Raw genomic sequence first — 114275 nt, 5'->3', positions numbered from 1 at the left:
CGCCGTCGCGTCCGGGCGGCCCGACAGCGGGTGCAGGACCACGGTCACATCGAACTCGCGGCCCTGGAGCCGGTTCGCCGTGTCCACCGCCACGCCCGTCACCCCCAGCTCCGCGAGCGCCGCCCGCACCGCGGCCGCCTGGTCGCGGTGGGCCGTGCCGACCGCGACCCGCTCCGCCGTCACCGGAACCGGGTCGGGGCCACGCTCGCTCGTCGCGGCGCCTCCCCTGTCCAGCAGCCTGCGGACCACCAGGGCCACCGCCCGGACCGCCTCGGGGTCCGTGCGCGGGGTGTGCCGGGCCGGGAGCTCCAGCAGCCCCCAGCCGGACTCGGCCGCCTCGTCCAGCACCCGGTCCGGCCCCGACCCGTCCGAGGGCACCCCGAACGACAGCCGCCGGTCGCCGTGGTCCGTACCGCTGCGGAACGGCGTGTACGGGTAGAACGCCGCCGAGACCAGCGGCGCCGCCGAAGCGGGCAGCCGCCAGGACACCGGCAGCCGGTGCTGCGGCAGCTCCGGATTGTGCGCGAGCAGGGTCGAGACGGCGCTCGCCGACGGGTCGTACGAGAGCCCCGCCCACTGGTCGGCGCCCACGATCGAGAACGGGTCCAGCTGGCCCGGGTCCCCGACGAACAGCGCCCGCTCGAACAGCCCGGCCACGGCCAGCAGGGCGTCCGACCGCATCTGGTACGCCTCGTCGACGATCGCGTGCCCCCACGGCTCCACGTTCTTCACGTGCGCCCACTTGGCGGCCGTGGAGATGACGATGTCCAGGCCCGCCAGATCCGCCGCCTTCGCCGACTTCCGTACGTTGTCCAGGCCGTCCAGGACCTTGTCGTACGGATCGGAGTCGCTGCTGTGCAGCCGGCCCACCGGCAGCTCGGGAGCCTTCTCGGCCAGCCGCACCACCAGGTCGTCCACCTGGGCGTTGGTCTGCGCGACCACCATCAGCGGGCGGCCCGCGGCGGCCAGCTCCAGCGCGGCACGCACCACCAGCGTCGACTTCCCCGCGCCCGGCGGCGAGTCCACCACGATGCCGCGCGCCGAACCGCGCAGGGTGTCGCCGAGGATCGCGTCGGTCGCCCGCGCCGCCGCGGCACCCGGGTCGAGAACGGCTGTCACAGGAGGTCCTCCGCGGTCACGGGATCGGGTTGCTCGGCAGGTCCGCCGCCGGCGGCACCCGGCGGACCGCCGTGGGTCCACGGGGTGTCCTCCGGATCAGGGAGCTTCGGGCCGCCCCGCTGGTCGTGCTCGAACAGGGTCCAGGCGATCCGGTCGCCGGGCTCGGGCACCGAACCCGGTGCGGGCTCCTTGCTCCGGCCCATCCGGTCCGTGATCCGCAGGACGAGGCCGACCGTGCCCGCGCTCCCCGCGTCCTCGGCGTCCCCGGCCGCGTACGCCACGAACTCCGCCGTCTGCGGCTTCCCGTCCAGCGAGCGGTACACCTTGGTCCGCTCACCGAGGTGCGGGCGCTCGTCCGTCCGCACCGTGACCAGGGGCCGAGGCGAGGGCCGCTTCGACTCGCTGTACGCCATCACGACCTCCGTCACCTCCCCGACGAACGCCTCGCCCGCCAGCCTGCGCCCCGCCAGCACCAGCGGATCGTCGAGCGCCTCCTGGGCGTCCAGCTGCGCCTGGGCCGTCTCCCGCGAGGCCAGCTTCTGCGCCGCCGTCACCGCGTCGTCCCGTCGCGGCTGCGGGGGCTCGCCCGCCCGCACCCGGTCCCGGTGCGCGGTGAACGACCAGCGGTCCCTGGTCCAGCGGTCCTCGGCCCTCGCCCCCTCGGGCAGCTCCGCCAGCAGGTCGAGCCCCCGCCACACCGCGTCCCAGGTGGGCAGCAGCACCCCCGCGAGCAGCGACCTGATGTCCCGCTCGGCGGCGCTCAGTTCGCCGAGCCCGGCGTCGGCGTCGAGGCCGTCCTCCGCGGCGGCCAGCGCCGTGCGTGCCCGGTCGTACCGCTCGATCGCGGGCGCCAGCAGCCTGTTGTCGAACGCCGGGTCCGTCGACGGTCCGGCCGGCGGGCAGACCAGCTGACCGTCACGGTCCCGCTCGCCTTCCGCCCGGAGCGCCGCCTCGGCGCCGGACACGCCGTCCGGCGGGTCGACCCAGGCGAGCAGCGCGCCGAGGTGCTGGTCCTCCAGGCTGCTCTGCCCCGTCGCCCAGTGGCGGTTCAGCAGGTCCGTCGCGGCGAGCAGCAGCGAGGAGCCCGGCACCCTGGCCCGCTCCCCGTAGTGCGTCAGCCAGCGGCCGAGCAGCGGCACGCGGGCGGGAGCCGGATACGGGGTGTCCGGGTCGTCCTCGGCGGTACGCCGGAACCGCATGGACCGCCCGAGCAGCCGTACGAAGTCGATGCCGGCCCTGCTGGGCACGATCAGCTGGGCCGCGTCCGCGCACAGCTCGACCTCGACCTTGACCTTCTTGCCGGTCGCGGGATCGGTCTCGTTGCGCTCGGCGGGCTCGACGGCATCGGCGTACGACTCGATGTGCGGCAGTACCGCCTCGGCCAGCTCGGCGAGGAACGCGAACCGCAGATCACGGTCGCGCGGCTGGGCCACCGTCAGCAGCCTGGGCGCCGCACGGTCCGTGCCCACGAGCGCGCCGAGCGGGGCGCCGGCCTCACCGGCGGTCGTCAGCGGCACCAGCACGAGCGGCCGGCCGGTCAGATGGCGGTGGCGGACGGTGGCCAGCGGCTGGGCACGCCCGCTGTCGACGGCCTCCAGCCGGGCGAGAGTGCTGATCAGCGACATGGGACGCCGCCGTCCACACCGGCCAGTGCTTCGGCCCGCAGCGCGGCGGCCCGGCGCAGGGCCGCCACCGTCGGGTCGGCCGGGTCGCCCTCCTTGCCGGCTGCGGCGGCCAGCACTCCGGCGACCGTCGTCAGGCCTCCGAGCTCGCCCCGCACACTCCGGCCCAGCGATTCCACCGCACCCTCGGCGCGGGCCTTCGCCCGGCAGTGGAAGGCCAGCTCGCACGCGGCCAGGCACTCGGGGGCGTACGCCGCGGGAACCGCCTCGACGGCGGTGCCGAGCTCCTCGGGGGAGCAGCCCGGATCGAAGGTGGTGCCCTCGGGCAGGGCGGCCGCGATGTCCTCGACACGGGTCAGCCGGGTCAGCTGGCGGGCGGTGACGGCGCGCTGTTTGCGTACGTCGACGACGGAGGCGGTCGGCAGGTTGGAGAAGTCCTTCGGGCAGACCAGCAGGACCCGGTGGCCGACCTCGGCGCCCTCCGTCTTCGCGGCGATCCGCTCGAGCGCCAGGACGTAGACGGCGGACTGGCGGGCCGCCGCACCGACCTTCGCGGCGTCCGCCGAACTGTCGATCATGGGGAATGACTTGATCTCGACGACCGTCCAGGTGCCGTCGGGGTGCACCACCACGGCGTCCGGCTCCAGGTAGGCGGGCGAGCCCGCGACCTCCAGGGCCAGCATCGGATGGTCGAGCAGCGCCCAGCCGCCCGCCGCCGTGGCCTCGCGCAGCGCCAGCGCCGTACGCGCGGCGCGGCCCTCGGGGCCGGCGGCCGTCAGATCGGGCACCGCGGCCACGGCCGGTGCTTCGGCGCCGCCGCCGAGCCGCTCGACGAGGAGGCGCAGCAGCTCCGTGCCGCCGTCGGCCTTGACCTTCGCCTCGAAGGCGTTGCCCCGGACGAACGCGAACTGGGACTGGCCGAACGCGGCGGGGGAGCCGAGCGCCGTGGCCAGCTCGGCCTTGTCGACACCCGCGCCGTCCAGCAGGGCGCGCCGCTTGCATCCCGGGTTGGCGGCGAGCGCGGCCAGTGCGCGCGCGTCGAGCGGATGCGGGGTGACGGAGGGGCCGCGCAGCTCAGCGAGCCGCTGCCGGAGCGTCGTTGCCGGCGTCGGCCGCGGAACGGGCGCTCGCGTCGCTGGAATCTGCGGAGGCGGTCCGCCGGCCGGGTATTCGCTCACCCGCGGAAGTCTTGCATCCGTCACTGACAATCGTGGATTCCGCGGGGGCGCGGGATACGGGCATGCGTCCGGACACCGCCCTGACCCGGTCCGTGAGGCGGTCCGAGAGCCGCATGAACGGCCTGGTCAGCAGGGCGCCCACGGCCATCACGGCCGCCCCGGCCACGGCGTCGAGGAAATAGTGGTTCGCCGTGCCCATCACGACGAACACGGTGATCAGCGGATAGGCGACGCCCGCTGCCCTGACGAGCGGGTGGCGGCCGTGGCGCCACAGCAGGACACCGCACCACACCGCCCAGCCGACGTGCAGGCTCGGCATCGCGGCGTACTGGTTGGTCATCCCGCTGAGCCCGCGCGGGGCGCTCGCGCCGGTGCCCCACCAGCCGTACGCGCTGTACTGCGCCATCGTGTCGACGAAACCGTGGTGGGCGTCGAGCAGCCGGGGCGGGCAGGTCGGCATCAGTGTGAAGCCGATCAGCCCGAGGAGGGTGGAGGTCATCAGCCAGGTGCGGGCCGCCCGGTAGGTGGCGCTACGGCGCCGGAAGATCCAGATCAGTACGGCCGGGGTGACCAGGTAGTGCAAGGAGGCGTACGCGAAGTCGGCGGGTATGCCGAGCGTGGGGTGGGCGGTCAGGAGCCGGTTGAGCGGGTGCTCCGCGTTGAGATGCAGCGCCTTCTCGAGGCGGAGGATCGCGAGACCGTTCTCCACGGCCGCCGGGACGTTCTCGTGGACCAGCAGACGGCCCAGCGAATACAGCCCGTACACCACCGCGATCAGGGGAAGCTCCGTCCACCAGCGGGGCCGGGGACCGGAGGACGATGGCGCGGCGGTGGCGTGCGGCATCCGGTAGCTCTCCCCATGTTCACGCGGTCGACGGCGGGCGTTCAACCGTACGGCGGTCGTATGCCCTGTTTTTCCCTGGGGCCGCCCCGTGCGGGCGTTCCCCGGTCATGCCTTGGGAGGGACGCGGACGCCGCCCCGCAGGTTGCCCGTGAAACGGGTGGGAGATGATGGAGAGGGGCCTCGGCCCGCACCGGTCTCGCAGCCGGCCGCCCGCACCCGCCGCCCCGCAGCCGTCCCGGACACCGCTGTCCCGGATCCACCAGATCCCAGGGTCCCCGGATCTTCGGATCTCCGTTTTCTCAGGGAGAGCCGTCATGGCACCGCGAATCCTGCTCGCCCGGCACGGCCAGACACAGTGGTCGGTCCAGGGCAATCACACCGGCAGGACCGACATTCCCCTTCTCGACACCGGCCGCGAGGGCGCCAAGCTGCTCGGCGAGCGGCTGCACCGGGAACCCTGGGGAGGTCTGCCCGGCGTCGAGGTGCGGACCAGCCCGCTCGTCCGTGCCGCCGAGACCTGTGCGATCGCCGGGTTCGGTGAGCGGGCACAGCCGTGGGACGCGCTGATGGAGTGGGACTACGGGGACTACGAGGGCCTGACCCCGGCGCAGATCAAGGCGGACCGGCCGGACTGGCTCATCTGGCGGGACGGGGTACCCGGGGGCGAGACCCTCGCCGGGCTCACGGCCCGGGCGGACGAGGTCGTCGAGTGGGCGCGTTCGGCCGACCGCGATGTCCTGGTCTTCGCCCACGGGCACATCCTGCGGGCGCTGGGGGCGCGCTGGCTGGGCGAGGACGTGTCGTTCGCCGCGCGGATCCGCCTGGAGCCCACGTCGCTGTCGGTGCTGGGCTGGGCGTACGGCCTCCCGGCCCTGGAACGCTGGAACGACACGGGTCACCTGGACCGCTAGCCTGATCTCCAGGTCGAAGATCGGGCCAGGGGCTTCCGGCCCCGGCGCACCCGCGCTCGCGGGCCGGCCGCCTCAGGCGTCCGGGGGCAGCTCCTCGTAGCGGGCCAGGAGGGCCGTCACCTCCGGGCCGCCGCGGGGCCGAAGCACCCGTACGGCGCTCGCCAGCATCCCGCGGATCCGGGAGGACTGGACCCGGTCCAGCAGGTCCAGCACCTGGTGGCCCGCCGCCGCGGCCTCGTCGGCCGTGCCCGCCCGCGCCAGGTCCCCCGCGAGCTGCACGCGGTACAGCGCGAGGTTCCGGGTGAAGTGCGGATCCTGCAGCCGGGTCGCCCGGCGGGCGTGCCGCGCCGCCCGTGGCCAGTCGCCCAGTGCCGACCAGCACTGCGCCTCCAGCAGCTCCAGTTCCGCCTCCCGGAAGAAGGTCATCCACTCCGGGTCCGCATCGCACGGCCCCCGGTCGAACGCCGTCTGCGCCCGCCCGATCGCCTGCTCGCACCCCGTGCGGTCCCCGAGCCACGCCCTGGCCCCCGCCTCCCGCAGCGCCAGCAGGGCCAGCAGCCGTGGGGAGCCGAGCGGCCGGGCCGCCCGCTGCCCGGCCTCCGCGGCACGGACCGCCTCGCGGGCCCGCCCCGTGTCGCGGGCCAGGAACGACGCGTTGCAGAACGCGTGCGCCTCCAGGGCGGCGTCACCGGACAGGCGTGCCGTCGCGAGTGCCTCCGCGTAATGGGAGCGCGCGTCGTCGAAGCGCCCGGAGTCGTGGGCCAGCCAGCCGACGGAGATCGCCAGCTCACCGGCGCCCGCGTGCAGCCGGTCCGCCGTGCTGCGCCGCGTCGTGGTGCCGGAATCGAGCAGGGCGTACGCGGCCCGGAGCGGCTGGGAGGCCTGCCGGTAGAGGCCGTCCGCGCCGTGCCGGTCGTCCAGCAACCGGATCTGGCGCACCGCCTTCTCCACGGCGCTCACCTCGGCTTCGCCGATCCGGCGCTGTGCGGGAACGGCGAGGGGGCCCGCAGCGGCGGGATGCCCGCCGAGGCCCAGGGACGCGGCCGCCACTGTGGCGGTACCGCTGGTCATGAACACGCGACGCAGCACGTCGCTCTCCTCGTGGATGTCGCTGTGGAGCGTGGGGGGTGTGGTGGGTGGGGACACGGCCGTCGTGCGGGCCCCCCGGCCGCGCACGTTCTCGCGGGCCGAGAAGCCCAGGTCCGCGAGGCCGGCCCCTGGGAACATGTGCAGGAACACCCGTTCGTACGCGTAGTTGGGGCAGCGGATCTCGCCGGACTCCACGCGTCCGATGTACCGGGCGTCACACGCGACCTGTTCACCGATCTCGCGGGCGGCCCTGCGGACCGCGGCCGCGAACTCTCCGGCGGAGCGCTGTCCGCGCAGTCGCCGGAAGGCGAGGTTGGGAACTGCCCGTGTCGAGACCATGGCGGGGCCCTCTCTGGCGCAGCCGGGCGCCTGCTTCCGGTGTCCCGGCGGGCATGAACGTACCCGCTGTGACGAGACGCACACGCAGCGTTTGCCTATAAACCGGACATCTCACCCGTGATCTGCCATGAACTGCCACCCTTTGCGGCGGCGTGCCGCCGTAGCCCTTGACGCCGTCAGCGCGTTGGTCCATGCGGAGACGGGGCGTGGCCCCGCCTCGTCGAGACGAAGAGGAGGGGTTCCCTTGCCTCACATGGGCCCGGAAACCACACCGTGCGACCTGGTTACCGTCCCGGCGCGTCAGGGTCTGGAGGCCGTTGACATCCTGCGCAGGAGATCGGAGAACGCGCCCGTCGGCCCGGTCCTGCACGACGGGGCCTGTGCCGTCCTCGGCTTTCTCGTGCCGCCCGGCACGGCGGAGGCATGGGACGTGCCCGGCAGCGCCTGTACGCGGACGGACGGCCGGGGGCTGCGCGTCCCCGCCGAGCCGCCCGTCACCGGAGGCGGCTGGCTCCTGCCGCCCGCCGCGGAGGCCCCGGTCACCGACCCGGCCGTGCTGCGCGCGGCCCTCGACCAGGCGGCCCGGCTCATCGAGGCGGCCGACAACTGCCACTGAGGCCATAATGGCCAGGTGGGCGGATCATCCGCCGTCGCCGGGCCGCCCAGGTAACCGGCCCGAACCGGTGAGCGAGGACGAGCGCGCGTGGCACGTCGAGGAGCGGCCCGGGGCGCGAGCGACCGCAAGCGGTCCGAGCGCCGGCAGGAGACCGTCTCGGCGACGGTGGACGGCGGCCTGGCCGAGCTCGTGCCCGACCGTGAACGCCCGTGCGCCTGGACGCTGCTGCTGGACGGCGCCCCGCAGTCCCACGTGGACCTGGACGACCCCGCGTACCTCTCGTTCGAGTACCAGCGCAGGCTCGGCCATGTCATCGATCTCTCCGCGCCGCCCGGACGGCCCCTCCAGGCCGTTCACCTGGGTGGCGGGGCCTTCACCCTCGCCCGGTACATCGCCGCGAGCCGCCCCCGCTCCACCCAGCAGATCGTGGAGATCGACGCGCCCCTGGTCCAACTGGTGCGGCGGGAGCTGCCCCTGGACCCGCAGGCCCGGATACGGGTCCGCTCGGTGGACGCCCGCGCCGGGCTCGAAAAGATCCAGGACGGCTGGGCGGACCTCGTCATCGCCGACGTCTTCGGCGGGGCCCGCACTCCCGCGCACCTCACCTCCGTCGAATTCCTCGCCGAAGTACGCCGGGTGCTGAAGCCCGGCGGCCAGTACGCCGCCAACCTCGCCGACGGCCCGCCGCTCGCGCACCTGCGCGGTCAGATCGCCACGGCCGCGTCCCTCTTCCCTGAACTGGCCCTGGCCGCCGACCCGACCGTCTGGCGTGGCCGTCGCTTCGGCAACGCGGTCCTCGTCGCCTCCGACCTGCCGATCGCGGTCACCGAACTGTCCCGGCGGGTCGCGAGCGACCCGCACCCCGGCCGCGTCGAACACGGCCGCGCGCTCGCCGACTTCACGGGGGGCGCCGCCGTCGTCACCGACGCGGGTGCCAGACCGTCCCCGGCGCCGCCACCCGGCGCCTTCGACTGACGGCGAGGGCTCGCGACCTCCCACCCGCGACAGCGAGCGGGCTCTCCGGCGCGGGTGAGGCCGTTACTGGTTCACGGTCTCCACGATCGGAGGATGGCCGTTCCAGGTACAGAAGACGGAGACCGTCGCGCCCGCCCCGTCGCTGAAGTCCACCCGGATCCACTCCGGGTTCGTCCACACCTGCATCGACCAGCCCGGCTCCGGTGTCGCCGAGACCAGCTTCGCCGAATCGTCCGCCAGCTCCAGGACGACCCTCCCGCCACGCGTGGGGTAACTCTTCACCGAGCCCGCGTCGTCGGCCGGCGGCGCCGAGGATTCAGCCGGGCCCGGGCCCGGACCCGGGTCAGGGCTCGCGGCCGGAGGACGGGAGGACGGCGGCCGGGACGGCGGGGAGGAGGGAGTGGGCCTGGCACGGGAGGCACTGGCACTCGGGGAGGCGGAGGGCAGCGCGCGGTGCGTCGAGGACGACACCGGCTCGTTCGTCGCCCCCACCGAGATCGGAACGGCGCGCGGAGGGTCGTACGCCGTACCCGACATGACCGTGTGCACGCCCCACCAGGACAGGGTGACCGCCGCCCCCGTGGCGAGCGACCACGCCAACGCGTGTACGAGTCCTCGTTGCATCGGGCACATCCTGCACCACCCGCACGGGAGTTGTCCTGGAGGGGACCCTGTTCCTCCGTATGGGCTACGGTGCGGCGCATGCCTAGTGTGCTCGTGGTCGAGGACGACCAGTTCGTACGTTCCGCCCTCATCCGGCACCTGACCGAGGCCTCACACACGGTACGGAGTGTCGGAACCGCGCTCGAAGCGCTGCGCGAGGTCGCGCACTTCCGCTTCGACGTCGTCGTGCTCGACCTCGGACTGCCCGACCTCGACGGCGCCGAGGCCCTGAAGATGCTGCGCTCCATCACCGACGTACCCGTGATCATCGCGACCGCGCGGGACGACGAGGCCGAGATCGTCAGGCTGCTCAACGACGGAGCCGACGACTATCTGACCAAGCCGTTCTCGGTGGAGCACCTCTCCGCCCGTATGGCGGCCGTCCTGCGCCGCACCCGGGGCCCCGGAGCCCAGGCCCCGCCGTCGCGCGTCATCCAGGTCGGCGGACTCTCCATCGACCCGCTGCGCCGGCAGGCCGAACTGGACGGCAGGGCACTGGACCTGACCCGCCGCGAATTCGACCTGCTGGCCTTCCTCGCCGGGCGCCCTGGCGTCGTCGTGCCGCGCCGCGAGTTGCTGGCCGAGGTCTGGAAGCAGTCCTACGGAGACGACCAGACCATCGACGTCCATCTCTCCTGGCTGCGCCGCAAACTGGGCGAGACAGCCGCACGGCCGCGCTATCTGCACACCCTGCGCGGAGTCGGCGTCAAGCTCGAACCCCCGGATTCGGGGCCGTCCGCATGAGATGGGCCCTGGTCAAGGTCTGTCTGGCCGTCACCGCCATGGTCGTGATCGCCTTCGCCGTGCCGCTCGGACTCGTCATCAAGGAGATGGCCCGCGACCGGGCCTTCTCCGACGCCGAGCGGCAGGCCGCCACCATCGGCCCCACCCTCACCATCACCACCGACCGCGAGGAACTGACCCGGGCCGTCCTGTCCACCGAACCCGGCGGCCGGGGACGCCTCGCGGTGCACGTCCCCGCCGCGCGACAGGGCGGCGACCGCCTGGAGATCGGCACCTGGCGCGCCGTCCGCGAGGACCTGGAGACGGTACGGAAGTCGGGGCGTGCCGCCATCGCCGAGGTGCCCGGTGGCTCCGCGCTGCTCCAGCCCACCGCGTTGGGCTCCGGCGGCATCGCGGTCGTCGAGGTGTTCGTGCCCGAGGACGAGGTGGCCAACGGCGTCGGCACGGCCTGGCTGGTGCTCGCCGGCGTCGGTATCGCGCTGATCGTCGGATCGGTGGCCGTGGCCGACCGGCTCGGCGTACGGATGGTGGAGCCCGCCCAGCGGCTCGCGGGCGCCGCCCAGGACCTGGGGGAGGGCCGGCTGGGGACCAGGGTGCCCGAGGAGGGCCCGACCGAACTCCGGTCCGCGGCGGTCGCGTTCAACTCCATGGCCGACCAGGTGGTCCAGCTCCTGGCCAACGAGCGCGAGCTCGCCGCCGACCTCTCGCACCGGCTCCGCACCCCGCTGACCGTCCTGCGCCTCAACGCCGCCTCGCTGGGCGAGGGACCCGCCGCCGAGCAGACCAGGGCCGCGGTCGAACAGCTGGAGCACGAGGTCGACACGATCATCCGCACGGCGCGGGAGCAGCGCCCGCAGACCCAGGGCGGGCAGACGGGCGCGGGCGCCGGGTGTGACGCGTCCGAGGTCATCCGGGAACGCATGGGGTTCTGGTCGGCGCTGGCCGAGGACGAGGGGCGCACGGTGCGCCTCGCGGGTGTGGACCGCACGGTACGGATCCCGGTCGCCCGGAGCGAACTGGGCGCCGCCCTGGACGCGTTGCTGGGCAACGTGTTCCGGCACACCCCGGAAGGCACCGCCTTCGCCGTCGATGTGCACCACAGCGGCGACGCGGTGCTCGTGCTGGTCTCGGACGCCGGACCCGGCATACCCGATCCGGAATCCGCCCTGGCCCGGGGTGCCAGCGGAAAGAACGGGGCACGGGGCGCGGTGGGCTCGACCGGCCTCGGCCTCGACATCGTCCGCAGGGTCGCCGAATCCACCGGTGGCGACCTGCGGATCGGGCGCTCGGTGCTCGGTGGCACGGAGGTACGCATCTGGATCGGGCTCGACGGCGGCCCGGCCGAGCGCGCCCGCCGGGGGCACCGGGTGGGCGGACGCGGGGGACGGCGATGGCCACGCGGAGTGAAGGGACGCAACACAGGGTCCCGTAACGCCCCGAACCTTTAACCGGCACCGATGTCCTCCTTAAGCAAACCCTAAGAACGTCAACCCGGTTCCGATCAGCGTCATTTGCCCGGTTCGCGGCGGCTAGCGTGCAGACGCAAACACCCCCCGGCAGGACAGAGGCAGGCACGCGATGGGCATCAGCACGCACCGCCGCACGACGAGCACCCGTACGAAGGCGATCGGCGCCGTCGTCGCCGCGGCGGTCGTGGGCGGCACGGTCTTCGCGCTCACCGGCACGGCGCAGGCGGCGGCCGTCGGCGCGACGTACACGAGGGCCAGCGCCTGGACCGGTGGGTACACCGGGCAGTACGTCGTCTCGAACGACACCGGGACGGTCCAGTCGGGCTGGACGCTCGAATTCGACCTGCCCGCCGGCACGAAGATCGACTCGCTCTGGAACGGTGAACACACCGTCAGCGGCGACCACGTCACCGTGAAGCCCGCGAGCTGGAACAAGGACATCGCGCCGGGCGCGTCCGTGACCGTCGGCTTCGTCACCACCTCCGCCGGCACCGCCGCCGACCCGGAGGGCTGCCTCATCGACGAGGCCGCGTGCTCCGCGGACGGCGGAGCGACTCCGGAGCCCAGCGGACGTCCGACCGGGACCCCCACGCCCACCCCCGCGCCGACGAAGACCGCGCCGCCCCCGTCGGTGCCCACGCCCACGGAGACCGCAACGGAGGCCCCGTCCGGCGGCACGACGGACGGGGCCGGATTCGCCCCGTACGTCGATACGTCGCTCCTCCCCGCCTACGACCTGCTGGACACCGCGTCCAGGACGGGTGTCAAGGAGTTCAACCTGGCCTTCATCACCTCCGGCGGCAGCTGCGCCCCGCTGTGGGGCGGCGTCACGGGGCTCGCCGACGACAAGGTGGCCGCCCAGATCGACGCGCTGCGGGCCGAGGGCGGCGACGTGCGGGTCTCCTTCGGGGGCGCGGCCGGCGCCGAACTGGCGCTGCACTGTTCCTCGGCGGCCGAGCTCGCCACAGCGTACGGCGAGGTCATCGACGCGTACGGGCTGACCAAGGTCGACTTCGACATCGAAGGCGGGGCGCTGCCCGACACCGCCGCCAACTCCCGGCGTTCGCAGGCCATCGCCCAGCTCCAGAAGGCGCACCCCGGCCTGGACGTGTCCTTCACCGTGCCCGTGATGCCCGAGGGGCTGACCCAGCCGGGCGTGGACCTGATCGCGGACGCGAAGGAGAGCGGCGTGGCGATCGGCGCGGTCAACATCATGGCGATGGACTACGGGGCCTCGTACAGCGGGGACATGGGCGATTACGCCGCCCAGGCGGCCACCGCCACGCAGGCCCAGCTCAAGGGCGTGCTCGGGCTCTCGGAGGCGGCGGCCTGGAAGGCGGTCGCGGTCACCCCGATGATCGGCGTGAACGACGTCGTCACCGAGATCTTCACCGTGGAGGACGCCACGCAGCTGGTGGAGTTCGCTCAGGAGAAGGGCATCGGCCGGCTGGCGATGTGGTCCGGTACGCGGGACGTGCAGTGCGAGGGCGGCGCGAAGCCGGCCGCGGACGCGACCTGCAGCTCGATCCTCCAGGAGCCGCTGGCCTTCACCAAGGCGTTCGGCGCCTTCGGGTAGCCCTCCGCCCCCATGTACCCGCGCGCCCCGGCCGGCCCCCCACGCCCCCCACACCCGGCCGGGGCGCGCCGCCCCTGACGCCCCTCCGTGCTCGTCCTGGTGCGCGGAGGGGAACCGTCACGTCCGTCCTTGTCCCACCCGTACGGAAAGAAGCGGAACCTTCTTGTCCCACTGTGGAGTTCGGGGAAAGAACACGGAAACGCCTCATGACCCCCCTGTGCACCCCCATGACGCCCTGCCCCGTTCATTTTCCGGCGGGCCTCTTTCGGCGGCAGCGCTGCCGGCGCCCTTTCGGACGTGGCTCGGAAAACTGCGCCCCGTGCCGGTCTTTCCGGCGGTCGGATGCCCGTATCGCGGCCCAACACCCCACTGACCTGCGGCAATTGAGACTTCGGCCCGTCCCGCATGCAGGGGGTGAAGGTAAACGCAAGCCCTCGGTCGGACACGTTCCCGTGACTTGCAGGACACACTCGGGCAACGGAAGTGTCTTCAACTCTTGACACCCACCCCCCAGAGGCAGCAATCTTCCGGCATCAGCGCATGGGAGCGCTCCCATTTCGAACGAGGTTTTTCGCTCGTACGGGGACGGCACGGCCCATGCCCTCTCCGTACCACTGGCACCCGCACGCACCAGCGCGTATGCCGAGCAGATGAACGCCAGTCCCACCCTGGAACAAGGAGTAGTGGAATGCGCATCACCCGCACCGTTGCAGGTCGAAGCCGCAGAACAGCCGTCATGGCTACCACGGGCCTCACGGCCGCCGCCCTGCTGCTGACCGGCTGCGGCGATTCCGACTCGGATTCCGAGGGGGCCGACGCGAACGGGAACATCACCCTGACCGTGGCCGACTTCGGACAGTTCGGCTACAAGGAGGCCGGGCTCTTCGAGAAGTACCACGAGCTCCACCCGAACATCACGGTCAAGGCGAACACCGCGGCCGAAGAGCCGGTCTACTACACCAAGTTCCTCCAGCAGCTCAACACGGGCAGCGGCCTGGCCGACGTGCAGGGCATCGAGGTCGGCCGCGCCAAGGAGCTCGTCGACACCAAGGCGGACGCCTTCGCCGATCTTTCCAAGGTGATCGACACCGACCAGTGGGTGAACTGGAAGGCGCTGCAGGCGACCGCCGAGGACGGCAAGGTCATCGGCGCCGGCACCGACATCGGCCCGATGTCCATCTGCTACCGCCGTGACCTGTTCGAGAAGGCCGGACTGCCCACCGACCGCGAGGAAGTCGCCGCGAAGTTCGCCGGCGGCTGGGGGGACTACCTCAAGCTCGGTGAGGAGTACAAGAAGAAGGCGCCCAAGGGCACCTTCTTCATGGACTCCGCCAGCGCCATGTACAACGGAGTGGTCAGCTCCAACTCGGAGCAGTACTACGCCAAGAACGGCGACCCGATCTACAAGGAGAGCGCCGGCGTCAAGGCGGGCTGGAAGCTCGCCTCCGAGGCGGTCGACAAGAAGCTGACCCAGGGCCTGGCCCAGTTCCAGGACCCGTGGAAGGCCGCTCTCCGTCAGGGCACCATGGCCACCATCGCCTGTCCCGCGTGGATGGCCGCGCAGATCGCCGAGTACTCCGGTGACGAGTTCAAGGGCAAGTGGGACATCAGCCGTGCCCCGGGCGACACCGCGGCCAACTGGGGTGGCTCCTTCCTCTCCGTGCCCGCCAAGGGCAAGCACGTCAAGGAGGCGGGTGAGCTCGTCAAGTGGCTGACCGCGCCGGAGCAGCAGGCCGCCGTGTTCAAGGCCGCGGGCCTCTTCCCGTCGAACAAGGGTGCCTACAACCTCCCCGACGTGAAGACCGCCGAGCTGGAGTACTTCAACAACGCCCCGATCGGTGAGATCTACGCCGCATCGGCCAACGTCATCCCCGCCGCCGTTCTCGGCCCGAAGGACGGCAACATCAAGGACACCTTCTCCAAGCAGATCAACAACATGGAGCAGCGGGGCACCAAGCCGGACGCCGCCTGGGACGCCGCCATCGACGCCATCGACAAGGTGGTCGGCTGATCCTCCGCCGGTGCGGGCGGCGGGACGTCCACGCGTCCTGCCGCCCGCGCCGGTGCCGGTCCACCCGCCGGCACCGCGCACCTTCCGACACCCGCATCCGACCTGACACAGGTCCGGCCTGCCCCTGCGGTGTCGGCACACCCAGGGAAGGACTCCCACCCGTGGCAACCACCACCCCCACCCGGAGCGCGCGCGGCCCCCAGCGCGGCGGACGCGCTCCGAAGCCCATGACCCCCGGCCGCCAGGCGTGGCGCAGCCGGCTCTGGCGCTTCGACGACAAGGCGTCGCCGTACGCCTACATCGCCCCGTTCTTCCTCGTCTTCGCCGCCTTCGGGCTGTATCCGCTGATCTACACCGGCTGGATCGCCCTGCACAAGGTGGAGATGACCAACCTCGACCAGATGGAATGGGTCGGCTGGGAGAACTTCACCAGCATCCTCCAGGACTCCGAGTTCTGGACCTCCGTCACCAACACGTTCGTCATCGGTGTCATCTCGACGGTGCCGCAGCTGATGATGGCGCTGGGTCTCGCCCACCTGCTGAACTACAAACTGCGCGCCAGCACCTTCTGGCGCACGGTGATCCTCACCCCGTACGCCACCTCGGTGGCCTCCGCGGCCATCGTCTTCGCCCTGGTGTTCCGGGCGGACGGCGGCCTCCTGAACTGGGTCCTCGGCTTCTTCGGCGCCGGCGAGACGAACTGGGTCAACGGCCACTGGACGTCCAACATCGCCATCGCCGTCATCGTGATCTGGCGCTGGACGGGCTACAACACGCTGATCTACCTCGCCGCCATGCAGGCCGTCCCGTCCGATCTGTACGAGGCCGCCTCGCTCGACGGAGCGTCGCGCTGGCAGCAGTTCCGCAACGTGACGATCCCGGCGCTGCGACCGACGATCCTCTTCACGATCGTCATCTCGACCATCGGCTCGATGCAGCTGTTCGGGGAGCCCCTCCTGCTGGAAGGCGGCACCAACGGCGCGACGGGCGGCACCGAGAACCAGTACGAGACGCTCAGCATCTACCTCTACAACTACGGCTGGAACCTCGGACACCTCGGTAAGGCCGCCGCGGTCGCCTGGGCCATGCTCGTCCTGCTGCTGCTCATTGCCGCGATCAACTGGCTCATCGGGCGCTACGTGCGCAAGACCGCGGCCTGACGGGGAGCGATACACATGACCACCACCAGCCCCATGACCGCGCCGGACCACCGCCGCGTCTCCAAGGCCCCCGCCGGCGGCCAGAGCCCGCGCCGCCGCCGCTTCAAGCCCGGCGCAGGCCGCCAGCACCACGCGGGCCCCTTCGCCTACTTCGCCCTCGCCGTCGTCGGCCTCGGCTCACTGTTCCCCCTGTACTGGACGCTCGTGGCCGCGTCCCGCACCCAGGACGAGATCCTGGACACCACGCCGCCGCTCCTCCCGGGCGGCAACCTGCTCCACAACCTCGAGGCGGCCTGGGAACAGGCCAACCTCGGCAAGGCCATCCTCAACACGGTGATCGTGTCCTCCAGCATCACCCTGGCGACCCTGTTCTTCTGCACGCTGGCCGGATACGCCTTCGCCAAGATGCGCTTCAAGGGCCGCGGCGTGCTGATGACGATGGTCATCGCCACGCTGACGATCCCCCCGCAGCTCAGCGTCGTACCGCTGTTCATGATGATGTCGGACATCGGCTGGGGCGGTCAGCTGGAGTCGGTGATCTTCCCGACCCTGGTGAGTGCCTTCGGTGTGTTCTTCATGCGTCAGTACCTCATCGAGGCGCTGCCGTACGAGCTCATCGAGGCGGGCAGGATGGACGGGGCGAACAACCTGCGGATCGTGTGGAGCATCGTGCTTCCGGTCGCCCGTCCGGCGATGATGGTGCTCGGCATGCTCACCTTCGTCCAGGCCTGGAACGACTTCTTCTGGCCGTACCTCGCACTGAACCAGGAAACCCCCACGCTCCAGGTGGCACTCGGCCTGCTGAGCGCGTCCTACGTGCCCGACCAGAGCATCGTGATGGCGGGCGCGTTGATCAGTACCCTGCCGCTGCTCGTCGTCTTCGTGATCTTCGGCAAGCAGATCGTCGGGGGAATCATGTCCGGCGCCGTCAAGGGCTGACCCCGGCCGCTCCGGCCCGGTCCGAACCCGGTCCGCTGTTTCGCACCCGGTCCGGCCCGGCCGTACCGTACGACCTGTACCTGACCAGGCCGTACGGGGCCGGGCCCTCGCACTTCCCGTCCCTGTCCCTCCACCCATGGGAGCGCTCCCGCATGACTGCCGTACGACCCGACACCACCCCGAAGCAGGCACCCGAGGCACAGTTCCCCACGGGCTTCATCTGGGGTGCGGCAACCGCCTCCTACCAGGTCGAGGGCGCCGCAGCCGAGGACGGCCGCACGCCGTCCATCTGGGACACCTTCAGCCGTACGCCCGGCAAGGTCCGCAACGGCGACACCGGCGACATCGCCGCCGACCACTACCACCGCTACCGCGACGACGTCGCGCTCATGAAGCAGCTCGGGCTGAAGGCCTACCGCTTCTCCGTCTCCTGGTCCCGGGTCCAGCCCACCGGCCGCGGCCCGGCCGTCGAACGCGGCCTGGACTTCTACCGCAAGCTCGTCGACGAGCTGCTGGACGCGGGCATCATGCCGGTCGCCACCCTCTACCACTGGGACCTGCCGCAGGAGCTCGAGGACGCCGGCGGCTGGCCCGAGCGCGTGACCGCCGACAGGTTCGCCGACTACGCCGCGATCGTCTCCGGCGCCCTCGGTGACCGCGTCGGCATGTGGACCACCCTCAACGAGCCGTGGTGCTCGGCCTACCTCGGTTACGGCTCGGGCGTGCACGCCCCCGGCCGCACCGAGCCCGCAGCCGCCCTGCAGGCGGCCCACCACCTCAACCTCGCCCATGGCCGGGCGATCGAGGTTCTGCGCGCCCAACTCCCCGCTGCTGCGCAGACCTCGGTCACCCTCAACCTCCACCAGGTCCGCCCGCTCACCGGCAGCGAGGCCGACGCGGACGCCGCCCGCCGCATCGACGCGGTCGGCAACCGGATCTTCACCGGCCCGATGCTGCGCGGCGAGTACCCCGAGGACCTGATCACCGACACCTCGCACCTGGTGGACTGGTCGAAGCTGGTCAAGGACGGTGACCTCGCCACCATCTCCCGTCCCGTGGACGCCCTCGGCATCAACTACTACACGCCGACCCTGGTCTCCACGCCGGTGGAAGGCGCCAGCTACGCGCGCAGCGACGCCCACGGCGCCAGCCAGCACTCGCCCTGGCCCGGTTCCGAGCACGTCGCGTTCCACCTTCCCGAGGGGAAGGAGCGCACCGCGATGGACTGGGCGATCGACCCCGACGGGCTCTACGACCTGCTCATGGACGTCACCCGCGATCACCCCGGCCTCCCGCTGATGGTCACCGAGAACGGCGCCGCGTTCGACGACTACGTCTCGCCCGAGGGCAAGGTCCAGGACCCCGAGCGGGTCGCCTACCTGCACGGCCACCTCGACGCCGTGCAGCGGGCCGTCGCCGACGGCGCCGATGTCCGCGGTTACTTCCTCTGGTCGCTGATGGACAACTTCGAATGGGCGTACGGCTATTCGAAGCGCTTCGGCGCGGTGTACGTCGACTACGCCTCGCAGCGCCGCATCCCCAAGGCGAGCGCCCACTGGTACTCCGACGTGATCCGCCGCCACGCGCTGCCCCCGGTCGGCACCGTCTGATCGGCACCGTATGACCCCGACCTGCGTGAACAGCGGGACCCGGCACACCGCCGGGTCCCGCTGTTCCGTGCCCGCCTTACGTGTTCGTCATCCGGACCCCGTAGGCTTGGGAGCGCTCCCAAGGGTAGAGCGCTTCGAAGGACCGAGGGGTCCGGCCGGGCGTCAGGGGATCGGACGGTGGGACTTGGTTTGGCCAACCCGCTGTGAGAAATTGACCGCGAACGGGAGGCAGCCATGGCGGCAGCGCGAGTACGGAGTGGCGGGCGGCCCACGCTCGAAGAGGTAGCGGCCCGGGCCGGAGTGGGGCGGGGCACGGCCTCACGCGTCATCAACGGCTCGCCGCGGGTCAGCGTACAGACCCGGGAGGCCGTCGAAGCGGCCGTCGCCGAGCTCGGTTACGTCCCCAACCGCGCAGCCCGCGCACTCGCGGGCAACCGCACGGACGCCATCGCCCTCGTCGTCCCCGAGTCCGAGACCCGGTTCTTCGCCGAGCCGTACTTCTCCGACATCGTGCGCGGCGTCGGGGCCGCCCTCGCCGACACCGAGATGCAGCTGCTCCTGACCCTCGCGGGCAACGACCGCGAGCGCCGCCGGCTGGCCCAGTACCTCACCGCGCACCGGGTCGACGGGGTGCTCCTGGTATCCGTCCACGCCGACGACCCGCTGCCGGACCTCCTCGAACAGCTCGGCATGCCCTCCGTGATCAGCGGCCGCAGGCACGCGGCGGAGACGCTGCCCTCCGTCGACTCCGACAACTTCGAGGGCGCCCGCGCGGCCGTCGACCACTTCATCGCGAGGGGTCGCCGCTCCATCGCCACGATCACCGGCCGCCTGGACGTCTACGGCGCACAGCGCCGCCTGGACGGCTACCGCAAGGCCCTCGCCGACGCCGGCCTCGACCCGGACGAACGGCTCATCGCCCCGGCGGACTTCAGTGAGGAGGGCGGAGCCCGGGCGATGCGCGAACTGCTGGAGCGCCGCCCCGACGTGGACGCGGTCTTCGCGGCCTCCGACGTGATGGCGGCGGGAGCCCGCCAGGTCCTGCGCGAGTCGGGCCGCCGCATCCCGGACGACGTGGCCCTGATCGGCTTCGACGACTCCGCGGTGGCCCGCCACATGGACCCGCCCCTGACGAGCGTGCGCCAGCCGATCGAGGAGATGGGTCGCACGATGACCCGCGTCCTGCTCCAGGAGATCGCGAGCCGCTCGTCGGCAGAGACCGCGGAGGGCCGCCCGAGGATCGTGCTTCCCACGGAGCTGGTGGTGCGGGAGTCGTCCTGACCGGCGGAGGCACGGATGGGGGCGAGTGTCACGGGTTGTGGTCGCGTCCGTCCCGTGGGGCGAAGGCCGTGATTCGGGCAGCCGTACCGGCCGAGCGACGTTTCACAACTTCTCCATGAAGCATCCACTCGGCCGATAGGATTCGCGGCGTCCGGCGAATGTGTGACGCACCACACGACGTCACGCACACATCTGCCGCGCGTGCGCTCCGGTCGGCAGCACATCTGGGGGCACGCATGCAGAAGATGGTCAGAGGCGCGAACGTCGGGCTGGCTGCGCTCAGCGACGACGTCGGCTCCGTGACGATGAGTCTGGGGTGGAACAGCCCGTCGGGCGAGGGGGACGCGGACGTTTCCCTGTGGTTGCTCGACGGCGGCGGCAAAGTGCGCAGTGACGCCGACTTCTGTTTCCACAACAACCCCGTCGTCGGCAACGGCAGTGTCCAACTGCTTGGGAAAGCTCCCACGGTCGACGGCTACGAGGATCGCCTCGGCTTCGATCTCGACGCGGTACCGCCCGAGGTCGAGCGGATCGTGGTGGCCGCGAGTCGTTACGGAGGATCCCATTTCGGGGATCTCAACGACCTCTACCTGACGCTTACGGACAGCTCCGGGGACCGTCTGGTCCAGTTCTCCGTCGACGACGCGGGCGCCGTGCGCGCCTTCATCTTCGGAGAGCTCTACCGGCGCACCGGCGAGTGGAAGTTCCGTGCCGTCGGGCAGGGGTACGCGTCCGGGCTGGCCGGGCTGGCGACGGACTTCGGTGTCGACATCGATGACGACGCCTGGGCGGCGGTGCCCTCACCCCGGGCACCTGAGCCCGATTCCACGTCCCCGGCGAGCGAGGGGGAGGCGAGGAGCCAGGAGGATCCGACGGGGCAACCCGTGACCGAAGCTCCACTCGGCACCGCTGACGCCGAGGGCGACGACGAAGCCGACCGGAAGGCTGTCGAGCGTGAGCGGGCCGAACTGCGGGCGTTCATCAAGGGGTTGAGCCCGGACGACATCAAGTCGGGCGGCTGGTTCACCAAGCTGAGCGCCCAGGCCCTGAGCGCCTACACCGACAAGGTCGACTGGCAGTACTTCCAGGAGCGGTACGAGGGCGTACCCGCGGATGCCGTCGTCGCTCAGCGCATCAAGATGGCGGCACGGTACGCCGCGCTCGAAGGCGGGCTCTCCGCCGGGGCCTACTCGGCGGCCGTCATCGCCACCCTCGGGAGCCTCGGTGGAGCCTCGGCAGCGACCGTCCCGGCCGCCGTCGCGACCATGATGGTCGACGTCGCGTTCGTCACCCGGCTCCAGCTCCGCCTGGCCTACGACGTGGCGGTCCTCTACCGGGTCCCCCTCGATCTGTCCGACCCCGATGACATGTGGAAGCTCATTCGCGTGGCCTTCACGATCAAGAGCGGGGAGATGGTCAAGGAAGGCGTGACCAAGGCGGTCCCGGCCATCATCCGGCCGGTGATCAAGCGTTTCTACTCCGGAGGGGTACTGACCGCCGCGAAGGGGTTTCCCGTCGTAGGGAAGTACCTCCTCCAGCGAAACGTCATCAAGATCGGTATCCCCATGGTCGGCGTTCCCCTCGCGGTGGTGCTGAACCGCTACACGACGCTGCTCGCGGGGCGGCACGCGCAGGCCGTCTTCCGGAACGAGGCGCGGGTGATCGAAGTCGCCGAGGGGCTGAGCGGGCGCAGTCGGCACCCGCAGCTGCTGCTGTGGGTCGCGTGGCTCGTCATCATGGCGGACAAGAAGATCGCGGACGACGAGGCGTTGCTGATCCGCCACCTGGTGAGGCTGGTCCGGGATCAGCATCACGTGGTCGATGAACAGCTCGCCCACCTCGTCGACATCGACCCCGCCGAGGTGTGGCGACGTCTGGATGCCGAGCCGGGGGATCTGCGCGACATCGTCGACGCGGCGGAGCGGGTGGCCACCGTGGACGGTGACGTCAACGCGCCCGAGAAGGCCGTCATCGGCGAACTCCGAGACCGCTGCCGCCGGGTCTGACACCGTCGTCCTCGGACGAGCGAAAGGGCCGACAGTGCTCTGTCGGCCCTCCCGGGGGTTGGTGCGTGCCGTGGTCCGGTCAGATCCGGCCACCGGTGAGGCGGGTGATCGGACCGGTGTGGGTCCTGGCCGTCTGGCGGCCGAGGGCGAACGCGCCGCCCACGAGGCCGCCGAGGCCCGCTGCGGCGCCCACGGCGATGGCCTTGCGGTGCTTGACGACGGTCCACGCGGTGGTCGCCTTCGAGGTCACCTTGCCCGCCGTCTCCAGGACGGTCTGCCGACTCGTGTCCCAGCCGACGGCAGCGGCCCGCTTCGTCGCCAGGCCCGCCGACCGTACGCCGCTCTCCGCCGACTCGGCGGCGTCCTGCGCCGATGACTTGGCCTTCGAGGCTGCGACCGCCGAGCCGGACTTGGCCTGGTGTCCGGCCGCCGCAGTGGTCTGTCGCCCCTTGGCGGCGGCCGTCCGGGCACCCGTACCGGCCTTCGCCGCAGAACCGTTCATATTCTTCCTGGATTCTTCGCTCTCTGCAGTCATGGTGTTCGTGTTACCTCTCGATGCGGCTCGAAACGGACTGACGGAACTCAGCCGGAATCCCGGGGAAGCAGCGAACCCAGCGGGCCGAGGTCCAGGTTGAGGTCCTCCATGGTGAGGTCGTAGCGCTCGCAGAGCTCCGTCATCCGGTCCTGGAGGATCATCAGCGTCATCCCGACGCGCTCCTCCTGTTCCTCACGCAGATCCCCCACGTCGACCCGGTGCAGAGCGGTGCGCTCCATGAGCTGGCGCAGCAGCTCGACGATCGTCAGCACCAGCTTGATCAGATCGCGTTCCACGGTCTCCGGGTCGGTCTCCAGACGCTGGGCCAGGCCGTTGCGTGTGCCCGGCTCGTCGGGACCGGCGGGCACGAGGTCGAAGGCGTGGGCTGCGGCCTGGGCGACCTCCTGGAGGCTCGTCGTCGGCATGGGCGGGGCCACCGCTTCCCTGGGTTGCTCGGGCATGGGGAACTCCTCGCTCGTCTTCACCACGGCGCCGGTTCCTCCGACGTGATGGACCGGATCACGGCTCTCAGGTTGATGTGCACGAGGTCGACGTCGGCGACGGAGAGAACCAGGTCTCCCGTGAGCACCGCGCCGCCGTTCAGCAGCCGGTCCAACAGGTCGATGAGCGCCACCTGGCGCCCGGCCAGGGATTCGACGGAGTCGTCGTCGGTCATCGCGGATCACCGGCGTCCGCCGCGGGCGGAGAGGCGAAGGAGTACGGCGCCCAGGGGCCCGTGATCTCCACGCATACGCCCGGTACGCCGTCGGCGAGCCCGGTGAGCGCCGCGCGGAACGCGTCGGCCTGTGCGCCGTCGACCAGATAGGCGTCGTTGACGATGTTCTCGCCTGCGGCCTGAGCCAGTTCTCCCTGCTGCGGACGGTGCGTGACGTGCGCCCTGGCGATGCCGGCCACCCGGGCGGTCACCTCGGCGGCCACCGTGCCGGCTGCCCGGTAGGTCTGACGGTGGTTCCGCTGCTGGGCGCGGCGCCGTTGCAGGTAGGCCCGCCCCGGGCTCTCCGCCGTGTCCGCTTCCGGCCCCCGGCCGCCCACCGTGACGGCCTCGCGCGGGTCGGCGTAGACCTTGACGCCGAGCTCGACGTGACCTTCGAGGCGGGCGAGCAGAGCGGCGAACTCCGGCTCGCGCGCACCGAGCATCCCGCGTACGCGCTCGTCGTCGAGGTAGACCGTCGCCAGACGCAGGGGCAGCACGGTCGTGTGCTCGTACGCCGCCTCGACGACCGCGTGGTGGGTGCGGGCCAGGACCTCCAGCCGGGCGAGGTCCTCCATCTGGGCCTGCACCCCCTCGGCTCCGTACAGGGCGGAGGGGACGGACGAGACCAGGGCCGCGAGGCCCCCGGCGCGGACCGTCCGCAGAGGGTTCCCCTCCAGGCCCTGCTGCCCCATGAGCGCCGTCTCGAGGGGGGGTCCGGCGCGGCTGACGGCGTAGACGTACGCCATGGCCGGGTCCGTCGCCGTGGTCGTTTCCGCAGTCACTTCGGCTCCTCACCTTCCGCGTGCGCGGTCTGCCCGGCCGGAAGCCCCGCAGCGGCGCGCAGCTCGGCTATCTCGGCGCGCAGCCGCGCGTTCTCCGCTTCGACCTGGTCCGCCGCCGGGGCGGCGCGCACCTCCGGCCTCTGCTCGGCGGGACGGGCCCGGGACGACAGCGAGGGATCGTGCTCCCACCAGTCGATGCCCATCTCCTTGGCCTTGTCGACCGAGGCGACCAGCAACCGCAGCTTGATCGTCAGGAGTTCGATGTCGAGCAGATTGATCTGGATGTCACCCGCGATGACGACACCCTTGTCCAGGACGCGTTCGAGGATGTCGGCCAGATTCGCCGAGGACTGCTGCCGGCCGTACGGAGACGCGGCCGAAGAGGCCCCCATGCGGCCGGCCAGTGAGTCGGTCACGTCGGATCAGTCCCCTCGTGCTGTGGGCGGAGCACGTCAGCGGCGTGCGGAGGCGGTACGGCGCCGGGCGCGCGGGGCCGGCTCCTCGGTCTCGTCGTCAAGGGGCTCTTCCTCCGCTTCCTCTTCCTCGTAGTCGTCCTCGGGTACTTCGTCCTCGTCCTCGCCCGCTTCCTCCTCGTCCTCGCCCTCGCCCTCGTCCTCCGGCGGGAGTCCCTCGTCCTCGTCGGCGTACTCCGCGTCCTCGTCCTCGGCGTGCTCGGCCTCCGCCTCGGCGTCGCCGGGCTCGGTCTCCTCCGCCTCGGAGCGGTTCTCCTCCTCGACGGCCTCGTCGTGCTCCAGCACGACCTCTCCGTCACGGATCTCACCGCGCCAGCCGTCGGTCGCCTCGCCGCGCATCATGAGGAACTTGCGGTACAGCTTCAGATCGAGGCGGGCCCTGCGGCCCTGGGCGCGCCAGATGTTGCCGGTCTTCTCGAACAGCCCCTTGGGGAAGTACTCGAGGACGAGCAGGACCCGGGTCAGGTCATTGGTGAGGGCATGGAACGTCACCACCCCCTTGACCGTCCCCTTGGCGCCTTCGGTCGTCCAGGTGATCCGCTCGTCCGGCACCTGTTCGGTGACGTTGGCCTTCCAACTACGCGTGGACTTGGCGACCTTCACCTTCCAGTTGCTGCTGGTGTCGTCGGCCTTCTCGACACTCACGACGCCCTTGGCGAAGGTGCTGAACTCCTGGAACTGCGTCCACTGGTCGTAGGCCTCGCGCACGGGCACACCGACGTCGATGTCCTCGGAGATCGTGACGCTCTTCGACTTGCCGCCGCCGCCCTTGCGCCCCTTGCCGAACAATCCCTTGACCTTGTCCTTGATCGCGTCCTTCACATGGGAGGCACCCGCGCTGACCGCCGCCTGGGCAGGGGACTTGCCCTCTCCGAGAGCCTTGCCGCCCTTGGCGAGGCTCTTCACCGCGCCGCCGGGGGAGGCCTTGCCGTCCGCGAGTCTGCCGACGCCCGCGCCGAGCTTGTGGCCGAAGTCGGTGACCGCGTGCTGGGCCCGGGCCCGGAGATAGTTCTGCAGCTCCTCCTTGAGGCGGTCGGTGGCGGGGTTCTTCACCACGTCGTCCTTGAGCTTGCTGAAAGCCGTGTCGGTCATCAGCTGGCACCCCGTCCCTTGCGCGCGCCCGACGAAGCCGTCCTGCGTGCTCCGGAGGTGGCCTTGCGGGCGGCCGGAGCAGCCTTCTTCCTGGCGCCGCCTGCGGGCCTGGACGCCTTCTTGGCGCCGGCGGCGCGGCGCTCGGCCGGCTTCTCGTCGGCGTCCTCGTGCGCCGTGTCCTCGTCCTGCGGTTCCTCCGCCCGTCCGCCGGACGGATCGTCGAGTTCGAGGGTGCGCTTGCGCAGGGAGTCGGCGAGGCCGGTCGCGCGGTCCGTGAGGGCGTTGGTGGCGGCCGTCTTCGTGGCGCCCACCAACTCGTTGCGGACCTGGTCGTTGAGCGTGCCGAGGATCGGCGAATCGGTCAGCATCCTGCCGAGCTGCTTCGGGTCCAGGCTCAGCTTCTTGCCGGCCAGGAACATGCCGAAGCCGATTGCCAGCTTGGCCTTCTTCGTACGTCCCAGCAGGTAGCCACCCACCAGGGCCACGCCTATCTTTGCATTGCCCGTCATCTGTCGAACACCTCAATCTCCCGAGATCAGGAGTTGTCGTTCAGACGTCTCCGGTAGTTCTCACATTCGGTGAGCCGGTCCAGCAGTTCGTCTTCACGCCGGTCGAATTCTTCCTCGTCGATGCTGCCGCTCAGCAGTTCACGTTCCAGCTCGGCCAGTTGGGTACGGACGGGTCCCGGGTCGTCATGCTCGCGTTCGGCCGCCAGCACCACTTGATCGAGAACCCACACCGTCCCGCGCACCGGAGCCAGCGGAAGGGTGAGCAGCTGTGAAATCAGGCCCATGTCCCGCGGTACCTCCCCTCCGTGAGAGGGCTGTACGTCAGACGAAGCTGTAGGGCGGAAGCGGTCCGTTGAGGGAGAACGCGTAGTCGTCGCCCCGGCGCTCCGCTTCCTCGTGGACCGCCTGCGAGAATGCGGAGGCCTTGTCCCGTGGAACGAGGTAGGACACGTTCAGGAAGTGGGTCTTCGTGGGCTCTCCTTCGGAAGTCCGCTCCGCGGCGGACGCGAGTGCGCTCGCCACCTCCCTTCCCACTGCTTCCTGTCGTGCCTGGACCTCATGCGAAACGAGCTCGCCGAGAGCCATCTTCTGGTCCTGTGCGCCCGGATTCTGCCGTGTGTACGCGCTGAGCTGCCTGGCCTCGGGCGACCCCATGAGGATTTCCCGCAGCAGGCTCTCCTCGTCGCGCGCAACCTTCACGTTGTATTCGAGGCGTCCGTCCAGTTCGGAAAGGCGGGCCGTGTAGCTGTCCTTTCCCTGGTCGAGCGCGGCACGGACCTGTTCGTCGTCGGGCCCCACGAGCCCGAACCGCATCGGCAGTGCCGCGCCGTCGGCCATCAGCCGCTCCAGCACGCTCTGGTGCGCGACGAGGTCACGTCGCTTCGCCCGCAGCCCGTCCGGCGCGTCGCTGACGACCGCGCCGAGGGTGTCCGTCGTGACGGTACGCAGGTCCGAGGCCGGTTCCCCGACACCGGACAGGCCGTCGAGCCGCAGGGGGTGGTCGGCCGCGGTGATGGCGTAGATGTAGGTCGGCATGCCTTACTCCTCCCGCCGCTGGGCCGTCCGGCGGCTGGTGCTCGAAGCGGAGCTCTTGCGCGCCGGCCGCTTCTCCTTCTCCTGGTCCTCGGAGTCGTCACGGCCGCCCTGGAGGGAGTCGGTGAAGGCTTCGACCGCGCCGGTCAGCGCACCTTTCGACTTTCCCTTGGCGCCGCTCTCCATCGTGTCGCCGACTATGTCGGTCAGCTGGGTGGGTGCCTTACGGCCCGATTCCAGGTCCAGCCGGTTGCACGCTTCGGCGAAGCGCAGATACGTGTCCACACTGGCCACGACGACACGGACATCGATCTTGAGGATCTCGATCCCGACGAGCGAGACACGGACGAAGGCATCGATGACGAGCCCCCTGTCGAGAATGAGCTCAAGGACGTCGTAGAGATTTCCGGATCCGCCCCCGGTGTTGCTGGTGGCATTGCTCTGTTGCACGAGACTCATGGTCGGTCTTCCTTCCAATGAGTTGTTCTCTGCGATCACGGCTGCTCGCCGGTCGGATCAGCGGTCGACCTGTCCGCGCGAGTAGCGTCGAATTCGTTCGTACCCCACGATTTGACCCTGGCCGTCGAGGTTCACGCGATAGGAGGCCATGACACTCATGGTGTCGGGGATCTTCTCGATCTCGACGACTTCCACATGGGCCTTCCAGCCGTCTTCCGTCGCATTCAGTGAAGACACCGAATCGGGTGAGCGCTGGAGGAGTTGGGCAAGCTGCTCGGCTGCGTTCCGCATCGCCGTGGAGACATCGACCCGGCCGCTGCTTCCGCTGCTGCCGGAATTGCTCTTGGTGTTCTCGCTCGTCGCCATCTGTTTCACCTGCCGCGCGTCATGGTGGCTTCCTGTCAGTTCGTCCGGTCCAGTTGTTCGTGCGGGGATGCAGTTCGCGTGCCCATGAGACCCGGACGTATGCATGAGCCCTTCTCACACCTTCCACACAGCTGCGGTTCGTCCGCTCGCGGACGCACGAAGTGGCCCTGCCACGTCGGGAGCGCGGCAGGGCTCGATGAGGCTGTTGGACCTTTGCGGAGGACCGGTTCGTAGCGGAGCTACCGACGGGCCGGCGCGATGACGGTGTGCGGGTCGCGGAGCCAGACCTGTTGCCCGCCGGCGGTCACGGTCAGTCCGAACTGTTCGGGGTCGGGCCGGCCGATGTCTTCGTACTCCCGCCAGGCCTGCTCGATCTCCGCCCTGGAGCGCCGCGGTGCCGAGGCCGGACGTTCCCACGCCCTTGACCGCATCGGCCTGGCGGAATGCCAGTTCCTCGCCGGTGACATCCGAGCGGCTGCCGCCGAAACAACCCTGGCAGTCGATGCCGCGCGGGGCACGCAGTCGGGGCGTGTTCGTGCGCAGCTCGGGCAGTTGTACCCGTACACCGTGGGACATGGTGCGTCGCGTCCCGTGCGCGAGGCGCGCGATAGTATCCGCGACCTGCTGTCGAGTTGAGGAACGGGCGCATGACGACACTTGCCGTGACCGGGCACATGGACCTGGCCGAAGACAGCGTGCCCTTGGTGCGGGCGGCGCTGCGCGAGTTGCTCGCCGAGTACAGCGACGACCTGACCGGGGTGTCGTGCATCGCCGCCGGGGCTGACAGCCTCTTCGCGGAAGAGGTCACCGCCATCGGAGGCCGCCTGGTAGCGGTGATCCCATCCCAGGATTACCGCGCCGCGAAGGTGGAGCCGGCCCATGCTGCCGTCTTCGACCACCTGGTGGAGGCGGCCGAGGATGTCATTACTCTGCCGCATGCGACTGCGAACCGGTCGGCTTACGAGGCGGCCAACGCTGAGCTGTCGCGTCGCGCCGATCGTCTTGTCGCGGTGTGGGACGGCACACCTGCATCGGGCAAGGGCGGCACGGCAGACACCGTGGAGCAGGCTCGGCAGGCGGGACTGGAAGTGGATGTGGTCTGGCCGTCCGGAGCGGCTCGACGCGGGTGACCCTGGACTGGACGCACGAATCGCCCCTGCCCCGCCGCAAGGGCCGGACAGGGGGCGATGTGGTCCACGGGGCCGCCGGAGCCGGGCGGCCCTGTGTTCCCCCGCGTTCCCGAAGTTTCGGGCACGACGAAGGCCCGACCTGCTCTCACAGGTCGGGCCTTGATCATTCAGGGTGAGTAACGGGACTTGAACCCGCGACATCCTGGACCACAACCAGGTGCTCTGCCAGCTGAGCTATACCCACCATGTCGCCCGGTCGCTTTACTGACCGGCCGAGAAAAAGTGTACAGGGTCCGAGTGGGTGCTCGCGCACGAGTTCTTCCGGGCCCGTCCACGGGCCCCGGAGGGCCCGTGACCAGGGGCTGTGCGGTTACGCTCCGGCGGCCGGTGCGTGGCGCGCGGCGATCTCCTTGGCGCGGGCCGAGTCCGGGCCGGGCTGCGGCACGAAGACCGCGTCCCGGTAGTAACGCAGCTCCGTGATGGAGTCGCGGATGTCGGCCAGTGCCCGGTGGTTGCCGTTCTTGTCCGGACTGTTGAAGTACGCCCTCGGGTACCAGCGGCGCGCCAGCTCCTTGACCGAGGAGACATCGACGATCCGGTAGTGGAGGTAGCCCTCCAGCGACGGCATGTCGCGCGCCAGGAAGCCGCGGTCGGTGCCGACCGAGTTTCCGCACAGCGGAGCCTTGCCCGGCTCCTTCACGTGCTCGCGGATGTACGCCAGGACCCGCTCCTCGGCGTCGGCCAGGGTCGTGCCCCCGGCCAGTTCGTCGAGGAGGCCCGAGGCGGTGTGCATCTGCCGCACCACCTCGGGCATGGTCTCCAGGGCCGCGTCCGGCGGGCGGATCACGATGTCCACCCCTTCGCCGAGCACGTTCAGTTCCGAGTCGGTGACCAGCGCGGCCACCTCGATGAGCGCGTCGTCCGTCAGCGAGAGCCCGGTCATCTCGCAGTCGATCCACACCATACGGTCGTTCATGGGCCCCACCCTACGGGGCGGTGCGCTGCCCCGGCAGGGCCGGGCGACCCGGAACATACGCCTCGGGACCCGGTCCGAGGCGCTCCATGGCGCCGCCGGGAGCGGCTGCCGCCGTGACCGGGGACGGGCCGGGGGAGGACGCCGCAGCGGCCCGCCGGCTCGACCCCGCCGTGCCCTGGGCGGGTACGGACGTCTCCAGCACCGTGCTGACGTTCTCCAGTGCCCCGCCCTGCGGACGGCGGGCCCGGTAGGCGGCCCGGTACGCGGCGGGGGAGGACCCCAGCTGGCGGCGGAAGTGCCCGCGCAGCGCGACCGGCGAGCGGAAGCCGCAGCGGCCCGCCACTTCGTCCACCGAGTAGTCGGAGGTCTCGAGCAGCCGCTGCGCCTGCAGCACGCGCTGGGTGATCAGCCACTGGAGCGGTGCGCTGCCCGTGAGCGAACGGAACCTGCGGTCGAAGGTCCGCCTGCTCATGTAGGCGCGCGCGGCCAGCGTCTCCACGTCGAACTGCTCGTGGAGATGCTCCAGCGCCCAGGCCACGACCTCGGCGAGCGGGTCGGAGCCGATCTCCTCAGGTAAAGACCTGTCCAGGTAGCGCTCCTGGCCGCCACTGCGCCGCGGCGGTACGACGAGTCGGCGGGCCAGTGCGCCCGCAGCCTCCGTGCCGTGGTCGGTACGGACGATGTGGAGGCACAGATCGATTCCGGCCGCCGTCCCGGCGGACGTGAGCACATCGCCGTCGTCGACGAACAGCTCACGCGGATCGACGTGCACCGACGGATAGCGCTTGGCCAGCGTCGGTGCGTACATCCAGTGTGTGGTGGCCGGGCGGCCGTCCAGCAGGCCGGCCGCGGCGAGGACGAAGGCCCCCGTGCAGAGTCCGACGATGCGGGCACCCTCCTCATGGGCGCGGCGCAGCGCGTCCAGGGCCTCTGCGGGCGGCGGGGAGGTGATGGACCGCCAGGCGGGCACCACGACGGTGCCGGCCCTGCTGATCGCCTCCAGGCCGTACGGAGTGCTGAGTTCGAGTCCGCCGGTGGTGCGCAGCGGCCCGTCCTCACCCCCGCAGACCAGCAGGCGGTAGCGCGGAACGCCCGCGTCCTGCCGGTCGATTCCGAAGACGGAGAGCGGAATGGAGCTCTCGAATATAGGGCCGCCACTGAACAGCAGTACGGCTACGACTTCCCGGCGTCGCCGTCCGGTCAGTTTCCGTGCGGCCTCCGTTGCGGTGGCGGAGTCCTGGCTCATGACGCTAAGCCCCCCTCGGTGTTCGCGTCTTTCTGGTCCCTACGGGCCTGTCGCTCCTGCACGTTTCCCCTCGGTCTCGCACGCGTCCCCAGTCCTCGACACTCATGATCGAATCTACTGCGTCCCGTGGTGCCGACGTGACACGTTCCCCCACCGGCACTATGTCGACAAGGCAACTTGGCGCGAAGCGTTCGATCACGAAGCGTTTCACTCGCGAGCCCCGCAGGGAAGTGCGCATCGCGATCATGGCCCGTCCCCATAGGGTCAAAGCGTACCGCGCGGTCTATTCCTGCCTGGTGGCACGCGGGTTGGGCGGCCGTGAAGCCAAGGTGAGCGGCGTACGGTGAAGTTGGCTGAAAACCGATGGTTGCGTGCGTGTATTCCAGTCATACGACCGGCGCACGCCCCCTGACCTCAAGGGCCTCCGTGCGCCTCTGGGGCCCCTCGGGGATCTCCGGACTCCGGAGATGAACGATGCGCAGTTACGCGATGGCGGAATGTGACGGTCCGGGCCGGCGGGGTGGTTGGCGCATTCGGCCGTCCTGCCGGGGTTCCCCGCGAGGGCCGGCCGGAGGGTGCGACCGGGACCCGTCAGAGCCTCCACGAGCTGGATGTACGACGCAACCGGCATTGCCATACGGGGCGGTCTCCGGCATGCTCCCTCCATTGCCGCCTGCGCTGCGCGAGGGCTGGGCAGTGGAGGAGTGGCGCCGTACCCTTGGGGGTAAGGGGTTGGGAAGATGTTTCCCGGACACAGCTTCACCGCTCGCAGGTACACCTCTCAAACCGCTCCCTCCTCACGAGGACTCTCTTCGCCGAGACACCGATGGCCGGTCACGAAATCCCCGAACCCGCAGACCGCAAGCAGGTAGCCGACCCAGGGTCGGTACCGCTGCCGGTCGTAGAGTCGCGCCCTTCCTGCGATCCCGCCTTCCGGCATGGGGTCGTGGTCGGCTTCGACGGCTCGATGTCCAGCGAGCGAGCCCTCGCGTACGCCATCGGCATGGCGAGCCGGCTCAGCTCCGGACTGATCATCGTCCACGTGGCGAACCGGCTGCCGACCACGGTCTGGGCCGGCTGCGAGCCGCCCGTCTTCGTCGACGTGCCCGACCACCGCACCGAGGTCCTCGGTCTGGAGCTGGCCTGCGCGGACTACCTCTCCGAGGTGCCCTGGGTGCTCGTGGAGCGAGGCGGCGACATCTGCCACGAGCTGGAGGAGGTCGGCCGGGAGTATTCGGCCGACGCCATCGTCGTCGGTTCGACGCACGGCATCGTCGGCCGGATCTTCGGATCCGTCGCCGGCCGTCTCGCGCGCCGCGCCCAGCGCCCGGTCATCGTCATCCCCTGAGCACCGAAAGGCCCCTGACGCGGCGTCAGGAGCCTTCTGGGTGCCTTCGGGGAGGCGGGGGCGGGCCCTCTACTCGACGGTGACCGACTTCGCCAGGTTGCGCGGCTTGTCGATGTCACGGCCCATGGCCAGCGCCGTGTGGTACGCGAACAGCTGCAGCGGGATGCCCATCAGGATCGGGTCCAGCTCGTTCTCGTTCTTCGGGACGAGAATCGTGTGGTCGGCCTTCTCCTGCTCGCGGTGGGCCACGGCGAGGATGCGTCCGCTGCGGGCCTTGATCTCCTCCAGCGCGGCGCGGTTCTTCTCCAGCAGGTCGTCGTCCGGGACGATCGCGACCGTGGGGAGCGCCGGCTCGATGAGCGCGAGCGGACCGTGCTTGAGCTCCGAGGCGGGGTAGGCCTCGGCGTGGATGTACGAGATCTCCTTGAGCTTGAGGGAGGCCTCCAGCGCGACGGGGTAGCCCCGGACACGGCCGATGAACATCATCGACTGCGCGCCCGCGTACTCCTCGGCCAGCTTCTTGATCTCGTCCTCGGACTCGAGGATCTGCCCGATCTGCTCGGGCAGCTTGCGCAGGCCCTCGATGATCCGCTTGCCGTCGGACACCGACAGGTCGCGGATGCGGCCCAGGTGCAGGGCGAGCAGCGCGAAGGCGACCACGGTGTTGGTGAAGCACTTGGTGGAGACGACGCAGACCTCGGGGCCCGCGTGGACGTACATGCCGCCGTCCGCCTCACGGGCGATCGCGGAGCCGACGACGTTCACCACGCCCAGGACGCGCGCGCCCTTGCGCTTGAGCTCCTGCACGGCCGCCAGCACGTCGTAGGTCTCACCGGACTGCGAGACGGCGACGTACAGGGTGTCCGGGTCCACGACCGGGTTGCGGTAGCGGAACTCGGACGCGGGCTCGGCGTCCGCGGGGATGCGGGCCAGTTCCTCGATGAGCCCGGCGCCGATCATGCCCGCGTGGTACGAGGTGCCGCAGCCCAGGATCTTGATCCGGCGGACGCCACGGGCCTCGCGGGCGTCCAGGTTCAGGCCGCCCAGGTGCACGGTGGAGAAGCGGTCGTCGATGCGGCCGCGCAGCACGCGGTCCACGGCGTCGGCCTGCTCGGAGATCTCCTTGTGCATGTACGTGTCGTGGCCACCCATGTCGTACGACTCGGCCTCCCACTCCACGGTGGTCGGCGTGGCCGTCGTGGTCGAGCCCTCGGTGGTGTACGTACGGAAGTCGTCGGCCTTGAGGGTGGCCATCTCGCCGTCGTCCAGGGTGACGATCTGGCGGGTGTGCGTGACCAGGGCGGCGACGTCGGAGGCGACGAACATCTCCTTCTCGCCGATGCCGAGCACGACCGGGGAGCCGTTGCGGGCGACGACGATGCGGTCGTTGAAGTCGGCGTGCAGGACGGCGATGCCGTACGTGCCCTCGACGGACTTCAGCGCCTCGCGGACCTTCTCCTCCAGGGTGACGGCCTGCGAGCGGGAGATCAGGTGGACCAGCACCTCGGTGTCGGTCTCGGAGAGGAAGACGAAGCCGTCGGCGACGAGCTTCGCGCGGAGCTCGGAGGCGTTGTCGATGATGCCGTTGTGGACGACGGCGACCTTGCTCTCCGCGTCCAGGTGCGGGTGCGCGTTCTCGTCGCTCGGGGCGCCGTGGGTGGCCCAGCGGGTGTGGGCGATGCCGGTGGTGCCGGCGAACCGCTTCGGCACGCGGGCCTCCAGCTCGCGGACCCGGCCCTTGGCCTTGACCATCTTCAGGGTGCCCGGCTTCCCCGCCGCCGCCTTGCCCGTGATGACGATGCCCGCGGAGTCGTAACCCCGGTACTCCAGCCGCTGCAGGCCCTCCAGCAGCAGCGGAGCCACGTCACGCTTCCCGATGTAACCGACGATCCCGCACATAGGTCCCTGCCCTCCATCGACGTACAAAAGTCCGGTGCCCGACCGTCCTGCTTCGGCCTCGTCCCGCTCAGCCGTAGACGATGCGGCGCAACTGGCGGAGCGAGAGCTCCGGCGGCGCCACCGCGCGGTGCGGCAGCTCGGCCGCGATCCGCTCGAAGATCTCCGGGTTCACCAGGCCGCCTGCCTGCAGTTCGCGGTGGCGGCGCCGGACGAAGTCCTCGGTCGTCTCGTCGAAGTACGCCAGGACGTCGAGGATCACCCTGGCGGCCTCACCGCGCTGGAGCGCGGTGGAGCGTACGAGGTGGTCGATGAGGTCGTCATGCGTCTGGCGGCGTTCGAGCACCCGTCGATATTGCGTGGATCGGGGTCTCTACGCAAGAAATCTGCCCGGAATCGGGCAGGAATCTCACACGACAGGGCTCTTATGTCGGAAATGATCGAGATGTTCCCCTGAGGATCAGGGTGCCGCGTGGCCCTCGTCGTGTGTAACCGACTGTCCGGTTTGGTTGAAACAGATACGGCTCAGTTCGGCCACCGCGCCGCCGACGCACGGCGTCCACGGCGTTCACGAAGGAGGGGGCGCCCTCGTCCAGGGCGAGCCAGGTGATGTGTATATCGGCCTCGGTGTGGATCTCGTCCACCCGGTGTCCTGCGGCGGCTGGAAGGCCGCGGGACCGTCAGGCCGCGGAACCGGAAGGAGCGGCGGCGGTCGTCGTGCGCGTGCCGCTCCCGGGGGCCGGCACGACGGCGGAAGCCCGGCCCGAAGACCCTCCGGACCGGGCCTGGAGGTCAGCCGGCCTTCTTGGCCTTCTCGATGGCCTCGGCGAGGGCGTCGATGATCGGCGCGCACTTGTCGTAGGAGTAGATGGGCTCCGTCGTACGCGGGATGACCTGGCCGGCCTTGACGGCGGGCAGCCCGGCCCAGGTCGGCTTGGAGGCCAGGGCGTCGGGCTGCAGGGCCGAGGAGCGGTTGTCCATCATGATGATGTCGGCGTCGTACTTGTCGACGTTCTCCCAGCTCAACTCCTCGAAGAAGCCCGCCGCGTTGACCTTCGGCTCGACGAACTGCACGCCGAGCTCCTGGAAGTACAGGGTGTCGGCGGCCGTCTTGGCGAGGGTGACGTAGAACAGGTCCTGGCTGGCAGAGCCGACCAGGACCTTGATGTTCGGCTGGGACTTGGCGGCGGCGCGCAGCCGGGCCGCCGCCTTCTCGAAGGCGGCCTTGGCGTCGGTGACCTTCTTGGCCTCGATGTCGGCGCCGAGGGAGGCGGCGAGGTCCTCGTGGCGCTGGATCGCCTTCGGGATCGTGGTCTGCGCGGCCCACAGGGCGACGCTCGGGGCCAGCTTGAGGATCTTGTCCTTGGACTGGTCCGGCACGTACCAGAGGGCGTCCTTCTCCCACATGGCGGTGACGAGGAGCTCCGGCGCCAGCCCGGCGTACTTCTCGACGTTGAACTCGCCCCAGACGTTGCCGAGCACCTCGACCTTGCTCACGTCGAGGTCGCCGGCCTGCACATCGGCCTTGCCGTCGGAGGTCTTCGTCGGGCCGAAGACGCCCTTGACCTCGACGCCGTAGTCGTGGAGCGCGGCGGCGACACCGACGAACGCGACGATGTTCTTCGGCACGGAACCGGCCTCGGCCGTCTGTCCGCGGTCGTCCTTGAAGGACCAGGGGCCGGATTTCTCCGTACCCGAACCCGAGGCGGAACTCGTCTCGTCACTGTCGCCGCAGGCCGCGAGGACGGCACCGAGGCCGACGGCGCCGCCGACGGCCAGCAGGCCGCGGCGGGAGAGTGAGCTGGTCCGGGAGTTGGGCATGAGTAGGTCTGCTTTCGTACGCGCCCCAGGGCGCCCGCTGATGATTCGAGGGAAGGCTAGCCTAACCTCACATGTCGTAGGCGGGGAGGGCAAGGGGCAGCCGTTCCGTTTCCCGGGCAGCGGAAAGCCGCCTCCCCCGGGGGAGGCGGCTGTCGCGAGCAGCTGTTCTCAGTCCGTGGCCGACTCCGGGCGCAGCCACACATCCACGGGCGTCCTGGTCATGGTGGACCCCCGGGGGCCGGTTCGCATACGCCTGGGCCGGAGTACATCAACCGCGGGTACGTCAACCGCGCATCCCTCCGTCAGGTGCCCATGCCCAGCTCCCGGGCGATCAGCATCCGCTGGACCTCGCTCGTGCCCTCGCCGATCTCCAGGATCTTGGAGTCGCGCCACATCCGGGCCACCGGGTACTCGTTCATGAAGCCGTAGCCGCCGTGGATCTGGGTCGCCTCGCGGGCGTTGTCCACCGCCACCGTCGACGAGTACAGCTTGGCGATCGCCGCCTCCTTCTTGAACGGCTCGCCCGCCAGCAGCCGCGAGGCCGCGTCGCGCCAGCCGATGCGGGCCATGTGCGCCCGCGTCTCCATGTCCGCGATCTTGAACTGGATGGCCTGGTTGGCGCCGATCGGCTTTCCGAAGGCGTGCCGCTCCTTCGCGTACGTCAGGGACTCGTCCACACAGCCCTGCGCCAGGCCCGTCGCCAGCGCCGAGATGGCGATCCGGCCCTCGTCCAGGATCCGCAGGAACTGCGCGTAGCCGCGGCCCTCCTCGCCCAGCAGGTTCGCCGCGGGGACGCGGACGTCGGAGAAGGACAGCTCGCGGGTGTCCGAGGCGTTCCAGCCGACCTTGGAGTACGGGGCGGCGACCGTGAAACCCGGGGTGCCCGACGGGACGATGATCGAGGAGATGCGCGGGGCGCCGTTCTCCTTGCGGCCGGTCACCGCCGTGACCGTGACCAGCTCGGTGATGTCCGTACCGGAGTTGGTGATGAAGCACTTGGAGCCGTTGATCACCCACTCGTCGGTGGCCTCGTCCAGCACCGCCGTCGTCCTGGTGCCGCCCGCGTCCGACCCGCCGTCCGGCTCCGTCAGCCCGAACGCGCCCAGCGCCTCGCCCGCGCAGAGCTTCGGCAGCCATCGCCGCTTCTGCTCCTCCGTGCCGAAGCGGTAGACCGGCATCGCGCCCAGCGAGACCCCGGCCTCCAGCGTGATCGCCACGGAGGAGTCGACCCGGGCCAGCTCCTCCAGTGCGATCCCGAGGGCCAGATAGTCCCCGCCCATGCCGCCGTACTCCTCGGGGAAGGGCAGGCCGAACAGGCCCATGCGCCCCATCTCCCGCACGATCTCGTACGGGAACTCGTGGCGTTCGTAGAAGTCACCGATCTTCGGGGCGATCACATCGTGTGCGAACTCCTCGACGGTGCGGCGCAGTTCCTCGTGCTCGGCGGTCAGCCGGTGGTCAAGGGACATGGATGCTTCACTCCTTGTGGGACAGCGCGCGGACGGTACGGGACGGGCTCGGGCGGCCCAGTCGTTCGGCCATCCACACGCTTGTGGCGGTGAGTGCGCCGAGATCGACCCCGGTGTGGACACCGAGGCCGTCGAGCATCCACACGAGATCCTCGGTGGCGAGATTGCCGGTCGCGCTCTTCGCGTACGGGCAGCCGCCGAGGCCGCCCGCCGAGGCGTCCACCGTCGTCACCCCGTGCCGGAGCGCCGTCAGGGTGTTGGAGAGCGCCTGGCCGTACGTGTCGTGGAAGTGCACCCCGATCGTGCCGGTGGGCACCCCCGCCTCGTTCAGCGCGGTCAGCAGCGCCGTCACGTGGCCCGGGGTGGCCACGCCGATCGTGTCGCCGAGGGAGAGCTCGTCGCAGCCGAGGTCCATCAGCGCCTTCGCGACCCGGACGACCTGCGGGACGGGCACGGCACCTTCCCACGGGTCGCCGAAGCACATCGACAGATAGCCGCGCACATGAACCCCGGCACCCTTGGCCCGGGTCACGACCGGCTCGAACATGGCGAGCGACCCGTCCACCGTGCGGTTGAGGTTGCGGGCGGCGAACGTCTCGGTGGCCGAACCGAACACGGCGATCCGGCGGGCGCCGAGCGCGAGCGCCCGGTCCAGTCCGCGTTCGTTCGGCACCAGGACCGGCAGGGCGATGTCCCCGACGGCCCCGCTGCCCGTGAGTTCCCCGATCAGCGGGAACAGCTGCTCGGCGTCCGCCAGTTGGGGCACCCACTTCGGGTGCACGAAGCTGGTCGCCTCGATCGTGGAGAGCCCGGCCTCCGCGAGCCGGCGGATGAACTCCGCCTTCACCTCGGTCGGTACGACGGTCTTCTCGTTCTGCAGTCCGTCGCGGGCACCGACCTCATGGATACGGACCCGGGGGGGCAGCCCCTGCGCGGGCACCTTCATGGGCAGTCCGGTGTCGGTCACGATTCCTCCCTCCTCGGGGCCACCACGGCCAGGATCTGGTCCATGGCGACCGTGGCACCGGCGGTGACGTCCAGCTCGGTGACGGTTCCGGCGTGCGGGGCGGAGATGACGTGCTCCATCTTCATCGCCTCGACGACCAGCAGGCTCTGCCCGGCCGCGACCTCGTCGCCGACCGTCACCTTCACCACCGTCACGGTCCCGGGCATGGGCGCGGCGAGCGTGTCCGCGCCCGAACGGGCGGCGCCGCTGAGCGAGGCCTCCACCGGGTCGTGGTCCTGGACGTGCCAGGCGTCGCCGTCCCGGCCGAACCAGACTCCGTCCGGGGACGACGCCCGGCTGAACGTGTGGGTCAGGCCGTCGAGTTCGACGACGACGCGCCGCCCGGACGCCTCGACGAGCCGGGACCTCTCGGCGCCGGGCAGCGAGGGCACCGGACCGCACGCGTCCGCGGGCTCCCGCCGGTCCCCGGCGTGGCCGAACGTCAGCGCGGCGGCGCCCCCCGCCCCCGTACGCAGCCCGACGCGCACCGGGTCGTGGCCCGGGACGCGGAAGTGGTGGAAGGTCTCGGCGGGAGTCCCGCCCAGCCGCCAGCCGCTGGGCACCGAGAACGGATCGACCCAGCCGGCGGCGGGTGCGGGGGACCGCTGTCGCAGCAGCGCCGCCGCCGCGTACACCTCCTCCGGCACCCCGTCCGGCACCAGGCCGTCCGCCTCGCGCTCCACCAGGCCGGTGTCCAGGTCACCCGTGGCCACCGCCGGATGGGCCAGCAGCCGGCGCAGGAACCCGGCGTTCGTCGGGACACCCAGCACCACCGTGTCCGCCAGCGCCGCGCGGAGCCGGCGCAGCGCCGTGGGCCGGTCGGGGCCGTACGCGATGACCTTCGAGAGCATCGGGTCGTACGTACTACCGACCGGCACGCCCTCGCTGAGCCCCGAGTCCGTCCGCACCCCGCCGCCCGCCGGTTCGTGCAGCGCGAGCACCGTGCCGCCGGACGGCAGGAAGCCGCGGGCCGGGTCCTCGGCGCACACCCGGGCCTCGACGGCGTGCCCGGTGAGCGTGATGTCCGCCTGCGTGTACGGCAGTCGCTCACCGGACGCGACCCGGAGCTGCCACTCCACGAGGTCGAGCCCGGTGACCAGTTCCGTGACCGGGTGCTCGACCTGGAGGCGGGTGTTCATCTCCATGAAGTAGTACGAGGAAGGATCGCTGCCCGGGACGATGAACTCGACCGTCCCCGCACCGGCATACCCGCAGGACCGGGCCGCCTGCACGGCGGCTTCGCCCATCGCCGCACGGGTCCGCTCGTCCAGCAGGACCGAGGGCGCCTCCTCGATGATCTTCTGGTGGCGGCGCTGGAGCGAGCACTCGCGCTCGCCGAGGTGCACGACGTTGCCGTGGCCGTCGGCCAGGACCTGGATCTCGATGTGGCGCGGCCGGTCGATCCACCGCTCCACGAGCAGGGTCTCGTCGCCGAACGCGGCGCGCGCCTCGCGCCGGGCCGCCGCGATCTCGTCGGCCAGCGGCGCCTCCTCGCGGACCAGCCGCATGCCCTTGCCGCCGCCGCCCGCCGACGGCTTCAGCAGCACGGGCATGCCGATCTCCCGTGCGGCCGAGGCCAGTTGGGCATCGGTGAGCCCGCTCCCGGAGGAACCGGGCACCACCGGCACCCCGGCCGCGGCGACGGTCTCCTTGGCGCGGATCTTGTCGCCCATCAGGGAGATCGCCGAAGCGGGCGGGCCGATGAAGAGCAGCCCCGCCTCCGCGCACGCCTGGGCGAAGCCCGCGTTCTCGGCGAGGAAGCCGTATCCGGGGTGGACCGCCTCGGCGCCCGTGCGGCGGGCGGCCTCCAGCAGCCGCTCCACCGACAGATAGCTCTCCGCGGCGGGCGCGGGCCCGATCCGTACCGCCGTGTCGGCCTCCCGTACGTGCCGGGCGTCCGCGTCGGCGTCGCTGAAGACGGCGACCGACCGCACGCCGAGCTCGCGCAGGGTCCGGATGACCCGTACCGCGATCTCGCCTCGGTTGGCGACCAAGACAGTGCTGAACATGGAAGTCCTCACCTCACATCCGGAAGACGCCGAAACCGGGGCCGCCGGGATCCTTGGGGGCCAGCGGGGCGTTGGCACACGCGGTCAGGGCGAGCCCCAGCACCTGCCGGGTCTCCGCCGGGTCGATCACACCGTCGTCCCAGAGCCGGGCGGTGGCGTAGTAGGCGTTGCCCTGCTGCTCGTACTGTGCGCGGACCGGGTCCTTGAAGGCCTCTTCGTCCTCGGCGGGCCACTCCTCGCCGCGCCCCTCGATCTGGTCGCGCTTGACGGTGGCCAGCACCGAGGCGGCCTGCTCGCCGCCCATGACCGAGATCTTGGCGTTCGGCCACATCCACAGGAAGCGCGGTCCGTACGCCCGGCCGCACATGGAGTAGTTCCCGGCGCCGTACGATCCGCCGACCACGACCGTCAGCTTCGGCACCCGGGTGCACGCCACGGCCGTCACCATCTTGGCGCCGTGCTTGGCGATGCCCCCGGCCTCGTAGTCCCGGCCGACCATGAAACCGGAGATGTTCTGCAGGAACACCAGCGGGATGCCGCGCTGGTCGCACAGCTCGATGAAGTGGGCGCCCTTCTGGGCGGACTCCGAGAACAGGATCCCGTTGTTGGCGACGACGCCGACGGGATGGCCGTGGATCCGGGCGAAGCCGGTGATCAGCGTCTGGCCGTACTCCGCCTTGAACTCGGCGAAGCGTGAGCCGTCCACCACCCGGGCGATGACCTCGCGCACGTCGTAGGGCGTACGCGAATCGACGGGCACCGCCCCGTACAGGCCCGTGGGGTCCGCCTTCGGCTCCTCGGCGGGCTCCACGGACCAGGGCAGCGGGGCGCGGCCGGGCAGGGTCGCGACGATGTTCCGCACGATCCGCAGCGCGTGCGCGTCGTCCTCGGCCAGGTGGTCGGTGACCCCGGACGTACGGGAGTGCACCTCGCCGCCGCCGAGCTCCTCCGCCGTGACGACCTCACCGGTGGCGGCCTTCACCAGCGGGGGACCGCCCAGGAAGATCGTGCCCTGGTTCCGGACGATGACGGCCTCGTCGCTCATGGCCGGCACGTACGCCCCGCCCGCCGTGCAGGAACCGAGCACCGCGGCGATCTGCGGGATGCCGGCGCCCGACATCCGGGCCTGGTTGTAGAAGATCCGCCCGAAGTGGTCCCGGTCGGGGAACACCTCGTCCTGCATCGGGAGGAACGCGCCCCCGGAGTCCACCAGGTACAGGCACGGCAGCCTGTTCTCCAGGGCCACCTCCTGGGCGCGGAGGTGCTTCTTCACCGTCATCGGGTAGTACGTGCCGCCCTTGACGGTCGCGTCATTGGCGACGATCACGCACTCCCGGCCGCTGACCCGCCCGATTCCGGCGATCACCCCGGCCGCCGGCGCCGCGCCCCCGTAGAGCCCCTCGGCCGCGAGCGGCGCCAGCTCCAGGAAGGGCGAGCCGGGATCGAGCAGCGTGTCCACCCGCTCCCGGGGCAGCAGCTTGCCGCGCGCTACATGCCGGGCGCGGGCCTTCTCACCCCCGCCGAGCCGTGCCGTGGCGAGCCGCGTGCGCAGCTCCTCGATCAGCGCGTGATGCGCCGCCTCGTTGGCCTGCCAGGCCTCCGAGGCGGGATCGGCCGCGCTCACCAGGACCGGTGCCTGCTGCATCCTGTCGAGCCCCCTTGCCCGTACCGCATGGGTTAATCAGCGTTAACGCGTGGTGCTCAGGTTAACGAGCGCTAACCCCCCTGTCTAGAATGAATCCTCATGAGCACCCATGCCGCCGCCCGTGTCGCGGCTCCCACCCGCCGCGAGCAGATCCTCAGAGAGGCAGCCCGCCTCTTCGCCGAGCGCGGCTTCCACGGAGTCGGGGTCGACGAGATAGGGGCGGCGGTCGGCATCAGCGGCCCCGGCCTCTACCGTCACTTCCCCGGCAAGGACGCGATGCTCGCCGAGCTGCTCGTCGGCATCAGTGAGCGCCTGCTGGCCGGCGGCAGGATGCGCGTCGCCGAGGACGGCGCCTCCCGGGACAGCTCTCCGGCGGCCCTCCTGGACGCCCTCATCGAGGGCCACATCGACTTCGCCCTGGACGACCGCCCCCTGATCACCCTCCACGACCGCGAGCTGGACCGCCTACGCGACACCGACCGCAAGCGGGTACGCCAGCTCCAGCGGCAGTACGTCGAGGTCTGGGTCGAGGTCGTACGCGCCCTCTACCCGGCCCTCGCCGAGAACGAGGCCCGGGTCACCGTCCACGCGGTGTTCGGCCTGCTCAACTCCACCCCCCACCTGACCCGCCCCGAGGCGCTCCCCGACCGCACGGCCACGGCGGCGCTGCTCCACCGGCTGGCGCGCGGCGCCTTCGAGGCGGCGTCCGGCTGAGGCCGTCCCGCCCCGCCCGGTACTGTCCGGCCCCCGCAACTGGGACACTCCGCAGACGACTTGTCAGCGGCGTGCACGGGGGATGCGGGATGACGCAGCAGGAGATACGGGGCACGGGCGGACCCGCCTGCCCGACGGGCCGCCACCGGATCCTGGAGGTCGACGCGCTGCGCGGATTCGCGCTCGGCGGGATCTTCCTCTCCAACGTCCTGGTGATGGCCGGGATCGACGGGCAACGGGCGGGCGGCCCGCAGACAAGTGGCATCGATCTCGTGGCCGTATGGCTGGTCACCGTGCTCGTGCAGTCGAAGTTCTACCTGCTCTTCTCCTTCCTCTTCGGATACAGCTTCACGCTCCAGATGGCATCGGCCGCCCGCGCCGGCGCACGCTTCGCCCCACGGATGCTGCGCAGGCTGCTGGGCCTGTTCGTGCTGGGGCTCCTGCACGCCGCGCTGCTCTACACCGGCGACATCCTGACCATGTACGCCGTGCTGGGCCTGGTTCTCCTCGCCTGCCGGAACACCGCCCCCGAACGCGCCCTGCGCGCCGCCCTCCGGGTGTACGGGGTCGTCACCGTGCTGTTCCTGCTGCTCGGGGCAGCCGGGGCGATGTTCCCTGCCACCGACGGCGAGCCGCAGACACAGACAGCGGATCTCGCCGTCGCCTACCGAGGGGGCGTCGCCGACACGATCACGGCCAACATCGCGGCCTGGCCGGACGTCCTCGGCGGCTTCTTCGTAGGCGGCGGGCCCGTCGTCGTCGCGTTCCTGATCGGCCTCGCCGCAGGGAAACAGCACCTGGTCGCAGACGCGGCCCGGCGTCCCGACCTGCTGCGCAAGCTCTGCGTGTACGGCTTCGCCATCGGCCTGCCCGGTTCCCTCTTCATGGCGGCGGGCCTCCTCGGACCGCTGTCGCACCGCTGGGAGACACTGGGGCTCGTCGTCGGCATGGCGACCGCGCCCGCGCTGTCCGCCGCGTACGCGAGCGGGCTCCTGCTGTGGTTCGGCCGGGAGCGCGGCGCCGCGACGGCCGCCCGGCTCGCACCCGCCGGGCGCGTCGCGCTCACCCATTACCTGCTGCAGTCCCTCGCCATGGCGCTGCTCTTCACCGGCTACGGACTCCGGCTGTACGGGCACCCCGGCGCCGCCGTCGTACTGGGCGGAGCCCTGGCCCTCTACGCGCTCCAGATCGCCGTCAGCGCCCCGTTCCTGCGGCGGTTCCGGCTCGGCCCCGCCGAGTGGCTGCTGCGCGCGCTGACCGTGGCCGGCCGGCCGGCGGTGGCAGCCGTGGCCGACGGGGCGTCCGTCGCGCAGGACACCCGGCACGCCGCGGGTCCCTGACGGCACAATGGGGCCATGCCGATACCCAGCCGCGCCGCCCTCGTCGAGCACCTCGTCCGCACGCGTATCGCGGGCGACGTCGCCACCCCCCGCGACAACAACCTCTCCCACTACCGCCAGCTCGCCAACGGCAACCGCCATTTCTGGCTGGGGCTGGAGCTCGGCGACCGCTGGGTCGACGAGCAGGACGTGCTGGCCGTGATGGCCGAGAGATGCGGGGTCAACGACGACCCCGAGCACCGGGTCGGGCAGGACACCATCGACCCGGAGCTGACGGTCGACGCGCTGGACCGGATGGCCGCCCGGCTGCGGAAGGCCGCGGCGGACGGGGAGCGGGTGCTCTTCGCGACCGGCCACCCGGGCGGGCTGCTCGATGTGCACCGGCAGACCGCGAACGCCCTGCGGGCCGCCGGATGCGAGATCGTACGGATCCCCGGCGGTCTGATGGCGGACGAGGGCATGGTCTTCCAGTTCGCCGACGTCGCGGTGCTGGAGCGTGGGGCGACTCTGTGGCACACCCATTCCCCGGTCCCGATGGCCGCCATCCTGGACGGCCTGGAGCGCGAGGGCCGGCCGCGGCCCGACCTGGTCGTGGCCGACCACGGCTGGGCCGGGTGCGCGGGGCAGCGCGGGATCGACTCGATCGGCTACGCGGACTGCAACGACCCCGCGCTGTTCCTGGGCGAGGCGGAGGGCACCCTCCAGGTCACCGTGCCGCTGGACGACCACGTCGCGGACCCGCGCTACTACGACCCGATGACCGACTACCTGCTCGACGCGGCGGGGCTGCTCCCCGCCGGCCAGGCGTGACCCCCGTCAGACCCTCGGGCGCAGACGTACGGGCAGAGACCGGTGGCCGTTGCTGATCAGCGACGCCACGGGCCTCAGGTCCCCTTCCTCGGGGACGAGTTCGGCGTCCGGGAAGCGGGCGAAGAAGGCGCTCAGCGCGGCCTCCGCCTCCATCCTGGCCAGCGCCGCGCCGAGGCAGAAGTGGATCCCGTGGCCGAAGGCGAGGTGGTCCTTGGTGATCCGGGTGACGTCGAAGACGTCCGGGTCGTCGTGCCAGCGGGGGTGCCGGTTGGCCGCCGCGTAGGAGGCGAGGACGGCCTCCCCCTTGGCGATGGTCCGCCCGTCGGGCAGCGGGATGTCCGTCACGGCGAACCGCAGGGGGAGGTGCTTGACGGGAGGGGAGTGACGCAAGGTCTCCTCCACGACGTCCAGCCACGACGCGCGGCCCTCGAGGACGTGGGAGAGCTGGTCCGGATCGGTGAGCAGGGTCGTGACGGCCTGGTCGATCAGGTTGACGGTGGTCTCGTAGCCTGCGTTGATCATCAGGAGTAGTGTGTCGCGGAGTTCCTCCTCGGTCAGCCCCTCCCCGTCGACGCCCTCCTCACCCAGGGCGATCAGCACGGACGCCGTGTCCTCGCCCGGCTCGGCCCGCTTGGCGGCGATGAGGGCGTCGAGCATGCCGTACAGCTGAGCGGTGTTGGCGGCGGCCTCCTCGGGGGACAGGGTGGTGGCGAACACATCGTTGACGAGGACGCGGAACTCCTTGGCCCGGTCGTCGGGGACGCCCAGCAGCCGGCTGATGGCCATGATGGGCAGCGGATAGGCGAACAGGTCGCGGATGTCGGCGACTTCACCGGGGGGCGTGGTCTCCAGGGCGTCCAGGAGCCCCTCCACGATGCCGTCGACGGCCGGTTTCATCGCCGCGATGCGCCGGGCGCTGAACGCCGGGGCGACGATACGGCGCAGGCGGCGGTGGTCACCCCCGTAGGCGGTGAACATGTTCGTGGCGGCGACCCACAGGGCCAGTGGCCAGGTCCGCAGCGCCTCCTCGAATCCGGGCCAGTGCCGACGTGGGTCCTTGGACACGTCCGGGCTGGTCAGCAGCTCCTTCAGCAGGGCCGGGTCGCTCACCGACCAGGCCTCCACACCGAGGATGTCGATACGCGTCGCGGCGCCCTGGGCGCGTAACAGCTCGTGCTCGGCGTCCGCGTCGCGGGCGGCGGGGTCCAGGACGATGGGGGCGGGAAGCTGGGTCACGGCCGGTTCTCCTCGCTCGGGCGGTCGGCGGAGTCCTACCCGGCGCCAGGAGCCCGGGACCCCGCGCCCGGTAGCACTCCAGCGTTCAGGAGTACGACCGGCTCACACGTGACCGCCTCGCGCGCGGCTCAGCTGCCGCCGCGCGCCGCGAGCCGCTGGGCGCGCCCCGGTGTCGGGTCCAGGTACACCCGCTGGATCGACGGGTAGCGCTCCCGCAGTTGCTGCTCCGCCTCCTCGCACGCCCACTCGATCTGCGCGGCCGTCGACGCGTCCCGGAAGTCGATCTTCGCGGCGACCAGCAGCTCCGACGGGCCCTGGATCAGCGTGGTCAGCTCCACCACCTCCAGGATGTGCGGCACGGACAGCAGCTCCTCGCGCACCCCGGCCCGCATCCCGGCCGGGAGCGGCCGGCCGATCAGCAGCTGGGCGTTGGACCGGCAGAGCACCCATGCCACGTACACCAGCAGGACGCCGATGAGGACCGAGGCGATACCGTCCCAGACGCCGGATCCGGTGAGCTGCCCGCCGAGCAGGCCACCGGCCGCCAGCAGCAGCCCTGCCAGCGCCGCCGAGTCCTCCAACACCACGGCCTTGACCGCCGTGTCGGGGGTCCGGCGCAGGTAGTGCGGCGCGGGCATCCGGAGCCGGGCGGCCTCACCGCGCACCTGCCGGATCCCCGTGCGCAGCGAGAAGCCCTCCAGCAGGAACGCGACCGCGAGCACGAGGTACGAGACGAGCGGGTCGCCGAGCTCCTCTCCCCGCAGCAGGGTGTGGATGCCGTCGTACAGGGAGAACACCGCCCCGCCGACGAACGTCGCGACGGCGGCGAGCATCGCCCAGATGTAGCGTTCGGGGCCGTAACCCAGCGGGTGGTCCTCGTCGGCGGGCTTCTCGCTGCGCCTGAGCGCGGTGAGGAGCATGACCTCGGTGACGGTGTCGGCGACCGAGTGCGCGGCCTCCGAGAGCATCGCGCTGGAACCGCTGATCAGCCCCGCCACCAGCTTCGCCGCCGCGATACCGAGATTGGCGGCCGCCGCGACGACGACGGTGGACGTGGACTCGCCGCCACCGGTCTGCTCGTCATTCCTGGCGTCACTCGTGGCGTCACTCATGAGGGGCAGTATGTCCGAATGTGCGGCTTCAGTCCCTCGGGACGCGGACCAGGCCCTCCTGGATGACCGTGATGGCCAGCTTCCCGTCAGCCGTCCAGATCCTGGCCTGGCCGAGGCCACGTCCGCCGGACGCGGAGGGCGACTCCTGGTCGTACAGCAGCCACTCGTCCGCCTGGAAGGGGCGGTGGAACCACATGGCGTGGTCCAGGCTGGCGCCCACCACGTCACCGACGGACCAGCCACCGCGTCCGTGGGCGAGCAGCACCGAGTCGAGCAGCGTCATGTCGGAGACGTACGTCGCCATGCAGACGTGCAGCAGCGGGTCGTCCGCCAGCTTGCCGTGGGTGCGGAACCAGACCTGGGAGCGCGGCTCGCGGGGTTCGCCGGCCGTGGCGAACGGCGGGGCGTCGACATAGCGCAGGTCGACCGCGGCCCGGGCCTCCAGCAGCCGGTCCACCATGCGCGGGTCGGTGAAGCGGTCCGCGTACCGGGGCAGCATCTGCGCGGCCGTCGGCAGGGTCTCCGGGTCGGGGGCGGCCGGCATGACCGCCTGGTGGTCCATGCCGTCCTCGTGCACCTGGAACGACGCGGAGAGGTGGAAGATCGGCTTGCCGTGCTGGACGGCGACGACCCGGCGGGTGGTGAAGGACCGCCCGTCGCGGATCCGGTCCACGTTGTAGACGATCGGCGCGCCCGGGTCCCCGGGACGCAGGAAGTACGCGTGCAGGGAGTGCGCGCCCCGGTCGTCGGGGACCGTGCGCCCGGCGGCGACCAGGGCCTGGGCCGCGACCTGGCCGCCGAAGACCCGGGGCACGACCGCCGAACGGCTCGTGCCCCGGAAGATGTCCTGCTCGATCTGCTCCAGGTCGAGCAGATCGAGCAGGGAGTCAAGTGCTGGGCTCATGGAAGGGAGACGTAGCCGTGCTCAGAGACCCATGGACTTGGCGATGATCGACTTCATGACCTCGCTGGTGCCGCCGTAGATGCGGTTGACCCGGTTGTCCGTGTAGAGGCGGGCGATCGGGTACTCGTTCATGAAGCCGTAGCCACCGTGCAGCTGGAGGCAGCGGTCGATCACGCGGTGCGCGACCTCGGTGCAGAACAGCTTCGCGGACGCGGCCTCGGCGGCGGTGAGCTCACCGGCGTCCAGAGCCTCGATCGCGCGGTCGCAGACGGCCTCGGCCGCGTCGACCTCGGCCTTGCAGGCGGCCAGTTCGAACTTGGTGTTCTGGAAGGACGCGACCGTCTTGCCGAACACGGTGCGGTCCTGGGTGTACTGCTGGGCGAACCGCACGGCGGCGGCGGCCTGCGCGTACGCGCCGACGGCGATGCCCAGGCGCTCCTGGGGGAGGTTCTGGCCGAGGTAGGAGAAGCCCTTGTTCTCCTCGCCCAGCAGGTCCTCGACGGGCACCTTGACGTCCACGAAGGCCAGTTCGGCGGTGTCGGAGACCTTGAGGCCCAGCTTGTCGAGCTTGCGGCCGACCGAGTAGCCCTCGGACTTGGTGTCGACCACCAGGAGCGAGATGCCGTGGCGGCGGTCGTCGGCCTTGGGGGCGTCCGTGCGGGCGCAGACGATGACCTTGTCGGCGTGCACGCCACCGGTGATGAAGGTCTTGGCGCCGTTGAGGACGTAGTGCGTGCCGTCCTCGGAGAGCTTGGCGGTCGTCTTCATGCCGGCCAGGTCGGAACCGGTGCCCGGCTCGGTCATGGCTATCGCGTACATGGACTTGCCGGAGACGAAGTCGGGCAGCCAGCGCTTCTTCTGCTCCTCGGTGGCGTACGCCTTGAGGTACGGCAGGCAGAGCAGGACGTGCACACCGGAGCCGCCGAAGGAGATGCCCGCGCGGGCGGTCTCCTCGTACAGGACCGCTTCGAACTTGAAGGACTCCTCGCCCGCGCCGCCGTACTCCTCGGGGACCTCGATGCCGAAGATGCCCAGCTCGGCGAGCTTGTAGTAGAAGTCGCGAGGCGCCTGGCCCGCCGCGAACCACTCGTCGTAGACGGGGACGACCTCGGCCTCGATGAAGGCGCGGATGGTCTCCCGGAACGCGTCGTGGTCCTCGTTGTAAACCGTACGGCGCACGGGGTGCCTCCTGGTGTCAGCTTCGGCTTCGGTCGCAGTGGCTAAGCGCTTGCTCAGTCCTGGTCAAAAGTTACCCGGCGGTCACGGTGGCTGTCCAGGGTGATGCTGAGCACGCCTGGCCCGGCTCCCGCCCCCGGACTGTCAGTGGCGTGGTGCAGGATCGGAACGAACGATCACCGAGCGGACGGGGGATGGCTATGGCGATCACGAACGAGCGCATCACGCGGTACGTGTTCCTGCGTGTGCTGTACGAGGACGGCTACTACCCCGACCACCTGGTCGACAAGGGCCGGGGCGTACTGATGCGGCTCTGCGAGCGGATCGAGGCGGAACAGCCGGCGGACCTGGCCGCGCTGTACGCGCTGACCGAGGTGGCGACGGAGGAGTTCAACGCGCTGGAGGCGGAGTTCGAGGAGGCCGGCAGCGAGATCGAGACCGTCGCCCGTGAGGAGATAGCGGAGAACTTCTGGTTCGTCGCGTCGGCGTACGGGTTCGAGGAAGCGGACGTGGAGGAGCTGGTCGCCGCCCGGGAGTGGTGACGGCGCCGCCGTCACGGGGGCGGGATCGCGCGGCCCCGGCCCTGTGACGGCGGGTGCCGGATCGGAGCGCCGCGTTCACTCCGATGGCGGCCGACGACGGGCAGGCGCACAGTGAAATGAGGAGCCGGCGAGGGACGAGTCGCCTCGTCGCAACGATCCTCTGTGAGGCAATCATGGCTGATGTCGAATCCCTGAGCGGGAGTTCGCTGACAGGCAGGAACGCGGAACGGGCCGGACGGGGCACGACCACCATCGCCGACGGCGTCGTGGCCACCATCGCCGGGATCGCCATCCGTGAGACCGAGGGTGTGTATTCGGTGGGCCGAGGCGCGTCGAAGGCTCTGGGTGCCGTCGCGGGGCGGGTGTCCAAAACCGGCGGCGAGGGACGCGGTGTGAAGGTGGAGGTGGGAGAGAAGCAGACCGCGATCGATGTCGACATCGAGGTGGAATACGGCATCCCGATCCATGAGCTCGCCGACCGGATCCGGACGCATGTGACGGACGCGGTGGAGACGATGACGGGCCTGGAGGTCGTCGAGACCAACATCAACGTCTTCGACGTCCATGTCCCGGGCGACGACGCGGACGACCAGGGCGACGAAGGGGACCGCTCCGGCGGCAGCACGGTGGCTGCCCGCGTGCGGTGAGCACCCCGCCCGCCGTGCCCGCGCCGGCCCTTCGGGTCACGTGGTGTGACGGCGGTCCCGCCAGTACGTCCGGAGCAGCGACGACGCGCCCCAGGCTGCAACGATCAGTGCGGTGACCTGAATCCAGAACCTAGTTGACATCTCGGACGTCGTCCAGAGATCCGGGCAGCGCCTCCCGTTCGCCGGCACGCGAAGGACCGCCCGCCCAGGGCGCGACCTGGACGGGCGGTCCTTGCTCGGAGCGCGGCGGCTGGTGGCTACTGCGGCTTGAACGAGCGGATCTGGTAGCTCCCCTGGAGGTTGCCGCCCTGTCCGGCCAGGGTGGAGCCGACCCGGGACTTGAAGTTCGTCTGGGTGTAGTACTGCACGCGGTGCTCCGTCTTGTTCCACACCGAGAGGACGTTCTTGCCGTTCCGGATGAACGAGCAGTTGTCGGCGGTGTTCCTCATCTCGCGAGCCGTCCACTGGCAGCGGGTCCCCCCGCCGTTCCAGCCGTCGAAGGCGCAGAAGTAGCCGTGGGTGCACCGGGCGAACGCGGCGCTCGGGGCGGCGGCTCCGCTCACGGCGGGCTTGCCGGCGTCAGTGGCGGAGACGGGCCCGGTGCCCAGTCCGAAGGCCAGAAGGACCGCGGCGGCGGCGAGTGCGGTGATGCGGTTCACGGTGAAGACCTTTCGCTGTTCGTCGACCGGGCGGTGCCCGCGGTCAACAGCAGCGTGGCACCCCGGTGACCTGCGCAGACAGCCCCCGAACGGGGGGCGCCCGAGGTCTTTCCAGCGGTGCGGGGCGCGCCTGTGCGCACCGGCGTGAACGTGGCGGCCGGATCACGCACGGCGCCTCCCTTGCCGTCCGGGCCGCCACCCGTGCGGACCGGGGGAACGCGTACGACGCGCCGGTCGTCGCCGCACCGGACCGGCTGCTGACCGCCGGAAAGGAGGCGGAGCGGCTGAGCCCCGGCGCCTACGCCGACGAGGTCGTGCCGCTCGTGTCGCTCCTGTGGAAGACCGGCGGACCCGACCGGCAGGAACGCGGCGAGCGCAAGCCGGCCATGGTCATCGACGGTCTGCCTGCCGGGCGGTGACAGCCCGAGGCGTCACCGTGAGCCCGGCCGAGCGGGTGCGCTGCGACGACGGCCCCGTCTCGATCGCGAACTCGCCCGGCTCCACGGCCCATTGCCCCGCGTACGTGAACGAGGCCAGGGCCTCCGCGTCCACCGGGAAGGTGACCTCGGCGCTCTCGCCGGGTGCCAGCTCCACCCGGGCGAAGCCGCGCAGCTCACGCACCCGTGGCCACGAGCTCCCGCCGAGCATCCGGCGTACGTAGAGCTGGACCGTCTCCCGCGCCGGCCGGGCGCCCGTGTTGACGACGCGGACCGCGCAGCTCACCGGTGCCGGCCCGTCGAACCGGTCCGCAGCCACGGACGCCAGGGACAGCCGGGGCGTGCCGTATTCCACCGTCGTGTAGGAAAGGCCGTGGCCGAAGGGGTGACGCGGGGCGGCGGGCTGGTCGACGTAGCCCCGGTAACCGTGGTCCTTCCCGTTGTAGAACACCGGCAGCTGGGCCGCCGACCGGGGTACGGAGACGGGCAGCCGCCCCTGTGGTCCGGCCGCGCCGAACAGCACGTCCGCGACCGCCCTTCCGCCCCACGGTCCGGGGTACCAGGCGCTCAGCACCGCCGCCGCCGTGCCGGAGAGGTCCGGCAGGGCGTGCGGACGGCCCTGGACCAGCACCACGACCACCGGGGTCCCGGTCGCGGCGACGGCGTCCAGGAGGGCCGACTGGCCCTCCGGCAGGGAGAGTTCGGCCAGGTCGACGCCCTCCCCGCAGGTCATCTCCACCGGGTTCCCGGAGGCCACTACGGCAGCCCCGTTGGCGTCGAAACGCGTACCGGACTCACGTGCGCTCGATCCACCGAGGACCAGCACCGCGACATCGGCCAAGGCGGCGAGCGCCACGGCCTCGGGCAGGTCCGGCAGATCGCCGCCGACGAGGCCGCAGCCCCGGGCGTACGTGACCTGGGTGCCGTCGGGTGCCGCCGCCCGGATGCCCGCGAGCACGCCGCTGCCCGTGCCGGGCCGCTGCGGCGCGGTGTAGTCGCCGATCTGCTGCGGCACGGAATCGGCGTTCGGCCCGATGACCGCGACGGTCCCGATGCGACGGCCGGACAGCGGCAGCGTCACCCCGTCGTGTTCGAGGAGGGTGACGGATGCGCGGGCGACGCGCTCGCTCAGGCGTTCCAGGCGCGCGGGCTCCGTCTCCTGGGCGCCGGTGTACGGGCGCTCGAAGAGCCCCAGGCGGAACTTCAGCGCGAGGACGCGTCCTACGGCCGTGTCGAGCGTGGACTCCTCGACCAGTCCCCGCCGGACCGCTTCCGCCAGCCGTGGGTAGCAGTCGTCCCACAGGCTCAGGTCGGTTCCCGCCCGCAGCGCCATCGCACCGGCCGCCATCGGATCACCCGCCATCCGCACCAGGCGGTCGATCGCGAGCCCGTCGGCCATCACCAGGCCGCCGAAACCCCACTGTTCCCGGAGGATCCCGGTCAGCAGGTGGTGGTTCCCCGCGCACGGCACGCCGTCGAACTCGTTGTACGCGGCCATCAGGCCCGCCGCTCCGGCCCGTATGCCCGCCCGCGCGGCCACGAGATGGATCTCGTGCAGCTCGCGCGCCCCCAGCTCGGTGGCCGCGCTGTTCCGGCCGCCGATCGTGGCCCCCTGCCCGGCGAAGTGCTTGAGGACCACGGCCGCGCGGTCCGGCCCGATGTGATCCCCGGCCGGACCCTGCACCCCGCGCACCAGCGCCTCGGTGAACCGCGCCGCCAGGTACGGGTCCTCGCCGAAGCACTCCTCCGCGCGGCCCCAGCGCGGATCCCGCACCAGGTCGAGCGCGGAGACCAGCGCGACATGGCCGCCACGGGCCCGGAGCTGCGCGGCGGCGAGGGCCGCCGCCTCCTCGTACAGCTCCGGGTCCCAGGTGGCGCCGACCGCCAGGTTCACCGGCAGCACGGTCCCGTCCAGCGCCTGGACGCCGTGCGGCATCTCCTCGACCAGCAGGACGGGGATGCCGAGCCTGGTGTTCTCGACGACGTGCCGCTGCACGGCGTCGGAGACCCGCGCCCCGTCCGTGGCGCCGATCCCCGTCTCCGCCGTCACACCGGACCAGGGGTCGGCGCGCTGGAGTCCGTACAGCGCGCCCATCCCGTCATAGGCCGCCACCTCCGCACGGAACGCGTCCGTCAGCCGGTGGCCGGACGGGGTGCGCTCGTACGCGTGCCAGCCGTACATCCGCTGGTTGACCTGGCCCACCTTCTCGGTGAGCGTCATCCGCGACAGCAGATCGCGTACCCGCTCGGAGACGGGCGCCTCGGGGTCGCGGAACAGGGGGTCGGACATCGGGCGGCTCACCTCGGAGGTCGGGACGGGGCGCGGGGTCAGCGCAGTTCGAGCACGCGCACCCCGTACGGGGCGAGGGTCACGTCCGGCACCGGGTCCCCGCCGGTCAGCTCGCGCAGTTCCCCGTCCACCGACGGGCGCACGGTCAGCTCCTCGCCGGACTGGCTCACCAGCCACACGAAACGCGCGCCGTCCTCGCGGACCAGCGTGTCGGCGCTGACGTACGGGGTGGGGACCGTCACCGGCCGTGCGGCACCGGCGAGTTCGGCGAGCGCCGCGTACAGCCGGTGGGTCTGCTCCGGGTTGGCGCGGGCGGTGCGGGCCGCCATGTGCTCCAGGGGATACGTGGCCAGGACGGTGCGGCCCGCGCCCGTCTCGTACCGCAGCAGCGCCGGACGGCCGTGCGCGTCGGTGGCGACGACCCGCGCGCCGTCCGGGACGACGGGCAGGTAGGCGCGGCTGTCCTCGTTGCCCGCGACCGGGAAGGTCAGCACCTCGCCGGCGGCTATGGAACCGAAGTCCTCGGTGAACGTCATCTCCAGGACGTCGTCCTCGATCGGCTCGGCGACACCGTAGGACAGCTGGAGCTCCACCCCGAACAGCCCGTCGAGGTCGTGGAACCACGGGCCACGCGTCGTCGGGTACTCACCCGAGCAGAACGACAGGTAGACCGTGGCCCCCTCCTTCGCCCGACGCTCCAGCGCACGGCGGGTGCGGGTGGTCAGCTGGCGGGTCGACGGCAGCAGATACAGCGAGGCGTCGTCGGGCAGCCCGTCCGCCTCCCGGGCGAACGCCACCGGAAGGTCCGCGCCGCGCGCCGCCACATAGCCCTGGTGCAGCGAGGTGAAGATCAGCGGGCGGTCGGCGGGCCGGCTGTACGGGTAGCCCCGCTCCAGGAAGGCCGGCACGACCAGGGCCGCGTCCGCGTCGGTACGGCGGCAGCGCCGGAAGTCGACCTGCTCCAGGACCTTCGCGAAGGCGGCCAGTTCACGCAGCGGCTCCTTCGGGCGCCCGGCGTGATCGGTGATCCCGAAGTGCATCTCGAAGGGGTGGTGGTCGTACGGTGACTGCTCCCACAGGTCGTCGTAGTCCGTGTTGTTCCAGGCCATCCAGCCGGTGGCCCCGCCCAGCAGCGAGTTGTGCAGGGTCTGCCGGTAGAAGATCCCGGCGTTCGCGGCCGAGACCGTGTCGGTGGAGAGCCCGAACTCCTCCAGGACCACCGGCTGACCCGTGACGGCGGCGAGCTCGCACTCGAACGCGGCACGGTAGTGCTGGCGCGGCCGGTCCGTGTCGGAGCGGTAGACGTGCGGCCCCACGAAGTCGACGTACTCGGCGGTCTCCCGCAGCGAGAAGCCGTTGTCCCGGCCGGTCACCTCGATGCCCCAGGCACCGTCGCCGAGCGACACCGGCTGCGTGCCCCCCGCCGCGCGCACGGCGTCACACATGAACTGCGCCCACGCGGTGACGACATCGCTCGACGGCGGGTCGACCTGGTAGATCCGGCCGTAACCCGGCATCTCGTTGGTGATCAGCCAGCCCGTGACCGCCGGGTGGTCCGTGAAGCGCCTGGTCATCTGGGAGACGAACCACGCCTGCCGGCCGACGAGCCACACGTCCTCGTACAGATCCCGGTCACCACGCCACGCCGGGTCCCAGTTCTCGCCCGACATGTGGCCGACGATGAACGTGGGGACCGTGCCCATCCCCAGCTCGTGGTGGGCGTCCAGGAAGTCACGGAAACGGTCGCAGAGTTCCTCGTCGATCCGCCCGGGCTCCGGGTGGAAGTCCGGCCAGTAGAAGAACGACCTGGTCATGTTCAGACCGTGCTCCCGGAGCACGGCCAGCTCCTCGCGGACCGTCCTCGGCTCGTAGTTCCGCCACATCAGCGGACCGCCGGTGCGGGACCAGAAGTTGGTGCCGAGCCACGGGAGGACGGCGGAGTCGTGGGTGAGCTGGGCGCTGTGGCGTCGCATGGCGTTTCTGGTCCTCTTCGATGTGCGGGGGGTGCCGGGATGGGTGCGGCGGTTCAGGTCGGGGAGGTCAGCGGGCCCGTCGACTCCCGTACGACGAGACGGGGGCGGCCGTCGAGCACCGGCGGGGGCACCTCCTCCCCGCAGCCGGCGAGCAGGGTGAGCGCGGCGGCCGCACCGACGCGCTGGACCTGCTGGTCGACGGTGGTGAGCCGGGGGTGGACCCAGCGGCCGAGCGAGAGGTTGTCGTAACCGACCACCGACAGGTCGCCGGGCACCCGGAGCCCGGCGCGCTGCGCCGTGCCGATGCCGCAGACGGCCATGGAGTCGTTGGGGAACACGAGGGCCGTCGGCCGGTCGGGCACCGCGAGCAGCTCCTCGGTGACGGCGACGGCGGCCTGCTCGGTGAAGTCGCTGTGCCGTACGGCGACGGGGCGCAGGCCCGACTCGGCCAGGGCCTCCTCGAAGGCGTGCAACCGCAGCCGGGTGTGCAGCAGTTCGGCCGGACCCGCGATGTACGCGACACGGCGGTGGCCGAGCTCCAGCAGATGGGCGACCGCCTCCTTCATGCCGGCGCCCTGCTGCCCGAGCCCTACCCGGGGCACGGGCGAGGCGGTGTCGGGGGCGCCCAGCAGGACGGCGGGCAGCCCGAGGCCCCGCAGCAGGTCCGGGCGCGGGTCGTCGGCACGGGCGTCGGTCAGCACGGCGCCGTCTATGCGGCCCTCCGCGACCAGCCGCTCGTACAGCGCGTTCTCCTGGGCCATGTCGGCGACCAGGTGGAGCAGCAGACCGTAGCCACGCGGGGCGAGTTCGCCCTCCAGACCGGTGATCAGCTCACTGAAGTGCGGGTCGGAGCCCAGCACGTCGGTGGGCCGCCGGACGACGAGCGCGATCGTACGCGTACGGGCCCGGCGCAACGCCGTCGCGGAGGCGCTCGGGGACCAGCCCAGCTCGGTGGCCGCGTCCAGGACCCGGCGGCGGGTGGCCTCCGAGATCCGGCCGGTGCCGTTGACGGCCTGGGAGACCGCGGCGGTGGAGACCCCCGCCGCGGCGGCCACGGCCTTGATGGTGGGGCGCACGGCGGTACGCCCTTCGAGACGCCTGTTCACATTTTCACCGCTCCGCTGACGAGGGCCTGCTGCATCCGCTTCTGGAGCACGGTGTAGACCATCCAGACCGGGACCAGGGTCAGCACCGTGCCCGCCGTAAGGATGCCGTAGTCCGTACCCGTCAGGGACTTGAGCGTGGGCAGGGCGACCTGCACGGTCCGCTGCTCGGGGTCGGGGCCGATGATGACGAGCGAGTAGAGGTACTCGTTCCAGAAGGTCAGGAAGTTCAGCAGCAGGATGGTCGCGATCCCCGGCATGCACATCGGCGTGTAGACGTGCCGGAGGACGGCGAAGGTGGACGCGCCGTCGATGCGCGCCGCCTCCTCCATCTCACGCGGGATGGTCCGCATGAACTGCACCAGGATGACGACGGACAGCGGCATCGCCGTGGCCGGCAGGAACAGCACCATGAACGCACGGGTGTGGAACAGCCCGGTGGCGGCGGCGAGCAGGAACGTGGGGAAGAGCGCGGCGAAGGTGGGGACCAGGAAGCCCAGCGAGAACACCCGCTCCACCAGGGCGCCGAGCCGGCCCTCGGCACGGGCGATGGCGAAGGCCGCCGGTATCGCGAGCCCCAGGGTGAGGACCAGCGCCAGCACGGTGACGAGCATCGAGTTGAGGACGGCGGGACCGAGGTGTGCCGAGGAGAACGACTCGGCGAAGTTGGCGGTGGAGAGGGACGTGGGGAGGGAGAACGGGCTCCCGAAGATCTGGTCGTTCGTCTTGAACGCCGAGACCAGCAGGTAGTAGAGGGGGACGACCAGCAGCACCATGTACAGCCACGCGAAGATGTGCGCCGGCAGCCAGGACCTTCCGAATTTCATGGGACCAGCTCCGTTCAGTAGTTCTGGCGGAAGACGCGGCGGATGGTCAGCAGCCCGGTCAGACCGACCAGGAAGAGGACCACACCGACGGTCTGGCTGTAGCCGAGGTCGGCCGCGATGAACGCCTTCTGGTAGACGAGGAAGGACAACGTCGTCGAGGAGCTCCCCGGACCGCCCTGGGTCAGCAGCAGCACGTTCTGCGCGGAACCGAACAGCGTCCAGAGGAACTGGAGCATCGTCACGACGCCCACGAAGTCACGGATGACGGGGAAGTGGATGCGCCACATGGCACGCCAGTGCCCGGCGCCGTCGAGCTGCGCGGCCTCACCGATCTCGTCCGGGACGCTGCCGAGGCGGGCCGCGAACAGCACGGCGGTGAAGCCGATGCCGCTCCACACGTCGAGGAGGATGAGGGAGCCGAGCGCGGTGGAGGGCGAGGCGAGCCAGGCGTCGGTCATCGAGCCGAGGCCGACCTTGTCCAGGGCGCCGTTGAGCAGACCGTCCGGTGAGAGGACCGCGTAGAACACCATCGCCTTGGCGGGGGTGGAGATCAGCCCGGGGATGAAGAGCAGGTAGCGCAGGACGCGGTGCCCCGGCGGTTTCTGCGCGACGTAGTAGCCGAGCATGTACGCCCCGATGATCATCAGGGGCACGGCCACGACGAGCTGTACGGCGGTGTTGCGCACCGCGTCCCAGAAGACCGGGTCGTCGAGGACGGCGCTGATGTTGCCGGTGCCGGCGAAGGAGACCGGCTGGAGCATGCCGGGCCAGTGCAGGGCGGCGATGACGAAGATGGCGACCAGCGGGCCGACCATGAAGACCAGGTACCAGACCAGCGCGGGCACGGCGAGGATGACCCCGCCCTGCGTACGGCGCTTCGTGGTGGAGGCGGACGGCGGGGGAGGGACCGGTCCGCGGACCGAGGCGCCGCCCGGGGCGGACGAGAGCATCGTCATGGGAGGACTCGCAAAGGCTCGGGCGCGCGGATCAGGCCGTGCGGTAGGCGGATTCCAGGGCGGAGCGCACGGAGGCCGCGCTCGTCCCCCGGGTGAAGGCGGTGCTGGTGGCGGTGATCAGCGGCTGGGTGGCGGTCGGGGGGACGTACAGGTCGGGCAGGAGCGCCTGACCGACCCGGTCGCCGAGCTGCTGGGCCTTGGCCACCAGCGGGAAGTCCTTGCTGACCGTGTCGGTCACGAGAGCCATGTCCCGGCCGCTCTCGGTGATGAAGCGCGACACCACGTCGGGGCGGTACATGAAGCGGAGGAACCTCTCGACCGAGGACAGCTTCTTGACGCCGTTGGGACTGATCCAGAAGCCGATCAGGGTGTACGAGCGCAGGATGGTCGGCTTCTCGTGGACGGAGCCGGGCGCGAGCGGCCAGCCGCCGACCTCGGTGTGACCGGCCGGCTTCGCCGGGACCTTGGCCAGTGCGGAGGACATCGCGGACTGGATGGCCGCCGCCTCGGTGTTGTACTGCGTGGTCATCGAGTCGGAGGTCAGCCCCTGCGCCTTGTCGGCGAAGACACCGGCGTCCCGCAGGGCCACGAAGTAGTCGATGCCCTCGCGAGCACCCCGGCTGCCGCTGAAGTCGCCGGTCGTGTAGACCTTCCGGGCCTCCTCCGGGGTGAGGAAGGTCTGGATGATCTGGGCGAGCAGCTTCTGCCCCGTCCAGTCGTTGCCGCCGACGGTGACCGGCGCGATGCCCTTGGCCCGCAGCTTGCGCGCGGCACCGATGAGCTGGTCCCCGGTGGTGGGGACGGAGCCGATGCCGGCCCGGTCGAGCAGGTGGGTGTTGAAGGCGACGGGCCAGTTGGTGGCGAAGTACGGGAAGGCGCGGAGCCTGCCCTTGTCGTCGGTCCACTCCGTCAGCGCGGCGGGGAGGACCCGGTCGCGCAGTCCCCAGTCGTCGAGGTAGCCCTTGACGTCGACGGTGGCGCCGACGTCGGTCCAGGCGAGCGTCTTGTCGTACAGGTTGACCATGACCACGTCCGGCTCCTTACGGGCCAGCCGTGAGGTCTCGTAGACCTGGGGGAGGTCGTCGCCGTTGACGAGGTTCTTGACCCGGATGCCCGGGTTCTCCTTCTCGAAGGCCTTGACGACGGCGGTGTAGGTGGGGGAGCCCGGCGCGGTGGTGCCGAGCTGGGTGTGGACGAGGAGGGTGCCGGGGTCGGAATCGGCCGAGGCGAGCGTGGAGCAGCCGGACATTGCGGGCAGCGCGGTAGCGGCGGCGAGGCCGGAACCAGCGGCAAGGAAACCGCGCCGACTCAGGGGTGAGCGCACAGCGGGATGTCTCCAACCAGGACGTTAACCAGAGTGGTTAATCGATGTACCAGCGGGTTGCGAGAAACCTAGGTGCGAGGGGCGAGATGGTCAACCCCCGGTTGCACATGCTGGAAAGTCCGACATTTCAGGCGGCGGTGAGGTGCCTCGCCGTACGCTCTCCGGTCGCGAGCGGGCGCGGCGCGCCGGTTGACGATTCGCGGCGTTCGTCGCCAACGGCGCCGACCCTGAACCGCCACCGCAGGTGTACCGGGTAATCGGGGCACCGCAATACCCATGCCATCTTCCGCCTTTTTGCGGTAAGGGGCGATTTTAAATCTGATGGACTCAGAAGTGTTCAGATTTGAACAACTCCTGATGGGTCGGCTCCTTTAGGAGTGTGGGTGTGCCCGAGTTGCGGGAGGTGGCGAAGGGGTCAACATTGGTGACAACTCCCGCCGCGCTCCGATTTCGCTGTGGATCTCCGATGGCCGCAGGCCTGCACGCATGGATCCAGGGCGGACCAGCACGTCCCGAGAGTATGTGGAGCCATCATGGCCAAAACCCCCCGAAGGAAAATTTCCCGCCTGGTCGGTGTGTCCTGCTTCGCTGCCGCATGTGCGCTGCCGAGTGTGACCGCTGCTGCGGCAGTGCCCGGTGCCCTCGCCGGTGCCCTGCCCGCAGCGCCGGCCGAACCCTCACCCCCACCCCCGCCGCCGGAGAACCCGCCGGAGAACCCGCCGCCGGAGAACCCGCCGCCGGAGAACCCGCCGCCGGAGAACCCCCCACCTGGAGACACGCAGCCGGCTACCCCGCCCTCCGCTGACACGCCGCCGACTCCTGCCGACACGCCGACGTCGTCGGACACTCCACCGTCCCCGGACGCGTCGCCGCTTCCGACGGAGCCTGGGGAACTGAAGGCGGAGGTGGAGATCCGGACAGCGCAAGCGCCGGAGGAGGTGAAGAAGGAGGTGAAGGAGGCACTGACGAAAATGCTGGCCCTCATCGAGGATCCGGATGTGGCACCGGAGGACCGGGCCGCGTACATGAGTGTCGTGGGAGGGATCACCGCAGCGCTCAAAGCGATCCAGGATCCGGATATGACGCCGGAGGACCGGGCCGCGTGCATCAGGATCGTGAAGGCGCTGACCGAAGCCATGGACCCGCCGCCGCCTTCGGCGGGGTCGGAGGCTCCACAGGGGCCGCCCAAGTGGTTCTTGAGGGCCGCGGGGGACGTCGGCGCGGGGCTCGGGGCGTCCCATCACTCGAATTCGGCGCCGGAGGATCCGGAGGATCGAAAGGACATTCAGAAGAACATCGAGGAAGTATGCGACGCGCTGCGGACGTACCGGGATCCGAAATCTTCCGCAAGCGAGCGGGAAGAGGCGGGAAGGAAGGTGAAGCAGCGGATCGAGGCACTCAGTAATTCCCAGTACCTGGAATTGCTGAAGGAGATAAAGCGCTACAAGCCGTCGGCGGCATGTGTGGATACGATTGAGAACCGAACGCGTCAAGTCGGTTGGTCGGACGGATCTCTCTGGGGCCTTTCCGATCCGTCGTGCGCTGCGGCGTTGGCCGCAGGTGCCAGTCAGGAAGACACGCGGTGGCATGCGCTGTTGCTGTGCGTGCAACGAAACCCGTTCTCTTCATGTGCGGACGACATACCCAGGGAGTGACCGGGTGAGGCTCGGCGGCCGACTCCCCGACATGGCCTCAGGAACAGGCTGTCGGCGGCCTCGGCCGCGGACACCGACGGCGGCGCTCGTGTGCGTACGACACTGCTCGAGACCGAATGGGCCCAGGTCCGGCCGTCGCCGTCGGACCGCACGTCCTCTCCGGGGAAGCCCGAAATGCGGGCGGGGGCGTGGGCTCAGCGCCGTGATGGCGGCAGCCCACGGGCTCCCTTCAGCTTCGCGCCCGTGAGATCCACGCCGGTGAGGTTCGCGCCGGTGAGATTCGCGCCGGTCAGGTCCGCCTTGGTCAGGTCGGCCCTGGTCAGGTCCGCGTAGGTCAGGTCCGCATAGGTCAGATGCGCGCCGGTCAGGTCCGCGTCGGTCAGGTCGGCCCAGATCAGCTTTGCGCCGTTCAGCTCCGCAGTGCGGAAGGCGGTGCGCTCAGCGACCGCACCGTTCAGGCTGGCTCCGTTCAGCTTCGCGCCCGTGAGGCGGGCGCCCGTCAGTCCCGCGCTCGTCAGATCCGCCTTGTTCAGGTCCGCGCTGGTCAGGTCCGCGTCGGTCAGGAGAGCGCCCGCCAGGTGTGCGTCGATCAGACTTGAGGCGCGGAGGACGGCGCCGTCCAGGTTCGCGTCGGTCAGGTTGGCGCCGCTCAGGTTCGCGCCGGTCAGGTCTGCCTCCTGAAAAACCATCGAAGCGAATTCGCTGCCGCCGCGCCCGGATCTCAGTCCCCTCAGATCGGTACGACTCACATCCAGCTGGAATGCCTCGTCGACGTCGAGCGGCCGTTGGGCCAACACGTTCATCACCGCCTCGATATCAGTGGGCGGGGCAGCCTCCGACGACGGGTTCTGCTGCTTCCTGGCGTCGGCCCCTGGCAGGGGGGCGTGCCGGCGTACGTACGCGGTCAGGACGGAGACGACCGTGGGGTGGTCGCGGACGGAGTCCTGCATGATGCGCTCGAGACCGTAGATTCCCCCCAGGCGCACATCCACGGAATCCGATCCCAGGTTGGTGACCGCCGCGTTGAACCGGTTGGTGATCTGCCCCTGCTCACTGATGCGCAGTTCCTTGCTGGTCTGCCCTACCTGCATCCAGGTGAACAGCAGTGCGGCCAGCGCGGCCAGTCCCGGCAGGCTGACCGCCACCAGTCCGAACCGATCCGTCCGGCTGCGGGCCTTGGGGCTGCTCGCCTCGGACCCGCGTCTCCCGTGCCGACGGTGTCGCTTCACGGCGCGCCGATGTGCAATCCGGCGGAGCTGTCCGACGCCAAGATCTTTCGTCACCGTGCCCATGGCACGCCATGGAGCCGGAGCAACTATGAAGCCACACCGCCGGGGCACACGAACGGGCGCGCACACGCCCTGACTGCCGCGCGTCCTCCCACCGGTGCTGTCCCACCACCAGGGGGGACAGCACCGCTGGGAGGAACTGACGTACGAGCCGCCCCGGGCCGGAGGGGTACCCGCGTACGTACCGGGCGAGGGTGGAGGACACCGACCGCGAGGTCCGGCACGGGCGTCCCGCCCGGGCCGCAGGAGGCCGCGATGGCCTCGGGCGTACGTCACCGGGTGCTGGACGTGCTGCCGTTCCGGGAGGCATGCGTGTTCTGCACCGCCGGGGTCTGAGGGACCACGGCCCTGGCCTGCCGCCGAAGTGATCTCGGATTGCGGATCGCGGATCGCGGATTGCGGATTGCGGCGCAGGGGCTGAGCTGCCGGCCGGTCAGGAGTCGAGCACGGCGGCGACGCCTTCGATCTCCACGAGCTGGTCTTCGTATCCGAGAACGGTGACGCCGAGCAACGTACTTGGGACGTCGTGGTCGCCGAACGTGTTCCGGACCACCTCCCAGGCGGTTACCAGGTCCTCCTGCCGCGTGGACGCGACCAGGACGCGCGTGCTGACGACGTCCTCCAGGCCGGCCCCCGCCGCTGCGAGCGCGGTCTTCATGTTCTCGAGGGCCTTCGCCGCCTGGCCGGCGTAGTCGCCGACGGCCGCTGTGGTCCCGTCCTCGTTCAGCGGGCACGCCCCGGCGAGGAAGATCAACCGCGCGTCGGCGGGTGCGGTGGCGGCGTAGGCGTACTCGGCCACGTCGGACAGGGCGGTGGAACGGATGAGCGTGACGGCGCGGGGCATGGCATCCAAGTCCTCGTGGACGGGCTGAGGTTCGTATTCCTAGCAGTCCGCCGTCCGGGCGTCCCGTCATTTTTCGACCTGGCTCTCGCCCTGCACGGCGCTGCGGAAGCCTTCATTCGGGCGTGTACACCGTCTGGACCAGCTGGTTCGGCCGGTCCTTGCGTATGAGCACGCCTCGGCCCGCCGGCTGCCGGCTCGCGTACACCCCGGGGAACAGCTGGCCTTCGCTGTGGTCACCGGCCATGAGGAGGGCGGTCGCCCCCGACTCGCGCAGACTGTGGACCAGCGGCTCGTACATGCCCCACGACGCGCCCGCCACCTGGCGCGACAGGACGAAGTGGAGGCCGATGTCCACCGCCGAGTGGATGTACGGCACGAACGGGTCGAGCGGTGAATGGCGATCCGCGAGCAGTACGTCGTAGTCGTCGACGAGCACCACGATCCGTGGGCCGGCGCCCCAGTTGCCGGGCTCCAGGTCCTCGGGGGGAGTGCTGTCGTCGGGCAGCCGCTTCTCCAGCTCGATGGCGATTCCGGCGGCGAGCCCCTCGCACAGTCTGGCGTTGTGGGCGTAACCGCCGTCGAACTCCTCAGGGATCACACCGCGCAGACCCTGCTTCGGGTCCACGACGGCGAAGAGCAGCTCGTCCTCGCTGTAGCGGTCGATGAGGCCGCGGACGACGGTCCTGAGGAGAGTCGTCTTGCCGCACTCGCTGTCGCCCAGGATCAACAGGTGCTGGTCCTGGCGGAAGAGATCGAGCAGAACGGGAGCGAGCGCGTCCTGGTCCAGGCCGATCGGCACCTGTCGGGGCTCGGCGGCCCGGCGGGGGAGCAGATGGGGTTCCAGGATGTGGGGCAGCACCAGGACAGGCGCGGCGACCTCACCGCTCCAGGCGTCCTGGACCGCACGAACCGTGCGGTCGAGGACGGCCTCCAGATCGGTGGCGTCCGCGCGTCCGTCCGTACGCGGGAGCGCGGTCTGGGCGAAGAGCCCCCTGTCGGTCAGGGCGCGGCCGGGTTCGTCGGGTGACAGGGTCTCGGCGAGCTTCGGATCGATGCCGGATTCGCCGGGGTCGTCCAGACACAGCTCGACCCGGGTACCGAACGACGCCTGGGTGGTGGTGCGCACCTCGTTCCAGCCGCGCATCCCTGCGACGATGTGGATGCCGTGGGCACCGCCCCGCTCCAGGATGTCGAAGATCGTGTCGTCCAGCTCGTCGAAGTCGTCACGCAGTGCGTCGAATCCGTCGATGACCAGCACGATCTCCGCCGACGCCAGCTGGGGCAGCCCGCCCGTCCGGTGCAGGGTGCGCAGGTGCTCGACGGATTCGACGGCGTGCTCGCGGAAGAGGTCCTCGCGCGCTTCGAGCATGCTTCCCACCATCTCGACCGCGCGCACCACGCGTGCGCGGTCGTCGTGCCCCGCGATGCCGCCGACGTGCGGCAGCCCGGCGAGGACCTGGAGGTCGTCGGCGGCCAGGTCGAGACCGTAGACACCGACCTCCTGCGGGGTGTGGGTGAGCGCGAGGGACAGGACCAGGGTGCGAAGGAGGGTCGTCCTGCCCGACTGCGGGTCACCGATGACGGCGGCGTGGCCACCGGCCGCCGTGAGGTCCAGGTACCACTGTCCCTGCCACTGTCCGGTCGGATCGTCGAGCAGACCGAGCGGAACCTGGAGCGGGCTCCGCCGCCCGGCCAGCTGCATTCCGCGCGGGCCGGCTTCCAGCGGACCGGCGGCTTTGTCGAGGGCGAGCGCGGCGGGCAGCGATGGCAGCCAGATGCCGTGTACCGCGGCAGCGGCGTCCTCCAGCTGTTCGACCACGACGTCCACGTCGGTCGGCCCGGTCTCGCGGCGCCCGGGCGCCGGTTCCCCCGGGCGCGAGTCGCCCGGTGTGGACAGGGCGTTGAACGCCTCGTACTCCAGGACGAGAGGCCCGCTCTCCGCCTCGTCCGCACGCTGCGAGGGGCCCCGGTAACCGCCGGAGACCTGGCAGGCCTGGAAGCGCTCGTAATGACGGGTATCGACCTTGAGGTATCCGAGACCCGGCAGCGGCGGCAGGTGGAAGGCGTCCGTGGTGTCCAGGACCGCGCGTGACTCCTCGGCGGAGAAGGCGCGCAGACCGATCCGGTACGAGAGGAAGGTGTCCAGCTCCTTGAGGCTGTCGTCCTCGATACGCCGGCCGGACAGGAGCAGATGCACCCCGAGGGAACTGCCGATGCGGCCGACGGAAAGGAGGAGTTCGATGAAGCCGGGCTCGTCGGCCAGGAGTTCACCGAACTCGTCGATGACGACGAGCAGGTGCGGCAGCGGATCCAGCTCGGGTCGTTCCTCGGCGCGCAGTGCGGTGTACTCACCGATGTCGGCGACGCCGCCCGCGTCCTCGAGGACCTGCCGACGGCGCTCCACCTCACCGGCGAGCGAGGCGTGGAGGCGATCGACGAGGCCTGGCTGGTCCTCCAGGCCGGTGATGAAACCGGCGACGTGGGGGAGCATCGCGAACGGTGCGAAGGTCGCACCGTCCTCGTAGTCGACGAGGACCAGGGCGACGTCCTCGGGCGGGTGCGTGGTCACCAGGGTGAGGAGGAGGGAGCGCAGGAACTCGGACCGTCCCGGACCGTCGGCGCCGACACACAGCCCGTGCGGGCCCATGCCGAGCTCCGTGGAGTCCTTGAGGTCGAGCAGCACCGGCTCGTGCGTGTCGCTGATGCCGACGGGCACGCGCAGGAAGGCGTGGGCGTCGCGTGGGGCCCACAGCCGGGTCAGGTCGAGGCGCGCCAGGTCGTCGATGCCGAGCAGACCGGCGAGATCGCCGGTGTCCGACAGGGCGGCGTCCACCAGCGCATCGTCGGACAGCCGCAGCGGCGCCAGCATCCGGGCCAGGCCCTCGGCGAAGGAGCTGCCGACCTCGTCGACGGTGCCGTGGGCGCTGACGGGTTCGGGCTCGCGCAGATCCTCCATGACCACCCGGGAGCCCTCGACAGTGAGCCGGATGCCGACGCGTCCGGGCTCCTGAACGCGCTGTTCGAGCAGGTGCAGGACGGTGACGCCCATGTCACGCAGGCCGACCGTGTCGTCGGGGAGGGGCAGATCGACGGCGTTCCCGCCATGCCCGTCGGTGACGACGAGAAGGCGGGAGGTCATGGACAGGGCGTCGCGCCCGGCCGGGTCTCCGCGCACCTCTGCCGCGCAGGACGCGCGGCGGCCCAGGTCGGCGCCGAGCTGCCGCGCGAGCTGGGGGGCCGACGGGGCGATACGCCGGGCGGCGACCGGACCGTCCCGCTCTTCGGCGTCCAGGAGGTGCGGCAGCCACTTCGCCCACTCCCAGTCGGCGATCCGGTCGCCGGGCACGGCGAGCGCCATCGCCACGTCCTCGGGGGCGTGTGTCGAGGCGGTCTGGACGAGCAGGGCGCGGACCACCCGCAGGCAGTCCTCGCGTGGGCCGATGACGCTGATGTTCCCGACCCGGTCCAGGGGCACCGTGAGGGGCAGGTCGGTCCCCGTACGGAATCGGCTCACCAGCGCCGAAGCCTCGTTGAGCATGAAGGGGTCCGGTGGAGTGAGGACGGAGGACCTCGCGTCGGCGATCCTCAGGTCGCCCACGGGTATCTCCCCGACGCCGACCCGCACACGCAGGAAGTCCGTGTCGTCGCGGCGGCGTTCCCACCGGCGGGCGGGGTCCCGCACGATGTCGTACAGGGCGTCCGGCGGCGGATCGAGTACGTCGGCGAGCTCCCGGCGCGCGCGCTCCTCCGCGGAGAGCTCCTCGCGCAGGCCCTCGACGTAGGCGAGGTAGGTCTCCCGCCGCGTCCGGTGGGCGCGCTGGGCCCTGCCGTGGGGGAAGAGGTGGAGCGACACGGAGCCGATGACGGTCACGACGAGGACGACCGCGCCCAGCGCGGCGAACCGGCTGTCGCGTACGGCGGTCATCATCACGACGGACAACATGACCCCGGCGGCGGGAAACAGCGTCATCGCGATGACGCCCGCCTTCCCCTCGGGGAGGTTGGGCGGGGCCTCAATGGTGAGGGGAGGCGCGGCGGCCGGGGGCCGGATGGTTCTGGCCGGGCGGTGTATAAGCCGGGTGCTCATGGGCGTCCGTCACTCACGGTCGGGCTCGGCAAGGGGAGCAGCGACGCTGCTGCGCAGGTGGGAACACGTCCGCGGCGAGTCGGGTGACGGCCTGCCGTGTCGCGCCGGAGAGCGGTTCGGTGCGGATCGCTCCGCCGGTGACCAGGTGACGGCCGAACGGGAGGAACTGCACGCTCGCTCCGGTGGACGCGAGCTGCTGTGCGGCCTTGCGAGGCCGATCCCCGCACGGGGCGTCCGTCCGGTGAGGCAGCCGGTCGAAAACCCCTGCCCTCTGCCACCGGTCCGAGCGCCGCCGGCACGTCCGGCCCGGGCCGAACCCCGGTCGGGCTCGCTCCGGCAGAGGCGGCAACGGCGGCTCGATCAGCGTCCACGACTCATCGTCCACGATCCACTGTCGAGTACCCACCCTCACGAACGGCCGGATCCGCACGCCGATTACGCCCTACCAGCTCACTTTAACAAGATCGTGTGATGAGCTCTCAGGGCGTGCCGGAAAACAAGTCGTGGCTTCCAGCTGTCGGACACGTTGTTCTGGTGTATGTCCTGGCGGCGGCGTTCCAGACGTTGTTGCCGCATCTCGACGAGCGTCGGCGTCGGCTGGTCATGGGGGCGGTACCACCTCGGGCTGCCGCTGCTGGGTAGCGGAGGGCAGGTCCAAGGGCGCTTGTCTGTCCGGGGCACGGCGGAGAGTCGGCCGCCGTGCAATCAGGAGTCGAGCAAGGCGGTCACGCCTTCGATCTCCACCAGCTGGTCGTCGTTTCCGAGAACGGTGACGCCGAGCAGCGTACTCGGGACATTGTGGTCGCCGAAACGCGTCCCGGACCGCCCCGCATGCGGTTACCAGGTCCTCCTGCCGCGTAGAGGAAGGCAACCGATCGGGCCGGCCGTGGACGACCGTCTCGGCATGCCTCCATCCAAGCCGCGCCCCGTCCGCCGGCATAGTGACGATCCTTCTTCGTAAGACACCGGTAACTCGCTCATGGGTCATGGGCGTCGTGGCGCTCTCGTCGTAGAGGTTGCCCTTGCGTTCGGCGTGTGCGGCGCCTTCGTCCCAGGGGTGCGTGACGGTGCCTTCGAGGAGTCGGGCCGCTCCGTCCGTGAGGGTCGCGATCACGGGTGATGCCACGTGGTCGAACTGCCCGACCCTCGACACCGAGAAGGAGGTGGGTGCGGGGAAGTCGGCGGAGATCCGTACAGAATTCCTGATAACCAGGAACGGAAAAGCCGCTGCCTCTGAATCACCCAGGGGATTCAAAGGCGAGCCGTTGCTGTGGGCCCTCGATAGCTGGCGTGGGAGACTGATCGTCTACGTGGGGAATTCGCCGCACCAGTTGCCGGCGAGGAGAGTGGCGGGCAGGTATTCGGACTCCATCTCGACCGGGATGCCCTCGTTCCGGGCGAAGCAGGCCATGGCGAGCGGGGCAAGGGCGACGAGCCCCGAGATCCGGGCCGCCCGTCCCTCCTCGGTCCAGTACTCCTTGTGCCACTCCAGAGCTGCGGCGAGGGCCCGGTCGAAGCCGGCGTGGTCCCCGCGAAGGATCCGGTGAAACATCTCCATCGGCGGATACATCAGCTTGCCCGCAGCTTCCGGCTGAGTGGCGACTGCCGGGTCCGTGCCGTCGATTGCGGCCACCAGCTTTGCACTGAGGCCGTCACCACCGAGCCAGTAGGTCTGCAGCGTGTCGATCCAGGCGTACTCGAACTCGTCGAATTGCGCATCGTTGTCCCGGAGCAGTGGCAGTGGTACCCGGCACAGGGCCGTGATCCTGTCCCGCTCCCGGCACACCACGGCCAGGTAGAAGGCGGTGAGCCAGGCACCCGGCGTCACGTACTGCTGCGGGCCAGTGGCCTGGAGGGTACGGTCCTCGTGCGCGATCCGGCACGGTACCTGACCCTCGGTGGCGGTCGCGGCAGCGAACACGGCCGAACCAACCTGCATGGCGTCCACCCAGGCATCCCACGTGGGAAAGCTCGCCCCCTGCGGATCCGTCAGGCAGTGCACTTTGGCCACCATGAGCGTGGTGTCCAGAGCTTCACCCAAGCCGGTCGAATCGTCCTCCAGACCACTGATCCACCGCTCCGCGCTCTCCTTGAGCGAGGTGAGCGCTACTTCCGCGTTGTCTACGGGGAAGGGATGGCGGGGGATGCGCGGAGTCAAGGCGTCGCTCCTTAGAAGAGCTTGAAGTGTTTGAGTACGGCTCCGGAAGCCGCCTCGCACGGGGCTCGGCGCCAGGTTGTGTGCGCCGACCGCACTCAGGCTCTTCGGCGAGTACCTTCCGCCGCCGACGTACGTGCCATCGGCCTCCTCCCGCCACAGGTCCGCCTGATCATGAAGGTACGGCAGACCTGCCTTCATGAGTCGGCTCTCCAGGTAGGAGGATCCAGCCCGGAGCAGTGGAACCCGGCATCCACCCGCGACGACACCCCGGCCCTCAGCCTCCCGCCCCGGCCATCGACAACGAAACGGGCCCTCGACTCCGTCGGAGGCCTGTAACGAAAGATCGAGGCTGACGAGCTTGTGCACGGTTGGCGGTGGGACGTCGGACTCTGGATCGCCGATCATGGCTGGGCGGTGGGGAACGTGACGTCTGATCACTCATTGCCGCGCTTCCTGTGTTTCGGGCAGGCTGTTGCCCGGCATGTGCTCTGCTGAGCTGCCCAAGGGATGTCCGGGCGCCCCGCTTCCAGGCACATTGTTCTTGGCCCGGCTGACATCGGCCAGGCCGCCCCCCCACACGCGCCCCCGTCCCGACCAGCACCGGCTGCCGTACCGGGGTCTCACGCGGGTGTGCTCCACAGTGTCCGTGTCGACGTCGGCCTTGTTTGCTTCCTTGCGGGCTTCGTCGGCGCGTTGGATGAGGTTGGACGGTGCCGCCGGGCAGGCGTACTGGCCCTTAAGCTTGGTGAAATGAGTGATGTGTATGCCGTAGACCTCGCCCTGAACTTGCAGGCTTCGGTGTCGAGCGCCGTGCTCGCCGATCTGCGATGGCACCTCGGCATCGAGGCCGGGGAGAACGACGAGCGAGGTCGTGCGGACACGGGCGACATGACCCCTCTGCTCGCAGCGCGTGGACCTGCGGCCCGTATCGGTGGCGTGCTGGTGGGCGTTTGCACTCGAACAGACGGCGGCTGGTCTCTGACCGCACGGCAGGAGGTGCATGCCGAGTTTCTTGCCGAGCTTGACTCGCTTGTGGAGCGGCTCGCATGGAACTCCAGCACTGAGGGAGTTATCGGCCAGATCCGCTTCCACGAAGAAGATGTTCCTGATCTGTTGGTCAGCAGATCAGGGGAACTGGTGAGAGTTCGGCTTGCCCACGAGGGGAGAACCTTGGGCTGATTACCTATCGGTTATCGTTCGTGAAACCGTCCCCAAGTGGCGATTGGCTTGAGGTGCTTTCGTTGATATTGGTCGCTACATGCAACGATTCTTCTGCATTCGCAATCAGGCGACCAATTTCGATTGGGAGGTGCTCAAACTCTTCCATCACCACGTCATATGGCTCCACGCGATAGACTTTCCCGTCGCGTCCCCTGGTCTCGATGAAGTAGCGATACCTGGCCGGTGAGCTAGGGTCGTCGACTTTGGCCCACGTCGCCTCGCGACGCCGTACCAGAAGATCGCCCAAGAATGAGGTCAGGTCAGTGTGGAGGGTGATCCAGTCCGATTGCTCGAACTCGCCCAGCGGTAGCCGATCAACGTAGTTCTGGAGGTTAGGCAGGAGAGACAGCGGGTCCTCCGCATACTGTGCTTGTGTGACGCCGAGAGCCAGAGCGAGTTCGGCGGCGTTGCGATGTGCCCCCGCAGCCCATTCTGAAACGTCTGCGTCTACCTCGTCTGAGGTCTCGTTCTGCATGCGATGCAGCCTTTCAAGCAATCTTGGTCGAGCCCAATTCGGCCCGGCGGGGACTTCGCCTAATTCTTTTTGGGTGCAGGCCCATATTCGAGGAAGATGATCTTCGCCTTCTTTAGATAGGCGCGAAGGTCATCTGATGGGCCAGCATGTGTGAACGACCATCGAGGATCATACCCGGGATTCATACGCCTCAAGGCTATGTCCTTGTGGATCTGTTCCTTGATGTGCTTACTTAGCGGGACCTCGTTTCGGATCGTCTGGTGTGTGCCGTCCTTGAGGGTAATGGTGCGGTACGGGCCGTAGGTCTTCACTTCGACGGCGACCGTACGCCCGTCCGGCAAGTCGACGGGAACGTCAACTTTACGACCTCCGGTGGCAGTCACGGGGTACCGCGGATCGGTGCTGGTAGGGACCGGATAATGCCGTTCGGGTCCCCCACGCCACATTTGACGATGCAGTTCCTCACCTTGTTCCCAGCGAGTGCGGACGGGACGAGCGTTGCGCACATCTCTGAGCGTGAGTGGGCCATCCGCAGGCAGTAGAGCCGGCCGGGTGTAATCAGGTTGGTTGCGCCCATGCAGGTCCGCGACAGACGGATCAGTCCTGGAGGACATGTCAGTGTCGTCGGAGCGTCCGGATTCGCTAATGTGGTTTGACCCGTCACCGCCCTCATCTGGCAGATGGTCGCTGTGGACAGTGTCGTCTGCGGCTCGGGCCGGAACGTCCGGGCCGCCGCTACTGGTCGGGCCGTCAGTGTGGGGAGGACTGTTGCGGGCAGCGGAGTTGCTGAGCTGATCTTGGCTGGCAGACGGGCCGACGTCCTGGGGTTTGATGCTGTTGCTTGGCAAGGGGTGCGCAGGGAGTTCGCCGCCCCTGCCTGTCGCGCCACCTCCCTGGTGGAGGGCGGGCACGCTGTTCTCGGGGTTGTTGCTCGGCATCTGGTTCGCCATGCCGCCTGAAGTGTGGTCGGGCGCCCCGCCGCTGCCGGGCAGGTTGTTCTCGGCCCGGCCGACATCGCCCAGGTCGTCGCCCGCGCGCGCCCCCGCCCCGACCAGTACCGGCTGCTGCACCGGGGTTTCCACCCGGGTGTGCTCCGGGGTGTCCGTGTCGAAGTCGGCCTTGTTGGCTTCCTTGCGGGCTTGGTCAGCGCGTTGGATGAGGTTGCCGTGTTCGTCGTAGAGGCCGGCGGGGCCGGCGTAGGCGGCGCCCTCGTCGAAGGGGCTCTTGACGGTGCCTTCCGGGAGGGCGATCACGCCCTCCGGGAGTTGGACCGTGCCGTCCGCGAGCCGGACCGCGCCCTCCGGGAGGGCTGCGCCCGCGGGGAGGTCGATCGTGCCGTCGGCCAGGCGTACGGCTCCTTCGGGGAGGGTGAAGACGTTGTCCGGGAGCGGGGGTATCTCGACGGTGCCCAGGCCCTTGAGGCCGGCCATCGCGTCGCCGACCTTCGTGAGGCCGAAGCCCGCGCCCTTGAAGACGTACGTCATCGGGTCCACGAACCGGCTAACCTTGCCCGCCGTGGACAGGGCCTTTGCGGCGAGGGCGGCCTTGCCGCCGCCGGCGACCGCGCCACCCGTACCGCCGGTGAACACGGTGGTGATCACGTTGAACGTGACCGCGCCGGCTGCCCGGGAGGGGTTCTCGCCCCACTGGTCGTAGGCGATCAGCGCCTTGCCCGTCTCCTTCACCGCGGTGCGCGATTCACGCAGCCAGGTGGGGAGTTCCTCGTCCTTCGCCGTCCAGAACTGCACGGCCGCCACCGGGCTGAGTGATATCGCGACACCGGTGGCGAGTTGGGCCAGGCCCTTCCACGCCTGGCCGGCCGCGTCCCAGCCGTCGAAGCCGACCAGGGTGCCCAGGCCCTTGATCGTGCCCCAGACCCCGTCGACGAAGAAACCCTTGGTGAAGTCCCAGGCGTGCTCCCACACCTGCCACCCCGGTGTGGACTCCACCAGCGGATCGCCCCAGGGGAGGCCTTCGGCCTGCTTGAGGGTTTCGGCGTCGTAGCCGTACTGGTTCGGGCTGTCGGAGCCGTCGCTCTTCTTCAGGGGCAGGAGGCATACGAGGGCGACGATCTTGTTGTAACAGGCGGTCTCCGCCTCCTGGAACGCGACCAGGGTCTCGACGATCTCATCGCGCCGGCTGTTGTTCTCCTCGATCAGGTCGCCGTCCTCACGCCACTTGTCATCGGCGTTGACCTTCACGAGGAACGCGCCCGCGTCCCGCTTGATCTCCTTCAGCTTCTCCACCAGCGGGTAGACCGTGTCCGAGTACGTGCTCAGCGCACCCGCGATGGTCTTCAGGTCCGACTGCAGCGTCAGCCCGGTGTCCACGACCGGCTTCGTCGTCGCGAACAGCTGCTCCGCCTCCGGCGCCTTGTAGAACGCCTGGAGACCGCCGAAGCTGCTGTGGACATCGCCGGTCGTCGTCGCGATCGTCGCCCCGGCCGACGTCAGCTCGGTGACCTTCACATCCAGCGTGGCCAGATTCCCCGTGAAGACCGGGATGCCTTCCAGAGGTATCGGCTGGTCGTTGCTCACTTGTTCCCCCCGGGAGCGTCCTTCAGCAGGTCCAGCCGCACCGCCTTGGCCGCGTCCTGCGCGTGCTTCGCCGCGTCCAGGTCGCCCGCCACGTACTCGTTGGTGGCCTTCGCCGCACCGAGCACAGCTGCCTGGATACGCTCCGCCATCGACTTCAGGTAGCCCTGGCGCTGCTCCAGGTACTGGCTCAGCGCAGAGGCCACCGCCCCCAGCGTGGGCGCCGACAAGGGGGCTGCCCCCACCGGCACCGGGCCCTGCAGCGGCACTGAAGCCTCCGCACCCGGCACGGCGGTCCCCGCCGCCGTCGCCGCCTCCGACATCGTCGTGACCAGCGCCGTCAGAGCCTTCTCCAGGTCACCCGCATGCGTACCGGTCACCTGCAACTGCCCCTGCACACCCTGCGGCTTGATGTCCCACGCCGTCATGAACGCCCACCCCCGTGTACCCCTGCACCACCGAACCGCGTCACCGCCTCGTCCGTGCCAGGAGGAACGTTCCTCCCGCTCCGGACGCGCTGAGCGTCAGCCGATGTTGTCGACCGCTGCCTTCGCACGCGCCAGCGTCTGCTGTGCCGTGCCGTCGTTCTTCTCCAGCGTGGTCTTCAGCAACTGGATGATGTTCCTGACCTCGTTCGAGGTGTTGTTCCACCGCAGTTCCTTGCCGTGGTACTCATCCGCCACCCCGTCCGCGGCGAAGTCCAGCATCGCCGCCTTCACCTGGGCGTCCCGCGCCGAGATCACCTGCTCCAGGCGGGCGATGACCGCCTGGATGTTGCCCTGTGCCTCCGTCGACGCACCGGTGTCGTACGAACGGCGGTCACTGTCCGTGGCCATAGTTGATTACTCCCCGTGGAATGAGATCCGAGCCTGCAAGTGGAAGGTGAGGCGGTCAGCCGCGACCCGAGAAGCGGGCGGCGTCGAAGTTCGCGGATGCCATCTGCGACTTCGCGTTCTCGCCCTGCTCCTGGTCACCCTCACCGAACGCCGCGTCCATCCCCGACTGCCCGCCGAGCAGCGCGGCCAGCGATCCGTTCAGCGCCGCGGTGATCTCGTCCGAACGCGTCTTGAACGAGTCGAAGGCCACCTTGCCGGCGCCGTTGAACTTGCCCTCCAGCGGCTGCGCCGCCTGGATCAGCTGATTGATCAGCGTGCCCAGGTCCGTACTCGACTCCGAGGAACGCGACCTCAGGGTCGTCAGAACCGATGCCCCCATGTCGAACTTCATCAGGCTTCCCCCTACCGGACTGAACAACCGTACGAACCGTCATGTCTATCAACCCGCACATCACTGATGCAATCAGCAATCACACCACTGTGACCATCCCAATACACTTCGGCGGCGGCTTCTGTCACGAGCCCTTCAGATGCCGCACCAACCGCTCGAAGTCCTGCCACCCCGTCAGGTCCGACGGATCACCGGGCAGCGGGTAGTACAGCGCGGGACGTGCCCTGGGCCCCAGCTGAACAGGCTTCGCCGCCAGCGGAGTACGCCGGGCGCGGTCGCCCGGGATCTCGCGGACCTCGTCGGCGCCCAGGACGAAGGCCAGGGGGACGCCGGGGCTTTCGAAGCGGGGCGGCACCGCGAGATCGCGGCGGGCTCCGCGGAGTTGGACGAGCATCGACCGGAGCCGGTGGCGGGTGGCGAGCACCTCGGCCGCCCGGGGCAGCGCGTCCAGCGGTATCTCCTCGTCGGCGCCGTAACCGAACGCCAGCGTCACCTCCTCCTCCACTCCCGCCGTCGTGCGGGTGACGCGGACGGTGGCGAGCCCGGGCCGGTCCGGGCTGCCGACGACCACGGCCCACGTCGGCCGGGGGGACCGCTCATGGGCCAGATCCGTGAGGCGCTGCGGTGACCAGGGGAGATTGGCGGGTTCGGCCGTCCCCCAGCCTGCCGGGGGCGCACCGGTGAGCTCGCGCCACACCGATTCCAGGCCGCCGCCGAGCACCAATCGGTCGTCGGCGGGGTGGATCGTGCGGAACGTGATCGCCAGTTGCCGCTCGCCGGTCTCCGACACTTCTCCGTAGGACGCGGCGACCAGGCTGTCCGGTTCGTCGGCGGTCGCGCCGGGGCCCGCGACCGGCGCGAAGATGCCGTCCTGCCAGCGCAGTACGGCTCCCGACAGCCCGTCGTAGTAGCCGTCCCGTTCGTCCTGGACGATCCAGCGGGACGGCCACGTTCCCAGGAGGTGGCGTGCCGCCGGGGAGAGCGTCGTCCCGGCCGGTGCGACGACCTGGAGTCCGATTCCGGCCTCCGTGGCGGCCCGGTAGGCCTCCGCGAGCCAGGCCGTCATGGCGACGACCGGGCGGTCCTGGATGACGACGGCGACCTTGTCCGTGAGGACGTCGACGGCGGGGATCGCCGCGGCCGGTGTGGGCGCGACGCTCACCCTCTCGGTGGGCACCACGGCCAGCGAGCGGGCGGCCTCCGGGGGCCAGGCGGAGCCACCGGCCAGGTGGGCGAGCCGGGCCGCGAACGTGCCCGCGAGCAGCTCGGCCTCCGCGACACCGGTGGTGGCCCGGGCCTCCGTCCACCAGAACGGCAGCGGCGGCGGAGTGGCTCCGAGCAGACGTTCCGCCTCGCCGGCGACCTGGACGAGCAGCGGTGCCTCGACGGAGACCAGGGGCCTGCCCTCCGGGTCGCAGAGCTGTACGACGGCGCCGTCGCCGTGGGTGTCCACCAGCTTGTCGGGACCTCCGGAGAGCAACCCCACGAGCACGGTCCACGGGTCGGGCATGCGGGTGGTGAGGGCGATGACGTCCTTGGTCATGAGGTCCGTTCGGTCCTTCGCTGCGTCGGTGCCGGAGGTCAGCCGGGCGTGTACACGGTCTGGATCAGGCGGTTCGCGTACCCCCTGCGGATCAGCACGCCGCGCCCCGCGGGCTGTTGGGTGGCGTACACGCCCGGGAACAGCTGGCCCTCGCTGCGGTCGCCCGCCATGAGGACGGCCGAGGCCCCCGACTCACGCAGGCCCTGCACGAGCGGCTCGTACATCCCGCGTGACGCGCCCGCGACCCGGCGCGTCAGGACGAAGTGGAGGCCGATGTCCACCGCGGACGGGATGTAGGGCAGGAAGGGGGAGAGCGGCGACTGACCGGCCGTGGTCAGCACGTCGTAGTCGTCGATGAGGACCACGATCCGTGGGCCACTGCCCCAGTTTCCGGGCTCCAGGTCCTCGACGCGTGTGCTGTCGTCGGGCAGCCGCTTCTCCAGCTCGGTGGCGATTCCGGCCGAAAGACCGGAGCACAGCTTGGCGTTGTACGCGTAGCCGCCCCTGTACTCCTCGGGGATCGCGCCCCGCAGGCTTCGCCGGGGGTCCATGACGGCGAAGACCAGCTCGTCCTCGCTGTAGCGGTCGATGAGGCCGTCGGCGATCGTCCTCAGGAGGTTCGTCTTCCCGCATTCGCTGTCGCCCATGACCAGCAGGTGCTGATCGTGCTCGAACAGGTCCAGGAGGACGGGCTCCAGTGCCGTCTGGTCGACGCCGATCGGTACGCGCCGGGGTTCGGCGGCCGGACCCGGCAGCAGGTGCGGTTCCAGGACGTGCGGCAGGACCCGCACCTGCTGGGCGACCTCGCCGCTCCAGGTGGCGCGGACCGTACGGGCCGCGCGCTCCAGGACCGCTCCCAGATCGGTGGTGTCGGCGAGACCGTCGGTACGGGGCAGGGCCGCCTGGGCGAAGAGCTTGCCGTCGGTGAGGACGCGGCCAGGCTCGTCGGGGGACAGCGTCTGGGACAGCTTGCGGTCGATGCTGGACTCGCTCGGGTCGTTCATCCGCAGTTCGAGGCGGGTGCCGAAGGTCGACTGGGTGGCGATGCGTACGTCGTTCCAGCGGAGCATGCCCGCGACGACGTGGATTCCGTAGCCGCCGCCGCGCTTGAGGATGTCGACGACGGCGTCGTCCAGGTCCTCGAAGTCGTCGCGCAGCGCCCCGAACCCGTCGATGACGAGCACGATCTCGGCCGAGGCGAGCTGAGGCAGCCGGCCCGCCGCGTGCAGGGTGCGCAGCTGCTCGACGGAGTCGATGCCGCGCTCGCGGAAGAGGTCCTCGCGGGTGGCGAGCATGCTCCGCACCTCCTCGACCGTACGTCCCGCTCGCTCGCGGTCCGCGCGTCCCGCGACGCCGCCGACGTGCGGCAGGCCGGACAGGGCCTGGAGGCCACCGCCGACCAGGTCGAGGCCGTAGACGCCGACCTCCTGCGGGGTGTGGGTCAGCGCGAGCGAGAGGACGAACGTACGCAGGAGAGTCGTCTTGCCGGACTGCGGGCCCCCGATGAAGGCGGCGTGGCCGCCGGCCACGGTGAGGTCCAGGAACCACTGGCCCTGCCACTGCTTCGTCGGGTCGTCCAGCAGACCGAGCGGCACCTGGAGCGCGCCCCGGCGCTTGGCGAGCTGCATACCGCGCGGGCCGGCGTCCAGGGGGCCCGCGACGCTGTCCAGGGTGAGGGCGGCGGGCAGCGGGGGCAGCCAGATGCTGCGTACGGGCCTGGCGGCGCCCTCCAGCTGTCCGACGACGACGCCCATCTCCGTCGGCCCCGTCTCACGGCGCCGCGACAAGGGCTCCTGCGGGCCGGAACCCTCGCCGGAGGAGAGGGAGTTGAACGCTTCGTACTCGAGGGCGAGCGGTCCGGCCTCCTCTTCGTCCGCGCGCTGCACGGGGCCCCGGTAGCCGCCCGACACATAGCTGGCCTTGAAGCGCGCGTAGTGGCTGGTGTCGACCTTGAGGTAGCCGAAACCCGGCAGGGGCGGCAGATGGAACGCGTCCGTGGTGTCCAGGACCGTCCGGGACTCGTCGGCGGAGAAGGTGCGCAGGCCGAGCCGGTACGAGAGATAGGTGTCCAGGCCCTTGAGCTTGCCCCCCTCGATGCGCTGGCTGGAGAGCAGCAGGTGTACCCCGATGGAGCGTCCGATGCGGCCGATGGACAGGAACAGGTCGATGAAGTCCGGTTTGGCCGTGAGGAGTTCACCGAACTCGTCGATGACGACGAACAAGTGGGGCAGCGGGTCCAGATCGGGCCGCTTCTCGGCGCGCAGTGCGGCGTAGTCACCGATGTCGGCGATGTTGCCCGCGTCCTTGAGCGCCTGCTGCCGGCGCTTCACCTCACCGGCGAGGGAGGCGTGGACGCGTTCGACGAGGCCCGCCTGGTTCTCCAGGTTGGTGATGACACCGGCGACGTGCGGCAGACCGGCGAACGGCGCGAAGGTCGCGCCGCCCTTGTAGTCGACGAGGACCAGGGCGAGGTCTTCCGGCGGGTGCGTGGTGACCAGGGCGAGGACCAGGGTGCGCAGCAGCTCCGACTTCCCGGATCCGGTGGCGCCGACACACAGGCCGTGCGGGCCCATGCCGAGCTCCGAGGACTCCTTCAGGTCCAGGAGCACCGGTTCGTGGGAGTCGCTGATGCCGATGGGCACGCGCAGGAAGGCGCGTTCCCCGCGCGGAGCCCAGAGGCGGGACAGGTCGAGCCGGGCCACGTCGTCGATGCCGAGCAGGCCGGCGAAGTCGACGGGGCCGGACAGCGGAGCGTCGACGAGCGACTCGGCGGACAGGCGCAGCGGCGCCAGCATCCGGGCCAGGCCCTCGGCGAACGGGATGCCGACCTCGTCGACGGTGCCGTGGGCGCTGACCGGTTCCTGCCCCCGCAGGTCCTCGATGAGCACGTCGGAGCCTTCGACGCTGATCCGGACGCCGACGTGGCCCGGCTCCTGGACGCGCTGTTCGAGCAGATGCAGGACGGTGACGCCCATGTCGCGCAGGCCCACGGCGTCGTCGGGCCGTGGCAGGTCGACGGCGTCCTCACCGTGGCCGTCGGTGACGACGAGCAGCCGGGACGTCATGGACAAGGCGTCCTTGCCGGCCAGGCCCCGGCGTAGCTCGGCCGCGTAGGAGGCGCGTCGGCGCAGTTCGGGGCCGAGCTGCCGGGCGAGCTGGGGCGCGGAGGGGGCGATGCGGCGGGCGGCGACCGGGCCGTCCAGCTGTTCGGTGTCCAGCAGGTGCGGCAGCCACTTGGCCCACTCCCAGTCGGCGACCCGGTCGCCGGGCACGGCGAGCGCCATCGCCACGTCGTCGGGGGCATGCGTCGCCGCGGCCTGTACGAGGAGGGCGCGGACGACGCGCAGGCAGTCCTCGCGGGGGCCGATGACGCTGATGTCGCCGACCCGGTCGAGAGGGACGGCCAGCGGGAGTTCGGTGCCGGTGCGGAAGCGGGTCATCAGCGCCGACGCCTCGTTGAGCATGAAGAGGTCGGGCGGGGTGAGGACCGTCGAGCCCTGATCGGCGATGCGCAGATCGCGTACGGGCATCTCGCCGGTGCCGAGCCGCACCTGGAGGAAATCGGCGTCGACGCGGCGGCGCTCCCACAGGCGGGCCGGATCCCGCACGATGTCGTACAGGGCGTGGGGCGGCGGGTTGAGCACGTCGGCGCGTTCACGGCGCGCGCGTTCCTCACCCGAGAGCTCCTCCCGCAGGTCCTCGACGTAGGCGAGGTAGGCCTCGCGCTGGCTGCGGCGGGTGCGCTGCGCCTTGCCGCGCTGCGAGAAGAGCAGCGCGACGGAGCCGACGATCGTGACGACCAGGATGATCGCGCCGAGCGCGGCGAACTGGCTGTTGCGCACGACCGTCATCATCACGACCGACGACATGACCCCGGCGACGGGCAGCAGCGACATCGCGATGTTGCCCGCCTTCCCCTCGGGGAGGTTGGGCGGGGCCTCGATGACGCGTGCCTCGGACGTGGCCGGAGGCCGCGTGGTCCGGGCCGGGCGGTGTATCAGCCGGGTACTCATGATCGTCCGTCACTCAGGGTCGGGCTCGGGAGCGGCATGGGTCAGCGACGCTTCTGCGAGAGCTGGAAGACATCCGCGGCGAGGAGGGTGGCGGCCCGTCGCGTCGAGCGGGCGAGCAGCTCCGTGCGGATGGCACCGCCGGCGGCGAGATGCCGGTCGTACGGGAGGACCTGCACGCTCGCCCCGGTGGACCCGAGCTTGTCCGCGGCCTTGCCGAGGTCGATCCCGGCGAGGGGCGTCTGTTCGGTGACGACGACGACCGTGCCCTCGATCACGTGGCGGGGCAGCCCCTTCATCCACTCGAGCACGTTGTACGTGCTCATGACGCCTTCCAGGGTCGCCGGGGTGGTCAGCACGCGGGCCTGGGAGGCCGAGAGCGCGACCCGGGCGACCTCGGCGGGCAGCGTCTCGCAGTCGACGACCGTCACACCGAAGTAGCGGCGCAGGGAGACCATGACCCGTTCGTACGCCCTGGTGTCCAGCATCGCGCCGATCTGGCCCTGACTGCCGGGCAGGAGCCAGGCGTTGTCCGGGAGCTGGACGAGATAACCGGTCACGTCGAGGAGGGACATCTGCGGTTCGACGATGTTCGCGACGTCGCCGGTGGTCCAGCGCAGGGACGGGGAGCCGAGCCGCAGCGGCAGGGAGCCGAGTGCCGGGTCGGCCTCGACGAGGAGGACCGGGTCCTGCCGGTAGTGGGCGTACGTGGTGCCGAGGAGCGCGGCGACGGTCGACTTGCCCGCGCCGCCCCGGATGGAGGTGACGGCGATCTGCCGGCCCGTCGTCACGGGCTGCTGGAGCCGCTCGGCGGTGCGGGTGAGCTCGGCGACCTCGCGCGCCGCCGATGACGAAACGATGCGGCGCACGGCATGCACGGCACGCGAGGCGAAGGGCTCCCCGTGGCGCGGCTTGCGTATCGCTCCGGTCAGGGCCTCGTCCACCACGGACAGCGAGTCGGGGGTGTTGCGGGGCGGTCCGGCCGCAGGGGTGTGGGGAGCCGGAGCCGGTGGCTCGTGGCGGCCCTGAGGGCCGGTCTGACCGGCTCGAACAGGCGCACCGCCACTCGGGACGGGGAGGCCCGGGCCACCCTGGGGGGAAGCGCCGGGTGTCGCGTCGCCGGGGCTCTGCCCGCCCTGGGGGGCCGCGCCTCTCAGGTCGCGCAGCACATCGCCCTGCCAGTTGTCCGCGTTCGGCATCTCTGCCCTTCTTCTCCGCCGTGCTGCCCCTGCCGGAGCGCCCGCGCGTTGACTCAGAACTTGTTGAGCAGCTGTCCGAACACGCCGAACACACCGACGGCGAGCGGGAAGAGCCCCACCATGCCGATGGATTCGACCAGGTCGGCCGTTCGTCGCAGCCGGACCCGCACATGCTCCGGCGGCTGTACCGCCAGGACGAGCAGCGGCAGAACCGCTGCCGCACCCAGCACGGCGATCGGCCCGGCGCCCCCGTCGTGCTGCGTCCACAGCATCACCAGGCGTACGACGAGGACGGCCGCGGCGGCGAAGAGCGCCACCACTTCGGCGACCAGGGGAAACGCGCGCGCTCGGGACAGCAGGACCACGGCGACGACCGAGGTCAGCACCACGGTCCACACCGTCTGCGTCCCTGCCCGGGTGATCAGCCAGCCGGCGCCCGCAGCCGAGACCGAGGCGGCCAGGGTCGCGAGGGCGAGGCCGCGGTGCGTGGCCGCGAGGGCGTTGCCCACCTCGTGACGGCTGACGGAGACGCCGCCCGAACGGCGGTCGTCGAGTGCGGTCAGCCCCGACGCCATCAGCGCCAGGCGGGGCAACAGGCCGAGCAGGACCACCGAGACGACCGCCATGACCGCCCCGAGCCGGGCAGGGTCACCCTGGACGGCGGCGACGCCCTCCCACACCACGGTGAGCGAGGCAGTCGTCGCGGCGCCGATGAGCCCGCCGCGGCCGAGCGGTGAGAAGTAACCGAGCAGCACCAGGGTCAGGATCACCGCTGCCGCGACGGCGGCGAGACGCAGGGTGCCCGGCCACGTGTAGGCGTCGGCCGCTGTCCACGCGGCGAGGATGCCGAGCGTGCCGGAGAGGAACAGGAGCGCCGTCGCCAGGCCGCGGTTCCCCTGCCCGGCCTTCGCGACGAGGGCACCGGCCGCCATCAGTACGCACGTGACCGCGGCGAGGGAGCCGGCCAGGGTTCCGAGCGGGAATTCGCGGCGGGCGAGCAACGCGGCGATCACGGCGAAGACGACGGTGGCCACACCCCCTGCGGCCCGGCGTGCGGCGGGCCGCCAGCGCCATGCCCGCAGATCGAGGTCGTCGGCCACCTGGTCGGTGACGTCGTGCACCACAGGAGCGGGCGGCGCGGAGTGCCTCCTGACGAGCCGGAGCACGGCCCCGTCGGCGACCCCTGCCGATGCCAGTGTGCTGTCGTGCGGCAGCGCCGATCCGTCCGCCGTCATCAACTGCCGTGTCAGCGGGCGCGAGGCGACCCGGTCGTCGAGCACCTGGAGGATGTCCGGGAGCAGTTGGCCGATCGGGGTGTCCGACGGGAGGACGATGTCGGCCCGGCGCCGCTCGCCGACCAGGGTCACCCGGCTCAGTTCGGTCCGGGAAGTTATCGCTGTGGTCACCACTTACGGGAACCTATCATCACGGCTTCGAGTGCTTTCGGGGTCAAAGGTGCGTAACGGTATCCGGAGTCTTTTCCGCTCAATCCGAGGGAATCATCCGGTATTTCCCCGGAATTCCATGAGTGCTTCCCCGCTTCCTCTCAGCCGGTGCGGTCGTACTGCTGCGCCTGGCGCTGCTGCTTCTCCTGCTCCGCCTTCTGCTTGTCCAGCGTGTGCTGGAGGAAGGACCACCCGATGCATCCCGCGCACATCACGGCTGCCAGGGCGATTCCCGCGAACACCTTCCCGAGCCGCTCGTCGGCGGTGCGTCGCGCCCGTTGCGCGCCGAACAGCAGCGCGTCGCGCATTCTGCGCCGGCGTACTCCCACCGACTCCAGCAGCTGGCTGTCGTAATCCCGTGCCATTGGTCGTCCGTCGCCTCGGTCGCTCGTTGCGTCAGTCGTCGCCCTGAAACATAAGGCACGGGTGGGACAGGGGCGGGTTCAGGGCCTGCGGTCCCGCAGCGCGAACCACAGCTCCGTGCGTACGTCCATGTCGTCCAGGTCCATGTCCAGCAGCGCCGCGCACCGCGCGACGCGCTGGCGGACCGTGTTGCGGTGGACCCGCAGGGCCACCGCCGTGCGGTCCCAGCTGCCGTGCAGACTCAGCCAGCAGCGCAGGGTCTCCGCCAACGGCTCGGTGAGAGGGGCCAGCAGCGCGCGGGCGTGGGCCTCGGCGCGGTCGGGTGGGACCAGGGCGTCGAGGCCTCCGGTGGCGGGGCGGTGCGTGGTCAGCGCGGTGCGGGTCGCCTCCGCGTGGCCCAGGGCGCGGGACGCCTGGGTGTCACCGTCGGGCAGGGCGGTGACCGGGGTGGGGCCGGAGACACCGAGGGTCCAGCCGGGCTGTGCGGTCACCGCCTCGTGGGGGCCGGGCAGCAGGACCCGTACCGTCTCGCGGTCCACGTCCGACAGTGCGGAGCCCAGCGCCGCGCCGAGGGCCCCGGCGTTCAACGGGCCGGCCGGGGTGCCGTCGGCGCGGCGGGCGTGGACCACCGTCCAGGAGTCGCCGTCGCCCAGCAGCGGCGCCACGTCCTGCGGGGCCGCGCCCAGCAGCAGCCGTACGAGCGCCGCCGAACGGCCCGCGGCGTCGGCGCCCTGGTGCGGGGCGGTCAGCAGGGAGAGCAGTACGACGGCGATCCCCGCGACGGTGTGGTCGCCGAAGTCGCGCCGGGGTGTCGCCAGGGTGAGGGCCAGCCCCTGCCCGCCGCCCAGCGCGTAGGCGAACAGGTGGGTGCCGTCCCGGGTGTCGGTCGCCGATGACGGACTCGGCTTCCGGCCGGGGACGGCGGCATGCGGTGCGGCGGGGGCCACCACCCGTGCCAGCTCGGCCAGGGACGTCCGCACATCCGGTGCCGGGAGATCGCCCGCCGCGTGCAGCACGTCGCCGTCCGCCGTCAGGAGCGCGACCCGGCCCTCCAGCTGTACGGCGAGCTGCCGCAGCACCGCCGGCACCGGGTCCGGGCGGGCCGCCGCCGTCGCCAGCGCCTGCTGCGCCCGGGTCACCCGGCGCAGCTCGCGGTGCCGCGCCTCCGCCATGAGCCGCCACACCGCCCGGGCGATCGCGGCGAAGCGGGTCTCGGGCGGCACCACCAGCAGCGGCAGCCCGTGCCGGTCGCACGCCTCGACCAGGGCGTCCGGCACCGTGTCGTGCACCGGCGCCAGCCCGAAGCCGAGCGCCGACGCCCCCGCCTGGACGAGCCGGGCCACATAGGTGTCCGGGTCCGCGAGCTGGACCCCGGCGGTCAGCAGCAGCTCACCGCCGAGCAGATACGGATACGGGTCGGCCATCTCCGAGGTGTGCACCCACAGCAGATCCGCGTGGTCCGGGCCGGCGATCCGGCGCAGCCCGAGCTCGTCCCGGCCCAGCAGCGCGGTCAGCGAGATCGGCGGGGCGGGAGGCCCTGCGGGGGAGTCCGGCATGGACGGTCCATCCATTCGGTGTCATGAGAATGGAGGAAACGTACACTTCAGCGTCGGCTTCCGGCCACCTAGCGTCTTCGTCACGCCCGACCCCTGAGCGGAAACGAGACGGAGGAAAGCCCATGGCTGTCGACTACGCGGTGATCGTGGCCTATCTGGCCGGCATGCTCGCCATGGGCTGGTGGGGCATGCGCCGCGCCAAGTCCAAGAGCGAGTTCCTGGTCGCCGGGCGGCGGCTCGGCCCCTGGATGTACTCCGGCACCATGGCCGCGATCGTCCTCGGCGGCGCCTCGACGATCGGCGGCGTGGGCCTCGGCTACCAGTACGGGCTCTCCGGCGCCTGGATGGTCCTCACGATCGGCCTCGGGCTGCTCGCCCTGTCCGTCTTCTTCTCGGCGCGCATCGCCCGGCTGAAGGTCTACACCGTCTCCGAGATGCTCGACCTGCGCTACGGCGGCCGGGCCGCCGTCATCTCGGGTGTCGTCATGTGGGCGTACACGCTGATGCTCGCGGTCACCTCGACCATCGCCTACGCCACCATCTTCGACGTCCTGTTCGACGTGGACCGGACCGTGGCGATCGTCCTCGGCGGCACCGTCGTCGTCGCGTACTCGACGCTCGGCGGCATGTGGTCGATCACCGTCACCGACATGGTGCAGTTCGTCGTCAAGACGATCGGCGTCCTGCTCCTGCTCCTGCCGATCGCCGTCGTCAAAGCCGGCGGTTTCGGCGCGATGAAGGCGAAGCTGCCCACGGAGTACTTCGACCCGCTCGGCATCGGCGGCGAGACGATCTTCACGTACGTCCTGATCTACACCTTCGGCATGCTGATCGGCCAGGACATCTGGCAGCGCGTGTTCACCGCCCGCAGCGACCGGACGGCCCGCTGGGGCGGCACCGTCGCCGGTACGTACTGCCTCGTCTACGCGGTCGCCGGTGCCGTCATCGGTACGGCGGCCAAGGTCATGTACCCGAGGCTGCCGAGCGCCGACGCGGCCTTCGCGACGATCGTGAAGGACGAACTGCCCGTCGGCGTACGGGGACTGGTGCTGGCCGCCGCGCTCGCCGCGGTGATGTCCACCTCCTCCGGCGCGCTGATCGCCTGCGCGACCGTCGCCAACCACGACATCTGGTCGCGGCTGCGGGGCGCCGTCGTCGCCGGGGGCGGCGGTGAGGCGCGGGACGAGGTGAAGGGGAACCGGGCGTTCATCCTCATCGTGGGTGTCGCCGTCATCGCGATCGCCATCGCGCTCAACGACGTCGTCCAGGCGCTGACCGTCGCCTACAACCTCCTGGTCGCCGGGCTGCTGGTGCCGATCCTCGGCGGTCTGCTCTGGCGCCGGGGAACGGCGCCGGGCGCACTGGCCGCCGTGGCCGTCGGCGGCGTCGCGGTGACCGGGCTGATGGCGGGCTACGGAATCCTCGCCAACGAGCCGGTCTCCTACGGGCTGCTCGCCTCGCTCGCCGTGTACGTCGTCGTCTCGCTCGCGACGAAGCCGACCGACCCGGCCGTACTGACCGCGTGGCGCGAGCGGCTGGCCGGGCGGGAGGCCGAGGATCCGGCCACCCCGGACCCGGTCACCGTCTGACCGCCCGCCCATCGCGCCAGAGGTCCGATCCGGCCCCTGACACACTCAATACCGTATGAACGCCCACAAGGCGTGCACGGTTCAACGAAAGGCACCCGCACCCATGAGCAGCAGCAACGAGGCGCCGCGCGGCCCCGTCGACTCCTCCCGCGTCCCGCGGTACGCCGGACCCGCGACGTTCGCGCGGCTGCCCCGGCTCGACGAGGTCGGCTCCGCCGATGTCGCCGTCGTCGGCGTGCCCTTCGACAGCGGGGTCTCCTACCGCCCCGGCGCCCGGTTCGGCGGCAACGCCATCCGGGAGGCCTCCCGGCTCCTGCGCCCCTACAACCCGGCGCAGGACGCGTCCCCCTTCGCGCTCGCCCAGGTCGCCGACGCGGGTGACATCGCCGTGAACCCCTTCGACATCAACGACGCCGTCGAGACCGTCGAGGCCGCCGCCGACGACCTGCTCTCCACCGGCGCCCGGCTGATGACGCTCGGCGGCGACCACACCATCGCGCTGCCCCTGCTGCGTTCCGTGGCCAAGAAGCACGGCCCCGTCGCCCTGCTCCACTTCGACGCCCACCTGGACACCTGGGACACCTACTTCGGCGCGGAATACACCCACGGCACCCCGTTCCGCAGGGCCGTCGAGGAGGGCATTCTCGACACCGAGGCGCTGTCGCACGTCGGCACGCGCGGCCCGCTGTACGGCAAGCAGGACCTCACCGACGACGCCAAGATGGGCTTCGGCATCGTGACCTCCGCCGACGTCATGCGGCGCGGCGTCGACGAGATCGCCGACCAGCTGCGCCAGCGCGTCGGCGACAGGCCGCTCTACATCTCCATCGACATCGACGTCCTGGACCCGGCGCACGCCCCCGGCACCGGCACCCCCGAGGCGGGCGGTCTCACCTCGCGAGAGCTCCTGGAGATCCTGCGCGGACTCTCCTCCTGCCACCTGGTCTCCGCGGACCTGGTCGAGGTCGCCCCCGCGTACGACCACGCCGAGATCACCTCCGTGGCCGCCTCCCACACGGCGTACGAACTCACGACGATCATGTCCCGCCAGATCGCAGAGGCACGGAACAAGTGAGCCACGACCACGACGACCGGCCGCGGCTCACCCCCGCACAGGCCGAGGCTGCCCTGAACACCCCGCCCGGACGCAACGGCGGCGACCTCGTGATCGAGACCCTCCAGGGCCTCGGCGCCACCACCGTCTTCGGGCTGCCCGGCCAGCACGCGCTCGGCGTGTTCGACGCGCTCCGCCGCTCCTCACTCTCCTACGTCGGAATGCGCGTCGAGAACAACGCGGGCTTCGCCGCCGACGCCTACGGCCGGATCACCGGCGAGGTGGCGACCCTGCTTCTCTCCACCGGTCCGGGCGCCCTGACCTCCCTGGCCGCGCTCCAGGAGGCGGCCGCCGCGTCGGCGCCCGTGCTGGCGGTCTCCAGCCAGGTCCCGACCGCCGGACTCGGCGGCGGGCGCCACGGCTACCTGCACGAACTGCGCGACCAGCAGGCCTCGTTCCGCGACATCGTGAAGTCCGTGCACATGGTGCGCACGGCGTCGCAGATCCCCTCCGCGATCGCCGCCGCCTGGGAGTCCGCGCTGACCGCCCCGCACGGGCCGGTCTGGGTGGAGATCCCGCAGGACGTGCTGCTCGCCGAGACCGTCCTGCCCGTCGTCAGCGCGCTGGACGCCACTCCGCGCGAGCTGTACCCCCGGCCGGAACTGACCCTCGTGGCCGCCCACCTGCTGTCGCACGCCGAGCGTCCGGCGATCATCGCGGGCGGCGGGGTCGTACGGTCCGACGCGGCCGGCAAGCTGCGCGCGCTCGCCGAGAAGATCGACGCCCCGGTCGTCACCACCTTCGGCGGCAAGGGCGCCTTCCCCTGGGAACACCCGCTCTCGCTCCGGTCCTGGCTGGAGGACCGGCACACCACGGACTTCCTGGAGTCCGCCGACGTGCTGCTGGTCGTCGGCTCCGGACTGGGCGAACTCTCCTCGAACTACCACACGTTCGCCCCACGCGGCCGGGTGATCCAGATCGAGGCCGACGCCGGGAAACTGGAGTCCAACCACCCCGCGCTCGGCATCCACTCCGACGCCCGCGAGGCCCTCGCCGACCTGCTGGACGCGGTGGAGCCCCGCGAGGACGACACGGCGACGGAACGTGTCCGGGCGCTGCTGGATCAGGTCCACGAGCGGATCGCGGCCCAGGACCTCACGCTGGAGCAGCAGGTGCTCGCCTCCGTCCGTGAGGCGCTGCCCGACACCTCGCCCAGCTTCTGGGACATGACGATCCTCGCCTACTGGGCCTGGTCCGCCTTCGACGCCCGCCATCCGAACACCATGCACTCGGCGCAGGGCGCGGGCGGTCTCGGCTACGCCTTCCCCGCCGCGATCGGTGCCGCCGCCGCCGACCCGACGAAGCCGGTGCTCGCGGTCTCCGGCGACGGCGGCGCGATGTACTCCATCGCCGAGCTCGCCACCGTGCGGCAGTACGGCCTGCCCGTCACCTGGCTGATCGTCGACGACGGCGGCTACGGCATCCTGCGCGAGTACATGACGGGCGCCTTCGGCGAAGCCACGGCGACCGAACTCTCCCGCCCGGACTTCGTCGCCCTCGCCGAGTCCTTCGGCGTCCCCGCGGTCCGTACGACGCCGGAGTCCCTGGCCGCCGACCTCGGCACGGCCCTGGCGGCCCCAGGGCCGTCGGTCGTGGTGCTCCCGGCGCTGCTGAGGATGTTCGAGCCGACGCACCTGTGAGTCCGGCCCCCTCCGGGTCCGGTCCGGACCCGGACGGCTGAACGGTGTGGCGTCGGTCACCGCGCCCGGCCCGGAGGCCGTGCGCCCCGGGGCCGGCGCCGAGGCGCACCAGCTGCCTGTGGCCCAGGCCATAGGGTGGTTTGTCCTTTTCTGCGCATCATGCCCGGGTGCCTCGTAGGGGGGCGGCCACGAGACGGTGCGGAGGACGGCGTGACTCATCAGCGGATGCCCAGGTACTCCCGGGCCGCGTTCTGCGCAGCCCTGATCGGCGTCATCGCGCCGGCAGCCGCAGCCGCAGTGGCGTCGCCCGCCGCCGCCGCCGCGGCCCCGGCCCCGGCCCCGGCCGTCTCCTGCGCCTCGGACCGGGCCGGCCTCGCCGCGAAGATGTCCGAGGACATCACCGCGGCCCTCAAGGGGCACAGGTCCACCACCGCGCTGGCGGTGCAGGACCACCGGACACACACGAGCTGCACGCTGCGGCCCACCCAGCAGGTGGACTCGGCGAGCGTGGTCAAGGTCACGGTCCTCGCCGCACTGCTCTGGGACGCGCAGAAGACGGACCGGCCGCTCACCCCGCGCGAGGACAAGCTCTCCACAGCCATGATCACCACGTCGGACAACGACGCGACCAGTGAGCTGTGGGACGAGCTCGGCCCGGCGAAGGTCAAGGGATTCCTCAAGGCGGCGGGTATGACCCGCACGGCACTGGACGCCGGGGGCGCATGGGGGCTCACCCAGATCACCGCACACGACGAGCAGCGTCTGCTGACCCTGGTGACGGCCAGGAACAAGGTCCTCGACGACCGCTCGCGGACCTTCGTCCTGGACCGGATGCGCAAGGTCGTGCCGGACCAGCGCTGGGGTGTTCCGGCCGGCGCCCCGGGCGACGCGACGGTCCAGCTCAAGAACGGCTGGCTGGAACGGTCCACCCACGGCTGGCGCGTGCACAGCGTCGGCGCGTTCAGCGGCAAGGGCCACGACTACGTGATCACCGTCCTCACGCAGGACAACAAGACGATGAAGGACGGCATCGACACCATCCAGGCCGTCTCCAAGGCCGTCCACAAGGACATCGGGCCCGCCACCGGCTGAGCACCCGGCCTCCGCCTTCCGTCCTTCGCTCCCCTCCGCCCCTTCCACGCCCTCCGTTCTCCATCCCCCGGCCGTGAATTGTTGCGGGAGGATGAAATCCGCAGCTGACGGCGTTGGGGAGAAGCGGTAGGACCAGGCGGGGCTACGGGGCGAAACAGGAGGCACGGGTGGGCGCGGAGAAACAAGGCGCGGAGCACCAGGACGCGGAGCACCAGGACGCGGGGCAGCGGGGATGGGGCCGGCGGCTGACCGGGTACGCGTGGCGCTACCGGCGCAATGTCGTGCTGGCGCTGGGCTCGTCCCTCGCGGGCATGGCCGTGATGGCGCTCGTCCCGCTCATCACCAAGGTGATCATCGACGACGTCGTCGGCAGCCACACCCGTTCCCTCGGCGTGTGGACCGGCCTGCTCATCGGTGCGGCCGTCCTCGTCTACGTCGCCACCTTCATCCGCCGCTACTACGGCGGGCGGCTCGCCCTGGACGTACAGCACGATCTGCGGACCGAGATGTACGGCACCCTCACCCGGCTCGACGGGAAGCGGCAGGACGAGCTCTCGACCGGGCAGGTCGTCGGGCGGGCCACCAGCGACCTGCAGCTGATCCAGGGGCTGCTCTTCATGCTCCCGATGACCATCGGGAACATCCTGCTCTTCCTCATCTCCCTGGTGATCATGGCGTGGCTCTCGCTGCCCCTGACCCTCGTCGCCCTCGCCGTCGCCCCCGCGCTGTGGTTCATCGCCCGCCGCTCCAGGACCCGTCTCTTCCCCGCCACCTGGTACGCCCAGAGCCAGGCCGCAGCCGTCGCGGGCGTGGTCGACGGGGCCGTCTCCGGGGTCCGGGTCGTCAAGGGGTTCGGCCAGGAGGACCAGGAGACCGGCAAGCTCCGTGAGGTCAGCCGCCGGCTCTTCGCGGGCCGGCTGCGCACGATCCGGCTGAACTCCCGCTACACCCCGGCGCTCCAGGCCGTCCCCGCGCTCGGCCAGGTCGCGATGCTGGCCCTCGGCGGCTGGCTCGCCACCCGGGGCGAGATCACCCTCGGCACCTTCGTCGCCTTCTCCACCTATCTCGCCCAGCTCGTCGGCCCGGTCCGGATGCTCGCCATGGTCCTCACCGTCGGCCAGCAGGCCCGGGCCGGTGTGGAGCGTGTCCTGGAGCTGATCGACACCGAGCCGTCCATGGAGGACGGCACCAAGGAGCTCCCCGCCGACGCCCCCGCACGCGTCGAGTTCGACGACGTCCGCTTCGGCTACGACGACGACCGGCCCGTCCTCGACGGGTTCTCCCTCACCATCGAGCCGGGCGAGACGGTGGCCGTCGTCGGCGCCTCCGGCAGCGGCAAGTCCACCGTCTCGCTCCTGCTGCCCCGCTTCTACGACGTGTCGCACGGCGCCGTCCTGGTCGGCGGCCACGACGTCCGCGAGCTGACCCAGGACTCCCTGCGGGCCGCCATCGGGCTCGTACCGGAGGACAGCTTCCTCTTCTCCGACTCCGTCGGCGCCAACATCGCGTACGGATACCCGGGCGCCACCCAGGAGCAGATCGAGCGGGCCGCGAGCGCCGCCCAGGCGCACGGGTTCATCTCCGAACTGCCCCAGGGGTACGACACCAAGGTCGGCGAGCACGGGCTCACCCTCTCCGGCGGCCAGCGCCAGCGCGTCGCGCTCGCCCGCGCCATCCTCACCGACCCCCGCCTGCTGCTCCTCGACGACGCCACCTCCGCCGTCGACGCGCGGGTCGAACACGAGATCCACGAGGTCCTGGCACGGGTCATGGAGGGCCGCACGACCCTGCTGATAGCCCACCGCCGGTCCACACTCGGCCTCGCCGACCGCATCGCCGTACTCGACCAGGGACGGCTCGCCGACATCGGCACGCACGCCGAGCTGGAGCGCCGCTCGGCGCTCTACCGCCGGCTGCTCACCGACCCGGACGAGCTGGGCGGCACCTCTCCCGGACACCGGCCGGCGGCGGTCGCGGCGCCCGAGGACGACCGCGCGCTCCAGGACGAGCTGGACGCCGAGTTCGACGCCGAACGCGGTGTCACCCCCGGGCTGTGGATCCGCAAGGAGGAGCAGCGAGACGCGGCGGCCGCCGGGATGCCCGCCACCCCCGAGCTGCTCGCCCAGGTCGAGGCGTTGCCGCCCGCCACCGACGCCCCCGGCATCGACGAGGCGAGCGCGGTGCGCCCGGAGACGTCGTACGGCCTGCGCAGGCTCCTGCACGGCTTCGGAGCTCCACTGCTGGTGAGCCTGGCGCTGGTCGCCGTCGACGCGGGCATGGGCCTGCTGCTGCCCGTGCTGATCCGGCACGGCATCGACGACGGCGTCACGAAGATGGCGCTCGGCGCGGTCTGGGCGGCGGCCGGACTCGGTCTGCTCGCCGTGTTCGTGCAGTGGGCCGCGCAGATCGGCGAGACCCGGATGACCGGCCGCACCGGCGAGCGCGTGCTGTACTCCCTGCGCCTCAAGATCTTCGCGCAGCTCCAGCGGCTCGGTCTCGACTACTACGAGCGCGAGCTGACCGGCCGGATCATGACCCGGATGACGACGGACGTGGACGCGCTGTCCACGTTCCTCCAGACCGGCCTGGTCACCGCCTTCGTCTCCCTCGTCACCTTCTTCGGCATCACGGTCGTCCTGCTCGTCCTCGACATCCAGCTGGCCCTGGTCGTCTTCGCGACGCTGCCGTTGCTGATCGTCGGCACGTTCTTCTTCCGCCGCACGAGCGTGAAGGCCTACGAGCTCGCCCGTGAACGCATCAGCGTCGTCAACGCCGACCTCCAGGAGTCCGTGTCCGGGCTCCGCGTCGTCCAGGCGTTCCGGCGCGAGCGCGACGGCGCCGAGCGGTTCGCGGCGCGCAGCGACCACTACCGCCAGGCCAGGGTGCGCGGGCAGTGGCTGATCTCCGTCTACTTCCCGTTCGTGCAGCTGCTCGCCTCGATCGCGGCCGCCGCCGTGCTGATCGTCGGCGCGGGCCGTGTCGACGACGGCACGCTGACCACGGGCGCCCTGGTCGCCTATCTGCTCTACATCGACCTGTTCTTCGCCCCCGTGCAGCAGCTGTCCCAGGTCTTCGACGGCTACCAGCAGGCCAGCGTCTCCCTCGGCCGGATCCAGGAACTCCTGCGGGAGCCGACCTCCACGGCCGACCACGACGAGCCGCTGGACGTGACGTCGCTGCGCGGCGAGATCGCCTTCGAGGACGTGTCGTTCGCGTACGCCGGCGAGGACGAGGCCCTCACCGGTATCGATCTGCGGATCCCGGCGGGCCAGACGGTCGCCTTCGTCGGTGAGACGGGGGCGGGCAAGTCCACGCTGGTCAAGCTCGTCGCCCGCTTCTACGACCCGACGCGCGGACGGGTCACGGCGGACGGTACGGATCTGCGCCGGCTCGACAGGACGGCGTACCGGCACCGGCTCGGCGTCGTACCGCAGGAGGCCTACCTCTTCGAGGGCACCGTCCGTGACGCCATCGCGTACGGGCTGCCGGAGTCCACCGACGCCCAGGTGGAGGCGGCGGCCCGGGCGGTCGGCGCGCACGACATGATCGCCACCCTGGAGGACGGCTATCTGCACGAGGTCGCCGAACGGGGCCGTAACCTCTCCGCCGGCCAGCGCCAGCTGATCGCCCTCGCCCGGGCCGAACTGGTCGACCCCGACATCCTGCTGCTCGACGAGGCGACCGCCTCCCTCGACCTCGCCAGTGAGGCGCAGGTCAACCAGGCCACCGACCGGCTGGCGGGCCGGCGCACCACCCTGGTGGTCGCCCACCGGCTGACGACGGCCGCCCGTGCCGACCGGGTCGTGGTGATGGACCGGGGCAGGGTCGCGGAGGACGGCACGCATGACGAGCTGCTGGCCAGGGGAGGCGCGTACGCGCGGCTGTGGCGCACCTTCATAGGCGAGGACATAGGCGAGGACGCCCCGGCAGGCGTGTGACCTCGCACCGCAACCTGAAGGCACTCCTCCCGCGTCGTACACCCGTACGTGCGTGTGTCCGATGAGGGTCAGTGTGTGCGAAGGGGTGGATGGTGTGGGCGGGGTGGACAGTGCGGCGGGACGGCGGGGTCGGCCATCAGGACAGCCGGGGCGGCAGAGGCCGGCGGCAGGACGGCGCCTCGCGGCGGGGCTTCTCGTCCTGCCGCTCCTCGGGGCCTTCGGCCTGGTGCTGGGGCCCGCCGGATCGGCCCCGGCGCAGGCCGCGTCGGCCTGCTCCGGGCGGCTGGTCAAGACGGTGACGTTCTCCACCGGTTCCCTGCGCGTCTACAAGAGCCGCGCCTACGCGTGCGCCGTCACCGTCGCCAAGAAGCCAGGCGCACGCCGGGCGATGCGGGTGTCGTTGCAGCCCCGCGGCGGCCGGGCGGTCGTCGACAGCGGCACGTTCACCAAGCTGGCCGGCCCGGTCAGGGTGCACGCGCTCAACCGCTGCGTCCGTGCCTCGGGTGCGATCGGGGGATCTTCCGGATCGACGGGATGGATCATGTGCTGACCTGCGTGTGGGTCTGGCGTGGCAGGTGCTGCCCCCGCTAAGTTCACGGCGACTGTCGTGAATCAAGGGGAGGGTGCATGCGCAAGGCGCTCAGAGGCGTTCTGTCGCTCGCGGTGCTCATAGGCACAGTGAGTGCGACCGGGGCCTCGGCCGGTGCGGCCACCGCCGCGGAACCGGCCGCGAAGCAGAGCAGCGGCTTCACCAGCAGCAGTGAGAGCAGCAGCGAGGACATCAAGGACCGCATCCTGGCCATCCCGGGAATGAGTCTGATCGAGGAGAAGCCGTACCCGGGTTACCGCTTCTTCGTCCTCGACTACACCCAGCCGGTCGACCACAAGAACCCGTCCAAGGGCACCTTCCAGCAGCGCGTCACCCTGCTGCACAAGGACACGACCCGGCCCACGGTCTTCTTCACCAGCGGCTACAACGTCTCGACCAACCCCAGCCGCAGTGAGCCGACGCAGATCATCGACGGCAACCAGGTCTCCCTGGAGTACCGGTTCTTCACCCCGTCGCGCCCGGCACCCGCCGACTGGTCGAAGCTCGACATCTGGCAGGCCGCCAGCGACCAGCACCGGGTCTTCAAGGCGCTGAAGAAGATCTACTCGGAGAACTGGCTCACCACCGGCGGCTCCAAGGGCGGCATGACCGCCACCTACTTCGAGCGCTTCTACCCGAAGGACATGGACGGCGTCGTCGCCTATGTCGCCCCCAACGACGTCGTCGACAAGGAGGATTCGGCGTACGACCGGTTCTTCGCACGCGTCGGCACCGCGGAGTGCCGGGACCGGCTGAGCGGTGTCCAGCGTGAAGCCCTGGTCCGCCGGGAGCCGCTGGAGAAGAAGTTCGAGGTGTTCGCCGCCGAGAACGGCCTGACCTTCGACACCGTCGGCACGCTCGACAAGGCGTACGAGGCCGTCGTCATGGACTACGTCTGGGCGTTCTGGCAGTACAGCCTGCTCGCCGACTGCGCGTCCATCCCGGCCGACGCCCCGAACGCCACCGACCAGGAGATCTGGGACTCCATCGACGGCATCTCGGGCTTCGCCGCCTACGCCGACCAGGGTCTCAGCACCTACACGCCGTACTACTACCAGGCCGGCACCCAGCTCGGTTCGCCCGACATCGCGCAGCCCTGGCTGGGGAACCTGAGCCGCTACGGCTACCAGCCGCCGCGCAACTTCGTGCCGCGCTCGATCCCGATGACGTTCCAGCCCTCGGTCATGCGTGACGTGGACCGCTGGGTCAGGAACAACGCCAGGCAGATGATGTACGTCTACGGCGAGAACGACCCGTGGGGCGCCGAGCCCTTCCACCTCGGCAAGGGCGCCCGGGACAGCCACGTCTACACCGTGCCCGGCGGCAACCACGGCGCGAAGGTCGCCGGTCTCGTCGCCGACGAGAAGGCCGAGGCCACCGCGGCCATCCTGCGCTGGGCCGGGGTCGCACCCGCGGCCGTGGAAGCCGATCCGGCGAAGGCGAAGCCCCTCGCGAAGTTCGACGCGCGCCTGGACGTGCGGGACGCCGAACTCCAGCGGGACCGGGGCACGCTGCGGCCGTAGTACACGCCGCACAGGTCCGAAGTGGGCTGTGCCCACCGGGTGTTGTTCACACCCGGTGGGCACAGCCCACCGGCTCGTCCCCGCCCAGCTGCACGAACAGATCCGTCGAGTCGGGGCAGAGAGCGCGGCGCGCGACCGCCGAGCCGACCTCGAACTGCGGGGGCCGCTCGCCCGATCCGTCACAGGCGGTCTCCCTGACCTCGCCCTCGCGGAAGCTGTAGACACAGTCCCCGACGACCGTCAGCGGGCCGCCGCCCTGCCCGGGATCGCCGGGGTGCGGGGACTCCAGATTGCGCATGCACGCGTAGCCACGAGGCCCCGCGGGGCTGCTCGGCGAAAGCTCCGGGCCGCTCCGGGAGGGAACCGGCGGGGCGGCGGGACCACCACCCTGCGAGATGTGCAGGACGAAGTCGGTCGTGGGCGGACACACCGGCCCGCCCGACGGCGCACCCGTGTACCGGGCCAGGACCCGCGCAGCCGCCTTCTCGCTGCCGCACCACACCTCACGGAACACCTCTCCGCGCGAACTGCAGTCGGCCGGCCCCAGGAACTCCACCCCGTAACCCGAGGGCGTCGCACTGTCCTGCGGCCCGCCGGCCGGGCTGCCCGACGCGCTGCCCACCGGCTGGCGGCAGGCGCTCAGACAGAGCACCGCGACGACGGGCAGGAGGGCGCGCAACACCCCCGTGGCACGGCGCTCTTCCATGATCGACCCCCCGGTACGCCCTCAGGGGCGTGCACCCAGCGTGACCGCCGGAGCGGGGACACGCCAGGTGCACGGGTGTTTTTAGCTCTTCAGGGTGGTTATGGCGAGGGTGTGGCGTAGGCGCGGTACGACAGTCCGTAGCCGACGGGGTACAGCGCCTGCGTGGGGGCGTCCGCCCGCTGCACCGGGACCGGCAGCTTGCCCTCCGGTCGCGCCCGTCCCGCGATCACGCGTGCGGCCGCCCGCAGTTCGACGTCCGTCCAGGAGTACGCGGCGAGGCTCGCGGTGTAGCCCGTTCCGGCCAGCTGGGCGATGTCGTACGGATTCCGGATCGCGAGCGTGATCACCGGGACGCCGGTCGCCGCGAGGGCGCTGACCAGGGTGCGCTGGGAGCTGGTCGCGGTGACGTTGTACGTGCCCACGACCACCGCGTCCTTGCCCTCCGCCGCGGCCACGGCCTCGGCGGTCTTCGCCGGGGAGGGAGCCGTGCCGGTGGACAGGGCGGTCGCCGCGAATCCCAGCTCCTCGAAGGCCCCGGCGAGCGTGGTGGTCGGGGGGCCGGTCGTGCCGGACGGCGAGGCCGGATCGGCGCCGACCACCAGGAGGTTCTTGTGGGACCGGCGGGAAAGGGGCAGCAGCGAACCTCTGTTGGCCAGCAGCGTGGTCGTCCGCTCGGCGATCCGGTCGGCGGCGGCGAGATGCGCCCGGATGCCGACCGTGCGGTCGACGCCCCGGCGGGTGACGTACGGGTCGCGGAACAGCCCGAGCTTCGTCTTCAGCCGCAGGATGCGCAGGATCGATTCCTCGATGCGGGCCTCGCTGATCTCGCCGCTCTTCACGGCGGTGAGGACGGCGTTCCAGGCCACCCCGAGATGCGGCGGGTTGAGCAGCTGGTCGACCCCGGCCAGGAGTGCGAGGACGGGGACGCGCTCGTCGCCGTACTTCGTGCGGACCCCCTCCATCCCCAGGGCGTCGGTGACCACGACACCGTCGTAGCCGAGCTCCTCGCGCAGGATGCCGGTGAGGATCGGGCGGGACAGGGTGGCCGGGTCCTCCGACGGGTCCAGAGCGGGCACCACGATGTGCGCCGTCATGATCGAGTCGATGCCGGCGGCGACGGCCGCCCGGAACGGCGGGGCGTCCAGCTCGGCCCACTGCTCGCGGGTGTGGTGGATGTAGGGCAGACCGGTATGGCTGTCGGTGCTGGTGTCCCCGTGGCCGGGGAAGTGCTTGGCGGTGGAGGCGATCCCGGCGCTCTGATACCCCTTCACCTGCGCGGTCACCAGCCCGGCGACCGATTCCGGATCGGAGCCGAAGGAGCGTACGCCGATGACGGGGTTGGCCGGGTTCACGTTGACGTCCGCGTCCGGCGCGTAGTTCTGGTTGATGCCCAGCGCCGCCAGCTCGGCCCCGGCGATCCGGCCCGCCGTGCGCGCGTCGGAGCGTGAACCTCCCGCACCCAGGGCCATCGCGCCCGGCAGCAGCGTCGCGGGCTCGCCGACGCGGCACACGATGCCGTGCTCCTGGTCGGTGGAGACGAGGAGCGGCAGCGGAGTGGGCCCGGCGAGCCCGGCCCGCTGGATGCCGTTGGAGAGCTCGGCGATCTGGTGCGGGTCACGGGTGTTGTGCGCCCAGGCGAAGTAGATGATGCCGCCGACGTGATACGTGGAGATCAGCTCGGCCGCGTCCCGGACCCCGATCTCGGCGAGGTTGGCGTCGATGTCCGCCTGGTCGGGCTCGGTGGCCGAGTGCCCGTACACCCGCATCACGAAGAGCTGGCCGACCTTCTCCTCGAGGCTCATCCGGGCGATGAGCCGCTTGAGGCGGCTGTCCGGAGAGGTGACCGAGGTGGCTGCCCGCGCCGCGTCGGGGAGAGCGGCGACGCCGGTCGCCGCGGCTGCGGCGGTCGCTGCGGTGGCGGTGAGGAGGGTGCGTCTGGAGGTGCGGTGGTGCACGTGAGCCCCTTCCGGTACTGAAAGAAACTTCCGAGAAGGTACGGATATATGGAAAGTAACTACCAGTCAAGGGGGCGGCCCGGGAACGGGCGTGACACGCGGAAGAACGGGTGGTGTCCCGGCGGAGTCCCACCGGTGAGGGCCGGCCCTCAGGGAAGTCAGGCCCACCAGGGCGGGCCGGCCCTCAGGAAAGTCCGGCCCCCGCTCCGTGCCCGCGCAGCACGGAGACCGCGGCGATGATCGCGGGCCGCCGCGCCGCCTCCGCACGCCACAGCGCGTACAGCCGCCGCACCGGTACGGGGTCCAGTCGCACCGCGACCACGCCCGGCGGCAGCGGACCCCGGCCCAGCCGGGGGATCATCGCCACGCCCAGCCCCGCCGCGACCAGGGCCAGCTGGGTGTGGTTCTCCTCCGCCCGGTGCCGGATGTCCGGCTCGTAACCCGCCGCGCGCAACGTCCGTACGAGCCAGTCGTGGCACACTGTGCCGGGCGGCTGGCAGATCCACCGCTCCTTGGCCAGCTCCTCCCGCCGCACCGCCTCCCGGCCGGCGAGCGGGTGCCCTTCGGGTACCAGCAGATCGCACCGGTCGTCACCGAGCACCGCCTGCGCGACACCCTCCGGCGCGGGCAGCGGGCTGATATCCCAGTCGTGGGCGACCGCGAGATCGATCACGCCCTTGGCCACCAGGCCGACCGAGAGATGCGGATCGACCTCGGTGAGCCGCGCGTCCAGCGCCGGGTGCTCCCGTCCCAGCTCGGCCAGTACCCCCGGCAGCAGTCCGCGTGCCGCCGAGGCGAACGCGGCGATGGACAGACGTCCCGTCGGCTGCCCCCTGCGCTGTTCGAGCGTCGTCTCGGCCTGCTCCACGATCGCCAGCAACTGCTGGGCGGAGTCCGCGAGTTCACGTGCCTCCTCGGTGAGCGCCACCCCGCGCCCGCGCCGTTCGAGCAGCGTCGTACGGGTCTCCCGCTCCAGCTTGGTGATCTGCTGGGAGACCGCTGAGGCGGTGTAGCCGAGCGCGGCGGCGGCGCCCGCGACGGAGCCGTGGACGGAGACGGCGTGCAGGGCGCGCAGCCGGGACAGGTCGAGCACCGGGACCTCCGGGCGAGCGGGAAGCGTGAGCAGTGCTTAATCCAACCATGAAGGCATCCGCGCTGGTGCTACATGGTCCCGGCATCGGATGCTCGGTGCATGCGTCCCCTCCACATCGCCCTGGCCGCGCTGGTCGCCGCCGTCTGGGGTGTGAACTTCGTCGTCATCGAGCTGGGTCTCGCCCACTTCCCGCCGCTTCTCTTCTCCGCCCTGCGCTTCCTGGTCGCCGCGCTGCCCGCCGTGTTCCTCGTCGGCAGGCCCACGGTGGCCTGGAAGTACATCGTCGGCGTGGGTCTGGCCCTGGGGGTGGCCAAATTCGGACTGCTCTTCATCGGGATGGACCAGGGGATGCCCGCCGGGCTCTCCTCCCTCGTCCTCCAGGTCCAGGCCGTCTTCACCGCCCTGTTCGCCGCCCTGGTCCTGTCCGAACGCCCCGGCAGGACTCGTGTCCTGGGCATGGGCGTCGCGCTCGCGGGCATCGGCGTGGCAGCCGTCGACGAGGGGGCGAGCGGCCCTGTGCTCGCCTTCGTCCTGGTCATCGCGGCGGCGGCCTGCTGGGGTGTGTCCAACGTGATCACCCGCAAGGCCGCACCGTCCGACTCCCTCAACTTCATGGTCTGGGTGTCGACCGTGCCCGTACTCCCGCTCCTCGCCCTGTCCCTGCTCTTCGAGGGCTGGGACCGTGACGCCGAGGCCCTGGCCGCGCTCGACCGGAGCGGCGTCGGCATCATCGTCTACGTCGCCTGGATCTCGACCGTCTTCGGCTTCGCGGCCTGGGGCTTCCTGCTCCGGCACCACCCGGCCTCGTCCGTGGCCCCGTTCACCCTGCTCGTGCCCGTCTTCGGGATGTCCTCGGCCGCCCTCTTCCTCGGCGAGCCGATCAGCCCCCTGCGGTGGTGCGCGGCGGCGCTGCTGGTCGGCGGAGTGGCCCTGACCTCCCTGGCCAGGCCCCGCCCCGCCGCCGCACCACCGCTGCCGGAGCCCCGGGAGGCGCGGGTCTGACCCGGACCGCCGGGCAGGGGGCTACTGCTTCGGCGCTCCGAGCCGCAGCAGGTGCTCCCGGCCCGCCGCCAGCAGCTGCGGCAGCTCGGCGGCTCCGGCGTACCAGCGCTTCTCGTACTCCCAACAGACCCAGCCGTCCGTGTCCAAGGCGTCCAGGCAGGCCTTCAGCGGCAGTGTCCCGGCGCCGAGGGCCAGCGGGGTGGTGTCCTCGGCGGAGGCGATGTCCTTCACCTGCGCGTATCCCAGGTGCGGGGCCAGCACCGCGTGGCTGGCCACCGGGTCCTCGCCGGCCAGCCAGGTGTGCATGACGTCCCAGATCGCGCCGATCCGCGCATGCCCGACGGTCCCGACCACCCGTGCCACATCGGCTCCGGCACGGTGCGAGTCATGGGTCTCCAGGAGGATCCGCACGCCGTGATCAGCGGCGTGCGGGGCTGCTGCCCCCAGCCGCCGCGCGGCGATCGCGTCGGCGTCCGAGGGATCCTGGTCCCCACCGCCCGGGAACACCCGGACATACGCCGCGCCGAGGTCGCCGGCCAGCTCCACCAGCTGGGCGAGCTCGGCGAGCACCGGTTCGTCCTCGCCCCGGGCGGCGACCCGCACATACCCGGCGACGGTCAGGATCTCCACCCCGCCCCGCTTGAACTCCTCCACCACGGCGGCCCGTTCGAGCGGGCCGAGGCCGGGATGGACCGGCTCCTCGGGGTGGGCGCGCAGCTCCACCCCCTGGTAGCCGGTCCCGGCGGCGAGCCGCACCACGTCCGCCATGGGCATCCCCGGAACGCCGAGGGTCGAGAAAGCGAGCTTCACGATCTGTGTCCCTTCGTCGGTGCGGTCCTGACCGGTACCCGTGATCGCGGCGGAGAATCCTCACCCCACGCGGGGCGGCGCCGTCGACCCCCGTTCCATGAGCTCCGCGGCGATGGTCGCCATGCCCCCCGGCGGCGGCGTCTCCTTGCCCATCGCCAGCCGGCCGGCCCGCGCCCCCGCCTCGAACAACGGCAGCCGTACGGTCGTCAGAGCCGGTACGGCGTCCACCGAGAACGGCAGGTCGTCGAAGCCGGCCACCGAGACGTCCTCGGGGATGCGGAGGCCACGGTCCCGGACGGCCGCGCAGGCACCCAGTGCCACCGTGTCGTTGGCGGCGACCACGGCCGTCACTCCGGGTTCGCGGCGCAGGAGTTCGAGCGTGGCGTCGTAGCCGGAGCTCCGGTCGTAGGGGCCGTGCACCGTGACGCTCTCCTCGTCCCCGTACAGCCCCGCCGCCTTCATGGCCTCTCGGTGGCCCTCCAGCCGATGCCGGGTGGTGGTGCGTTCCAGGGGGCCGGCGACGTAGCCGATCCGGCGGTGTCCCAGGGCGATCAGATGCTCGGTGAGGCGCCTGGCGCCGCCCCGGTTGTCGAAGGCCAGCGCGGCGACCACCGCGTCGGTGCCGGGCAGCGGCGGCCGCCCGCAGAAGACGATCCGGGTGCCGGCATCCGCGAGTCTGGCCAGTTTCACGGCCATCGCGGCCTGGTGGGCCGGGTCCTCCAGCGCGCCGCCGGTGAGGACGACGGCTGCGGCGCGCTGCCGCTGGAGCAGGGTGAGATAGGTGAGTTCACGCTCGGGGGAGCCACCGGTGTTGCAGACGACGGCGAGCTTCTCGCCGCCCCCGCGGCCGGATCCGTCGCGCGGGCCGCCGATCTCGCTCTGCGCCGCTCCGGCCATGATGCCGAAGAACGGGTCGGCGATGTCGTTGACCAGGATGCCCACCAGATCGGACGTGGCGGCGGCGAGCGAGCTGGCCGGGCCGTTCAGCACGTAGTCCAGTTCGTCCACCGCCCGCAGGACCCGTTCCCGGGTGGACGAGGCCACCGGGTAGTTGCCGTTCAGGACACGGGACACGGTGGCCGGGGACACCCGGGCGCGGGCCGCAACGTCCGCCAGGGTGACTGTCATCGCTCTCCTTCGAGGAGTTGTGGAGCGGCCCCCCTTGTCCGGGCCGCTGTCGGCAGGCTAGCGTCATACTGCATAGAAAGCGCTTGCTACGGCTGTATGGAGGGAACTTTCGTGACACGCAGGACAGTGCGCATCGCCATGAACGGCGTCACGGGACGCATGGGGTACCGGCAGCACCTGGTGCGCTCGATCCTCGCGATCCGCGAGCAGGGCGGCCTCGACCTCGGTGACGGCGACGTGCTGTGGCCGGAACCCGTCCTCGTCGGCCGCCGCGCCCACGCCCTGGAGGCGCTCGCCGCACAGCACGGCCTGACCGAGTGGTCGACCGACCTGGACGCGGTGCTCGCCGACGAATCGATCGACATCTACTTCGACGCCCAGGTCACCTCGGCTCGCGTCGAGGCCATCAAGAAGGCCATCGCCGCGGGCAAGCACATCTACACCGAGAAGCCCACCGCCACCGACGTCGAGGGCGCGCTCGAACTGGCCCGCCTCGCCCGCGACGCCGGCATCAAGCACGGCGTCGTCCAGGACAAGATCTTCCTCCCGGGCCTGCTCAAGCTGAAGCGCCTCATCGACGGCGGCTTCTTCGGCGAGATCCTCTCCGTACGCGGCGAGTTCGGATACTGGGTCTTCGAGGGCGACTGGCAGGACGCCCAGCGCCCGTCGTGGAACTACCGCGCGGAGGACGGCGGCGGCATCGTCGTCGACATGTTCCCGCACTGGGAGTACGTCCTGCACGAGCTGTTCGGCCAGGTCACCAGCGTCTCCGCGCATGTGCAGACCCACATCCCGCAGCGCTGGGACGAGCAGGGCAAGCCCTACGCCGCCACCGCCGACGACGCCGCGTACGGCACCTTCCAGCTGGCGGGCGGCGCCGTCGCCCAGATCAACTCCTCCTGGGCCGTGCGCGTCAACCGCGACGAGCTCGTCGAGTTCCAGGTCGACGGCACCCACGGCTCCGCCGTCGCGGGCCTGCGCAACTGCCGTGTCCAGCACCGCTCGGCCACCCCCAAGCCGGTCTGGAACCCCGACCTCCCGGTCACCGAGCCGTTCCGTGACCAGTGGCAGGAAGTCCCCGACAACGCCGAGTTCGACAACGGCTTCAAGGCCCAGTGGGAGCTGTTCCTGCGCCACATCGTCCTCGACGAGCCCTACACCTGGGACCTGATGGCCGGCGCCCGTGGCGTCCAGCTCGCCGAGCTCGGCCTCAAGTCCTCGGCCGAGGGCCGCCGCTTCGACGTACCGGAGCTGAGCCTGTGACCATCCATCTCCCGCAGGGACCGTACGAACCCCGGACCACCCCGCTCGACCTGGCACCGTCCGGGGCGCCGCTCGCCTCCCGTACGGTCTTCTCCGCCGCCCATGTCGTCGCCGACCCGTACGCCGACATCAGCCCCGACGACCCCGTCGCCGTCGACTGGGACGCCACCCTCGCCTTCCGCCGTCACCTCTGGTCGCACGGCCTGGGCGTCGCCGAGGCCATGGACACCGCGCAGCGCGGCATGGGCCTGGACTGGGCAAGCGCGGCGGAACTGATCCGCCGCTCGGCCGCCGAGGCGAAGTCCGTGGGCGGCAGGATCGCCTGCGGCGTCGGCACCGACCAGCTCACCGGCCCCGCCACCCTGCCCGAGGTGCGCGCCGCGTACGAGGAGCAGCTCGCCCTGGTCGAGAGCAGTGGCGCGCAGGCCATCCTGATGGCCTCCCGCGCGCTGGCCGCCGCGGCGAACGGCCCCGAGGACTACCTGGAGACGTACGCCCATCTCCTGCGCCAGGCCACGGAACCGGTCGTCCTGCACTGGCTCGGCCCCATGTTCGACCCGGCGCTGGAGGGCTACTGGGGCAGCGCGGACCTCGACGCCGCCACGGACACCTTCCTGAAGGTCATCGGGGAACACCCGGACAAGGTCGACGGCATCAAGATCTCGTTGCTGGACGCGGAGCGCGAGATCGACGTACGGCGCCGTCTTCCCAGCGGGGTGCGCTGCTACACCGGCGACGACTTCAACTACCCCGAGCTGATCGCGGGTGACGACCGGGGTTTCAGTCACGCCCTGCTCGGCATCTTCGACCCGCTGGGTCCGCTGGCCGCGCACGCGGTGCGGGTCCTGGACACCGGGGACGTCGAGGGCTTCCGCGCCCTCCTGGACCCCACGGTCGAGTTGTCGCGTCACCTGTTCAAGGCTCCGACCCGCTTCTACAAGACGGGCGTCGTCTTCCTCGCCTGGCTTGCGGGCCACCAGGACCACTTCACGATGGTCGGCGGCCTGCAGTCCGCCCGTTCGCTGCCGCACCTGGCGAAGGCGTACGAACTGGCCGACCGGCTGGGCCTGTTCCCGGACCCCGAGCTGGCCGAGGCCCGGATGCGCGCCCTGCTGTCCGTCCACGGAGGAAGCCGATGAGCACCGATCTGTCCCGCCTGTCCATCAACCAGGAGACGGTCCGGCAGTTGTCGCTGCCGGAGCTCGTCGAGGGCTGCGCCAAGGCGGGCATCGGCAACGTCGGCCTGTGGCGCGCGCCGGTGCAGGAGTACGGCGTCGAGCGTGCGGGGCAGCTGATGAAGGACGCCGGCCTCACCGTGACCAGCCTCTGCCGAGGCGGCTTCCTCACCGCGACCGACCCCGCCGAACGCGCCCGCGCGCTGGACGACAACCGTGCGGCGGTCGACGAGGCGGCGGGTGTGGACACCGACACCCTGGTCCTGGTCTCCGGCGGGCTCCCCGACGGTGAGAAGGACCTGTACGCCGCCCGGGAACGCATCGCCGACGCGCTGGCCGAGCTCGCCCCGTACGCCGCCGAGCGCGGCATCCGGCTCGCGATCGAGCCGCTGCACCCGATGTTCGCGTCGGACCGCTGCGTCGTCTCCACGCTGTCGCAGGCCCTGGACCTCGCGGAGCGCTTCCCCGCCGAGCAGGTCGGGGTGGTCGTGGACGCGTACCACATCTGGTGGGACGACCAGGTGCCCGTGCAGATCGCGAGGGCGGGAGCGGGCGGCCGGATCCACTCCTTCCAGCTGGCCGACTGGATCACTCCGCTTCCGGCGGGGGTTCTGGTGGGCAGGGGCCAACTGGGCGACGGCAGCGTGGACTTCCGCACGATGCGCCGTCAGGTCGAGGCGACCGGCTTCGACGGGCCGATCGAGGTGGAGATCTTCAACGAGCAGCTCTGGGCCCGTGACGGTGCCGAAGTGATCGCCGAAGTCGCCGCCCGGTACCTGGAACATGCCTGCTGAGAGCGGTTCGACCGCGCAAAGGTAAAGAGATCGCCAAGGCGTGCAACCTTTGCGCACCTTGCCCGGTCGTACTCAGCGTCGGGACTTCCGGGGAGGGGTCCGGGGGGATTCGGGAAGCCCGACGGGAGGGGAAAGCGAGGGGGGTCCGGCCTGTGGGCCGGGCCCCATTCTGCTTGGCGCGACGTCGGCTTCGCGCGCGAGCCCGGCGCCGGCTACGACAGCATCATCGTTCTCGCCACATCCGAGGGCCTGATGTTTCTGTGAGCGGTGGGTGACCGGGTTCATGGGCCGGGCCGTCCTCGGAACCCGTCGGCGCCCTCGTCCGTGACCTCAGCCGCCGTCGAAGCCGCTCCGGGACGCCTCGATGTGCCCGATGTGCCGGTGGGTCCAGTCGCACATCACGTCGACCGTCTTCCGCAGCCCCTGGCCCGGCTCGGTCAGGGTGTACTCGACCTTCGGCGGGACCGTGGGGTACACGGTCCGCTCGACCAGCCCGTTGCGCTCCAGCATGCGCAGGTTCTGGGTGAGCATCTTGTGGCTGATGCCCTCGACCTCGGCCCGCAGCTCGCTGAAGCGCAGGGTGCCCTCGCCCAGGGCCTCGATGATCAACAGCGCCCACTTGTTGGCGACGTCCGAGAAGATCTCCCGCGCGAGCGAATCCGCCCGCCTCAGGTCCGCCTGTTCCTCGGGCGAGCCGCTGACCTGCTTGGTCACCATGAGGTTCCCCTGTCACTCAAAAGTGCGTTCTTCCATGTCAGCGGCCACTCTCCTACAGTTCCTGAGTAACCACAAGAGAGCACGCGTGGGCCGCTCGGCCCGCGCACATGGAGGCACACAGCATGGCCATCACCCTGGTGAACCCCGCCGGACTGCCCGAGATCGACGTCTACCGTCAGGTGTCGGTCGCGACCGGCTCGAAGCTGGTCTCCGTCGCCGGCCAGGTCGCCTGGGACGCCGACGGCGTCACGGTCGGCGAAGGCGACCTGGCCGCCCAGGTCGAGCAGTGCTACGTGAACGTGAACACCGCCCTGGCCGGGGTCGGCGGCTCCTTCGACGACGTGACGAAGCTGACCGTGTACGTCGTCGACTGGACCCCCGACAAGATGCCCGTGCTCCTCGCGGGCATCTCCCGGGCCGCGGAGAGGCTCGGGATCACCGCGGCCCCGCCGGCCTCGCTCCTGGGGGTCGTGACCCTGGACGTACCGGAGCACCTGGTGGAGATCGAGGCCACCGCGGTCATGGACTGAGCGGCTCCCCGGGCTCAAGCCCCGGAACCCGGGCGGAAGCGGTAGGTGTGGACACCCCGGTCCGAGTCGGCGTGTACCAGAAAGCCGTCGGGGGTCTCGGAGAGGGAGCAGGCGGTGAAAGGGGAGGGGGTACGCAGACGGGTCAGCAGGGTGAGGGCGGGGAGGGAGCGGATCTCGACGAGCCCCTGGGAGGTGACGACGCAGAACCAGGTGCCGTCGGGAGAGATCGCGAGGTCGACGGGATCGGTGAGAGGGAGGCTCGCGAGAACGGTGTCGGTGGGGAGGCCATGGAGCACCACGGCATTCGACCAGCCGACCAGGAGGCTGTCGCCGTCCGGGTGGGCGGCGGCGCATCGGGCGAAATCCTCGAGGCCCGGGCGGTGCGGGGCGCCGAAGGTGAGAGTGCCACCGTCGCGGTACCAGATGCGGACTGCGGTACAGGAGGACCGCTGCCACGGAGGGGTCGACGTGTGCGGCCGCCAGGCGGAGGACACCCAGGAGCCGTCCGGAGCGACCGCCAGGAGCGCGCCGTCGCTCACACTGCTGTCGATCCGCGTGCTGAGCAGCCGGGTGCTGGTCGCCACCTCCCACAGCTCGACGGAGTCGTCGTTCTGCAAGGCGACCAGGCTGCCGTCGGGGGTCCAGGACACGCTGCCCATCTGGCTGGGTCCCCTCTTCAGCGGCAGAGAGGCCTCGGGGTCGGGGCGGACGAGACTCACCTGGGCAACCCATCGCTGCCAGTGCGGCGGCAGGTCGTTCCCGCGACGAGGGGCCGCGACTCCGAAGTCGGCAGCCTGTCCGGGAGCCGGGGCCCGGGGCACCCACCGGTCGCACCGCCACGGAAACCACGCCACCAGGGTCGCTCCCGAGGCGAGGGGCACCACGTGGACACGCCGCAGAGCGTCAGGGGCGGCCTCACCGGGCTCCGCGGCGGGGTCGGAGACAGATACCCCACTCCGTACATTCCTGACCATCCGGCCACGCCCGTTGACCACGACGTAGGGGGTCGATCCTTCACCGCCGTGCTGCTCCGGCGGCAGCGCGGGCTCGCCTTCCCGTCGCAGCTGCCGCCATTTCCTGCTCGGGGAGTTCAGGCACGCGAAGACGGCGGATCCGTCGGCCGAGACGACGAACCGGCTGGATCTCCGGTCGCAGGGGTAGCTGCGTTCCTCTCCCGTCAGCAGGTCGCGGAGGCGGGCTTCGTCCTCGGCGCCGTAGACGAGGAAATCTCCGGCGGCGTCGACGTTCAGTACGTCCCCCGTACCCAGGGTCGTGGGCGCTCCGCCTTCCTCGTCGCTGTCCCGCCAGTCGTGGAGAAGCAGTACGGCGCCCGCGTGGACCACGGCGACCGCACCCTCCGAGGAGATCGCCAAGCAGTGCAACCAGCCTGCGGGGCGTGGGGCGCGTCGAGGTGTCTCTTCCGGCCGGCGGTGCCCGTTCGGTTCCTCGGCTCGGCACACCGCCACTTCGTCCACGGAGCAGAAGGCGACCCATCGCCCGTCCGGAGAGACTGCCACTCCGACGAGGAAATCGAACGGGCACTCCGCCGTGCGCTCGTTCCCCGTCCCCACCTCCCACACTGTGGCGACGCCGTCGCCATGGACGCGAACATGGACGAACCAACGGCCGTCGGCGCTGATCGCATAATTCGAGCCGATCTGCCGGTAGCCGTCACGGACGCTGAACTCATGGGCGAACGGCCGCTCCCACAGCACCCTGCCCGACTCCACGTCCCACTGCCTGACGTGGTCGCCGTCCACGGTCGTCACGGTGGAGCCGTCCGGGGCGAGGCCGACGCCCATGACGGTCCCGGTGGCGGGAAGCACCCTGAGGACGGACGAGTCGGGCAGATCCGGCGGCGGAAGGTGATTGACCAGGGCGGGCCCCGGCAGGCGGGCTGCCCGCTCGGCGGCCCGGTCCGCCCAGTGCGGCTGCCCGCCCAGGCGGCTGTACAGCGTGGCGGCTCTGAGGGCCCAGGAGTCCTCCGGGTCCATCAGGTGCACCGTCGCCGAGATGTCGCTCGCCCGGCGGGCGGCCGACGCGGTGGGGACCAGCCGGGCGTCGTTGAAGGGTGCGCTCTGGTTCCGGTGTCGGATTCGCTGCTCGACCCAGCGCAGGTCGCCGACGAGCCGGTCCGCCTCGGCCACCAGCCCGGCCTCGACGAGATGGTGCACCAGGTGGTCGTGGAGGTAGCCCTCGGGGAGATCCCACCAAGCGGTCGGTGGCGGGGAGGGCCGGGCGCCGGCGATCAGGTGGGCGTGGGCGGTGCTGAGGCGGTCGGGGCCGAGTTCGGCGCGCAGGTAGTCGCGGACGACGTCGTGGAGGAGGAGACCGCCGGAGTCGTTCAGGCCGATCAGAGCGACATCCCGCAGGCGTCGGCAGAGCGCGCGGGAGCGGACGGGCTCGTACCCGGCCGTCTCCCGCCACAGGGCGCAGACGAGCTCCACGGGGATGACCTCGTCCTCGGCGAAGGCACCTAGTTCCAGAAGGCGTTCACGTTCCCCCGCAGTCTCGTCGAGGAGGCGGGCCGACGCCTCGACGGTGGCGCGGACGGCCCTCTCCCGCTGGGCGGGGTCGTCGAGGTCGACGGCCTCGGGGCCGTTGCCCAGGTCGGCCCCGGCGGGTCCGGCCGAGCGCAGCAGCGCCAGGGTCTCGGCGACGGAGTCGGCGGTGGAGAGGCCGGTGGCCCTCTCGGCGGCGAGACGGCGGTTGACCAGGCGGAGGAGGAGGGGCCACCCGCCGGTTGCGGTGAGGAGGGCGGCCGTCTGGTCGCCGGAGAGGTCGAGGTCGGTGGTGAGGACGGTGCGGGCCTGCTCGTCGGTCATCCGGTCGACGAGGACGCGTGGGGTGTGGTCGGGGAGCACGGAGGGGATGCGGGTGGTGACCAGGCGGACGCACCGGCGCCCCCCGATCAGGAAGGGCGCGAGCTGGGCCTCGCTCCACACGTCGTCGAGGACGAGCAGCAGCGGCCGGTCCCACTCGTCCAGTACGCGCCCCAGCTGGGCCCCCGCCATAGCCGGGTCCTCGTGGAACAGGGCCTCCTTGCCGGTGACCAGCTGAATCACCTCGGTGGCCTTGCCGGCGATCCGAGGGCCCCCGCGCAGGTCGCCCCCGAGCGTGACGAAGAGGATGTCGGGGAACCGGCGTCGCACACGCTCGTCCGCGCAGACCGCCTTGGCGAGGGTGGTCTTTCCGAAGCCGCCGGCGCCTTGGAGACCGGTGGTCAGGCCGACGGTGCCGGAGTGCTCGGCGAGGACGGCGTCGACGACCCGCTCGGTCTCCTCGCGTTCGACCATCCACCGAGGGGGCTGCGGCACGGCGCTGGGCGGGACCGCTGAGGAGCGCCGCCCCGTCGAGTCCGCCGCACGCCGGCGTTCGACCGCCAGCAATGCCCCCGTCAGCATCAGCACGACGGCGAGTGACACCCACGGGTGGCGTCGCAGGACGTCCAGCCAGCCGGGCCATCGCTCCGCCTCGGTGGCCGCGTTCCCGGCCAGCGAGGCAGCCAGTGGAACCGCTGCCCCGAGGGCCACTCCCAACGCCCCTCCGGCGACCTCGCGCGCCCGCATGGTTCCCCAACCTCGTCGCTGCACGGGTGTGTTGGGGCGAGCGTAACCGGTTCGAGGCAGGTGTCCACGCGGTTCTGCACTGCGCGAAGTCAGGTGGCCGCCGACGGCGTCACGGACGGGGAAGACGACCTTGTCGGGCGCCCGCCCGGCTGGGGCCCGCCCCGGTGCCCTCGGCCACTATGCTCGGTGTCGCCGCACTGGACGCCCCCGAGCACCTGGTCGAGGTCGAAGCCACGGCGGTCATCGACTGAGGCGGCCGGGCCCCGCCCCCCGCTGGGGAGGCGGGCGCGCTCCACCCATTCCGGTTATCTGACGCGCCGGTGGGGCGGCACCCCCGTCCCGGGCCCGACCCGTTCAGGCATGTCAGCCTTCAATGCCTGCCAATATGCTTGCTCCGCCCGGGACTTCGCTCGTCTGACAGCCGGGGAGACTGCGGGCCGGTCGTGCGTGGGTGCGGAGCGCGACACGACCCCGAACCCACATATGAGTAAGGGAATTGCATGGCACGTGAGCATGATCCTTCCAGACGCATACCGCCGAGTTCGGGCACGTCCTCCGGCGCCTCCGGTGCGTCCGGGAGTCCGCCGGAGCCGGCCGGCAGGGCGGTGCCGATGCAGGGTGCGGCCGGGGTCCCCGGTGACGCCCTGAGGCCGGGCGGCCCGCGCGGCCGCAAGGACACCTCGTCCACGGCGGCCGACCCGGCCGCCGGCGCGCAGGGCCCGGCGCGCGAGAGCCCGGAGAGCGTGGGCTCCGAGAGCGAGGCTCTCGAGGGTGCGGACGCCGGGACACGGACCGCCGAGCGAGCGGGTACCGCCGGAGCCGCCGCTCCTGCGCCCGGCACCGGTGCCGGGCGGGGCATAGGCGCCCCGGAGCCGTCGGCGGAGGAGACGCCCGAACCGGCGTCCGTCAACTCCGGCGAGACCACAGCGGCTTCGGCTTCGGAGGCGTCCGCCTCCGACCCGGCCGCGGCGCACGCGACCACCCGTACCGTCGGCGGGTCCCCGGGCGTCGCAGTCGCGGCGGCGGCGGCGGACAGCGGCGGCGCGGGTACGCGTACGGCCGGCGAACTGCTGGGCAGCCGACCGAAGAAACCGATACTGGCCGCGGCGGCGATCATCGGCGTGCTCCTGGTCTCCGTGCCGTTCCTCGTGATGGGCCAGGACGACCGCAAGCCCGAGAAGGACCGCACGCAGAACGCGGCAGGCACCGTCCTGGGCACCGAACGCTCCGAGCCCCCGGAGACCTACACGAGCAAGTCACCGAGTCCCTCCGTGACTCCGAGCAAAGAACAGGAGAAGGAGAAGGAGAAGGAGAAGCCGTCCGAGCCGCCGGCCGCCAAACCGGTGATGGTGCCGCCGCCGGCCAAGCCTGAGCGCAAGCCCACGGCCACGGTGACGGCGAAGGCGCCGCCGAACACGGCTGCCAGCGCGTTGAGCAGCCTCGCCGAGGGTGACCCCGACGGACGGCACATCTGCTACCGGGTCTTCGTGTCGGGGAGCGGCTGGCAGACACCGGTGTGCGACGGGACGATGGCCGGGACGGCGGGCCAGGGCAAGCAGATCACGGCCCTCAACATCGCGGTGTGGAACGTCGGCGGGTCGTCCGCCAACGCCCTGCTGCACGACCAGGGTTCGACGAGCGGCAACGCCAAGTGGGCACCGAGCTGGACGGCCCTCGTCGCAGACGGCAAGAACAACTACATAGGCAGTTCCGAGAAGGGCGCCCCCTTCC

95 protein-coding genes, 1 tRNA gene and 3 pseudogenes (2 of these 99 only partly in view) are annotated in these 114275 nt (G+C 71.0%); 37 read left to right on the top strand and 62 right to left on the bottom strand.

Features of this window, described 5'->3' with window-relative positions; genetic code table 11:
* The 4 genes in view from ACFYQ5_RS09070 to ACFYQ5_RS09055 are tightly spaced (each overlapping or abutting the next) and all read right to left on the bottom strand, a layout consistent with a single transcriptional unit that may run on beyond the window.
* Positions 1–1119: the 5' portion of an AAA domain-containing protein gene (locus ACFYQ5_RS09070; protein WP_389195220.1), read on the bottom strand. Its footprint begins 216 nt before the window's first position; the window shows 1119 of its 1335 coding nt (coding positions 1–1119); the start codon lies at positions 1117–1119; its stop codon lies beyond the left edge, outside the window.
* Positions 1116–2744: a hypothetical protein gene (locus ACFYQ5_RS09065; RefSeq protein ID WP_389195217.1), complete on the bottom strand. Its 1629-nt coding sequence runs from the start codon at positions 2742–2744 to the stop codon at positions 1116–1118. Before ACFYQ5_RS09065 ends, ACFYQ5_RS09070 begins: the two co-directional genes overlap by 4 nt.
* Positions 2735–3919 (bottom strand): hypothetical protein, encoded by a 1185-nt coding sequence (locus ACFYQ5_RS09060; protein WP_389195213.1) that lies wholly within the window; start codon positions 3917–3919, stop codon positions 2735–2737. Before ACFYQ5_RS09060 ends, ACFYQ5_RS09065 begins: the two co-directional genes overlap by 10 nt.
* Positions 3816–4763, bottom strand: coding sequence for a phosphatase PAP2 family protein (locus ACFYQ5_RS09055; protein ID WP_389195210.1), 948 nt, complete (start codon positions 4761–4763; stop codon positions 3816–3818). The genes ACFYQ5_RS09060 and ACFYQ5_RS09055 overlap by 104 nt, the downstream gene beginning before the upstream one ends.
* Positions 4764–5077: 314 nt before the next feature.
* Here ACFYQ5_RS09055 and ACFYQ5_RS09050 point away from each other — a divergent pair, with 314 nt between their 5' ends.
* Positions 5078–5674 (top strand): histidine phosphatase family protein, encoded by a 597-nt coding sequence (locus ACFYQ5_RS09050; protein ID WP_033299088.1) that lies wholly within the window; start codon positions 5078–5080, stop codon positions 5672–5674.
* Positions 5675–5746: 72 nt separating this feature from the next.
* Here ACFYQ5_RS09050 and ACFYQ5_RS09045 read toward each other — a convergent pair whose 3' ends face one another.
* The gene (locus ACFYQ5_RS09045) at positions 5747–7102 is read right to left on the bottom strand and encodes a tetratricopeptide repeat protein (protein ID WP_389195206.1); all 1356 of its coding nucleotides are present in this window, start codon (positions 7100–7102) and stop codon (positions 5747–5749) included.
* Between the two features lie 253 nt (positions 7103–7355).
* On the opposite strand from ACFYQ5_RS09045, the gene ACFYQ5_RS09040 reads away from it, so the two are divergent.
* Positions 7356–7718 (top strand): hypothetical protein, encoded by a 363-nt coding sequence (locus ACFYQ5_RS09040; RefSeq protein ID WP_389195390.1) that lies wholly within the window; start codon positions 7356–7358, stop codon positions 7716–7718.
* An 87-nt stretch (positions 7719–7805) separates the two neighbouring features.
* On the top strand, positions 7806–8693 hold the full coding sequence (locus ACFYQ5_RS09035) for a spermidine synthase (RefSeq protein WP_389195203.1): 888 nt from the start codon (positions 7806–7808) through the stop codon (positions 8691–8693).
* A 63-nt stretch (positions 8694–8756) separates the two neighbouring features.
* Here ACFYQ5_RS09035 and ACFYQ5_RS09030 read toward each other — a convergent pair whose 3' ends face one another.
* Complete coding sequence (locus ACFYQ5_RS09030) at positions 8757–9317, bottom strand: hypothetical protein (protein ID WP_389195200.1); 561 nt, start codon at positions 9315–9317, stop codon at positions 8757–8759.
* A gap of 78 nt (positions 9318–9395) precedes the next feature.
* Here ACFYQ5_RS09030 and ACFYQ5_RS09025 point away from each other — a divergent pair, with 78 nt between their 5' ends.
* The 9 genes from ACFYQ5_RS09025 (at position 9396) to ACFYQ5_RS08985 (ending at position 22152) form a co-directional block, all read left to right on the top strand.
* On the top strand, positions 9396–10100 hold the full coding sequence (locus ACFYQ5_RS09025) for a response regulator transcription factor (RefSeq protein WP_389195197.1): 705 nt from the start codon (positions 9396–9398) through the stop codon (positions 10098–10100).
* Positions 10097–11548, top strand: a complete 1452-nt coding sequence (locus ACFYQ5_RS09020) for a sensor histidine kinase (RefSeq protein ID WP_389195194.1) — start codon at positions 10097–10099, stop codon at positions 11546–11548. Before ACFYQ5_RS09025 ends, ACFYQ5_RS09020 begins: the two co-directional genes overlap by 4 nt.
* 130 nt (positions 11549–11678) lie before the next feature.
* Positions 11679–13145, top strand: a complete 1467-nt coding sequence (locus ACFYQ5_RS09015; protein ID WP_389195191.1) for a cellulose binding domain-containing protein — start codon at positions 11679–11681, stop codon at positions 13143–13145.
* Between the two features lie 688 nt (positions 13146–13833).
* Positions 13834–15156: an ABC transporter substrate-binding protein gene (locus ACFYQ5_RS09010; RefSeq protein ID WP_389195188.1), complete on the top strand. Its 1323-nt coding sequence runs from the start codon at positions 13834–13836 to the stop codon at positions 15154–15156.
* A gap of 161 nt (positions 15157–15317) precedes the next feature.
* Positions 15318–16316: a carbohydrate ABC transporter permease gene (locus ACFYQ5_RS09005; RefSeq protein WP_389195185.1), complete on the top strand. Its 999-nt coding sequence runs from the start codon at positions 15318–15320 to the stop codon at positions 16314–16316.
* 15 nt (positions 16317–16331) lie between these two features.
* Entirely contained in the window at positions 16332–17255 is a 924-nt protein-coding gene (locus tag ACFYQ5_RS09000) for a carbohydrate ABC transporter permease (RefSeq protein ID WP_389195182.1), read from the top strand.
* A gap of 152 nt (positions 17256–17407) precedes the next feature.
* Positions 17408–18865 (top strand): GH1 family beta-glucosidase, encoded by a 1458-nt coding sequence (locus ACFYQ5_RS08995; RefSeq protein WP_389195179.1) that lies wholly within the window; start codon positions 17408–17410, stop codon positions 18863–18865.
* 234 nt (positions 18866–19099) lie between these two features.
* A complete protein-coding gene (locus ACFYQ5_RS08990; protein WP_389195176.1) occupies positions 19100–20146 on the top strand; it encodes a LacI family DNA-binding transcriptional regulator in 1047 nt (348 codons plus the stop codon).
* A gap of 236 nt (positions 20147–20382) precedes the next feature.
* Positions 20383–22152, top strand: coding sequence for a TerD family protein (locus tag ACFYQ5_RS08985; RefSeq protein ID WP_389195171.1), 1770 nt, complete (start codon positions 20383–20385; stop codon positions 22150–22152).
* A 79-nt stretch (positions 22153–22231) separates the two neighbouring features.
* On the opposite strand, the gene ACFYQ5_RS08980 is transcribed toward ACFYQ5_RS08985, so the two are convergent.
* From ACFYQ5_RS08980 to ACFYQ5_RS08925, 12 genes and pseudogenes are all read right to left on the bottom strand, one after another.
* Entirely contained in the window at positions 22232–22654 is a 423-nt protein-coding gene (locus ACFYQ5_RS08980) for a hypothetical protein (RefSeq protein ID WP_389195168.1), read from the bottom strand.
* An 80-nt stretch (positions 22655–22734) separates the two neighbouring features.
* On the bottom strand, positions 22735–23148 hold the full coding sequence (locus ACFYQ5_RS08975; protein WP_389195165.1) for a gas vesicle protein K: 414 nt from the start codon (positions 23146–23148) through the stop codon (positions 22735–22737).
* A gap of 20 nt (positions 23149–23168) precedes the next feature.
* Complete coding sequence (locus ACFYQ5_RS08970) at positions 23169–23363, bottom strand: gas vesicle protein (RefSeq protein ID WP_389195162.1); 195 nt, start codon at positions 23361–23363, stop codon at positions 23169–23171.
* A complete protein-coding gene (locus tag ACFYQ5_RS08965; protein WP_389195159.1) occupies positions 23360–24184 on the bottom strand; it encodes a GvpL/GvpF family gas vesicle protein in 825 nt (274 codons plus the stop codon). The genes ACFYQ5_RS08970 and ACFYQ5_RS08965 overlap by 4 nt, the downstream gene beginning before the upstream one ends.
* Complete coding sequence (locus ACFYQ5_RS08960; RefSeq protein WP_389195157.1) at positions 24181–24600, bottom strand: gas vesicle protein; 420 nt, start codon at positions 24598–24600, stop codon at positions 24181–24183. Before ACFYQ5_RS08960 ends, ACFYQ5_RS08965 begins: the two co-directional genes overlap by 4 nt.
* 36 nt (positions 24601–24636) lie before the next feature.
* Positions 24637–25749, bottom strand: a complete 1113-nt coding sequence (locus tag ACFYQ5_RS08955) for an SRPBCC family protein (RefSeq protein WP_389195154.1) — start codon at positions 25747–25749, stop codon at positions 24637–24639.
* Positions 25749–26258, bottom strand: coding sequence for a hypothetical protein (locus ACFYQ5_RS08950; RefSeq protein WP_389195152.1), 510 nt, complete (start codon positions 26256–26258; stop codon positions 25749–25751). Before ACFYQ5_RS08950 ends, ACFYQ5_RS08955 begins: the two co-directional genes overlap by 1 nt.
* A gap of 26 nt (positions 26259–26284) precedes the next feature.
* Positions 26285–26542 (bottom strand): gas vesicle protein GvpG, encoded by a 258-nt coding sequence (locus tag ACFYQ5_RS08945; RefSeq protein WP_389195149.1) that lies wholly within the window; start codon positions 26540–26542, stop codon positions 26285–26287.
* 37 nt (positions 26543–26579) lie between these two features.
* Positions 26580–27293 (bottom strand): GvpL/GvpF family gas vesicle protein, encoded by a 714-nt coding sequence (locus tag ACFYQ5_RS08940; protein WP_389195146.1) that lies wholly within the window; start codon positions 27291–27293, stop codon positions 26580–26582.
* Positions 27294–27296: 3 nt separating this feature from the next.
* On the bottom strand, positions 27297–27749 hold the full coding sequence (locus ACFYQ5_RS08935; protein ID WP_389195143.1) for a gas vesicle structural protein GvpA: 453 nt from the start codon (positions 27747–27749) through the stop codon (positions 27297–27299).
* A 57-nt stretch (positions 27750–27806) separates the two neighbouring features.
* Positions 27807–28115: a gas vesicle protein gene (locus ACFYQ5_RS08930; protein WP_389195140.1), complete on the bottom strand. Its 309-nt coding sequence runs from the start codon at positions 28113–28115 to the stop codon at positions 27807–27809.
* A gap of 239 nt (positions 28116–28354) precedes the next feature.
* Positions 28355–28492 (bottom strand): annotated as a pseudogene (locus ACFYQ5_RS08925) (methyltransferase); the annotation flags it as partial.
* Between ACFYQ5_RS08925 and ACFYQ5_RS08920 the strand changes: the two are divergent.
* Entirely contained in the window at positions 28458–28751 is a 294-nt protein-coding gene (locus ACFYQ5_RS08920; protein ID WP_389195393.1) for a hypothetical protein, read from the top strand. The pseudogene ACFYQ5_RS08925 and the gene ACFYQ5_RS08920 sit on opposite strands and share 35 nt — an antisense overlap.
* Before the next feature lie 11 nt (positions 28752–28762).
* Positions 28763–29245, top strand: coding sequence for a hypothetical protein (locus tag ACFYQ5_RS08915; RefSeq protein ID WP_389195137.1), 483 nt, complete (start codon positions 28763–28765; stop codon positions 29243–29245).
* A gap of 171 nt (positions 29246–29416) precedes the next feature.
* On the opposite strand, the gene ACFYQ5_RS08910 is transcribed toward ACFYQ5_RS08915, so the two are convergent.
* From ACFYQ5_RS08910 to ACFYQ5_RS08900, 3 genes are all read right to left on the bottom strand, one after another.
* Positions 29417–29489: transfer RNA gene (locus tag ACFYQ5_RS08910), tRNA-His, on the bottom strand.
* Between the two features lie 126 nt (positions 29490–29615).
* A complete protein-coding gene (gene orn / locus ACFYQ5_RS08905; RefSeq protein ID WP_389195134.1) occupies positions 29616–30221 on the bottom strand; it encodes an oligoribonuclease in 606 nt (201 codons plus the stop codon).
* Positions 30222–30231: 10 nt separating this feature from the next.
* A complete protein-coding gene (locus ACFYQ5_RS08900) occupies positions 30232–31467 on the bottom strand; it encodes a helix-turn-helix domain-containing protein (protein ID WP_389195131.1) in 1236 nt (411 codons plus the stop codon).
* 826 nt (positions 31468–32293) lie between these two features.
* On the opposite strand from ACFYQ5_RS08900, the gene ACFYQ5_RS08895 reads away from it, so the two are divergent.
* The gene (locus tag ACFYQ5_RS08895; RefSeq protein ID WP_389195128.1) at positions 32294–32815 is read left to right on the top strand and encodes a universal stress protein; all 522 of its coding nucleotides are present in this window, start codon (positions 32294–32296) and stop codon (positions 32813–32815) included.
* A 69-nt stretch (positions 32816–32884) separates the two neighbouring features.
* On the opposite strand, the gene glmS is transcribed toward ACFYQ5_RS08895, so the two are convergent.
* From glmS to ACFYQ5_RS08860, 7 genes are all read right to left on the bottom strand, one after another.
* Positions 32885–34714, bottom strand: coding sequence for a glutamine--fructose-6-phosphate transaminase (isomerizing) (gene glmS, locus ACFYQ5_RS08890; protein WP_389195125.1), 1830 nt, complete (start codon positions 34712–34714; stop codon positions 32885–32887).
* Between the two features lie 67 nt (positions 34715–34781).
* Positions 34782–35057: a hypothetical protein gene (locus ACFYQ5_RS08885; protein ID WP_389195122.1), complete on the bottom strand. Its 276-nt coding sequence runs from the start codon at positions 35055–35057 to the stop codon at positions 34782–34784.
* Positions 35058–35503: 446 nt separating this feature from the next.
* Positions 35504–36532 carry an ABC transporter substrate-binding protein gene (locus tag ACFYQ5_RS08880; protein ID WP_389195119.1) on the bottom strand — a complete coding sequence of 343 codons (1029 nt, stop codon included), beginning with the start codon at positions 36530–36532 and terminating at the stop codon, positions 35504–35506.
* A gap of 302 nt (positions 36533–36834) precedes the next feature.
* The gene (locus tag ACFYQ5_RS08875; RefSeq protein WP_389195116.1) at positions 36835–38001 is read right to left on the bottom strand and encodes an acyl-CoA dehydrogenase family protein; all 1167 of its coding nucleotides are present in this window, start codon (positions 37999–38001) and stop codon (positions 36835–36837) included.
* Between the two features lie 7 nt (positions 38002–38008).
* Positions 38009–38947: a hydroxymethylglutaryl-CoA lyase gene (locus ACFYQ5_RS08870; RefSeq protein ID WP_389195388.1), complete on the bottom strand. Its 939-nt coding sequence runs from the start codon at positions 38945–38947 to the stop codon at positions 38009–38011.
* 17 nt (positions 38948–38964) lie between these two features.
* On the bottom strand, positions 38965–41016 hold the full coding sequence (locus ACFYQ5_RS08865) for an acetyl-CoA carboxylase biotin carboxylase subunit (RefSeq protein WP_389195114.1): 2052 nt from the start codon (positions 41014–41016) through the stop codon (positions 38965–38967).
* A 13-nt stretch (positions 41017–41029) separates the two neighbouring features.
* Entirely contained in the window at positions 41030–42661 is a 1632-nt protein-coding gene (locus ACFYQ5_RS08860; protein ID WP_389195111.1) for a carboxyl transferase domain-containing protein, read from the bottom strand.
* A 99-nt stretch (positions 42662–42760) separates the two neighbouring features.
* Here ACFYQ5_RS08860 and ACFYQ5_RS08855 point away from each other — a divergent pair, with 99 nt between their 5' ends.
* The 3 genes from ACFYQ5_RS08855 (at position 42761) to ACFYQ5_RS08845 (ending at position 45525) form a co-directional block, all read left to right on the top strand.
* Positions 42761–43375: a TetR/AcrR family transcriptional regulator gene (locus ACFYQ5_RS08855; RefSeq protein WP_389195108.1), complete on the top strand. Its 615-nt coding sequence runs from the start codon at positions 42761–42763 to the stop codon at positions 43373–43375.
* Positions 43376–43464: 89 nt separating this feature from the next.
* Positions 43465–44715 carry a DUF418 domain-containing protein gene (locus ACFYQ5_RS08850; protein ID WP_389195105.1) on the top strand — a complete coding sequence of 417 codons (1251 nt, stop codon included), beginning with the start codon at positions 43465–43467 and terminating at the stop codon, positions 44713–44715.
* A gap of 15 nt (positions 44716–44730) precedes the next feature.
* Positions 44731–45525, top strand: coding sequence for a phosphatase (locus tag ACFYQ5_RS08845; RefSeq protein WP_389195102.1), 795 nt, complete (start codon positions 44731–44733; stop codon positions 45523–45525).
* A gap of 6 nt (positions 45526–45531) precedes the next feature.
* On the opposite strand, the gene ACFYQ5_RS08840 is transcribed toward ACFYQ5_RS08845, so the two are convergent.
* The 4 genes from ACFYQ5_RS08840 to ACFYQ5_RS08825 all read right to left on the bottom strand — a co-directional run bounded on the left by ACFYQ5_RS08840 (position 45532) and on the right by ACFYQ5_RS08825 (position 49956).
* A complete protein-coding gene (locus ACFYQ5_RS08840; protein ID WP_389195099.1) occupies positions 45532–46761 on the bottom strand; it encodes a cytochrome P450 in 1230 nt (409 codons plus the stop codon).
* A 128-nt stretch (positions 46762–46889) separates the two neighbouring features.
* A complete protein-coding gene (locus ACFYQ5_RS08835; protein ID WP_389195096.1) occupies positions 46890–47873 on the bottom strand; it encodes a cation diffusion facilitator family transporter in 984 nt (327 codons plus the stop codon).
* Positions 47874–47901: 28 nt separating this feature from the next.
* The gene (gene tesB, locus ACFYQ5_RS08830; protein WP_389195093.1) at positions 47902–48777 is read right to left on the bottom strand and encodes an acyl-CoA thioesterase II; all 876 of its coding nucleotides are present in this window, start codon (positions 48775–48777) and stop codon (positions 47902–47904) included.
* Between the two features lie 21 nt (positions 48778–48798).
* Positions 48799–49956, bottom strand: a complete 1158-nt coding sequence (locus ACFYQ5_RS08825) for an acyl-CoA dehydrogenase family protein (RefSeq protein WP_389195090.1) — start codon at positions 49954–49956, stop codon at positions 48799–48801.
* Between the two features lie 197 nt (positions 49957–50153).
* On the opposite strand from ACFYQ5_RS08825, the gene ACFYQ5_RS08820 reads away from it, so the two are divergent.
* Together ACFYQ5_RS08820 and ACFYQ5_RS08815 are read left to right on the top strand one after the other, a co-directional pair.
* Complete coding sequence (locus tag ACFYQ5_RS08820) at positions 50154–50495, top strand: DUF5713 family protein (protein WP_389195088.1); 342 nt, start codon at positions 50154–50156, stop codon at positions 50493–50495.
* A 173-nt stretch (positions 50496–50668) separates the two neighbouring features.
* Complete coding sequence (locus tag ACFYQ5_RS08815) at positions 50669–51142, top strand: Asp23/Gls24 family envelope stress response protein (RefSeq protein ID WP_389195085.1); 474 nt, start codon at positions 50669–50671, stop codon at positions 51140–51142.
* A gap of 257 nt (positions 51143–51399) precedes the next feature.
* On the opposite strand, the gene ACFYQ5_RS08810 is transcribed toward ACFYQ5_RS08815, so the two are convergent.
* Positions 51400–51801 carry a peptidase inhibitor family I36 protein gene (locus ACFYQ5_RS08810; protein ID WP_389195083.1) on the bottom strand — a complete coding sequence of 134 codons (402 nt, stop codon included), beginning with the start codon at positions 51799–51801 and terminating at the stop codon, positions 51400–51402.
* A gap of 65 nt (positions 51802–51866) precedes the next feature.
* On the opposite strand from ACFYQ5_RS08810, the gene ACFYQ5_RS08805 reads away from it, so the two are divergent.
* A complete protein-coding gene (locus ACFYQ5_RS08805; RefSeq protein ID WP_389195080.1) occupies positions 51867–52220 on the top strand; it encodes a hypothetical protein in 354 nt (117 codons plus the stop codon).
* On the opposite strand, the gene ACFYQ5_RS08800 is transcribed toward ACFYQ5_RS08805, so the two are convergent.
* Genes ACFYQ5_RS08800 through ACFYQ5_RS08775 form a run of 6 tightly spaced genes read right to left on the bottom strand, consistent with a single transcriptional unit; the run spans position 52192 to position 60711 of the window.
* Positions 52192–54528, bottom strand: a complete 2337-nt coding sequence (locus ACFYQ5_RS08800) for a glycoside hydrolase family 3 N-terminal domain-containing protein (RefSeq protein ID WP_389195078.1) — start codon at positions 54526–54528, stop codon at positions 52192–52194. The two genes, ACFYQ5_RS08805 and ACFYQ5_RS08800, sit on opposite strands and share 29 nt — an antisense overlap.
* 38 nt (positions 54529–54566) lie before the next feature.
* A complete protein-coding gene (locus ACFYQ5_RS08795; RefSeq protein WP_389195075.1) occupies positions 54567–56501 on the bottom strand; it encodes a cellulase family glycosylhydrolase in 1935 nt (644 codons plus the stop codon).
* A gap of 53 nt (positions 56502–56554) precedes the next feature.
* Complete coding sequence (locus ACFYQ5_RS08790) at positions 56555–57607, bottom strand: LacI family DNA-binding transcriptional regulator (protein ID WP_389195073.1); 1053 nt, start codon at positions 57605–57607, stop codon at positions 56555–56557.
* The gene (locus ACFYQ5_RS08785) at positions 57604–58431 is read right to left on the bottom strand and encodes a carbohydrate ABC transporter permease (protein ID WP_389195070.1); all 828 of its coding nucleotides are present in this window, start codon (positions 58429–58431) and stop codon (positions 57604–57606) included. Before ACFYQ5_RS08785 ends, ACFYQ5_RS08790 begins: the two co-directional genes overlap by 4 nt.
* A 14-nt stretch (positions 58432–58445) precedes the next feature.
* A complete protein-coding gene (locus ACFYQ5_RS08780) occupies positions 58446–59387 on the bottom strand; it encodes a carbohydrate ABC transporter permease (RefSeq protein ID WP_389195068.1) in 942 nt (313 codons plus the stop codon).
* Positions 59388–59418: 31 nt separating this feature from the next.
* A complete protein-coding gene (locus ACFYQ5_RS08775) occupies positions 59419–60711 on the bottom strand; it encodes an ABC transporter substrate-binding protein (RefSeq protein WP_389195065.1) in 1293 nt (430 codons plus the stop codon).
* 611 nt (positions 60712–61322) lie between these two features.
* On the opposite strand from ACFYQ5_RS08775, the gene ACFYQ5_RS08770 reads away from it, so the two are divergent.
* Complete coding sequence (locus ACFYQ5_RS08770) at positions 61323–62366, top strand: hypothetical protein (RefSeq protein WP_389195063.1); 1044 nt, start codon at positions 61323–61325, stop codon at positions 62364–62366.
* A 194-nt stretch (positions 62367–62560) separates the two neighbouring features.
* Here the strand turns inward: ACFYQ5_RS08770 and ACFYQ5_RS08765 are convergent, their stop codons facing one another.
* The 5 genes and pseudogenes from ACFYQ5_RS08765 to ACFYQ5_RS08745 form a co-directional block, all read right to left on the bottom strand.
* Positions 62561–63511 (bottom strand): pentapeptide repeat-containing protein, encoded by a 951-nt coding sequence (locus ACFYQ5_RS08765; RefSeq protein ID WP_389195060.1) that lies wholly within the window; start codon positions 63509–63511, stop codon positions 62561–62563.
* A gap of 577 nt (positions 63512–64088) precedes the next feature.
* On the bottom strand, positions 64089–64499 hold the full coding sequence (locus ACFYQ5_RS08760; RefSeq protein WP_389195057.1) for a RidA family protein: 411 nt from the start codon (positions 64497–64499) through the stop codon (positions 64089–64091).
* 112 nt (positions 64500–64611) lie between these two features.
* The gene (gene eccCa, locus ACFYQ5_RS08755) at positions 64612–68586 is read right to left on the bottom strand and encodes a type VII secretion protein EccCa (protein WP_389195055.1); all 3975 of its coding nucleotides are present in this window, start codon (positions 68584–68586) and stop codon (positions 64612–64614) included.
* Between the two features lie 705 nt (positions 68587–69291).
* A pseudogene (locus tag ACFYQ5_RS08750) lies at positions 69292–69457 on the bottom strand (RidA family protein); the annotation flags it as partial.
* Positions 69458–69892: 435 nt separating this feature from the next.
* Positions 69893–70744 carry an immunity 49 family protein gene (locus tag ACFYQ5_RS08745; RefSeq protein WP_389195051.1) on the bottom strand — a complete coding sequence of 284 codons (852 nt, stop codon included), beginning with the start codon at positions 70742–70744 and terminating at the stop codon, positions 69893–69895.
* A 750-nt stretch (positions 70745–71494) separates the two neighbouring features.
* On the opposite strand from ACFYQ5_RS08745, the gene ACFYQ5_RS08740 reads away from it, so the two are divergent.
* Positions 71495–71923, top strand: coding sequence for a hypothetical protein (locus ACFYQ5_RS08740; RefSeq protein WP_389195047.1), 429 nt, complete (start codon positions 71495–71497; stop codon positions 71921–71923).
* A 4-nt stretch (positions 71924–71927) separates the two neighbouring features.
* On the opposite strand, the gene ACFYQ5_RS08735 is transcribed toward ACFYQ5_RS08740, so the two are convergent.
* The 11 genes from ACFYQ5_RS08735 to ACFYQ5_RS08685 form a co-directional block, all read right to left on the bottom strand.
* The gene (locus tag ACFYQ5_RS08735; protein ID WP_389195044.1) at positions 71928–72440 is read right to left on the bottom strand and encodes a hypothetical protein; all 513 of its coding nucleotides are present in this window, start codon (positions 72438–72440) and stop codon (positions 71928–71930) included.
* A 59-nt stretch (positions 72441–72499) separates the two neighbouring features.
* Entirely contained in the window at positions 72500–74977 is a 2478-nt protein-coding gene (locus tag ACFYQ5_RS08730; protein ID WP_389195042.1) for a hypothetical protein, read from the bottom strand.
* On the bottom strand, positions 74974–75402 hold the full coding sequence (locus ACFYQ5_RS08725; protein WP_389195040.1) for a DUF6507 family protein: 429 nt from the start codon (positions 75400–75402) through the stop codon (positions 74974–74976). The genes ACFYQ5_RS08730 and ACFYQ5_RS08725 overlap by 4 nt, the downstream gene beginning before the upstream one ends.
* A 96-nt stretch (positions 75403–75498) precedes the next feature.
* A complete protein-coding gene (locus ACFYQ5_RS08720; protein WP_351278240.1) occupies positions 75499–75810 on the bottom strand; it encodes a pore-forming ESAT-6 family protein in 312 nt (103 codons plus the stop codon).
* Positions 75811–75865: 55 nt separating this feature from the next.
* Positions 75866–76201: a hypothetical protein gene (locus ACFYQ5_RS08715; protein ID WP_351278237.1), complete on the bottom strand. Its 336-nt coding sequence runs from the start codon at positions 76199–76201 to the stop codon at positions 75866–75868.
* A 124-nt stretch (positions 76202–76325) separates the two neighbouring features.
* Positions 76326–77744 (bottom strand): DUF6177 family protein, encoded by a 1419-nt coding sequence (locus tag ACFYQ5_RS08710; RefSeq protein WP_389195035.1) that lies wholly within the window; start codon positions 77742–77744, stop codon positions 76326–76328.
* Positions 77745–77782: 38 nt separating this feature from the next.
* Positions 77783–81757: a type VII secretion protein EccCa gene (gene eccCa, locus ACFYQ5_RS08705; protein WP_389195032.1), complete on the bottom strand. Its 3975-nt coding sequence runs from the start codon at positions 81755–81757 to the stop codon at positions 77783–77785.
* Positions 81758–81798: 41 nt separating this feature from the next.
* Positions 81799–82953: a MinD/ParA family protein gene (locus ACFYQ5_RS08700; protein WP_389195029.1), complete on the bottom strand. Its 1155-nt coding sequence runs from the start codon at positions 82951–82953 to the stop codon at positions 81799–81801.
* 53 nt (positions 82954–83006) lie between these two features.
* Positions 83007–84347, bottom strand: coding sequence for a type VII secretion integral membrane protein EccD (eccD, locus tag ACFYQ5_RS08695; protein WP_389195385.1), 1341 nt, complete (start codon positions 84345–84347; stop codon positions 83007–83009).
* 152 nt (positions 84348–84499) lie between these two features.
* Positions 84500–84763: a hypothetical protein gene (locus ACFYQ5_RS08690; RefSeq protein ID WP_382088883.1), complete on the bottom strand. Its 264-nt coding sequence runs from the start codon at positions 84761–84763 to the stop codon at positions 84500–84502.
* 78 nt (positions 84764–84841) lie between these two features.
* Positions 84842–86317, bottom strand: coding sequence for a PucR family transcriptional regulator ligand-binding domain-containing protein (locus ACFYQ5_RS08685; RefSeq protein WP_389195026.1), 1476 nt, complete (start codon positions 86315–86317; stop codon positions 84842–84844).
* 122 nt (positions 86318–86439) lie between these two features.
* Here ACFYQ5_RS08685 and ACFYQ5_RS08680 point away from each other — a divergent pair, with 122 nt between their 5' ends.
* From ACFYQ5_RS08680 to ACFYQ5_RS08650, 7 genes are all read left to right on the top strand, one after another.
* Entirely contained in the window at positions 86440–87906 is a 1467-nt protein-coding gene (locus ACFYQ5_RS08680; protein WP_389195023.1) for a sodium:solute symporter, read from the top strand.
* A 103-nt stretch (positions 87907–88009) separates the two neighbouring features.
* Positions 88010–88981, top strand: coding sequence for an agmatinase (gene speB, locus ACFYQ5_RS08675; protein ID WP_389195020.1), 972 nt, complete (start codon positions 88010–88012; stop codon positions 88979–88981).
* Positions 88978–90660, top strand: coding sequence for a thiamine pyrophosphate-binding protein (locus ACFYQ5_RS08670; protein ID WP_389195018.1), 1683 nt, complete (start codon positions 88978–88980; stop codon positions 90658–90660). The genes speB and ACFYQ5_RS08670 overlap by 4 nt, the downstream gene beginning before the upstream one ends.
* Positions 90661–90885: 225 nt before the next feature.
* Positions 90886–91752, top strand: a complete 867-nt coding sequence (locus ACFYQ5_RS08665; RefSeq protein WP_389195015.1) for a serine hydrolase — start codon at positions 90886–90888, stop codon at positions 91750–91752.
* Between the two features lie 167 nt (positions 91753–91919).
* Complete coding sequence (locus ACFYQ5_RS08660; protein ID WP_389195012.1) at positions 91920–95690, top strand: ABC transporter ATP-binding protein; 3771 nt, start codon at positions 91920–91922, stop codon at positions 95688–95690.
* A 61-nt stretch (positions 95691–95751) separates the two neighbouring features.
* Positions 95752–96240 carry a hypothetical protein gene (locus ACFYQ5_RS08655; protein ID WP_389195009.1) on the top strand — a complete coding sequence of 163 codons (489 nt, stop codon included), beginning with the start codon at positions 95752–95754 and terminating at the stop codon, positions 96238–96240.
* A 77-nt stretch (positions 96241–96317) separates the two neighbouring features.
* Positions 96318–97802 (top strand): S28 family serine protease, encoded by a 1485-nt coding sequence (locus ACFYQ5_RS08650; RefSeq protein WP_389195006.1) that lies wholly within the window; start codon positions 96318–96320, stop codon positions 97800–97802.
* A 46-nt stretch (positions 97803–97848) separates the two neighbouring features.
* On the opposite strand, the gene ACFYQ5_RS08645 is transcribed toward ACFYQ5_RS08650, so the two are convergent.
* From ACFYQ5_RS08645 to ACFYQ5_RS08635, 3 genes are all read right to left on the bottom strand, one after another.
* Positions 97849–98508: a hypothetical protein gene (locus ACFYQ5_RS08645; RefSeq protein WP_389195004.1), complete on the bottom strand. Its 660-nt coding sequence runs from the start codon at positions 98506–98508 to the stop codon at positions 97849–97851.
* Positions 98509–98606: 98 nt separating this feature from the next.
* Complete coding sequence (locus tag ACFYQ5_RS08640) at positions 98607–100463, bottom strand: glycoside hydrolase family 3 protein (protein ID WP_389195001.1); 1857 nt, start codon at positions 100461–100463, stop codon at positions 98607–98609.
* A 184-nt stretch (positions 100464–100647) separates the two neighbouring features.
* Entirely contained in the window at positions 100648–101556 is a 909-nt protein-coding gene (locus ACFYQ5_RS08635; protein ID WP_389194999.1) for a LysR family transcriptional regulator, read from the bottom strand.
* A gap of 99 nt (positions 101557–101655) precedes the next feature.
* On the opposite strand from ACFYQ5_RS08635, the gene ACFYQ5_RS08630 reads away from it, so the two are divergent.
* Positions 101656–102558, top strand: a complete 903-nt coding sequence (locus ACFYQ5_RS08630) for an EamA family transporter (RefSeq protein WP_389194996.1) — start codon at positions 101656–101658, stop codon at positions 102556–102558.
* Positions 102559–102579: 21 nt separating this feature from the next.
* Here ACFYQ5_RS08630 and ACFYQ5_RS08625 read toward each other — a convergent pair whose 3' ends face one another.
* Positions 102580–103368, bottom strand: a complete 789-nt coding sequence (locus tag ACFYQ5_RS08625) for a sugar phosphate isomerase/epimerase family protein (RefSeq protein WP_389194993.1) — start codon at positions 103366–103368, stop codon at positions 102580–102582.
* Positions 103369–103428: 60 nt separating this feature from the next.
* Complete coding sequence (locus tag ACFYQ5_RS08620) at positions 103429–104496, bottom strand: LacI family DNA-binding transcriptional regulator (RefSeq protein WP_389194990.1); 1068 nt, start codon at positions 104494–104496, stop codon at positions 103429–103431.
* A gap of 111 nt (positions 104497–104607) precedes the next feature.
* On the opposite strand from ACFYQ5_RS08620, the gene ACFYQ5_RS08615 reads away from it, so the two are divergent.
* The 3 genes from ACFYQ5_RS08615 to ACFYQ5_RS08605 are packed head-to-tail and all read left to right on the top strand — an operon-like array spanning position 104608 to position 107728.
* The gene (locus ACFYQ5_RS08615) at positions 104608–105759 is read left to right on the top strand and encodes a Gfo/Idh/MocA family protein (protein ID WP_389194987.1); all 1152 of its coding nucleotides are present in this window, start codon (positions 104608–104610) and stop codon (positions 105757–105759) included.
* Complete coding sequence (locus tag ACFYQ5_RS08610; RefSeq protein WP_389194984.1) at positions 105756–106898, top strand: dihydrodipicolinate synthase family protein; 1143 nt, start codon at positions 105756–105758, stop codon at positions 106896–106898. The genes ACFYQ5_RS08615 and ACFYQ5_RS08610 overlap by 4 nt, the downstream gene beginning before the upstream one ends.
* Complete coding sequence (locus ACFYQ5_RS08605) at positions 106895–107728, top strand: sugar phosphate isomerase/epimerase family protein (protein WP_389194981.1); 834 nt, start codon at positions 106895–106897, stop codon at positions 107726–107728. Before ACFYQ5_RS08610 ends, ACFYQ5_RS08605 begins: the two co-directional genes overlap by 4 nt.
* 330 nt (positions 107729–108058) lie before the next feature.
* On the opposite strand, the gene ACFYQ5_RS08600 is transcribed toward ACFYQ5_RS08605, so the two are convergent.
* The gene (locus tag ACFYQ5_RS08600; protein ID WP_389194978.1) at positions 108059–108445 is read right to left on the bottom strand and encodes a winged helix-turn-helix transcriptional regulator; all 387 of its coding nucleotides are present in this window, start codon (positions 108443–108445) and stop codon (positions 108059–108061) included.
* 122 nt (positions 108446–108567) lie between these two features.
* On the opposite strand from ACFYQ5_RS08600, the gene ACFYQ5_RS08595 reads away from it, so the two are divergent.
* Positions 108568–108975: a RidA family protein gene (locus ACFYQ5_RS08595; RefSeq protein ID WP_389194976.1), complete on the top strand. Its 408-nt coding sequence runs from the start codon at positions 108568–108570 to the stop codon at positions 108973–108975.
* A gap of 14 nt (positions 108976–108989) precedes the next feature.
* Here ACFYQ5_RS08595 and ACFYQ5_RS08590 read toward each other — a convergent pair whose 3' ends face one another.
* Positions 108990–112544, bottom strand: coding sequence for an NB-ARC domain-containing protein (locus tag ACFYQ5_RS08590; RefSeq protein WP_389194973.1), 3555 nt, complete (start codon positions 112542–112544; stop codon positions 108990–108992).
* A gap of 134 nt (positions 112545–112678) precedes the next feature.
* Here ACFYQ5_RS08590 and ACFYQ5_RS08585 point away from each other — a divergent pair.
* Both ACFYQ5_RS08585 and ACFYQ5_RS08580 read left to right on the top strand, forming a co-directional pair.
* Positions 112679–112795, top strand: a pseudogene (locus tag ACFYQ5_RS08585) (RidA family protein); the annotation flags it as partial.
* 249 nt (positions 112796–113044) lie between these two features.
* Positions 113045–114275, top strand: the 5' portion of a protein-coding gene (locus ACFYQ5_RS08580) for a hydrogenase expression protein HypA (RefSeq protein ID WP_389194971.1). It continues 167 nt past the right edge of the window; only the first 1231 of its 1398 coding nucleotides appear in the window; its start codon is at positions 113045–113047; its stop codon lies off the right edge, out of view.

This window comes from Streptomyces sp. NPDC005794 (genome assembly GCF_042871445.1).
Taxonomy (GTDB): Bacteria; Actinomycetota; Actinomycetes; order Streptomycetales; family Streptomycetaceae; genus Streptomyces.
Note: the sequence above shows the minus strand (reverse complement) of the source record. Positions and strands in the feature narration are given on the sequence as shown.

Excerpts from the sequence above, each read along its gene's own strand:
- ACFYQ5_RS09050 (WP_033299088.1), top strand. The coding sequence starts at position 5,078 with ATGGCACCGCGAATCCTGCTCGCCCGGCACGGCCAGACACAGTGGTCG.
- ACFYQ5_RS08875 (WP_389195116.1), bottom strand. The coding sequence starts at position 38,001 with ATGTCCCTTGACCACCGGCTGACCGCCGAGCACGAGGAACTGCGCCGC.
- ACFYQ5_RS08950 (WP_389195152.1), bottom strand. The coding sequence starts at position 26,258 with ATGACGGGCAATGCAAAGATAGGCGTGGCCCTGGTGGGTGGCTACCTG.
- ACFYQ5_RS08655 (WP_389195009.1), top strand. The coding sequence starts at position 95,752 with ATGAGGGTCAGTGTGTGCGAAGGGGTGGATGGTGTGGGCGGGGTGGAC.
- ACFYQ5_RS09065 (WP_389195217.1), bottom strand. The coding sequence starts at position 2,744 with ATGTCGCTGATCAGCACTCTCGCCCGGCTGGAGGCCGTCGACAGCGGG.
- ACFYQ5_RS08835 (WP_389195096.1), bottom strand. The coding sequence starts at position 47,873 with ATGAGTGACGCCACGAGTGACGCCAGGAATGACGAGCAGACCGGTGGC.
- ACFYQ5_RS08985 (WP_389195171.1), top strand. The coding sequence starts at position 20,383 with ATGCAGAAGATGGTCAGAGGCGCGAACGTCGGGCTGGCTGCGCTCAGC.
- ACFYQ5_RS09045 (WP_389195206.1), bottom strand. The coding sequence starts at position 7,102 with ATGGTCTCGACACGGGCAGTTCCCAACCTCGCCTTCCGGCGACTGCGC.
- ACFYQ5_RS08785 (WP_389195070.1), bottom strand. The coding sequence starts at position 58,431 with ATGAAATTCGGAAGGTCCTGGCTGCCGGCGCACATCTTCGCGTGGCTG.
- ACFYQ5_RS08665 (WP_389195015.1), top strand. The coding sequence starts at position 90,886 with ATGCCCAGGTACTCCCGGGCCGCGTTCTGCGCAGCCCTGATCGGCGTC.
- ACFYQ5_RS09030 (WP_389195200.1), bottom strand. The coding sequence starts at position 9,317 with ATGCAACGAGGACTCGTACACGCGTTGGCGTGGTCGCTCGCCACGGGG.
- speB (WP_389195020.1), top strand. The coding sequence starts at position 88,010 with ATGAGCAGCAGCAACGAGGCGCCGCGCGGCCCCGTCGACTCCTCCCGC.
- ACFYQ5_RS08780 (WP_389195068.1), bottom strand. The coding sequence starts at position 59,387 with ATGACGATGCTCTCGTCCGCCCCGGGCGGCGCCTCGGTCCGCGGACCG.
- ACFYQ5_RS08590 (WP_389194973.1), bottom strand. The coding sequence starts at position 112,544 with ATGCGGGCGCGCGAGGTCGCCGGAGGGGCGTTGGGAGTGGCCCTCGGG.
- ACFYQ5_RS08630 (WP_389194996.1), top strand. The coding sequence starts at position 101,656 with ATGCGTCCCCTCCACATCGCCCTGGCCGCGCTGGTCGCCGCCGTCTGG.
- ACFYQ5_RS08895 (WP_389195128.1), top strand. The coding sequence starts at position 32,294 with ATGGCCGGTCACGAAATCCCCGAACCCGCAGACCGCAAGCAGGTAGCC.
- orn (WP_389195134.1), bottom strand. The coding sequence starts at position 30,221 with ATGAACGACCGTATGGTGTGGATCGACTGCGAGATGACCGGGCTCTCG.
- ACFYQ5_RS08605 (WP_389194981.1), top strand. The coding sequence starts at position 106,895 with ATGAGCACCGATCTGTCCCGCCTGTCCATCAACCAGGAGACGGTCCGG.
- ACFYQ5_RS08725 (WP_389195040.1), bottom strand. The coding sequence starts at position 75,402 with ATGACGGCGTGGGACATCAAGCCGCAGGGTGTGCAGGGGCAGTTGCAG.
- ACFYQ5_RS08815 (WP_389195085.1), top strand. The coding sequence starts at position 50,669 with ATGGCTGATGTCGAATCCCTGAGCGGGAGTTCGCTGACAGGCAGGAAC.
- ACFYQ5_RS08970 (WP_389195162.1), bottom strand. The coding sequence starts at position 23,363 with ATGACCGACGACGACTCCGTCGAATCCCTGGCCGGGCGCCAGGTGGCG.
- ACFYQ5_RS08650 (WP_389195006.1), top strand. The coding sequence starts at position 96,318 with ATGCGCAAGGCGCTCAGAGGCGTTCTGTCGCTCGCGGTGCTCATAGGC.
- ACFYQ5_RS09040 (WP_389195390.1), top strand. The coding sequence starts at position 7,356 with ATGGGCCCGGAAACCACACCGTGCGACCTGGTTACCGTCCCGGCGCGT.
- ACFYQ5_RS08995 (WP_389195179.1), top strand. The coding sequence starts at position 17,408 with ATGACTGCCGTACGACCCGACACCACCCCGAAGCAGGCACCCGAGGCA.
- tesB (WP_389195093.1), bottom strand. The coding sequence starts at position 48,777 with ATGAGCCCAGCACTTGACTCCCTGCTCGATCTGCTCGACCTGGAGCAG.
- ACFYQ5_RS08930 (WP_389195140.1), bottom strand. The coding sequence starts at position 28,115 with ATGGCGACGAGCGAGAACACCAAGAGCAATTCCGGCAGCAGCGGAAGC.
- ACFYQ5_RS08820 (WP_389195088.1), top strand. The coding sequence starts at position 50,154 with ATGGCGATCACGAACGAGCGCATCACGCGGTACGTGTTCCTGCGTGTG.
- ACFYQ5_RS09000 (WP_389195182.1), top strand. The coding sequence starts at position 16,332 with ATGACCACCACCAGCCCCATGACCGCGCCGGACCACCGCCGCGTCTCC.
- ACFYQ5_RS08600 (WP_389194978.1), bottom strand. The coding sequence starts at position 108,445 with ATGGTGACCAAGCAGGTCAGCGGCTCGCCCGAGGAACAGGCGGACCTG.
- ACFYQ5_RS08870 (WP_389195388.1), bottom strand. The coding sequence starts at position 38,947 with ATGAAGGTGCCCGCGCAGGGGCTGCCCCCCCGGGTCCGTATCCATGAG.
- ACFYQ5_RS08975 (WP_389195165.1), bottom strand. The coding sequence starts at position 23,148 with ATGCCCGAGCAACCCAGGGAAGCGGTGGCCCCGCCCATGCCGACGACG.
- ACFYQ5_RS08980 (WP_389195168.1), bottom strand. The coding sequence starts at position 22,654 with ATGAACGGTTCTGCGGCGAAGGCCGGTACGGGTGCCCGGACGGCCGCC.
- ACFYQ5_RS08940 (WP_389195146.1), bottom strand. The coding sequence starts at position 27,293 with ATGCCGACCTACATCTACGCCATCACCGCGGCCGACCACCCCCTGCGG.
- ACFYQ5_RS08685 (WP_389195026.1), bottom strand. The coding sequence starts at position 86,317 with ATGCCGGACTCCCCCGCAGGGCCTCCCGCCCCGCCGATCTCGCTGACC.
- eccCa (WP_389195055.1), bottom strand. The coding sequence starts at position 68,586 with ATGAGCACCCGGCTTATACACCGCCCGGCCAGAACCATCCGGCCCCCG.
- ACFYQ5_RS08710 (WP_389195035.1), bottom strand. The coding sequence starts at position 77,744 with ATGACCAAGGACGTCATCGCCCTCACCACCCGCATGCCCGACCCGTGG.
- ACFYQ5_RS08915 (WP_389195137.1), top strand. The coding sequence starts at position 28,763 with ATGACGACACTTGCCGTGACCGGGCACATGGACCTGGCCGAAGACAGC.
- ACFYQ5_RS08850 (WP_389195105.1), top strand. The coding sequence starts at position 43,465 with ATGACGCAGCAGGAGATACGGGGCACGGGCGGACCCGCCTGCCCGACG.
- ACFYQ5_RS08720 (WP_351278240.1), bottom strand. The coding sequence starts at position 75,810 with ATGGCCACGGACAGTGACCGCCGTTCGTACGACACCGGTGCGTCGACG.
- glmS (WP_389195125.1), bottom strand. The coding sequence starts at position 34,714 with ATGTGCGGGATCGTCGGTTACATCGGGAAGCGTGACGTGGCTCCGCTG.
- ACFYQ5_RS08920 (WP_389195393.1), top strand. The coding sequence starts at position 28,458 with ATGTCTTCGTACTCCCGCCAGGCCTGCTCGATCTCCGCCCTGGAGCGC.
- ACFYQ5_RS08735 (WP_389195044.1), bottom strand. The coding sequence starts at position 72,440 with ATGCAGAACGAGACCTCAGACGAGGTAGACGCAGACGTTTCAGAATGG.
- ACFYQ5_RS08865 (WP_389195114.1), bottom strand. The coding sequence starts at position 41,016 with ATGTTCAGCACTGTCTTGGTCGCCAACCGAGGCGAGATCGCGGTACGG.
- ACFYQ5_RS08845 (WP_389195102.1), top strand. The coding sequence starts at position 44,731 with ATGCCGATACCCAGCCGCGCCGCCCTCGTCGAGCACCTCGTCCGCACG.
- ACFYQ5_RS09010 (WP_389195188.1), top strand. The coding sequence starts at position 13,834 with ATGCGCATCACCCGCACCGTTGCAGGTCGAAGCCGCAGAACAGCCGTC.
- ACFYQ5_RS08935 (WP_389195143.1), bottom strand. The coding sequence starts at position 27,749 with ATGAGTCTCGTGCAACAGAGCAATGCCACCAGCAACACCGGGGGCGGA.
- ACFYQ5_RS08740 (WP_389195047.1), top strand. The coding sequence starts at position 71,495 with ATGAGTGATGTGTATGCCGTAGACCTCGCCCTGAACTTGCAGGCTTCG.
- ACFYQ5_RS08715 (WP_351278237.1), bottom strand. The coding sequence starts at position 76,201 with ATGAAGTTCGACATGGGGGCATCGGTTCTGACGACCCTGAGGTCGCGT.
- ACFYQ5_RS08955 (WP_389195154.1), bottom strand. The coding sequence starts at position 25,749 with ATGACCGACACGGCTTTCAGCAAGCTCAAGGACGACGTGGTGAAGAAC.
- ACFYQ5_RS08680 (WP_389195023.1), top strand. The coding sequence starts at position 86,440 with ATGGCTGTCGACTACGCGGTGATCGTGGCCTATCTGGCCGGCATGCTC.
- eccCa (WP_389195032.1), bottom strand. The coding sequence starts at position 81,757 with ATGAGTACCCGGCTGATACACCGCCCGGCCCGGACCACGCGGCCTCCG.
- ACFYQ5_RS08880 (WP_389195119.1), bottom strand. The coding sequence starts at position 36,532 with ATGCCCAACTCCCGGACCAGCTCACTCTCCCGCCGCGGCCTGCTGGCC.
- ACFYQ5_RS09025 (WP_389195197.1), top strand. The coding sequence starts at position 9,396 with ATGCCTAGTGTGCTCGTGGTCGAGGACGACCAGTTCGTACGTTCCGCC.
- ACFYQ5_RS08620 (WP_389194990.1), bottom strand. The coding sequence starts at position 104,496 with ATGACAGTCACCCTGGCGGACGTTGCGGCCCGCGCCCGGGTGTCCCCG.
- ACFYQ5_RS08760 (WP_389195057.1), bottom strand. The coding sequence starts at position 64,499 with ATGCCCCGCGCCGTCACGCTCATCCGTTCCACCGCCCTGTCCGACGTG.
- ACFYQ5_RS08855 (WP_389195108.1), top strand. The coding sequence starts at position 42,761 with ATGAGCACCCATGCCGCCGCCCGTGTCGCGGCTCCCACCCGCCGCGAG.
- ACFYQ5_RS09055 (WP_389195210.1), bottom strand. The coding sequence starts at position 4,763 with ATGCCGCACGCCACCGCCGCGCCATCGTCCTCCGGTCCCCGGCCCCGC.
- ACFYQ5_RS08595 (WP_389194976.1), top strand. The coding sequence starts at position 108,568 with ATGGCCATCACCCTGGTGAACCCCGCCGGACTGCCCGAGATCGACGTC.
- ACFYQ5_RS08945 (WP_389195149.1), bottom strand. The coding sequence starts at position 26,542 with ATGGGCCTGATTTCACAGCTGCTCACCCTTCCGCTGGCTCCGGTGCGC.
- ACFYQ5_RS08990 (WP_389195176.1), top strand. The coding sequence starts at position 19,100 with ATGGCGGCAGCGCGAGTACGGAGTGGCGGGCGGCCCACGCTCGAAGAG.
- ACFYQ5_RS09020 (WP_389195194.1), top strand. The coding sequence starts at position 10,097 with ATGAGATGGGCCCTGGTCAAGGTCTGTCTGGCCGTCACCGCCATGGTC.
- ACFYQ5_RS08700 (WP_389195029.1), bottom strand. The coding sequence starts at position 82,953 with ATGCCGAACGCGGACAACTGGCAGGGCGATGTGCTGCGCGACCTGAGA.
- ACFYQ5_RS08860 (WP_389195111.1), bottom strand. The coding sequence starts at position 42,661 with ATGCAGCAGGCACCGGTCCTGGTGAGCGCGGCCGATCCCGCCTCGGAG.
- ACFYQ5_RS08795 (WP_389195075.1), bottom strand. The coding sequence starts at position 56,501 with ATGCGACGCCACAGCGCCCAGCTCACCCACGACTCCGCCGTCCTCCCG.
- ACFYQ5_RS09015 (WP_389195191.1), top strand. The coding sequence starts at position 11,679 with ATGGGCATCAGCACGCACCGCCGCACGACGAGCACCCGTACGAAGGCG.
- ACFYQ5_RS08690 (WP_382088883.1), bottom strand. The coding sequence starts at position 84,763 with ATGGCACGGGATTACGACAGCCAGCTGCTGGAGTCGGTGGGAGTACGC.
- ACFYQ5_RS08645 (WP_389195004.1), bottom strand. The coding sequence starts at position 98,508 with ATGGAAGAGCGCCGTGCCACGGGGGTGTTGCGCGCCCTCCTGCCCGTC.
- ACFYQ5_RS08900 (WP_389195131.1), bottom strand. The coding sequence starts at position 31,467 with ATGAGCCAGGACTCCGCCACCGCAACGGAGGCCGCACGGAAACTGACC.
- ACFYQ5_RS08800 (WP_389195078.1), bottom strand. The coding sequence starts at position 54,528 with ATGTCCGACCCCCTGTTCCGCGACCCCGAGGCGCCCGTCTCCGAGCGG.